We start from the raw sequence: 114,800 nt of genomic DNA, 5'->3' as shown, positions 1-114,800 counted from the left end.
TGATCCTGCATGGATCGAATTATATCACCAATCATTCATCAGAGCCCTCAGAGATCGGGCTGGAGCGGGATTTTCAACAGTTCATCCTCTCTAGCAATACATTCTGGACGCCGCCCTATGTCGCATCACTCGATGATAAAGAATTGATGGGAGAAGACAGCTATTTTGCTGAGAGCGGACGCAATTATATCATTCATTGTTATATGCAGAGCGACGAGCTCAGCGATTATAAGGAAATTGCGCATACGACATCATTTTTGACGGAAATGAAAACAGGCAACCCTACGATTCTCGAAGTGACGGGGTTTGAACCGGCTGCATTTGCGAAGATACCGGATTCGCAGGCACCGGATTACGTCAACAGCTTCGATGCGATGGGCAATTCCATTGCATTCGGCAGTTATGGATACCGAGAAATCGAGCAAGATAAGAAGAGTGTGCAGGAAGCGTTGAAGGGCAAGCCCGTATTCCGTTATACAAGTATGAACAACCGATCGGTCATCAAGAGTTTTGTTATGGTCAAGGAACCGATGCCTTATGTCATTGGGCTCGTATTCGATAAGAGACCGATGCTCGAGTTGATGGCAGAGCAGCGCAATAATCAGATTATGATCTCCGCTCTGCTGCTTGTGTTTGTCATCTTCTGCAGCTATTGGCTCGCGGGACTTCTTTTCCGACCGGTAAGCTCCATTCTATGGAAAATAAACGAAGTGTCGTTCGGCCGGTTCGACAATTCAATCGAAGTACGGCGCAAGGATGAACTGGGGCAGCTGGCGCAGCGGGTGAATGCAATGTCGAAGAACCTTGGCATCTACATGACGAAGCTGAAGATGGCGTTCGAAGAGAACCGGTCAATGAAAGAATACTTGGAATCATTCATTAATCATACAACCGATGCCATTCACGTTGTGGACCTGGAAGGGCGAACGACGCAAGTAAACCGTGCTTTCGAGCAGTTGTTCGGCTATGAAGCGGAAACGGCACTCGGTCAGGTGCTGCCGCTCGTACCGGAGCATTTGATCGAGGAAGAGCAGACGTACATGGAGCAGCTGCGAAGTGGCAAGACGCTGACAGCGCGCGAAACGCATCGAGTAACGAGCAGCGGCGAGTGGATCGCGGTTAGCGAAACGACGTCGCCGATACACGACAAGCATGGCGAGATTCGCGGAATTGCGAGCATTACGCGGGATATGACGAGCCGCAACAAGATGGAGGAGCTGCTCCGCAGATCAGAGAAGCTGACGACCGTTGGCCAGCTTGCAGCAGGCGTCGCGCACGAAATTCGCAATCCGCTGACGACGCTTCGCGGATTTCTGCAGCTGCAGCTCGAGACGTCTAAGCTGAACACGAGGCATGTCGATCTCATGCTGTCAGAGATTGACCGGATCAATCTCATTGTCGGGGAATTTCTCATATTGGCGAAGCCGCAAGCGGCCAGGTTCGAAGAGAAGGATGTCCGTTTCATTCTCGGCGATGTCATCTCGCTTCTGGATAGCCAGGCGCATCTGTGCAATATTGAATTTCTGACTTCATTCGAGCAAACGGCGTGCATTATCTCCTGTGAGGAGAACCAACTGAAGCAAGTATTTATTAATGTTCTTAAGAATGCAATCGAAGCGATGCCGGCAGGCGGAGAGATTACGATTGAGGTCAGACACGAAGAGCCGAATCACCTCAAAGTAGCGATCACGGATGGAGGAATCGGCATTCCGGAGGAGCGTATTCCAATGCTCGGCAACCCGTTCTATACGGATAAAGATATGGGAACGGGACTTGGCATCATGGTCAGTCAGCGGATTATCCAGAGCCATCATGGCACGCTCGAAATTCAGAGTAAGGTTGGGGTCGGTACGAAGGTCATGATCACGCTCCCTATACTGAAACAATAGCAGCAGGATCCTGTACAAAACATACCTAGGAGTGAACGGACATGAGTGAAGCAAGCCGCGGCTACCGCGCGCTGGTGCTAGGTGCTACAGGACTGGTCGGCTCAGCGCTGCTGGAGCAGCTGCTCGCTGACTCGAAGTGTACGGCAGTGACGATTCTGGTGCGCAGGCCGCTGCGTCCGTCACCGGATAGGCAAGCCTACGGCAGCAAGCTGACCGTTCTTACCGCTGACCTTGATCGGATGGAAGAAGCGCTCACGGGCGTGGAGGCCGATACGGTGTTCTGCACGCTTGGCACCACGATTAAGAAGGCCGGCTCACAGGAGGCATTTCGCGTGGTCGATCTGGATTACCCTGTCCGGCTTGGGGAGTGGGCGAAGGCGCAAGGCGCATCCAAGTATATTGTGGTCTCTGCGATGGGCGCGAATGCGTCGTCTTCGATCTTCTACAATCGGGTCAAAGGTGAAATGGAAGCTCGGCTCACGGAGATGGGCTTGCCGGAGCTGCATATCGTTCGTCCATCGCTGCTGCTAGGGAAGCGGGAGGAGTTCCGCCTAGGCGAGAAGGCGGCGATACTGCTTAGTCCGCTCATGAAGCTGCTGATGGTCGGGCGGCTGCGTGGGTATCGTCCCGTTCAGGCTGCAGCTGTGGCGGCATTCATGGTGAAATGCGCCCATGCAGGGCGGCCGGGCACGGGCGGACGCCCGAGCACGCAGATATATGAGAATGGAGCAATAACTGCTACAATAATAGAGGAATAAGGACAGTGCGGGGTGAACAAGTCAGTTGAGAATTAACAAGTTTATTAGTGAAACCGGCTATTGCTCAAGACGTGAGGCGGACAAGCTGGTCGAATCCGGCCGCGTATCTATAAACGGAGTAACTGCAGAGCTCGGCAGCCAGGCAGAGCTTAGCGATGATGTTCGTGTCGATGGCCACCGGATTGGTGAGCAGCGGTCTCACGTTTACATCGCGCTCAACAAGCCTGTGGGCATAACGAGCACGACTGAATCGCATGTAGAAGGCAATATTGTCGATTACATCGGGCATCAGGAGCGGATTTTCCCCATTGGACGATTGGACAAAGACTCGGAAGGACTCATTCTGCTAACCAATGACGGAGATATTGTAAACCGGATTTTGCGGGCGGAAGGCAAGCATGAGAAGGAGTATGTAGTAACGGTTGACCGACCGGTAACACCGCGGTTTCTGCAGGCGATGAGCGAAGGCGTTCGTATCTTGGGCGCGATGACATTGCCGTGCAAGGTGGTGCGGGAAGGCGACAGGGTATTCCGGATTACGCTGACGGAAGGGAAGAATCGTCAAATTCGCCGTATGTGTCAAACCTTCGGCTACAATGTGAGAAAGCTGCGCCGCGTGCGGATTATGAATATTGAACTCGGAATGCTAGGTTATGGTAAGTGGCGGGATCTGACGAAGGGTGAGCTGAAGGATTTGTTTACGATGCTCGACTATCAGTAGGTAGTAGGCAGGGAGGACAGGGTTCTCTAGGACCCTTTTCCCGGGAAATAATACAATAGCAGTAAAGCGAAAGATCAGAGAGAATCGGCTTCAAGCAGGCGCTCCTGATCTTTTTTTGCGCAAAACAAACATTTGTAATCCTAGAAAACATGAAGTAAAATTATAAAGGATTGTTAACGCTTTGCATAGAGGAAATTGTAAAATAATTGCGTTTAAGCAGGACGCCGCTACGGGTAATGGGTTGGACAAGCCCTTATCGAGAGCGATAGCTGCTGGACGTACATATGATTTCATGGGCGGAAAGGGACTTATTCCATGACCAAATTACAAGAGCTGCTACGAGAGACAGCTATTACTAATACTTATCAGGCAGCCGAGGATTCCACGAGCATCTCCGGCATTGCTTATCATTCAGGCAAGGTACAAGAGGGCAACCTCTTCGTTTGTATTACCGGTTACGCGACTGACGGGCATAAGTACTTGCGCGATGCGGTAGCTAAAGGCGCGGTAGCAGCAATCGTGGAGCGCGTGCAGGAAGATATTCAAGTCGCGCAATATGTGGTGCCGAACAGCCGGATTGCGCTTGCTCAGCTTGGCAGCGCGTATTACGGTCATCCGTCCGAGAAGCTGAAGATGATCGGCATTACGGCAACGAACGGCAAAACAACAACGACTTATATGACCAACGCGATTCTGGAGCAGCATGGGCTGAAGACAGGACTCATTGGTACGGTTGTGATTAAGATCGACGACACGAAGATCCCGTCGGAGCTGACGACGCCGGAATCGCTTGATCTGCAGTCTTATCTGGCGCAGATGGCGGAGCGGGGCGTATCCCATGTGAGCATGGAAGTGTCCTCTGCGGCGCTTGAGTCTCATCGGGTGGAGACGGTTGATTACGACATCGTCTGCTTCAATAACCTTAGCCGTGAGCACATAGACTCGCACGGGACGTTTGAGAATTATTTTGCGGCAAAAGCAAGCCTGATTAAGCGAGCCGGTGAACATAGCTTTGCAGTGCTTAATTTGGATGACGAGTTTGCTGCATCCCTCGTTACGGAGACCGCGGCGCAAGTTGTGACGTTCGGCATGAAGAGCAGCGAAGGCACGCTCCACTGCAAGGATCTGGATCTCTCAACAGGCCGCGCGAAGTTTACGGTCGAGATCAAGAAGCCGTTCAAAGCGGCTGGCATCGAATATACGCCTGGGGAGTTCCGCGTAGAGCTGCGCATTCCAGGGCTGCATTCCGTATACAACTCGATGGCGGCTATTACAGTGGCGCTGCTGTGCGGCATTCCTATAGCAACGATTCAAGAAGCGCTGCGTATATTCGGCGGCGTGGAGCGCAGATTCGAGTTCATCCACGAGGATGAGTTCATTATCATCGACGACCATTTTGCTAATCCGGGCAATATTGATGTGACGCTCGAGACGATGCGCTATATGGACTACGAGAAATTCCATCTGGTCTATGCCATTCGCGGCAATCGCGGACCGGTTACGAACCGCGAGAATGCGGAAGCGATCGTGAAATGGCTGAGCCGGCTGGAGACGCGCGAGATTATCGCAACGCGAAGCGAGTCGCATGTGAACAAGAACAATACGGTTTCCGACGAGGAAGCGGATGTGTTCTTGGAAGTCATGAAGGAAGCGGACATTAAGGTGCAGCTGTACAATGAGCTTCCGGATGCGATTGCGACTGCGCTGTCCAAGGCGGGCCGCGGCGATCTGATTCTGCTTGCAGGCTGCCAGGGAATGGATCCGGCGGCAGAGATTGTACAGCAACAGCTGGAAGATAAGCGTAATAACCGATAACGGATTAACGGATAAAGTAGGTTGAATGAAGATGGAGCATAAAAGGCGGTTAGGTGTTCTAGGCGGAATGGGGCCGAAGGCGACGTCCGTATTTATTGATCAAATTATAGAGGCAACGGTAGCCGACACAGATCAGGATCATATTGATATGATTATCTTGAATCATGCTTCCTTGCCGGACCGGACCCATGTCATTCTGGAGAATAACCCAGGGCCGTTTCTCCGTGAGATCGAGAAGGACATTCGGCTTCTGGAGTATGCCGATGTCGCTAACATTGCGATGCCGTGCAACACGGCGCATTATTATATCGAGGAAATGCAGCAGATGACGTCGATTCCGATCATTGATATGGTGGAAGAGACGATGAAAGCGATCCATGCCCAGCATGGCGACGGCTGCAAGGTCGGTATTCTGGCGACGAACGGCACGCTGCACAGCGGAATCTATAGCAAGTCGGCGCTCAAGTATAACATGGTGCCGCATGTGCCTGAACCCGAGGTGCAGCAGCAGGTGATGAATATCATCTACAAGGATATTAAGGGCGGCTTCCAGGTTGACCCGAGGGAAACCGAAGAAATCATTCATAACTTGATTGCTGAAGACGGCTGCCAGTGCGTTATCATCGCTTGTACGGAGCTGTCGATCATTCCTTTTAGTGCGGCGACGAAGAGGGTCTGCATTGATGCGATGGACGTACTTGTACGCAAGTCGATCGAGCTGTCGCTTCAGCGCAATTAGATCAATAGGCATAAAGAAAACCCGTCAGGCTTCAACGCAGAGCCTGACGGGTTTTCTTTATTTACTTCGTGGGATTGACCGGAATCGTCACGAACTTCGTATTATCGGCGTACTTCCGAATAATCGACACTTCAACGCGGCGGTTCTTCGCACGTCCTTGCGCCGTGGAGTTATCCGCAATCGGACGATACTCGCCATAGCCGATGTTACTGAAGTGGTGCGGGTTCAGCTTCTTGTTCTCAAGCAAAATATCGGTGAACCGGATGGCCCGAATGGAGCTGAGATCCCAGTTCGATTTGAACTCATCGGAATTCATCGGAACATTATCTGTGTGACCGGAGACGACGACCTCGTAGTCGTTATACTTCTGCAGCATGGTACCAATAGCGACGGCCAGCTTGCGGGATTCCGGCTTTACACTCGCACTGCCGGGTGCGAAGAGGGAGCTGTCACTGATTGTAATCGTCAGCTGAGACTGATTAAGCTTCGTATTCAGCTGAGTTGTGAGGCCGTTCGACTCGATGTACTTGTCCATCTGCTTCTTCAGCTTCTCCAGATCCTCTTGTTCCTTCTTCATCAGTGAATCGAGCTGATCCTTCGTCGGAGCGCCGTTATTCTTCAAGGACACATTCTCTTGGTCCATCGCCTCGGTTGTGTCAACCACTTGTTCAAGCGGATTGACGAGCGAGGATTGATCCAATACGCCAGTGCCGCTGTTGAGCGCAATGTTGAAGGCTTTGCTCATCTCTTCAAACTTCTTGGAATCGGAGGTGCTCATCGCATAGAGAACGATGAACAGGGCGAGCAGCAGGGTCAGCAAGTCGGCATATGGGATGAGCCACGTTTCGTCAGCGTGCTCCTCGTGGTGCTCGGTTTTATGCTTTTTGCTCAATGGCCTCTGCCCCCTTCTGGCTCAGTTGCAGACGTTCTGTCGGCGTTAAGAAGACAGACAGCTTCTGATTAATGGCAATCGTGGATACACCGGACTGAATCGATAGCAGGCCTTCCACCATCATGAGGCGAAGCTCCACCTCGCGCTTCGATAGACGCTTCAGCTTATTGGCGATCGGGTGCCACAAAACGTATCCGGTGAATATACCTAGAAGAGTAGCAACGAACGCGGCTCCAATCGCATGCGCGAGCTTGCCCATATCACTCATATCGGCAAGAGCGGCGATCAGACCGATTACGGCGCCGAGTACCCCGAGCGTTGGCGCGTACATGCCGGCTTGGGAGAAGATAAGCGCGCCGCCGCGATGACGCTCTTCTGTTGCAGCAATATCTTCAAGCAGAACGTCCCGGACGAGATCCTGGTCGTTGCCGTCAATAATCATCCGCATGCCGTTGCGCAGGAACGGATCTTGAATTTCGTCGACCTTCGACTCCAGTGCAAGGAGACCTTCACGGCGAGTAATTGTTGCCCATTCCATGAAGAGGGCGATTACTTCTTCGCGAGGGAGCAACTTTTGTACGACAAAAATCATTTTGATCAGCTTCGGAAACTTTTTAAGCTCAGAAAGTGGGAAGCCGATGAATAAAGAGGCACCTGTACCGATGATAATGATTACAAAAGCGGCTGGATTGATGAGAGCCGAAATCGGGGCGCCTTTGAGCGTCATACCTAGCAATACTGCAACGAGCCCAAGACCAATACCAATAATAGTGGATTTTTCCATGACACACCTCAACTAGTAAGAATATAAGGATATTTAAGAAACGGCTGGGCCGCTTTAGCCTTATGTACGAATAAAATAGACGGCAGGCCGATGTGTCATCATGACAGATGCAAACGCAATTCGGGCAGACCTATCTCTAAAGTATTTATCGGCAAAAGGCGCGTTCAGATTAGAGTGAATTCGGATGTTTTAGTCGTTTTGATCCGATTTCGTGTAGAATAGTAGATATTGGTGTCAAAAAGTGCGGAAAGCGAGGAGATTAAAATGGGAGTTAAGCATGCGAGGGAGTACAGCGATATTCTAAGCGAGCTGAAAGAGGCGCTGAATTCAATCGGGGATGGGTACGTCTTCTTCGAGATGGAGACGGAAGATTGGGAGCAGCTTGAGCAGCCTCAGCAGCTCGAATTAATGGAAGCGCTCGCGGATGATGTGTTCTACGCGCTTGGCGAGGACCCTGTCATCCATGTCGGCGGGGGGATTGTCACTTACCGTCCGAAGCATCATATTATTGAAGTTTCGGTGGATGAGAAGGAAAGTAGAATTATTCGGCTCATCTAAACTTGGTAGGGGCGGGGTGTTTCCTTGGCGAAGATGGAGAAAATAGCGCTGGACGCTGCAGATGCTGCAATCGCGTCGCTTGCCGGCTGGTCCCGTCAGGATGAGAAATGGATGCAAGGAAGCTACCGGTTCAGCACGTTTCCAGCTGCCATTGCGTTCGTGGATCGCGTAGCGGAGATAGCGGAAGAGATGAATCACCATCCATTCATCGCCATTGATTACAAGAAAGTGACGCTGCGCCTGACGACCTGGCATGCGGGCGGCTTAACGGAGCTCGACATGGAGTCGGCCCGGCGCTATAACGAGACCTATAAGACGTCGATTCCCGAACGCGGGTAATCGGCGTTTTTTCTATTGGCGAGGTGGCGTGGACGACGGCTGCAGGGCGGCTATCGTGAAGAAGGCATTAAAAGAGCCCGCCGGGCGCTCAAGAGGAGCGCACAGCGGGCTTGATTAGTACTTGTAAAGTGTGCGGGATGCAAGAGGAACGATCCGTCAGTCCTCTGACGCCACTTTGGCGAAAAACGATAGGCTGTAGAGTGCCGCCAAGCCTACGATAATGTAGACGATCTTGGCGCCGACGGAATCCTGCCCGTCAAAAATCTCCGATACGACATCATACTCAAACAGACCAATGACAAGCCAATTCAACCCGCCGAGAATGAGGATCAATAAGCTCACGATATTCAGTGCCTTCATGAGACCCGCCTCCTTTGAGTAATAGTGACTCGTGACACTACTACGGATATGCGGGAGGAAATGCTTTTAGCACGATAAAAATGTAAGCGTTATGTTAAGGGGCGACTAATGAGCGGCTAGCGGCACTAGTCCGCCGCCTGTGGCGTATAGCACATGCAGTGAACGTCGACCGGTCCGGCAGCGGTAGATTTCGCATAGGTGTCAGTGATAACGAAGCCCGCCCGCTCATAGGTGCGAATTGCGCGTTCGTTCCAGACATGCACTTCCAGATCAATCTCGTCGGCGGGCGCCTGCCGCTCTGCCTCGGCTACGATCGCTCGGACGAGCGCAAGTCCGAGTCCCTGGCCGCACAGATCCGGGCGCAAGCCGAGCCCAAGCCGCGTTACGCCAAGCAACGGGAAGAATTGCGCGAAGCCGATCATCTCGCCAGCGTCGCTTACGACTGCTCGGTACTGATGTGTGCGTACGGTCGGATCACCGAATTCCATGCCAAGCTGCTGCATCACTTCCCAGGAGGACCAGTTATAGAAGTCAAAGGGCGGTTCATAGCGCCAGCTAGACAGCTGTTCGGCGAAGCTGTCGGATAGTGGAATGACTCTGAGCTTGTCAATCGAGCTAGGGTGCGGGGATGATGCGGTCACGGTGCGGTCTCCTTCTTCATAGAAGCTTGTAGATCTAAGTTGTCTATAATATCGGCAATGCTAGCTCTCGCTATGAATAAGTGCAAGAAATGCCCCCGTGTCCGTGAAAATCAGATCAGGCTCGATCTCAAAGGTTGCGCTCTGGTAGGTGGAAAGCCACTGGACGCCATAGGTACGAAGGCCAGCTGACTTGCCTGCGCGAATATCGGCGTTGCTGTCGCCGAGGAAGACGGCTTCGTCCTTGTGCGAGCCTAGGATATGCAGCGCTCTATGAATGCCTTCGGGATGCGGCTTCGGCTGCTCCACGTCGTCCCCGGTGATTACGACATCGAAGTAGGAGGAGAGCTGGAGCGCTTCTGCGGAGATGAGGAAGGCCTTCTTGCTTTTGCCAGTAATGACACCGATCCTCATGCCTTGCTTCCGGAGCGCGGTAAGCATGTGTATGATGTCGGGTGAGAGTGGACCATCGTCTTCGCCTGCGAAATGTCCGCTTCGATAAAGTTCGTAGTAGAGTGCGGTTGCTTCCGGTATTACAGCTTGGTCGCGTAGATTGCGAGCGATAATGTCGTCTTCCGTCGGTCCGAACATGGCGATAATCTCTTCCTCGGACACGCTGCGGTTGTCGTACTGCTCGAAGACGGCCTTGAACGCTATGAAAGACAAGGGCAGCGTATCGGCAAGGGTGCCGTCGAAGTCAAATAACACGGTACATATAGGCAAACTCGCCACACTCCTTACTCGTAATTGAATACTAGTAGTATACTATAGGCATAATCTGGGAGATAGAAGGCTCGTACCTTGCTTAATATTTAAAAAGCTGCGAAAACGGTTCATAACGGCAGGGATGCCCCTTTTTAGAAGCGATCTCTGTCTTTTTTTACATATAAGGCGATTTCCATTTTGCTTCCTGCAGTAGGTACAATAGAGGGAAGAAACCTTTAGAAAAGGGAGTCCTGAACCTTGAGCTTTCTGAAGCCGTATTTTCGCCAATTTGGTAAACCGTTCGCCGTAGCTATTCTGTTTCTCATGCTTGAAGCGTTCTGCGATTTGCTTCAGCCAACGCTCATGTCGCGCATTGTGGACGTCGGGGTCGCGAATAAGGATCTGAACTTCGTGTTCCAGTTCGGCGGCTATATGCTGCTGGTCACGGCTATCGGGGCTTGCGGAGCGACGCTGCGGAACATTATTTCCAGCCACGTCTCCCTGAACTTCGGTACCAAGCTTCGCTCGGACCTGTTCCGGCAAATTCAGACGCTGTCGTTCGATAGCATCGACAAGTTCGACCGCGCTTCGCTCGTTACTCGGTTGACGAACGATGTGACCCAGATTCAGAACTTTACGAACGGATTGATGCGCATCTTCGTGAAGGCGCCGCTAATCTGTATCGGCAGTCTCATCATGGCGATTCGCCTCAATCCGCCGCTATCTCTTGTGCTCGCCGTTGTGGTTCCGCTCGTTGCCGTGCTCATTGTGTTCAATATGCGGATCGGGTTTCCACTCTTTACGCGCGTGCAGCAGGCGCTCGACCGGGTGAACGGCGTATCGCGGGAGTATCTGTCTGGCGTTCGCGTGGTCAAAGCGTTCAATCGGTTCGAATATGAGACCGAGAAATTCGGGGCCGTCAACGATTCGTATCGCCTTGCGTCCACACGCGCGATGCGCATGCTGTCCATCTTCAGCCCAGGCATCATGCTGACCGTTAACTTCGGTATTGCCGCGGTGATCTGGATCGGCGGCTTGCGCGTCGATGCGGGTCATATGCAGGTCGGCCATATTATCGCATTCATTAATTACATGACTCAGATTCTGTTCTCACTGCTTATGATCTCCAACGTATTCACCATGTTCGTCCGGGCAAAAGCATCCGCGGAGCGTATCGGCGAAGTATTCGCGGAGAAAGATGCGATGGCGTGGAAAGACGGAGCGGGCGAGCGGGCTGCTTCCGGTAGCGTCGAGTTCAAGCAGGTTTCCTTTGCTTACTCCCAGTCAGAGACGGTGCTTCGCGATATCACGCTGAGCTGCAAGCCGGGCGAGACAGTGGGCATTATCGGTTCGACAGGCTCGGGCAAAAGCACGCTCGTCAATCTCATTCCGCGCTTCTACGACGTCGCGAGCGGGAAGATTGAAGTGGACGGCGAGGATATCCGTGACATAGAGCCGAAGCTGCTGCGTGAGCGGATCGCGATCGTGCCGCAGAAGACGGTGCTGTTCACCGGCTCCATTCGCGACAATCTGCTGTGGGGCAAGGAAGGCGCGAGCGATGAAGAGATGGAGCGGGCGGCACGCATGGCACAGGCGCATGAGTTCATCATGGATACGCTGGAAGGCTATCATACGCTGCTTGGACAAGGCGGCGTGAATCTATCGGGCGGTCAGAAGCAGCGGCTGTCCATTGCGCGGGCGCTCGTCCGTCAGCCTTCTATTCTGATCCTGGACGATTGTACGAGTGCCGTCGATACGTCCACGGAGTCGCGTATTAAGGAAGCGCTGCGTGAATATGCGCAAGGGCTGACCTGTATATTGATTGCGCAACGGATGTCCTCGGTCATGGACGCGGACCGGATTATTGTGCTGGACGGCGGGGAGATCGTCGGCTCGGGTACGCATGATGAGCTGATGCAAGGCTGCGTCGCGTATCAGGAAATCTATCGGTCGCAGACCGGCAAGGAGGCGCATGCCAATGTCTGAGTCGGAGCAGAAGAAACGCGGGGAGCAGGCAGCGGCTGGGGCTAACGCATCCGCGCCGCCTGTGGTGAACGTCCAAGGCAGAGGCGGGTTCATGCAGCGCGGCCAGGTCGTGAAGCCGAAGAACATGCAGGCGACGGTTAGACGCCTGTGGTCGTATCTCGGCAAGGAGCGCCGACTGCTGTCGGTGATTTTCGTTATTGTGTTGGTCGACTCGCTTATCACTCTGTCGGGCCCGTATTTGATCGGACGGGCGGTTGATGCGATGACGATGACCGGAGCGGAGGGTGGCAGCGCCGTTGACTTCGGCTTGCTGCAGTTTGTGCTCATCGCGCTTATCGCATCCTACATCTGCGACGGCGGGCTGACGTTCCTGCAGGGCTGGCTCATGTCAGGCGTATCGCAGCGCATCGTTGGGCGGCTGCGGGAATCGCTATTCGCGAAGCTGCATAAGCTGCCGATCCGCTTCTTCGATACGCGGACGCATGGCGAGCTGATGAGCCGGATGTCCAATGATATCGACAACGTCAGCAACACGATTGCGCAGTCTGCCGTGCAGATCATGACCGGCTCCGTCGCGATTACGGGCGCGCTCATTATGATGCTCATCCTTAGCCCGCTGCTGACGCTGGCAAGCTTAATCACGGTGCCGGCCGTGTTCCTGCTTACGCGGACGATCGCGCGGGCGACGGGTCCGCTGTTCAAGGAGCAGCAGAACAAGCTCGGCAAGCTCAACGGGCATATAGAAGAGACGATCTCAGGCATCCAGATCGTAAAAGCATTCAATCGCGAGGAGAAGGCGATTGACGAATTCGAAGCGGTCAATAACGAGCTGCGCACGATCGGAATTAAAGCGCAGATTCGTTCGGGATTCTTGATGCCGATTATGAACGTCATCAATAACGTGGGCTTCGCGGCGGTCGCGATTGTGGGCGGTATCTTGGCGGTGAACGGACATATTACCGTCGGGGTCATTGCCAGCTTCCTGAGCTACTCGCGTCAATTCGTCCGTCCGCTCATCGAGCTGGCGAACCTCTTCAACACGCTGCAGTCCGGCGTGGCAGGCGCGGAGCGGGTGTTCGAGGTGCTCGACGAAGAGGAAGAGCCGGCCGATCCGCCGGGCGCGGTACGGCTTGCGAATCCGCGCGGACACGTCGTGTTCGAGGACGTGTCGTTCGGCTACCGCGCCGATGTGCCGATCTTGCGGAGCGTGAGCTTCGACTCCGCCGAGGGCACGAGCACGGCGCTCATCGGCCCGACCGGAGCGGGCAAGACGACCATCGTAAACCTGCTCACCCGTTTCTACGATGTGACGGGGGGCTCCATCCGCATTGATGGGCGCGACATCCGCGACTATACGAAGGATAGCCTGCGGCAGGCTTTCGGCATCGTGCTGCAGGATACGTATCTGTTCTCCGGCACGATTCGGGAGAACATTAAGTACGGCAAGCCGGCCGCGACCGATGCCGAGATGGAACACGCGGCAAGGCTCGCGAATGCAGCTCCATTCATTCGCAAGCTGCCGCTTCGGTACGATACCGTGCTGGCGGAGAATGGCTCGAACCTCAGCCAAGGGCAGCGCCAGCTGCTCGCGATTGCGCGGGTCATCCTCGCGGACCCGTCGATTCTTATCCTCGATGAGGCGACGAGCAGCATTGATACGCGGACCGAGCTGCACATTCAAGATGCGCTGCGCGGCGTGCTGCAGGGGCGGACCAGCTTTGTGATTGCGCACCGCTTGAATACGATCCGCGATGCCGACACCATTATGGTCATTGACCACGGCAATATCGTGGAGCGGGGCTCCCATGACGAGCTGCTGGACCGGCAGGGCGTGTACCATCGCATGTTCACGAATCAGTTCGGGGCGATTTTGGGCGAGGGGTAAAGGGTAAAGCAGCGGATAACGGTGATTGGTGAAGCTGACAGAACATATGTGTTCTCTCAGCATTGTAATAGCCACTGTTGCGAGGTTGAGAGCGCGTATTGGTTCTCTCGGAAGCGATTTGGCCCGAATATACGTATAAAAGAAAGCCGAGAGCACGTATGTGTGCTCTCGGCTTTTTATAGTGTTACAAATATTGCTGAGAGCACGTATGTGTTCTCTCGTGATTAAGCTTGCTGCGTTGCGAGGTAATCCTCGAGCTGCTTGAATGTGCCGCCGAAGCCTTGCTGCATGGATTCATGCATCGCTTTGAAGAATGCATGCTGGGTATCGCTCGCATTGTGCGGGCCGCCTTGGAGCGTAAGGGTCGTCTTGCCATCTTGCTCCGTTAGCGTCAGCGTGTTCATGATTTCTAGCGGGAATTGGTCAGAGAATGGGGGCTGGATCGTGTTGCCCTCAGCATCGGCGAAAGAGTTCGTGAATACGAGCTTCTCCGGCGATACGATCTCGTAATAAACGAATTTGCCATACATCTTGTTGCCATCAGGCGCAGTCATCCCAAAGTGGAAGATGCCGCCCGGTTGTACGTCCAGCTTGATCACTTCCAGCTCAAGGCCAGCCGAGCCCCACCAGTGCTTCAAATGCTCGGCTTCCGTCCATACTCGGAACACCAGTTCACGCGGTGCGTCGAATGTACGTGTAATCATAAGTCCGCTTTCGTTCGTTGCTTGATTATTCGTTGTCATTGTATTTATGCCTCCATAGGATTGCTTTTTATTATGCTGTGACAGGCTTGTCTCCTAGCGCTGCGCCGCCACGTAAACTTCAAGCTGATCGAACATACTTCCGAAGCCTTGCTGCATGGAATCGAATAAGGATTGGAAGAAGTCACGCTGAGCAGCTTCCGCCTGATGAGGGGTGCTCTGAAGCGTTAGAATTGTCTGGCCGTTGCTCTCCGCGAACGTCAGTGTATTCATCACTTCCAGCGGGAAATCCGGTGCGATAGGAGCGGGAACGATGTTGCCTTCAGCATCCGTAAACGAAGAAATGTAGACAAGTTTCTCTGGTGCCACGACTTCTTGATAGGTGGTTACTCCACATGAAGCTGCCATCAGGGAAGCGCATGCTATAGTGGAACATACCTCCTGGACGAACATCCAGTGTCAGTACCTTCAGATCCAGCTCGGCCGGTCCAAACCATTGCGCTAGATGCTCGGCTTCCGTCCACACTTTAAACACCAACTCGCGCGGCGCGTTGATAGTGCGTGTAATGACAAGCAGCTCTTGGTTCGTTGTTTCGTTATTCGACATTTCCATGCCTCCTGAAAGTGAAGTTCTTGATTTGAATATACTTTAACAGGAATATTCCTGTCAAGGAATATAAGGTGGTTATTTCTGCCGTGGAGATTTGGTGCTTGTCAGCGGGCAGCGGAATCTCATACGCTAGCATTAGTTAATTGCCGTAATTGGAGAGTGGTGTCTATGAAACAAAGCAAAAGCTGGTGGCTGCTCGTCATCGTCAGTCTCGCTGTCATGATCCCGTTCATGGCGCCGTATATGACGCTGAACCCTGATGCAAGCCGCGTTGAAGTTACTTCGAAGACGGTGCAGTACCCTGCGCTGGTTGCGCATATCGGGCTTGCTTTTGTCGCGCTGGTGTCAGGCTTCGTGCAGTTTATCGGTGTTATTCGGAAGCGCTATCCGAAGGTGCATCGCTATGCAGGCAGAGTCTACGTCGCGAGCGTCTTCAGCAGCGGCGTGCTCGCATTGGTCGTGATCGGTTATGTAGATGATTTCTCGAAGGCGGTATCTTTTCTCGCGCTCGCTCTGCTGTGGCTCATTACGTGCTGGCAAGGCTACTGGGCAGCGGCGGTGAAGAAGGACTTCCAAGCGCATCGCATCTGGATGATCCGCAGCTTCGGCATTACGCTCGTGGCGGTGTGCGCGCGGCTACTGGTACCTGTCTTGTTCCTGACCTATTATGTGCTGAATGGTCTGTCCGTACCCGGCGGTAAAAACATGATGATCGAGAACGTGCTGAACGTGAATATCTGGGCGGGGCTCGTCGTCGAGATCGTTGTTGTGGAGTGGCTAATTGTATCGAGGCGTGCGGGATCGCGCTAGTTGAAAGGGGCTCCGACACCGGTTGGCCCTCTGATGGGATGGCGGAGTCGCTGAAACTTCCGATGACGGATTTCGTGAAAGCAGAGATGGCAAAAGGGGACAACGAACAAGGGCTGAGCATATCGCTTGAGAAGCTGCCTGAGTTTGTTTCGGCGAATCGCCTGTTCCTCGTTACGTTCGATAATGATCCGGACTTCGTAACGGAGGTTAACAAGAGCAAGCTGTGGAATAACCTGCCGGCTGTTAAAGCAGGGAAAGTCTATGCGGTCAATTCCGATCTATGGTTCTCCTATGACGTCATGTCGATTAACGCTCAGCTGGACGACGTAGTGAAATTGTTGAATAAGTAATGGGTTCGTAGATACAGAGCACAGCTGGAGGTTGGCTGGAGCTCTGTATTTTTTGTAGGGCGGGTTGAACCGGTGGAGAGGCGAAGAGGGGCTCCGTTGATGTATAATCTAGTTATATAATCGTAATCTAGAGGAGGCGGTAAAGCTCTATGAAAAATATCGTATCGTTAAAATGGTTGCTCGCTCGCATGTATGAATCGGATATCGTCATCGTCGATTGCCGTTTCCAGCTCGGGAAGCCGGAGTCAGGCCGTGAGGCATATACGGAATCGCATATTCCAGGCGCTGTATATTTGGATCTGGAGAAGGACTTGTCCGCTCCGATCGAAGAGCACGGCGGACGCCATCCGCTTCCGGACATCGCGGAGCTGACGGTTACGCTGAGCCGTGCGGGAATTGGCAACGCATCGCGCGTTATCGCGTATGACGACCAGGGCGGCGCAATGGCTTCGCGCCTCTGGTGGCTGCTCAAGTACATGGGCCATGAAGAGGTCTATGTGCTTGATGAAGGTTTTACGGCTTGGAGGAACGCAGGGTTCCCGGTATCAGCGGAGCAAAAGGTGCTCATCCCTGCGCAGTTCTTGGCGACGGTGCAGCATAACCTGCTGGTGGAAGCCGATGAAGTGCGGGAGAAGCTGGGTGATGCAGCGGTGACCCTGATTGATTCGCGCGAAGCCGCACGTTATCGCGGCGAAGTGGAGCCGATCGACCGCGTAGCCGGTCATATCCCAGGCGCAATCAACCGCTTCTGGGCAGAAGGCCGCGACGCGGATGGCAAGTATAAGAGCGCGGAGGGACAAGCCGCGCGTTTCCAAGATCTGCCAACGGACGGCGAGACCATCGTGTATTGTGGGTCTGGCGTGACTGCGTGCCCGAACGTGTTGGCGCTGCAGGAAGCGGGCTTCACGAACGTGCGGTTGTATGCGGGGAGTTGGAGTGATTGGATTAGTTGGTCCAACAACCCAATTGCCGTTGGAGACGAAGAAGTGCTGAAAGGCCAATAGCAGTATGTACATTGCTGATACAGAGCACGGTGAGATAATTGCCGCTGCTCTGTATTTTTTATGCGCCGAAGTCAACCCGGAGTCAACAATTGGCTTCAGAAAATGTTAACATTGTGGCTGTCCAGAATGTTTTCTCACAATTGTTTTATAACTTGTTCAATGTTCCCCGAACATAGATATGCATTGAATCAACAAATGAAGATTATTTTAGAACAAATCAACGAAGAGTCAACATTTAAAGTTGAGGGTTAACCAAGCTGAGCCATCTCACTAGTAGGGTGAAAAATTCATACTTTCTCTATTTTAAAAGCTAAAAGAGATAACTCTTCATAGGCGTTTTTATTCCGATTTTTGAGCCACAATGTGCCCGACGGTACATAGGCAATCGCCTTCGGATAGCCACTTTCGCTACAGCCCGATTTATGTCCAGACGACCTCCGGGCGAAGCAGTATAGCAGTAAGTACAAAAAAGGCCAGTGCTCCTTCTAAGGGTGCTGGCCTTGTTATTGTACTGCAGATTATGAAAAATTAGGACATCCTTAGTTAATTAAGTAAACGGATTAGTCTTGTAGCTCGGATAAGGAGACTGCGCGTTTCTCAGCCACAGAAATATAAGCAGCTTCCACCACTCTTGTCAAATCGGTTGCCAGCTCGTTGTTCTCTTCGGGCAGCGTGTTGTTCTTAATATGGCCGACCCATTGCTCAATTGCAGTAGGCAGATTAGGAAGATGATCGACTGTAATCCACTCTTGTTGTTCCAGCCTGTTGCTGCGAACACGAACCACGTCATCTGGTAAACCGTAAAGGAGCGAACCCTCTGTACCGTGAACTTCAATGCAGAATGGCGAGTGAGGAGTGAGGTAACCTGATTCAAGAATGCCAAAAGCACCGTTCTCAAAGCGAATCGTTATTGTTGCATTGTCTTCAACTTTTTTGCCGGTAAAGTAGCCAATGCTGGCGGTAACACTTTGCGGCAACCCAAGGAGATAACGAGTTAGATACACGGGATGACAGAGATCGATAAGAGCGCCACCTTGGCATTGCTCAGGATTGTAGAAGTGATCCGGCAACCAATTTCCAGTAGTGCCGTCATGCGCATTACGAACACGGACTTGAGTCAGTTGGCCGAGTATGCCGGAATCAATCACCTTTTTAATCGTAGGTGTATAGTGTTCGTTCAAGCGGAACATCGAAACAGTCAATTTGACGCCGGCTTCACGTATAGTGGCTTTAATTTCATTCACTTCTTTTAGTGTAGCAGCCAACACTTTTTCTGTGAATATATGTTTACCTGCGCGAGCAGCTTTCACCATCACTTCGCGGTGAATATTTGTTGGAGTATCAACGACAACTGCATCGATATCCGTACGGGCAAGCAGCTCATCCAAATCAGCAAAAAATGGAACGCCCAGTTGGTCTGCGTTCTCCTGCCCGCGTGCAGGTAGCTCGTCCCATATTGCAGCTAATTCTAGGTTTGGGTTCTCCTTCACTTGGTTCGTATAATCCCAAGCATGTACATGCCAATAGCTAAGCATTGCTACGCGAATCACTGAAATTCCTCCTAATCGTGTATATGATGTTGAGACCTATTCCATTGAACCATCTCTAATTATGAACCATAATTGTAACACTGCACAATTAAAATTTCTGTACCGAGTCAACGAGCGGTGTCGATTGCATTTTCCACGTTATACAACAATATCCTGGATGTGCAGCTGTTGATCATGGCTAAGATCGACAAAGGAGTCGCCTACCTTGACCAACGGATTGACAACATCATGGGGGTTGATAAATACCACTTCCCCTTGTTGGCCATTAGTCAGCGTAACCTTTCTGCCAATCAGGCTCTTTATCAGGTTATTCAGGAAAACCGCGACAATCCTTGGTGCCAATTCGCCAAAGAAGCCTTCGCGCATTTGACTGACAACTTGAAAAAAAGGCAGTGGTTCGTGATACGGCCTCTTGGAAGACATGGCATGGAATACATCAGCGACGGCAACAATTAGACTCATAGGATCCACTTGATGTTCCTTTAGCTTTAGAGGGTATCCTTTTCCATTAATACGCTCATGATGCTGTAAAGCTACAGTTGCAACACGAGGACTTAAGCCTGTCGTTTCCTTAAGGATTTGATAGCCGTAAATCGTATGACGTTTCATTTCCTCGAATTCTTCATTTGTTAGCTTACCCGGCTTTAATAGGATCTCTTCGGATATTCGAACTTTTCCCACGTCATGCATAATTGCTGCTAGAGACAATAACGAAATCTCCTTCTCGTCCAATTCCAACCACTTACCAATAAGCGTGGACAATACGCCCACTCCAATGTTGTGCTGATGGGTATACTCATCCTTTGCTTTGACAGACTCGAATAAGTGAAAAAGATCATGATTTTCCGATACCTGTTGAATAAGCGGAACCAGTTCGTTCTTAATCTCCAAAACTGGAATTTTCGTTTTCACTTGAATCTGATTAAACAGCTCTTTTGAATAATGGGTTGCTTTTTTTATTATGATTTCGGATGATTCTATTTTTTCATCAGAAATTTGTCGTAATTATCTGGGCTAATGATGTTGTTGTTATAATCGACAGTTGGATGGAGCGGATGCTCTTTACAATTTCTTAAAATATAGATAAGATCTATGTGTAAATGTGAGGAGTTGGTTGTATTTGTTTGCGAATGAACGTCGTGCAAAGATCGTTGATATGCTAGAGAAGCAATCATCGATTACAGTGGCGGACTTGATGACGCAGTTCCAAGTATCCATCGAAACGGTTCGTAGGGATTTGGAGTTTCTTGAGAAGCAGCAAGCGTTGAAGCGCGTACACGGCGGGGCTGTGTCCATCTCGAAAATGAAGAAGCTGGATAAGCTCGAAAGTCGTCTGTCGGAGAACAACACCCTGAAACAGGACCTTTCCAAGATTGCAGCTCGATTTGTCAGAGAGAATGATACGATTGCGATCGACTCAGGCAGCACCGCGCTGGAACTGGCACATTTACTTAAAGATAATTATCGTCGTCTTACCGTCGTGACCAATTCTCCGGAAGTATTTCAGATCGTATCCGAGGCCAAGGATTTTGAGGTCATTCTAATAGGCGGGCAATTTATGCGTGAGGAGCAGGCATTTTACGGTCACCTGGCGCTCGATGCGGTTCGGCGTCTGCATTACTCCAAAGCGTTCGTGTTTCCGAATACGATTTCTTTGCGTCAAGGGGCTGGCGTGTTCGTTCATGAGTTATTCGAGATCCAGCGTGCTTATATTCAGAATGCGGACGAAGTGTTCATCCTTGCAGACAGTTCCAAGTTTGAAACGACCGCCACCATCAAGCTATGCGATTTATTGCCATCGTATCGAATCATCACAGACTCTAATCTGCCAGACGATCTGCTGCAGCTTTACAGGAAAAGAGGAATCCAGGTACATAATTCTGAGGAGGGACTTGTATGAGTGAAAAAGTATTGCTGATCTCGATAGACGGGATGCGTGCTGACAGTCTGGAGAAGGCAAACCATCCATTTATCGCAACAATGATGAACAATGGAAGTTTTACGCTACATGCGCAAACGGTTATGCCCAGCGTGACGTTACCCTGCCATATGTCCATGTTTCATAGTGTTCCGCCAGAGCGTCACGGCATTACGACGAATATCTATACTCCTCAGGTGAGACCGATCGACGGGCTATGCGAACATCTCCGCGCCAACGATAAAATATGCGGTTTCTTTCATAATTGGGCGGAGCTTCGCGATTTGACGCGCCCAGGCTCCTTGGCTTTCAGCTGCTATAGTTCTGGCGATATCGATTATGAGAAGTCGAATCAATTCCTGACCGATTCTGCAACCGACTACATCAATAAGGAGAACCCGGATTTTACGTTCTTATACTTAGGCAATGTGGATGAGGTTGGTCATCGATACGGATGGATGTCCGATGAATATATTACGTCCGTTTATGATTCATGGGCATGTGTAGAGCGGATTGAGGGCGCCATACCGGAAGACTATACCGTTATCGTTACGTCCGATCATGGCGGACATGGGCGTGGACATGGGACAGATATGCCGGAGGATATGACCATTCCGATCCTGATTCTAGGGAGGACAACAGCATCGGGACAAGATATCGGTCCAGCGAGCATTCTTGATATTGCGCCTACTGTTGCCTCTCTGCTTGGGCTACAAAGCAATAAGGACTGGGAGGGCACATGCCTGCTCTAAAAGGATCGGCCGAACTTACACAAAAACAAGTTTACCTATTCAGCCTTCTGTGCTGCTTGGTATACGGCACCAGCTATCTCACACGATATAATTTGATGGCGGCCGTCTCCGCCATCGCAGACTCATTAGAGGTATCGAATCAGCTTGCCGGTTTGGCCGTGATCGGCAGCTTTATTGCATATGGGATCGGTCAGCCGATCTTCGGCGTACTGGGGGACCGTTTTCATCCGCGCGTTCTTATTTTTACCGGGCTGTTATCAACGGCTTTTTGCAATGCTCTCATTGCTTTCACGAACGATATAGTAGCTTTGATCATCATTTGGTTTCTTAATGGCTTTTTTCAATCGATGCTTTGGCCACCGCTTGTCCGGATCATGTCGCAGCATCTTACCAGGGAACAATATAGAAAGACGAGTGTTGGGGTCACAACGGCGTCCTCCATTGGCACAATAGCGGTATATTTGTTGGTGCCTTTAAGTATTATGGTATCCAGTTGGCGCTTATCGTTCGCGGTTCCTGCGCTCATTGGAATGTTGGTGGCTTTTATCTGGCTCTTCTGGACAAGAGGATATGGAGATGAGGCTAGAGTCGGAGAGCAGGAAACCGCCCTTCAGCAGGAAAATTCGAAGGCAACCAATATGCCGACCGGCGATAAAGGGCTCAGAACGCTTATCGCGGCTTCGGGAATAGCTCCTATCTTGTTGGTGGTTGTGTTTCAAGGGGCATTACGCGACGGGATTACGACATGGATGCCATCGTATATTCAGGATGTTTATCACATCGAGACCTCGTTATCCATACTGACTACCATTATTCTACCTGTTTTTTCCATATTGAGTGTGTACATCGCAGCTCACGTCCAACATTACGTGGCTAACGAGATAAAGACTACCGTGTATTTGTGGGTTATTGTCGTTGCAGCCACTTTGGCACTCGAGATGTTATTCGCTTCGAATGCCATCGGATCCGTGCTGTTGATGGCGATCCTGATGGGATGCGTTCACGGCATCAACCTGATGCTGATTAGTCTCGTACCAACGCATTTTGTAAAATATCGAAAAGTGTCGACAGTTTCAGGGTTAGTGAATGCATTCGCTTATTTGGGAAGCGCGGTATCCATTTACGGAATTTCGGCGCTAACGGAATGGTCCAGCTGGGGATTTACCATTCTTGTCTTAGGATGCATGTCCATAATAGGGCTGATTGTCAGTATGTTGTGCGTGAGGAAGTGGGGAGCGTTTGCGCGACTATCAGAAGCTGCGCACACGAGGATCCAGCTATAGACAAGCTTTGTAATTATATAGACTGAAAAAACCTCCAACCGGAGGTTTTTTGCGTTATGATTAGGCTAAAATGTTCATTTAGGCGGGAGGTGTGAAAATGACAAAAAAAGCAGAACCGTTGCCGATTCGGCTGTTCCCGAATGCGGAGGCGTTCGAGGAATGGCTGGCGGTAAATTATGAGGTTTCTCCAGGGCTTAGGCTTCAGCATGGGAAGAAAAATTCCGGCGTCCAGTCCGTTTCATACTTGGAGGCGCTCGACGTCGCGCTTTGTTATGGCTGGATCGACAGCCAGAAGGAAGCCAACGACGAGAAGACGTGGTTGCAACGCTTCACCCCGCGCGGCAAGAAGAGTATCTGGTCGCAGGTGAACAAAGATAAGGTCGCTGCCCTGATCGAGAGTGGTAGGATGAAGCCGCCCGGTTTGCAGGCGATCGAGACCGCGAAGCAGAATGGCCAATGGGACGCCGCATACGCGCCGCAAAGCACGGCGGAAACACCAGAGGATTTCGCCGCCGAGCTCGAGCGGAATCCGCAAGCGAAAGCCGTATATGACGGACTTAACCGGCAAAACAAATACGCGATGCTGTTCCGTCTGCAAACGGCCAAAAAACCGGAAACGCGCGCGAACCGCATCAAGCAGTTCATCGAAATGCTCAATAAAGGCGAGAAGCTTTACCCTTAAGGTCTCTTATCGTAAGCAATCTCAGTATGCAAATTCTGAATACATCGCTATGAGGGTCATTCGCCCCGGCGATGTATTTTTTATGCTCCCAGTTCAACAAATTGCGGTCAAATCATCTTGAAGGGTTTGGACATATCCACCTTTTTCTGGAAGGTATTGCGGACTAAACGGAGAACTCTATTAACGCACGGACATAATCTTCATTCAATTATTCATGCAGTACTTGAGAGTGGAGGATGAGACGATGACCGTTAAAGAGCAGACGATTTTCAATTCGTGTGGAAACATAATCAAAACGACAGATAAAGAGATTCATATTATCGGCAGAATCGACGAACCGCTTATTTTGATATTGGAAAATGTCTTAAGTCACGAAGAGTGTGATGTACTAATTGATTTAGCTAAGAACAGATTACAGCGCGCCAAAATCGGAGGCAAATCTCACGTACAAAGCGATATTAGGACAAACAGCAGCATGTTCTTCGAAGAAAACGAAAATGAATGCATTGAAAAAGTGGAAACCAGAGTTTCCGAACTGATGAATATACCGGTTTCACATGCAGAACCGTTGCAGATTTTACATTATAAATCCGGTGAGCAGTATCATCCACACTTTGACTACTTCACATCCGAAAATGTGGTCAACAATCGCATTAGCACACTGGTGATGTATTTGAATGACGTCGAGGAAGGCGGCGAAACTTATTTCCCTTCGCTTCGATTGGCGGTAACGCCTAAAAAGGGCAGCGCTGTTTACTTTGAATATTTTTATAACGATCAAAGTTTAAATGAGCTCACGTTGCATGCGGGAAATCCCGTCGTAATCGGGGCCAAATGGGTAGCCACCCAGTGGATGAGAAGGCAGAGTCATCGATTTGTATGAGGGGAATGCGATTGTTGTGGGCAACCCTATCCTCTCCGGCATATTTGAAGGTTTATTCATATTTTTCTTGATAACCTAGAATTTTAGCGAGGGGTGCAAGTATTGTGAATATGGCTTTTTGGATATACCAAGGCGGATTAATCACCTGAATTGCATTTTGATAATATAATGCGGGAATTGACATGCGAACCAAATTAGGAGTCCCTTTCTTATTAAGTTTGCCGTCTCTTGCCCATGCGAAATAGGTTTTAAAAAATTCATCCGTATTCAATGCAGGTGAAAATCTTTGAATAGTATGTGCCTCTGTAGCATCTTCATTCCAAAAACGATGAGGTACCCCAGCAGGAATCTCGATGGAATCGCCCGGACTTAATACTTGAGTTTTTCCGGCAACTTCAAAATGAACTTTTCCGGAAATAACCTCACAGGAGCTTTTTTGTTTGGGATGAATATGTACGGGCTCTCTTTCCGTTGATGGTGGATTAAAGGTTTCAATTTCTAATAAGGATCCATTCGATTCCGCTCCCGTTATTCGAAAATACATTCTTTGTCCGGTAAAGGGATTTGTAATGTGAGCATCAGGCCTTGTCATCGGTAACCTTCTTGGCTCAATTCATTTGCTATATAATCCTATGATATTTCATGCAGAATGGAAAAGGGTGTAGAATACATTTTTTTAATATTAATATTACAATTCCTCGGTCTCAAGTGAGTAGTATGTTTGGCTTCTTTTTGTATTGAAGGGGAGCTGGCTAATGCGTGTAAACTCAAAAACAAGCGGATGTAAATTCTGGAAGACACTTCTTTACATGCGAACATATATTCGCTATAATCTTTAAAGAATAATATGATCATGTGTTAAGGAGGCTTACAGCGGATGGAAACGTATCAAGCCGAAACAATCGAAATGGATGAGCTTCAATTGGTGGGATACTCGATTGTCGCCAGTCTGAATGGGATCATGGAGACCAAGATTGTCGGAACGCTTCGTGAGACGTTGGAGAAGCGTTCATCTGAAATCAGCAACAAGAAGCGGTCCGGAATATTTCTCGTGCAGATCTACAATCAGGAAGGTGAATGGACCTTCAATACACCTTTTCAGCATGTGGTCGGTTATGAAGTGGTTTCCGGCGGGGAGATCCCGGAGGGCATGACGGCGTACAAGGTACCTTATAAGCGGTTTGTCAAAATCACACATGTCGGCGCAGAATCGAAAATCGGCGATACCTATGATTATATCAATCGAACGTTCGGCCATAGGCGAGTCGATATGGAGTATTGGGAAGATATCCATGCTCTGGACAACGAGAACAGCCGCATTGATATTTATTTTCCTGGTTAGGAAGTGCGACAATAAGGAGGAAGCGGATTTACAATGGAAGCTCAAGCTGTAATGAGTGTAGAAGGGCCAGATTTGAGCAAAATCAAACGTGCCCCGATTGTTATTGCGCTGATTATCGGCGTATTCGTTGCGATTTTGAACGAAACGTTGCTAGGTAATGCTTTTCCGGATTTAATCTCGGCGTTACATGTAACGCCTTCTACGATTCAATGGCTATCTACCGCCTACATGCTGGTGGTCGGCGTGCTCGTGCCGGTAACCGCAATTCTGCAAGAATGGTTTACGACACGGCAAATGTTTATCGGTGCGATGACATTATTCCTAATAGGTACGATTATTGCGGCGGTTGCACCGGGGTTTGAAGTATTGCTGGTAGGGCGTGTCGTGCAAGCGCTCGGTACCGGGTTAATGCTACCGGTTATGATGAACACGATTCTAGCGATTTTCCCGCCTGAGAAACGCGGAGGAGCGATGGGACTGATTGGCCTTGTAATTATGGTAGCACCGGCAATTGGACCAACGGTATCGGGTCTTATTCTTGATCATCTTGAATGGCGCTGGATGTTCTACTTGGTTATTCCGCTTGCGGCATTCTCGATTATTTTTGCGTCCATTTATATGAAGAACGTATCCAAGATTACTAAACCGAAGGTTGATATCCTGTCGATCATTCTATCGACGATTGGCTTCGGCGGTGTCGTATACGGATTTAGTAAGTCGGGTGACCTTGGCTGGGGCGATCCTCAAGTGTATGGGTTGGTTACGGCAGGTATTCTCGGTATTCTGACCTTTGCTGTACGTCAGCTGAAGCTCAAAAGTCCGGTTATGGATATGCGTGCGTTTAAGTTTCCCATGTTCACTCTCGTTACGGTGCTCATGCTCGTGATGATGATGACGTTGTTCTCGACGTTGACTTTGCTGCCGTTGTACTTGCAAGGTCCACTTATGTTGACGGCTTTCACTTCGGGTCTGATTATGCTGCCAGGCGGCGTTGTCAATGGGATGATGGCGCCGGTAGCCGGCATTTTGTTTGATAAGTTCGGCCCGCGTATACTCGTTATTCCAGGGCTTGCTATCGTAGTAGTCGCGGTCTACATGTTCACTGGCGTGGATATGGAGACGACGAAAGGCTACCTCATCACGGTGCATATTATATTGATGATTGGTATATCTCTCGTGATGATGCCAGCGCAGACGACGGCGCTCAATCAGCTGCCGCGTGCGCTGTATCCACACGGCTCGGCAATAATGAACACTCTTCAGCAGGTCGCTGGCGCAATCGGAGTGGCGTTGTTCATCAGCATCATGTCCAACGGCACAAAGGATTATCTCGCGAAGTCGAGCAACCCTGCAGATCCGCTCGAATCGTTAAAAGGCATGGTTGAGGGCTTACACAATGCGTTCTTGGTTGGCCTTTACATAGGTGTTCTTGCGCTCGTAATCGGTCTGTTTATTCGCCGCACGAAGCCGCCTGAAGGCGAAGAGCAGCGCCAAAGCATGGGACATTGAGAATCATTTGAAGAGATCAAAAAGGGATTAGCCTTGCAAGACCGCACATGTCGTGGTCTTACAGGGTTAATCCCTTCTTCATTTTGCTCAACAGTCGCAGCTCACAGCTGCATACAGCTTAGGATAGCCTGGTAATACTTTGTAACGCTAACTTGATCGTAGTTACTCAACAAGATGACGGTATGCCCGGTGTCGAGCATTCGTACCATCTTCGAGCAATAGCCGTCGATGCCGCCATCATGGTAGACAATGGTCTGGGTTCTGCCGTTAATGGTCTGCTCTTCGATATGGACGCCGAGTCCATAGCCGTTTAAATGAGGTTTAAGCATAACTCGCAGCGCTTCTTCGGGTAGAAGGCTCCCCTCGAAGAGTGCTGTGCACCACTTGAATAAATCCACAGTCGTGGACTGTATGCCTCCTGCGGCAAAAGGAACCACCGGTGCAAGTACCCGCGCAGGCACGGGCTGCGGTTGCAGCGCTGCGTAGCCCCTTGCCTTATTCGGGCTATCCACGACCATTGGTGCGTAGAATGTTCTATTCATGCCAAGCGGCGCAAAGATATGCTTTTTCAAGAACTCGCCATACGTGTGACCGGATACGGCTTCAATCAGCATGCCCAGCAGGATGTAGTTGGAATTGCAATACTTGTACACTGTCCCCGGAGTCGACTCCAAGTCCATATCTTTGAAATACATAAACAATTGCTCAGGCGTCGTAATTGCATCAAGATTGTCCCAAAATTCAGGGAGCGATACATGCTCCGGGATACCGGACGTATGGGTCAGAAGCTCGACGATCGTAACATGGCTCCCTCGTTCATACTGTGGGATGTACTTTCCAATGTGATCAGTGAGCGTAATGCGATGCTCTTGAACGAGCAAAAGAATACATGCGGCGGTAAATTGCTTGGTAATAGAGGCAATATAAAAGAGGGTGTCATCGTTATGTCTTCGACCGGATTCAAAATCTGCCATTCCGTAGCTGCGGCTAACTAATACATCGTGATTTTTTGCAATAAGGATGCTGCCGTTGAACGTTCCAAATAATGAGTCAGTACGGTGCAGCTCATCGATTCTGCGGATTAGTGCCAGATCAGACATAACATGACTCCTTGGCGATTTATTTTGATAACCCAGCGTTCGTGTACGATTTAATTAAGCAAGTAAGCCGCCATCAGTATGGTGATCCACAAGTCAGACACTAGAGCAATAGTCTCGTTCGTACTGGAAGGGCGCTTAACAATGTGCTGGATCGCAGCGAAGGCGAAGTACAGGCCTCCAATGAATGCCGCGGCCATCCGCCAATCGGGCAGCCAAAGCGAGAGGATGCTTCCGAATCCCATGCAGATATTGGCGAAGCCGAGTTCGCGAACAATCGGGTAGCTCTCCGCATTCTTGATATGGAAGATCGCTTCCGCGGTAAAGGCTGGGTTTAGCGTTTGTCGCAGTCCGGCTGTGAATAATCGAACACCGACTGCCCAGAACAGGAACCATTTTCCGATAAGGGCCATATCGAGGGTGACGCCATCGTGCGTAGACTCGATTCCAATGGATGCGGCAGGTAGGATGAGCATGAATGCGAGGATAACGTATAGATAGAAATGCTTCACAAGAAGAGCCTCCATTCTCTAGGGTGATTTTCTGGGATTGTTAACCATTGCCTCATCTTGATTGTCATGATCGCGGACCATTATGTCAATATCTTGCTATTAACGGAGCTGTAGGGAGAGATGCATGGAGGCATCATTCTGGTCGCGGTTCAGGTAGCGTGTTGGATGTCGAAATCCTACACGTGATGGGACGATGTCCGGCTAAGCACTCCTGCCCGGGTTCAACGGCATTTCGGGTCGGCAACTATTGGTTCAAGAGAACATATACAAATTACATGGTCCAATCAGCCACTTCACTAATAGAGAATTAGTTACTGCAACTGTTAGGCTTTCTATTGAGCCCACTAATTTTTAATAGCTTGTTTGAAAGGCCGATATCATAACATAACCCTTTCGAGTTAACTTTATATCCTATATACTGTGAGGCATATATTTGCCACCAGTTTTTGAGTGCAAACCTATCGGCTTCGTTCTTTGGATGATTATTTTCATCTAGAATTGTAGTGACCTTTATTGGGTTGTTTTTATCAAACCACTGGTACCTGTTAAAAAAAGATTGAATTGCAGCATACTCTTCAGGAGAAAATTTGTCCTGTACCTTATCTAAATATTCTTGCCATTTATCATTTGATAGTAGTACAAATGGTTTTAGCATCAGAGTATTAGGCATTAACTCAACGTTATCATCAGGAAAGGATACAATGTTATTCTTTAATGGATAATTTTTTAGTAATTTCTCAGCTGTAGAATCATATGATTTGCTTTCAACATAAATTCTTGTCATTTCAGTATAAAGAATTCCTGCTGCATTTTTAGTTTCTTTAGATTCTGTTATATTATTCTGAATATATATTGTTATTAGTGTTAATAGAATGCCAATTGGCGCTGCTATTATACCTCCAATTAACGAATCAACAATTGAGCTTTTTCCAATTCCCTTTTTCTTAGTGCTAGCCCAAACAAGATAGCAAACTAGTGCCATAGAGACTACTAAAACTATCAATGCGAAAATTAACACAGAACCACTGCTCTCTAATTTTAATTTATAACAAAAGTCAATGTATCACGGAAATAATAATTTGAAAATTGTTGGATGATAAGATGTAATAATATTTGGGGCTTTTACGGTGTACTTTTAAACTTTTTAACTTCCGATTTCAACATGCTGTAAACAATCGAATCTGATGTGAAGGTCGGACCGAACACTCGTATCCTTCATGTATACTATACAGACAAGCAAAGTGCTGTAATCCACCGCACAAGTACTTTTAGTTTCTCTATAATGATAAATAAGGAGAAAATATGTCTATAATTAGTCGCAATGAACCATGTCCATGTAATAGTGGGCTAAAATACAAGAAATGTTGTCTTGCACATGAAGGGCGATTTACTGTATTTGTGGATGAGGCTGGAAACAGCGGAGCTAACTACTTGGATTTAGACCAGCCTTTTTATGTGGTTGGAGGTTGGATAATTCCTGATTCTAAAATAGGTGATACCTCATTAATCAGTGATGTTGCTGCAGACATACGAGTTGAAGGTGAGCTTAAAGGAACCAATTTAAGTGGAAATAGACGCAACCAAGGAAAGTTCAAAGAAATGTTTGATACTATGATGAAAATGGGTTTTAAACCAACATTGGTCTTTGCAGAGAAAAAATATTGCATAGCTGCCAAGGTAATTGAAACTTTTCTGGATCCAGTATATAACAATAGAGTCACCAATCGTTATACATACGATAATTTAATGAAGAAAGAACTAGCTGAAAAAGTCTATAAGTTGTCGTTTACAAATTTAAAGGAGTTTGCAACTGCCTACCGGCTTCTGGAAGTAGAACTAATGGAGCAGGCTCTTTCTTCTTTATGTGATGAACTTATACTTCATCATGAACATGACTTAGCTAATAAGTTACTTGGGGCAACATTAGCAATAGAGCAAATATGTACATTAGAGAGAGGAAGCAGAGTGGATTTTTTACCAAATCAGGCGGCAGGAAGCTTAAATGTTCCAGCTTTTATTGCTTTTGTAAACCATTTAGAAGGATACTCAAGATCCAAAAATCATCGTCTCAAAATTGTCCATGATAAGACAAGAGCCTATGAAGAAGGATATAAAGAGGTTTACAGGCTTTATTCGGAAGCCAGAGACTTCAAGTTTCGGCTTACGGATGGAACTACTATTTTAATGGGATTTAGTCATTTAAAAGAAATTGAATTCCACAATTCACATGATAGCCGTTGGATTCAGTCTGCAGATATTCTTATCAGTGTATTAAACCGATTCTTAAAAGCAGTCTATTCTAATCAACCTTTAACCGATGAACTTATGGCCTTGGGCAACTATATTAGTCCTGCTATTATAGATAATGGCATCAAACATGGGGATTCCATTTGTTCAAATGAGACCCGTTTAAAAATTAAAAAGGCACTAAGAATTCATTGAATTAGATAACACGATTAAATTCAAGTTGCCGTTAGTGCAGTAAACTTAAGAAGAGATAATGGGATGTTAATGGAAGCGAGGAAATCTCCTCAATTAGAGCGATTGGATTATGTATGACAGGCGAAGAGTAAGGTGGAAAGTGCATAGTAGTACGCCAAAATGAAGATACAGAGCACGTTGGAGAGATTACTATGCTCTGCTTTTTTATTGGTCTGAGTTGAACAGCGGGGTTGTATTTAATCAACCAGCTTCATATGCGACAAAGCCCGAATTATTCATTCTTAAGAAATGCCACAAAATGGTTGCAATTTTTCAGTGATAATAGTACTTTTTGAAGGTAGGAGAAGCTAAAACGAAATGAGGAGAAAAGTTGTCTAATCAATCGCATACAGTTGCAACCGAGGACGGCGCGCCGTTCTCGATGAAAGCAATTATGGGTCCGCTCATGGCGATCGTCGTCGGGATGATCATGGTTATTCTGGATAGCACGGTCATGAACATTGCTTTGCCGACATTAATGGATGATTTTAAATCCTCCGTTAATACGATGCAATGGTCGATTACGGCATACACGCTGGCGCTTTCCGCGGTCATTCCGCTGGCCGGCTGGTTGACGGATCGATTCGGCGCGAAGCAAATTTTTCTAATTACGATATTCTTATTCGCAGCTGGCTCGCTTCTTTGTTCTTTTGCCGCGACGCCTGAACAATTGATTATCTATCGCATTATTCAAGGAATTGGCGGAGGCATGGTGCAGCCGATCGGTATGGCCATCATCTTCAAGCTGGCACCTCCGAACAAACAAGGCGCCGTCATGGGAATGCTCGGTATTCCAATGATGCTCGGACCGGCGCTCGGCCCTGTGCTGGGTGGTTATTTGCTGGAATACGCGACTTGGCACTGGATCTTCTTGATTAACCTGCCAATCGGTGTTGTCGCGATTCTGGTCGGTCTTCGCTATCTGCCGAAAGTAGAACGCAGAAGCGTTCCGGCGCTCGACCTCTGGGGCATGCTGCTTGCACCGATCGCGTTCGCTACCCTTTCTTATGCGGTCAGCGAAGGCGGCAAGGACTGGGGATCTACGAAAACGCTAATCAGCTTAATCGTGGGTATTGTCGCTCTGGTCCTATTCATCATCGTCGAGCTTCGCCATAAACAACCGTTGCTCGAGCTGCGTGTATTTAAATCCACGGACTTCACGATCGGCATCGTCACGTCGTGGTTAATGTTCATGGCCCTGTTCGGATCGTTCTTGTTCGTGCCGATGTACATGCAGCAGGTGTTTCATTATGCGCCTCTGAAGACCGGCTTTATGATTCTGCCGCAGGTCGCAATGACTGGCGTATTCATGCCAATCGGCGGCAAGCTGTTCGACAAGTTCGGAGCTCGCCTCGTTTGCGTGATCGGGATCGCTTTTGTCGCGGTAGGCATGTTCTATATGTCGCAAATTAAGGCTGATTCTGGGGCCGGATTCGTGATTATCGCGACGATGATTATGGGCGTAGGCATGGGCTTGTCCATGATGCCGGTGAATACGCACATTCTAAAAGCTGCTCCAAGACGGCTTGTAGACCGGGTAACGCCGCTTACTTCGGCTGCCCAGCAGGTCGTGGTTTCGTTCGCCGTAGCAGGATTGGCAAGTTACCTGAGCACGCGAGTTGTGGATCATATGACTACTTCAAAAGGTGATAAAGCCGTCTCACTCGTGGCTGCCTTCGGGGATACGTTCTTCATCGCAGGTTGCATCGCGGTTGCCGGCGCTATATTGGCGATCGCACTAAGGAAGCCGAAAACCTCGGAAGAGGGCGCAGAGGGCGTCCACGCTCCTGTCATGATGCATTAAATGATTCCATGCACGACAATAAAGGCTGAGGAGCTCACCGCTGTGGTGGGTCTCCCGGCCTTTTTTCTGCATAAAGTGTTTTAGCGCATCCGTGAAATTGGGGTAAGGTTACAAACAAAGCTCGAACGTTTCTGTGGTACAATGATTCGAGTTAATCCTGCAAGGATAAGTTGTAATTCAGGTGCATATATGAATGGAGATAGAGAACAATGAGTTTGTTGACAGTGGAGCAATTATCGCATACGTTTGGCGACCGAGTGTTGTTTAAGAATGTGTCTTTCCGTTTGCTTGAGGGTGAACGTGTCGGACTGGTTGGAGCGAATGGTACGGGGAAATCCACGCTTATGAATATTTTGACAGGCAAGCTGTTGAAGGACGAAGGTAGATTGGAGTGGACGCCACGCGTTCGTTACGGTTACTTAGACCAGCATACGAAGCTTGAAGCGGGCAAGACTATTCGAGACGTGCTCAAGGATGCATTCCAGCCCTTGCTTGTATTAGAAGAGGAGCTTAATGATATTGCCGCGCAAATGGGCGATGCGGACCCGGATACACTCGATCAATTATTGGTGCGTATGGGAGAAATCCAGGAAGAGCTGGAAATCGGCGATTTCTATCTTATCGACGTGAAGATCGACGAAATGGCCAATGGTCTGGGTCTTAATGTGATTGGGCTGGACCGCGAAGTTACGGCGCTTAGCGGCGGGCAGCGGACGAAGGTTCTGCTCGCTAAGCTGCTGCTTGAGAAGCCTGGCGTCCTCTTGCTGGATGAGCCTACGAACTATTTGGATGAAGAACATATTAATTGGCTGACGAATTATTTGAAGAATTACCCGCATGCACTTATGCTTATCTCTCATGAAACGGGTTTTATGAACCAGGTCGTTGACGTGATCTATCATCTTGAATTTACGAAGCTGACCCGCTACTCGGCCAATTACGAGAAGTTTCTGGAGATGTCTCAGCTGAACAAAGCGCAGCATATCGACGCCTACGAGAAGCAACAGGATTATATTAAGAAGCAAGAGGAATTCATTAATAAGAATAAGGCGCGCGCATCCACCTCCGGACGCGCGAAGAGCCGCGAGAAGCAGCTCGACCGCATCGACCGCATCGACAAGCCAGAGGAAGCAGCAAAGCCAACCTTTAACTTCAAAGAGTCCCGTACAAGCGGCAAAATTGTATTCGAAGCAGTGGGGATGGTCATCGGCTACAGCAAGCCGCTCCTGCCCAAGATGGATATGGTGATCGAGCGGGGCGATAAGATCGCGATCGTAGGGTGCAACGGCGTCGGTAAATCCACGCTATTGAAGTCGATTCTTGGCGTCATTCCTCCGCTGGACGGCAAGACTTATCTCGGCGATTATTTATCTCCTGCTTACTTCGAGCAGGAATCCAAAGCGCCAACGATGACTCCGCTTGAGGACGTATGGGATGAATTCTCCTCTATGAATCAGCATGAGGTTCGCGCTGCGCTTGCCCGCTGCGGCTTGAAGAACGAGCATATTACACGTCCTCTTAATCAGCTCAGCGGTGGAGAGCAGGCGAAGGTTCGTCTGTGCAAGCTAATGATGCGCGAGAGCAACTGGATTCTGTTCGATGAGCCGACGAATCACTTGGACATTGTCGCCAAAGCCGAATTGAAGCGAGCGCTGCAAGCTTATAAGGGTACTGTCGTGCTTGTCTCTCACGAGCCTGACTTCTATGAGGATTGGGTAACCAAGACATGGGATGTGGAAGCTTGGGCTCTGCAGACCCAAAGGTAATATGTAAGCCTAAACGCCCGCCGTCGCACTTATCTTTCCTCACGCTCACCGTTTAAATAAACACCGCGAAGCCGTGCTCCAGCCCAATAGGGCGGAACACGGCTCATTGGTTTGTCTACGTTTCATGGCCGTCATCCTACTCATCCTTTAACCGTCGTTCATACAGAACAACCGAAACAATCGTTAATACAACCGTCCATGCCAAAATAATGAGGAGGGGCTTTAATAAATCTCCTGTCGTAAATCCTGTTTGGGGGATATTAAGCAAATGCACGAGTTGACTGCTTGGCATGTAATCCAGCACTTTGAAGACGGGATAATCATCGACAAGCAACGCTCCCCACGGTGCTCCAGTGAATATGGTCGCCACGGGCAGTATTGATATGGATGCTTCGAGCAGCGTCTTAGAGTATAAACCGCATATCGTCCCGGCTGCCGTATACAGAATAATTGAGAGTAGGACGGTTGCCGCAAACGCCCATCTACTCGCCGGCTCAAAGCCAAACAGATAGATAGCAATAGCCAGAACAACAGAAGACATGACGAAGACTAATGCGCTCTTACCGATCAGGACATCCATGGTCGTGGCCGGAGTCATCATTAAGGATCGCAGGGTGTTGCGCTCCTTTTCTTCCGCAATCAAGCATGCTTGTGCAAAGCACGTCAGAATTACGAACGAAGTATTGAGAAGGAAACCAGTGGCTTCAGGCAAAGATGATCCCGCATTTCGAAAGAGAACAGCTAAAATAATGGGGAAAACCAACATAATGGAAACCGCATAATTGCGCGAAAACTCTTTGTAATCCTTCACGAATATCGCTCGCACACGTTTCAATGAGATACTCATCGTAGCTCACTTCCTGTCATTTTAATAAAGATATCGCCTAGATTCGGCTCTTTCGTTTCCATTCGATCGATTAACCCTTGTTTCATCCAATCGGCGATTCGATCAGCTGTCCCCTCATCGATCGGGAGCTCGTAGCCTTCCCCGTTTATTAATTCCACGCGCACGACATTTTCCCGATGCTGCTTCTTAAGCTCCTTGGGCGAGCCGATGGTTTGGATCTGCCCTTGATACAGAATCGCTACACGATTGCACATCAGCTCTGCCTCAGCCATGTCATGCGTCGTTAGGAATATCGTTGTTCCATTCTCATTCAAGTGGCGCAGCCCTTTATAAATATGGGCGGAGTTTACGGGATCTAAGGCCGAAGTAGGCTCATCTAGAAATAATAATTCCGGCTCATGGATAATCGCGCAGGCCAACAGGACGCGCTGACGCATTCCTTTCGATAGAAGAGCGACCTTCTTCTTACGCTCTCCGTTTAAGTTTACAAACTGCAGCACCTTATCGATTGAAGATCTAGGAAGATCATATAATTGGCGAAACAGCTCCAAGTTTTCCTCAATCGTTAATCGCTCATATAAACCGCTGTTATCCGTCAATATACCAAAGCGCATCTTCTGTGCGGACTGATGCATCCTCTCCGCCGGCTCGTTAAATACACGTGCCTGCCCGCTTGTCGGATTTAACTGCGCCGTTAAAATTTTTATTAATGTTGTTTTTCCTGAACCACTCGGGCCGAGGAAACCAAAAATTTCTCCCTTCGGAATAGAAAAGGACACATCTGCCAATGCATCCTTCGTTCCGAATCTCTTGCGAATACGCTCTACCTGGATAACAGCCATGAACACCACTTCCTTAGCGTTGATGGCTCAACTATATATAGAATCGATGCTTCTAACCATCAAAATCCGCTGAAATGTAGCTGTTATCGCCTGAATGGTACCATTGAATGCTGGATGGGTCCGACTTTCCCCCCGAGATTAAATGTTAAGAAGGGCTTTTAGCTCCTGCAATTTGGAACGAGATAACGGAACTACGGCGTCTTTACCTGTATTTAATCGCAAGCTGTAGCTATTCTTCGTCCATGTAATAATCTCTCTAACTTTTTGCAAATTAACGATGTAGGATCGATGACACCTGAAGAATCCGAAGTTTAACAATCTCTGCTCGAGCTCCGTTAGCGTCAACGCACAGTCATAATTTTCTCCATCCACATGAACAAGAATGGATCCATCGACACTTTCTATAAAATCGATCTCAGGCGGATTGAACAATATCACTTTGTCATTTCTCTTCGTATAAATCTTCTGCAAGGTAATATTGGCCCGTTCTTGTTCCTGCACTTCTTGTTTATCCTCTTCGGAGTCATGGATATCCAATTGATGAAATCCGACTTCGTTCAATCGATAGATGGCATCACAGGAAATCAGGGCGTCCTCTAAATTCGCAGTTAAAATCAATATCCGCTTTTCTGTCGACAGGTCATCCAAAATCTTCTTGAAATGACGACGCTCCTGCTCTTCCAAGTAAAAATAAGGCTCCTCCAGTACAAGCGAAGGCTGATGCGCAAAATAGACACGCAGCAATGTCACATACATTCTTTTGGATGAGCTTAGATCCTTGATTTTCACTTTCCGCTCATCGGTTAGAGAGAAATAATCCACTAACGAAGCAACGCGGTCATTCCTCTCCGATACTCTGACTAGAAAAGTAAGCAGCTCTTCCACCGTTAAACGCATATATTCGTTCTGCTGTGCGCGAAATAAATAATACTCAGAATCATTCACTAATTGATTCAGCAGTAGCTGTTTTCGCTTCAAGTCCGTTATAATGCCAATCGATTGGTTCGATGACGGATTTAATTCAATCTTCGGTAGAAATAACTCGCCATCATAATACACGGGTTGAAATTGCATGCCGTCCTCCTGGTTAACGCTGCTATAGGAACTATAAAACAATTATAGGGTCAGAATGCGTTCATTTCACTCTGAAAGTGCGAGGACCCCATCTCCTAACAACAATTAACGCGGCTACGAAGTATGCAGCCGTTATGGCAACGGAGGCTATAGCGAGTGCCGCAGCATCGGCCTTCAGGATGAGGGCCAATACGAAAGCGAATGAAACGGCGATGTTGACGAGAAAGAAGAAGGGATTCTTCATATTCAGCTCGGTCGAATAAGGCTGCATGATGTAATACAAGAACAGATGGTGGATGGAGAAAAACACGGATAGCGCGAACACGCAGACCAAGGTCAGGAGCAATTCTTCGGTCGAAACTCCCCCGGCAGCTCGTGCAAATCCACTCAAAGCAGCTCCAAGTCCGGAGGCAATCACCAGGTTAAGCCCGCAGATGCGGGATAACCGCTCGCGAAAGTGGCGATCGGCGGCGTTTCGGTAGAAGCTGTAGCGCAAAAGGCTGAGATCACAGTTGTAGAATATGGCCTTGCACGCTCTTTCACCAATAGACAGGAAGCTCATAATCCAAATCAAATAAGGGATTCCCCTACTCCAGTCTGCAGCTAGAGAGGAGGCCCGTTCCGCATCCATGATAGAGAATGCGATACCGAATACGCCTAATGCGCCAATAATCGCCATTCTGTTCCACATTGGCTTTACAATAAGACTGCGATGCCTAGCGAAGAATAGCGCATTCAGATACGCATAACCTTCGCGGCTCTTATATTTGTCCGTCTGCCCGGCGGTAGGCGTGTAGTCGGAGTCTTTTGATTTCACCTGCGCTTTATTCGCTTCTTTGAACATTTGCCCAAGATTGAGCAGCGGATCATCTCTTCTCGTCGCGGCATCCACGGCTGTTCGGTAGTCGGCATATCGGTTTAACTGCACTGCTGCCATCGTGCCAAGCACCGCAATGAGTATCATAACAGGCCACAGGAGCAGCAGCCTTCCGCTGGAGGGGGCCCAGTGAAGGATGACGGGCGCATAAGCGGCACCGTAGCCAAGTCCAATCGCAAGCCAAACCACCGCAGTGTTCTTGACGAGTACGCTTCCCGTTTTTTGAAACAGCTTCAAATGGAGATATTCGCATACTACCCGCCATAACGTGACCGACACGGTCAGCGCTATCCCCTGAAGAACAGGAAGATTCAGTAACGAGGTGAAGAGCAGCATAGCCGGAATGTAGAAGACGAAGAAAGAGCAGTAACGATAAGCTAGCGCCGCTCGCATATAGGCGGCAGGCTTCATGCGCATGAGCTTTATGGCAATGTACTTCTCTCGTTTCGTCTCCAGGACGGAGATGCTGACGATACCTGCCACTACAAAGCTATGCAGCAAGAAAATATGTAAAAACAGAGAGAGCTGATCCTCCCGAGGCAGGGTTCCGTTCAGTGCGACGACAGGCAAGTAAACCATCAGCCCTAGAAAAGCCAGCTTGGATACGAAGCCCCAAACGATGTGCAGGAGGAATGCAATGACAGCAATCGCCTTTTTCCCAGCCAGATTCGCGTATTGGGTATCCTTAATGACTCTTCCGACCAAAGGCAGCTTCTGAGCATAATAAATCAATCGATTGACGGTGGAAGAGGTTCGGATGGCAAACAGCGTGCTAAAGGCTCTCAGCATGATTATCATCCTTTAATAAAGAAATAATGCCTTGTTCAAACTCCGCGCTATGCAGCAAATCCGTCGGTACAGCGGTTAATTGCCCGTTATTCAGCACGACAAGCTCATCGCACAAATCAGCGGCTAATTGCAGAATATGGGTGGAGAAAATGAGGATGTGGTCACGCTTCATCTCGCGCAGCATATTCTTCATTTCGTGTGCTACGATCACATCGAAAGAGGTCAGCGGTTCGTCAAGCAGAATGACCGGCGGTTTGGAAATGAGAAAGAGGAGCATCTGGATCTTGTTCTTCATCCCGTGGGAGTAGTTCTTAATAAGCCGGTGGCGATCCTCCTGCGACATGCTCATCTTATCGAAGTAGGCGTCAATATGGGCATTCGGCTGCGTATCCCGGTTAATATCGAGGAAGAACTTAATGAATTCATATCCGGTCAGAAATTCAGGTAGGATCGGCAATGAGTATACATAACCGATATCCTCTTCGATCAGTTTCCTCGCACCTGCCTCATCCTTCAGCCACGCATCTCCGCCATCGAGCTTGGTTTCGCCGCTTAAACAGTTGAACAATGTCGTTTTCCCTGCGCCGTTGCGGCCCAGCAGTCCGTATATTTTACCTTTTTGAAAATGGAACTCTGCACCCTGGAGCACTTTCTTATCCCCAAAGCTCTTGGTAATCCCTTGCAGAATCAATTCCATGAACGTATCCCTCATTTCACTCGTACTGGTAGATAGCTACCAATCTTCTACGTAATTGTAGGTTGACCGTTGCGCGAGCGGATTCAATATTAAAAGCCCGGAGCTGCCAAATTAGGCGACCCCGGGCTTGTTGTGACTATCACTTCGTCAAAGAACCAAATGTCAGCATTACGGACGACTTCTCTGCATCCGCGGCATCCGGCGTAATGATAATAAGCATGTTGTACGTATCGTTCTCACCAACTAGCGAAATTTGATCCGCCGCGGTCGTATCCGCGAATTCGTAGCCGTCTTTCCCCAGCTCTTCCCGGTAGAAGTCGGCTGTCTGCGAGAGATTCATCCCTGTCGTAAGGGAAACCATATAGCTCTTCATCACATCGGAAGACATATTCATTGTGTTTACGATTACAGCGTCATCCGGTAAGGGAATGTCTTGCGGAAAATCTTTGGGCAGCGTCTTCGCGTTCTCATCGCTCGTAATGGTCACGCTGCCTTCATCCGACTTCACGGTTACCTTGTCCCCGTCCTTGGTCACTTCCGCGCTGCCTTCCTTAGTCGTAATGGTCGTGGTCTCTTCGGCGCCTTGCCCACAGCCGACAAGCCATGCCGACATCAAGACAAGTATTGAGGTAACTCGCCAGTATTTTCGGATATCGAAGCCCCCTTAACTTGCGTTCTCACTCCTGCTATATGCGCTGCCGTTACCTTTTATGAAGCGAAAGCTCTCGATGCGTACGGCGCTGAAGAAGAATAAATATCCGCGTAGAGCTTTGAACATTATGTGAACTTGCATTGACAGGTCTAACGAACCATTTTATAATATTGAAAATGAGAATCGTTATCAACTAAATTATAAGGTCAGGGTGGGGTCATTCTAATGAAATCGAAACGCAAAATTGCATTATCAACTCTTCTTACTTCTCTTACGCTAATGCTTGCACTTTCCGGTTGCGGTGGCAAAGACAACAACGCAGCAAACACTACAAACACAACGAACACAACAAACACAGCAAACGCAGCAAATTCTTCGACATCCAACACGAACGCAGCAGCGAATTCGGAAGCGAATGCTGCTACAGATGCAGCAGTAAAGTATCCGCTCACGATTAAGCATGCGTTCGGCGAAACAGTCCTTCAGAAGAAGCCAGAGCGTGTCGCGACAATCTCTTGGGCGAACCAAGACGTCGCTCTTGCACTCGGCGTCGTGCCTGTCGGTTTCTCGGCAGCGAACTACGGTGTTCAGGACGGCAGCGGCTTGTTGCCTTGGACGAAGAAGAAGCTCGATGAGCTCGGGGCTAAATCACCTAACATTTTCCAAGATACAGACGGTCTTGACTTCGAAGCGATCTCAGACGCAAAGCCAGACGTTATTCTAGCTGCTTATTCCGGCATTACGAAGGAAGACTACGAAACACTGAGCAAGATTGCACCGGTAATTGCTTACCAGAAGGCTCCTTGGGTTACAAGCTGGCGCGAAATGATCAAGTTCGATGCGATGGGCATGGGCATGGAAGCGGAAGGCGAGCAACTTATCAAGGATACAGAAAACGTAATTAAGGACAAAGCAAGTGCTTATCCGGACATTCAAGGCAAGAAAGCTGTCTTCGCATTCATTTCTCCGGATGACCTGTCGAAAATTTCGATCTATGCACCTGGAGATCCGCGTGGCGACTTCTTGATCGACTTGGGCATGAAATATTCGGATAAAGTACTTAGCAAAGTGGCTGGCGATAGCTTCTACTTGGAGCTGAGCGCGGAGAATGCTGACGTACTGAACGATACGGATCTTATTGTCACTTATGGGGACGATGCTCTGCTCAAGAAGCTTCAAGCTGATCCGTTGCTTGGCAAGATTCCTGCTATCGCTAAAGGCGCGGTCGTGCTGATTAAAGACAACACGCCTCTTGCAGCTGCAGGCAATCCGAATCCGCTGTCTATCGATTATACGCTTGGCGATTATTTGAAACTGATTGGTGAAGCTGCCAAGAAGTCTAATGGATAACGTCATCTCATCACCAGTATCCAAGCCGGTAGCTTCGCCTGTGCCCAAGCACTTCGCGATTGTCTTGATTATCGGATTGGTCGCGCTCGGAGCATGTATCTTGGCGTCGCTGGCGTTCGGCTCAAGAGTCCTCGGCATGAAGGAAATGCTGGACGGCTTGCTTCACCCTGGCGCCGATTCATTCGGCGCCAGCATCATGCACCAGCGCGTCGTCCGAACGGTGTTCAGTCTCTGCTGCGGCGGAGCGCTCGGCATCGCAGGTTCTCTCATGCAGGCGGTCACGCGCAATCCGATCGCCGATCCGAGCGTCCTCGGGGTGAATACCGGCGCAGCATTGTTCGTCGTTAGCGGCATCGCGTTCTTCCATATCAGTACAGCTAACCAGTATATTGGGCTGGCATGTGCTGGAGCGGCGCTTACCGCGTTGTTCGTGTTCGGCATTGGTTCAATGGGGCGTGGGGGAGCTACGCCTATCAAACTTGTGTTAGCTGGTGCGGCTACGAGTGCCGCACTTTCTTCACTTATCAGCGCCATCATGATTCCGCGTAGCGAAGTCATGGACCGGTTTCGTTTCTGGCAAATGGGTAGTGTCGGTTCGGCGAATTGGCATGATATTACGACGTTCGCGCCGTTCCTTATTGTTGGTCTCATCATCGCGATTGCGTCTGCTTCCGCCCTCAATGCGTTGGCACTTGGCGACGAGGCAGCGACAGGACTAGGCGTTCGAACGGGCGTTCTGCGCTTGATCGCGTCAATGGCAGGCGTCTTGCTATGCGGCACCGTAACTGCGCTCGCAGGACCGATTGGTTTCATTGGACTGCTGGCGACCCACGTGGTCCGTCTGTTGATTGGACCTGATCAACGCTTTCTTATTCCGATGTCGGCTTTGGCCGGCGCCGTCATTCTAACAATATCCGATGTTGTCGGCAGAGTCCTGGGTAGCCCTGGGGAGCTGGAGGTCGGCATGGTCACCGCATTCGTCGGTGCCCCGATTCTCATTCTGCTGGCGATACGATCGAAAGTGCGTTCCTTATGATGAATACGACGATGAATACGACGACGATTAACCTCATAATGACGGGCAGACGTGTAAGACGTCGCAGATATGTGATGATTACTACCTTGCTCGGTGTCATTTCTTGTTTACTTTGTTTCGCGATGCTTTATTTCGGCAATACGATTTATCCGGTGAAAGACATTGTACGGGTTCTGCTGGGCGAAGACGTCAAAGGCTTGACCTTCGCCATGGAGACGCTGCGGCTTCCGCGCATGTTGGCGGGACTGTTAGCAGGCTTTGCTTTCGGCTTAGCCGGCAATACGTTCCAGACGATGCTCCGGAATCCTCTAGCGAATCCGGACGTACTTGGCATTACGTCGAGTGCTAGCGTCGCGGCTGTCTTCTGCATTATCGTCCTTCACTCGAGTGAAGCGATCGTCTCCATTGCAGCGTTCGTTGCAAGCATAGCTTCGGTTGCGCTGCTCTACTTGTTGTCGCGTAGAAAAGTGTTCTCCATCGGGCGGCTTGTTCTGGTCGGCATTGGTCTTGATGCCATGTTCGGCTCTGTCATTACGTATCTATTAAAGATTGGCGCGGAATACGACATTCCTACAGCATTCCGGTGGCTAAGCGGCAGTCTCAACGGCACCCAATTAGATGAGCTCCCGCCGCTCGCGATAACGGTACTGGTGTGTACGCCAATCATCGTTCTGATGGGCAAGCGCCTTAGTCTGCTTGAGCTCGGCGAACAATCGGCTTCGACTCTGGGTATTCATACGGATAAAACCCGGTTGGTGCTGATCATAAGCGCCGTCTGCTTAATTGCCATAGCGACCGCAACGACAGGCCCGATTGCTTTCGTGGCTTTTCTAGCGGGCCCGATTGCGAAGCGGATGGTCGGCGTCGGATACTCAACCGTTATTCCTGCCGGTTTGGTTGGCGTCATCTTGGTTCTAGGGGCGGATTTAATTGGACAGTTTGCTTTCGAGACCCGGTTCCCCGTTGGCGTCATTACCGGCATTCTCGGAGCGCCTTATCTGATCTACCTGCTTATCCGAATGAACCGAAAGGGAGATTTCTAACATGAAACCCAGCCATCAGTTCCAAGCCGAACAAACAGTTGCGGGCTATGACAACAAAACAATTATCCATGGCGTAAGTCTCGCTATTCCTAGCAATCGGATAAGTGTCATTATTGGAGCCAATGCATGCGGGAAATCCACGCTGCTGAAAACCATGGCAAAGCTGATAAAGCCGGAATCTGGCAGCATCACGATGGATGGCAAGTCGCTCCACCAATTTGCTCCCAAGTCGCTCGCCCGGATTCTCGGCTTACTGCCGCAGTCTCCGATCGTGCCGGAAGGAATCACCGTTGCAGATCTGGTCGGCAGAGGACGTTTCCCTCACCAGAGCTGGCTCGGCGGATGGTCGAAGAAGGATTACGAAGCTGTTGCTGAAGCAATGGAGATTATGAAGATTGCGGAGCTAGGCGACCGGAATATCGACGAGCTCTCCGGTGGTCAGAGGCAGCGTGTCTGGATCGCAATGGCATTGGCGCAGCAGACGGATATCTTGTTCCTTGATGAGCCGACGACCTTCCTGGATATTACGTATCAGGTCGAGATATTGGATTTGTTGACCGATCTGAACCGCAAGCATGGCACGACAATCGTCATGGTGCTTCACGACATCAACTTGTCTGCTCGCTACGCAGACTACATCTTCGCTCTTCGTGAAGGGAAGCTGGTGGCGGAAGGCGCTCCGTCCGAGGTCATCACGGCGGACTTGATCCAAGATGTCTTCGGCCTTGACTGTGCGGTTATTCGCGACCCTGTGTCCGACTCCCCGCTGGTTGTGCCGATTGGCCGGCATCACGCACGAGTGTAACATAATGGAGGCTCAACCTTGCGATGCAAGGGTGGGCCTTTTTTAATGGGCTACAGTTAATACGGATGTAATCAACAATAGATGGGGTTATTGCCGACGTCGTGGCTATTATTTTATAAATGAGAGGAAGGTTCGAACCAAGCTTCACCAATTGGTGGAGCTTGGTTCTTTTTTATGAAATCTTTTTGCTTCCCATGTGGCTTTTTCGTGTTCGCCGGTGTCTAATTTATTGTAAGGTCACAAGGAGGTGCAGCGTGTCAGGAGCTCATGACAATGGTTCCCTTGTTTTTCCGGAGAAACAGGGACAAGATCAATTCGAGAATATCTATGGGCAGTATCGTGAACGCATTCGCCAATACTTTGTGTACAAGGTGAACGGCGCAACTGCAGAAGAACTAACGCAACAAGTGTTTATTAAAGTTTTTCAAAATATCCATTCGTTCAAATATGAATCCAGTTTATTTACCTGGATATATAGAATTGCGCAGAACACGTTGAAAAATGAATACAGAGGACTGTCAAGAACGTTCGAGAGCGCATCCTTGGACCTTTCCACTTGCGAATCTCAGGTCGTCTCCCTTGACTTTACAGACCATGTGGAAATTCGATTAGACATTAGTGCAGCGCTTCGCACCTTAAATCCGTTAGACCATCAAATTGTGCTCCTTCGTTACTTTGTGGGTTGCACCACCGTGGAGATAGCGGAAATCGTTCAGAAACGCGAGAGTGCCGTGAAAAACAGACTATATCGAGCCTTAAATAAGCTTAAGTCTGAATTAAAAGAATGGGGTGACGAGGCCGTTATGTCAATTCAAAACTTAATTTCAGTCGTTAGCAAAAACCAATCGGAGAAAGATCGGACAACAGACGACAAGGTACAGCAAGACGTATTGAACAAATTGAAGAGTAATGTGGATCAGCTGTTAACCAAATACAAGCACGAGCCAACCAAGAAGGTGATTATTGAGATTTATCCGGACCTGCCGGCGTTCCATGCAGCAGTCGGAGAACCGGATGCGCCGAATTGGTTCATGGGTACGTTTGAGGATCATGTGCTCAAGATCGTTTCCCCTTTAAACCCAGGTCCAGAGCATACCTATGAATCGATTCTCAAATCGACCGTTCATTTGTTCACCATGTGGTTAATAGCTGATATCAATAGCGCTGCGCCGAAGTGGTTACGTCAAGGAATCGGAGGCTATGAAGCTAAGCAAATGAGTCCTGAATTCATCAAAAGCTCCATTGAAAGCTTACTGCTGCTGGGGCCAATCCCTACCTTCAGGGAGCTAAACAATGATACATGGGATTTCGAGAAAATGGGAGGGTTTCAATTCTCTTACCACATTGTCGAATTCCTCATCTCTCTGCACGGAATCGATAAGTTGAATCAGCTGATCAGAAATCCGGAAGACTTCGAAGGCATCTATAACTGCTCCGAAGCAGAGCTCCATGAGGCATGGAGCAAGTCTATAACGAATTAATACGGGCATGATAGGATTCATACAGAGCACGGTGAGATAGCTGCCGTTGCTCTTTTTTTTATGCGTATAAGTTCTTGCCCTAGGCACTTCAATCGCGCTATGCTGTATGTAGTATTCTAACTACATTATTCGATAGGAATTAACCCTCTATGAGACTCGGTTTTTTTGATTCTGGCATTGGCGGGCTTACGGTATTGGCGGAAGCGCTTAGGCTGCTTCCTGCCGAGGATTATCTCTATATGGCGGATACGACGCACGTCCCATACGGAACGAAGTCGGAGGAAGAGGTGCGAGCCTTCGTCTTTGAAGCTGTGGAGACGATGCTTCAGCATGGTATCGATGCGCTTGTTATTGCGTGTAATACGGCGACAAGCATTGCCATTAATGATTTGAGAGAGACGTACTCATTGCCCATTATCGGCATGGAGCCGGCTGTCAAACCTGCCGTGGAGATGAACCGCAACACGGGTAAGAGAGTGCTTGTGTTTGCTACGCCTCTTACGCTGAAGATGCCCAAATATTATGCGCTTGTATCCCGCGTGGATGAAGATGGAATTGTAGATTCGCTGCCGATGCCTGAGCTAGTCCAGTTCTGCGAATCGCTTCAGTTTGATAAGCTTGTGTTGGAAGAGTACTTCCGTGCTAAGCTAGCTCCCTATGATCTGGACAATTACGGCATTATTGTACTAGGCTGCACACACTATCCCTTCTATACAGATATACTCCGCGACATTCTTCCGCCTCATATCCAGATCATCAATGGAAACGCAGGCACCGTTCGAAGATTGTCCGCGCTGCTTAATCGCTACGGCATCGATACCGGCTTGGGGAACGGGCATGTCAAGTTCATGTGTACTGGCGGGGAAGCCGCATATATAGAGAAAATGAAGCAGGCATTGACTCTTCTGAGATGAGAGTTCCATACAGAGCACGGCGAGATAGCGGCCGCTGCTCTTTTTTTATAGGTTTTATAAACAGAGGCAATAATTGCAATAATGCAGATAACGAATTTTACAACTCGATGATAACTTTCTCGTGCAGAATTGCTATCATGACGGGGAGGTGTATGCGAATGGCGAAGATTCTGATCGTAGACGATGAGAAGGCGATTAATGATCTCATTGCCATGAATGTAAAGATGGTCGGGCATGAATATGTCCAATTGTATAGCGGAGATCAAGTATTGAGGACGCTAAGCGAGATGCGGATCGATGTAGTCATCCTGGACGTAATGCTGCCCGGCAGAGACGGCTTCGAAATCGTGCAGGATATCGTGAAGCGAGGCGTGCCGGTTATCTTCCTGACGGCAAGAAATTCGGTGTCTGATAAGGTGCATGGCCTCGAGACCGGAGCGGAAGATTATCTCGTTAAGCCCTTCGAAGCCGTGGAGCTCATTGCTCGAATCCATGTCATTCTAAGAAGAAACCAGAAGACGGCAACCGAATTTCGGCTGGATGACACCGTTGTTGATCTGGAGAAGCATATAGTGACCGTGCATGGACAAGAAGTTGAAATAACGAACAAGGAATTCCAATTGCTCGACCTCCTTGTTCAGAATAAGAATATCGCGCTATCTCGCGAGAAGATTATTGAGCTGACATGGGGCTACGATTTCTACGGAGAGACAAGAACCGTTGACGTGCACATTCAGAAGCTGAGAAAGAAGCTGAATTGGGAGAACCGGATCAAAACGGTCTATAAATATGGTTACAGGCTAGAGGTGTAGAGTTGAAATTCTGGCAGAAGACCTATCTGTGTGTGCTAATCGTATTCCTGCTCGCCTTCGACCTCGGCGCCTATGCGCTTCTTAAGAAGAGCTATCAGCTGAACGAGCAATTAGATATCTCAAGAGGCGTGAACGAGTACGAGAGCATCGAGAAATCATTGAGCTATATCCTCCGTGTATATACGGGAAATACCGGAAGTACCCACTATGAAACGTTAATTGCCAGCTTCGCAGCAAACTATGAGAAGAAGGGTCTCCTTACCGAGGTTTATCAAGCGGACAGGTTGATTTTCTCCAATGCCTATGAGTTCGCAGGGGATCGGGCAGAGCTGCAAGGGGATTCATACCAATCTGTTTATAGAAAGATGAATGGTCAGCTATGGTTATTTGTCGGCGGCAAAATGGAATTCCAGGATCTAAGGCTCGTGATTTCCAGGAAGTCTGACTATCTACAGGAGTATCACGATACGCTGCGGCAGTATTTCATAACGCTCAGTGTTGTCATTTCCTTGCTTTTATCGGCCGTGCTTATTTTCCTGATCGTTCAATTGACCGCACCTATTCGCAGTTTAAACAAAGGCGTAAAGGCCATTGCCGCCGGAGCGTATGACGGGCGGGTGAGGGTGAGCGGGAACGATGAGATCGGGGAATTAGCCCAGGATTTCAACAGGATGGCGGATGCGGTCTCCAATCATGTAGAGGCGATCAACAAGGCGAATGAAGATAAAGAAATGTTCATAGGCAACCTCACTCATGAGCTGAAAACTCCCATTACGGCGATCAAGGGATACAGCGAGTTTCTGAATCATGCCAACCATAACGAGGAAGAGATGAGGATGGCGGTCCGTTACATTCATGAGCATATTGCGCGGCTGGACGTGCTCTCCGGAAAAATGATGCAATTGCTGTATTTGAAGAGCGGGGAGATTGCCTTCGAGCCTGTTCATATCGACAAACTGTTCTCCTATGTGGCAAATATGGAGCGGCATCATATCGAGGCTAAGCAGATCAAGGTCATACGTGAGCGCTCGGATGGCGTTGTCTACGGTGATCAAGAGCTATTGCAGTCCTTGTTCATTAACTTAGTGGAGAACAGTATCAAAGCTTCCTCGATCGGGGGAGAGATCCGGCTTAGAAGTTACCATGAAGGCGACCGTATTGTGCTCGAAGTCTTGGATTATGGAAGGGGCATCCCTGAGAAGGATATCGCGAAGCTTACAGAAGCGTTCTATGTCGTGGATCGATCCCGTTCCAAAGAGCTTGGCGGGGTTGGGCTCGGCTTATCCATCTGCAATCAGATCGCTCAGCTTCATCATGCAAACCTACAGATCGAATCGAAAGAAAATGAATATACAAGGGTCTCGGTTTATTTTACAACTCGCTTACAACTTGAAGATTAGTTCATAATGCGGCTCTATTATAGTTGGTTTGTAGCTACGAAACACCCACTTATATTGGAGGTAATAAAGATGAGAAAGAAAATTGCCGCAAGAGTACTGACTACACTAGGGATCGCAACGGTTTTGGTTACAGGAAACGGCGTTATATCCGCACATGCTTCTTCTTACGATAATGCTCAGAAGGTGGAGGTCACAGGTAAACATCAGCAGCCCGCAGTTGTGCAAGTCAAAGATGTGCCGGTGAGCTTGAAGGTAGCGGTTGTGACTGCGGAGAAAGCGATTCAAGATAAATTTAATGTCTCCTTAAGCGGCATGAAGATTTCCTATGATCTGGGCACCCGCGTAGACATGGAAGGAACGTACTATTTCATCACCTATTCCGATTCGGAAATGGATGAGCTGTCCGATGACGAGATCATCGAAGCGAAGCGCAAAGTGAAGGCAGGACTAGACCACGGCTATAAGAGCGATATTTATGCGGTATTTGTGAATGCGGAGACTGGGAAAGTTGTGTCTGTTGAGAAGAATCCAACGGCACCCAAGGGAACGAACTAACCAAATCTCAATAAGAGACCTCGGGTCGTATAAGATTATACGATCCGAGGTTTTTTGATGGCTCAGCGATGTGGCAGTCGTTTATAATGGGAGATGTTGGTGGATGGGGATGAGAGAGAGACTGGCTACAGGAGGAGATGCTTAATGAATAACAAGGAACGTTATTTGTTTGACTTGCAAGGGTACCTGGTCATTGAGAACGTGTTGTCCGCCGAGCAATTGGAGAGAATGAACCGCATTGTCGAAGAGAAGCAATCGCAGCCTGAAGATTCGATCCTGGAGTGGGGGGAGGACTTCCACGCGCTAATTGACGATGAGAAGCTGAATCCGTACTTGAACGAGATACTGGGTGACAAATACCGCCTCGATCACGAGTATGCCATCATTCACCGCAAAGGTGCACCTAAGCTTGGCCTGCACGGAGGCGCAACGCCTTATGATCCCGGTCAATACTATGCCGTTCGAAACAACCATATCTATAGCGGCTTAACGGTTGTCTCTTATGCGTTGACCGATATTGGTCCGGACGATGGCGGCTTCTGTTGTATACCGGGCAGCCACAAGTCCAACTTCCAGACACCGAAGGAGTTCCGTGATTATTCGGAGATCGGCCCAACGGTGCATGTATCGCAGAAGGCCGGCGACGTGCTTATCTTTACAGAGGCACTCACGCATGGCACCTTCCCTTGGCAAGCCTCGCATGAGCGCAGATCGCTGCTGTACAAATTCGCCCCGATCATGATCTCCTGGGCGGCTTACACGCGGGAACAGAGCCTTCTTGATTCGCTGACAGACGCGCAGAGGGAGCGCCTGCTCCCACCGGCATCTGCAGGCCATCGCTATTACAGTTATTAGTTCTTCGTTGGATCATACATAAACAAACAAACAGGCTGGAACCGCCCGTCCAACGGGAGGTTCCAGCCTGTTTGTTTACAACGATTATTTGCTCAAAGCGTCCACTACCGCTTTCACGCCATACGAGTTGCCGATTGGCCCATAGCCGAGTGCCAGCTGGCCGTCGACGCTGTAGACATGACCATTCTGGACAGCCTTTAGCTTCTTCCATACGCCGAGCTTCTCCCACTCGTCAGTGACGGCAGGCATAGACTTATCGGAGTAGTTGAAATAACCGAGTACAATGTAATCCGGATCGAGCGCTACGAGACCTTCAAGGCTCAGCTCAGCGCCTTCCTTCATATCGACCTTCTCCGAAACCGGCGGCTTGAGGCCTAATCCGTCGTAGTACGGCTTCGTGTAATTCGTGCCTTGCAGCCATGCTTGTTTGTCGCGTACTTGCATGAATGCGACATTACCGCCCAGGCTCGCCAGCTTCGCCTTTCCGTCAGCCAATTGCGTGTTGTAATCCGCGATGTACTTCGCCGCAAGGTCTTCTTGGCCAAGGATTTCGCCAAACTTCGTGACGAGTGCCGGCCAGTTCGACCAAACGTCCGTCGTTTGCTCATCGATGACGACGGTTGTCGAGATTTTGGACAACTCGGACAAGATGTCCTTGTTGATCGCATTGCCGGCGATAATCAGGTCTGGAGCATATGCAACGAGTGCTTCCATGTTAACCTGCGTGTTCTCGCCGATGATCTTCAGTTCCGAGTGCTTGTCCACGTACGGCTTGTAACTCGCCGTCTTGAGCGTCGAGTTCGCCTCGGTGAAAGGAAGCGCAAGTCCAACCGACGGGACATCGAACAGCAAGATCGAATCCCCATAGCCCCAATGAACAACGGCAACCTTCTTTGGTTGTTCTTTAATCGTAACTTCGCCATTCGCGTCCTTGATCGTACGCGGGAACGCAGCCTTCTCGGAATCTGCCGACCCAGCGGAATTGTTCGTTGTGTCCGCCTGAGCCGAAGAATTATTCTGCACAGCATTATTATTCGAGCCGCACGCGCTCAGCATCAGCGTGACAAGCAGCAGCCCGATTAGAGTCATCCCTGCTTTTTTCATTCGTATCATGACTAACTTCCTCTCCAAACCCCTCTGTATTCGATAACGATTCTCATTATCAGTAACAAAGGTACCATGTTCGCAGCCTATTGCAAATAGAGAATTTCCCGATATTAGGATGGATGATTTCTTCTGCGGTATAATCCGACAGCGCCTGGGGAGAGCCCGATATGCTTCTTGAACAACCGGCTGAAGTAGTAGGCATCCAAATAACCGACGCTTCGAGCGACATCGGCTACGGAGAATTGTCCGGTCGACAGCAGCTCATTGGCCCGGTTCATCCGATATCGGATCAAATAATCGATCGGACCGATACCGACGTATTTGCGAAATAAATAAGAGAAGTACTTCGCTTTCAGATCGCAGCGTTCTGCGAGCAGGCTAAGCGTGAGCGGCTGCGCGAAATGGGTGTGTATATACAGAAGCGATTCGTCAATCGCCGTATAGCTGTCTTTATTCTGATAGTGACGCTCGGATTGAAGCACTTTATTGAGAAGCTGATAGAACAGCGTCTTCTTCTCCAGCGGTCCCAGGCTGTCCAGCGTTGAGGCCGCTTGTGAGATCCGATCCAGGAGCTGAAGCAGCTCGGGGTCGGACTCGGCGTGCAACATGGTAACCTCCGTTAAGCTGCGCGCTTCTTCCATCACGCCATAAGGCAAATAGTGCACAAGGATGTATTCGAAGCCTTCCGGTCCCGTTGTAATCTCAAGTCTCTTGTCCAGCCCGCCCAGCAGTACAACTCCCTGTTCCATTACATAGCTGTCGGACTTCTCAAACCGAAACTCGGCTTGTCCTCTGAGTCCTAGAACGAACGCGCACTTGGTCGTCGGACGGGTATTATGGCCATCATACATCTGCGCCGCTTCCAGCTTCGTGCGAAAAACACCGTGTACCTCCACAGGTATCCGGGCAAAATCTTGCGCTAGCTGCTCATAGGAATATGCCAATTGAAGTCCCACCGTTTCAACAAAGTGATCGTTATGTTCAGTATACTATGCCGGGAACGGAAGCGTAAAATGCACTCGGTTGCGTACAAAAGACGAAGGCCGGGAAGTCCACCAATTGGTGAGCGCCCGGCCTTTATTCATGTCACTCATGTTCATGTGATGCCTACACGCGTTTCTTATATACTCGCATAGCGAAGAAGTAAGCGACGACCAAGATTCCGACGCACCAAGCTAGAGCGGTCCAGATATCGTTGCCCACCGGCTGACCGGAGAGGAGCGCGCGAATGGCTTCGACGATTGAGGTCACGGGCTGGTTCTCGGCAAAAGCGCGAACAGCAGACGGCATGGATTCGGTCGGTACGAATGCGGAGCTGATAAACGGCAGGAAGATAAGCGGGTAGGAGAAGGCGCTTGCGCCATCTACGGATTTGGCGGATAGTCCAGCTATTGCAGCGACCCAGGTTAATGCGAGTGTGAACAGTGCGAGTATGCCGGCAACTGCAAGCCATGGCAGAACGCCTGCCGAGGAACGAAAGCCCATAATTAACGCAACAAGAATGATGACGACAACCGAGATGGCGTTAGATACGAGCGAGGTGAGTACGTGTCCCCACAATAAAGTGGAGCGTGAGATCGGCATGGAGTGGAATCGTTCGAATATGCCCCGCTGAACATCGGTGAATAAACGGAAAGCCGTATAGGAGATGCCGCTGGCAATCGCAATCAGCAGGATGCCTGGCAGCAGGTAGTTCACATAGTTATCCATCCCGGATTGAATGGCGCCGCCGAATACATAGACGAACAGCAGCATCATTGCGATCGGCATGATGGTAACAGTGACGATGGTGTCCATACTCCGAGATATATGTCGCATGGAACGCCCGAGCATTACGCTTAGATCGCTGAAGAAATGTTTCTTTACGGTTGCCTCCATTTAAATTGCCTCCTTCTTGCCGATAATCGCGAGGAAGATTTCTTCCAGTGTCGGCTGTTTCTCAACATACTCCACCTTTGCGGATGGGAACAGTTTCTTCAGATCGGCGAGCGTGCCGCTGGCAATAATTCGGCCTTCGTGCAGAATGGCAATGCGGTCGGCGAGCTGCTCCGCTTCTTCAAGATACTGCGTGGTCAGGAATACTGTCGTGCCGCCGTCTGCAAGCTCTTTAACAATCTTCCAGACTTCGATTCGTGCCTCGGGATCAAGACCGGTGGTTGGCTCGTCGAGGAAAATGATTTGTGGTTTTCCTACAAGGCTGAGCGCAATGTCGAGCCTGCGGCGCATACCGCCCGAATAAGTGGCTACCCTGCGGTCAGCGGCGTCTGTCAGGCCGAAGCGTCCCAGCATATCATCTGCGACCTGGCGCGGATTGCTCAGGTATCGCAGCTTGGCAATCATGATCAGATTCTCTCGTCCGGTCAATATTTCGTCCACGGCGGCGAACTGTCCGGTCAAGCTGATCGCCTGGCGCACGTGGTCGGGCTTGGTTGCAACATCGAATCCGTTTACGATGGCGCTTCCGCTATCCTTCTGGAGCAGCGTGGTGAGAATACGGACAACGGTAGTTTTACCTGCCCCGTTGGAGCCGAGCAGAGCGAAGATACTGCCCTTCTCCACCTCGAAATCTACACCTTTTAGGACTTGGAGCTGCTTGTAGGATTTCTGCAGGCCCTTGACTTGAATGGAATGGTTTGGCATTATTTCTCCCCCTTATCGAACGGTAACGTTAGACAGATTGGCGCCCATGCCTTTAAGCGAAGCATAGGTCAACTTATCCATGACAGCGCCGTCGAAGTTAATGGTCTTGATGGAACGGTAATACTTATTGGTGAGCGAGAAGTAGGCTTGGAAAGAAACATTCTTGAGCGTAGCTCCCTTGAACGAAACATTGTTTACGGCCGATTTGTCGAACTTGACGCCGATAAAGGTTTGCCCGTCGAAGCACTGTCCGCTCAGGTCGGAATAATCGAAGACCACGCCGTCAAAGGTACAATCTTTGAAGACCGTTGTTCTAAGGTCGGACTTGGAGAACGTTACGTCAGTCAATCTGGCCCCCGTGAATTTGACTCCTTCCAATCCCGAAACGCTGATATTGGTGCGTACAAGCGTCGATTTATTGAAGCTTGCGTTCGAAAGCGTAACAGCGCTGATGGTGCAGTCTGTCAGATTCGCCCCGTCAAAGTTAGCTTCGCTTATGTCGCTCGCCTTAAACGTACTGCCAGTCAAGTCTGCGCCTGCGAAGTTGGAACCGCGTAATGCGCTAGCATTGAATTGTCCTTTATGTGCGGTAACACCTGCAAAGTCGCTCTGCGGTAAGTGGCTCGCGCTAAAGTTCGTCACGACCTGCCGCTCGAGCGAACGGGAGAGGTTGGCAACCTCCAGTATCGTTTCCTCAATATCGCCGATGCCTTCAATGGTCATCTTGAAAGCTGTTTCCTCGTCTTTGCCCTCGGCTTTAAGTTCAAGGAACCTCTCTTGCAAGTCGGAGAGGAGGTCAGCCTTCAGCTCAGAGACGCTCTTCACTCCGTCGTAGGATGCGAAGACACCATTCAGATAGTTGTTCAATTTCTCACTCATAACTCAACACTCCTTATAATAAGTTTTCAAGTACGCGCTTGGCGTACTCCCAGTTGTTCTTGTTGCCGGCGTAAGTCGTCTTGCCCTTCTCGGTAATCCGAAAATATTTGCGCCGTCCTCCTTGAGATTCATCTCCCCAATACCACTCGATATCACCGTCAACCTCAAGCCGCCGGACGCTCGAGTACATCGTAGCTTCCTTCAGTTCATAGTCGCCGCCAGAACGTTCAGCAATCAGTTTGACAATCTCGTACCCGTAGCGGTCAGATTCAGACAATAGCCGTAATATCATCGTATCGGTATGTCCGCGCAGCAGGTCGGATGTAATCTTGTTCTCGCTCATGTAATCACCCCGCATTTGTATAATACGATATAGTACTATGACTGTCAAGGTAGTATTTCAATTATATTACCTTGTTTGGTGGAAATCCGCAGATGCCCAATTCAGCGCGATGCCAAAAAGACCCCTCGATAAAGGGGTCTTGGCGGTAAGGCACGAATGTAATCATGTGCGAAAGCAGGTTCAAGTATGCGAGGGCGAGGATAACTCGGGAGGTCGTTATGGTCACTAAGATCATTGATGGTGTTGCGTTTGAGCTGAAAGAGGATTTCGATTGTGCATTCTTATCAAAGTACGGCAAAGTCTTCACGGTATTCGACCAGCAGGACTCCGGCCATTTGTGCTTTGGTGTTCAAGCTGATGATAAGAAGCTCTTCTTAAAGATAGCAGGGGCAGCGACTGTAAGAAGTATTACAATTCCGGCTGAGGCGATTGCCCGGCTTAAATCAACGGTTCCGATCTACCAAGATCTGCGTCACCCGTCCCTTATTGAGATCATTGAGAATAAGGAGATCGACAACGGTTACTTGACGGTATTTGAGTGGTTTGAAGGGGATTGTATGGGCAGGCAATATAGCGCGTATGATAAATTCATCGCTCTGCCTCTTGAAGAGAAGCTGAGCATTTTTGACGAAGTCATACGATTCCATATTCATGTTCATGAATACGGGTATATTGCTGTCGATTTCTACGACGGTGCGATCATGTACGACTTTGAATCCAAGAAGACCAAGTTCTGCGATCTCGAGTTCTACAGGAAGAAACCCGTGATCAATACAATGGGGCGCATGTGGGGATCCAGCCGTTACATGTCTCCTGAAGAGTTCCAACTCGGCGAAGAGATTGATGAGAGGACTAATGTCTTCTTAATGGGAGCAACGGCGTTCCAATTGTTCGGCGGCGGGATTGAACGTAATTACGAGAAGTGGCAAGCTGGTGAGAAGTTGTTCGCGGTTGCATTGAAAGCTGTCAGTACGCGTAAAGAGGATCGTTATCCGTCCATAGAGGAATTCCTTGAGGCGTGGGATGAAGCCCTGTAACCGAAAAAACAGAGCGCGGTATGATACCGCTGCTCTGTTTCTTTATAAACGAAGCTTATTCGGACTCGCCCTCAGCATGCAAGAACTTCTCCGTTAGGACCGAAAGCAGCATGATGCCAACCTCGTTCTGGCCGCCCTCAGGAATAATGATATCCGCGTACTTCTTGGACGGTTCGATGAATGCCTCGTGCATGGGCTTCACGGTTTGCAAATATTGATCGTGAACGGATTTGATCGAACGCCCGCGTTCTTCGATATCCCGCAGCACCCGGCGCAGGATACGCACGTCAGGATCAGTGTCGACGAACACCTTGATATCGAGCATGGCCCGAAGATTCTCGTCAGATAGAACGTGAAGGCCTTCGATAATGACAATGTTATACGGCATGAGCTTCTCGGTCTTATCCGCGAAACGAGAATGCGTTGGAAAGTCGTATATCGGTGCATCGACCGTTTCTCCGGCCTTCAGCAGCTTGAGATGTTCGACCAGAAGATCGTTATCAAACACGAGCGGATGATCATAATTCAATAGCTCACGTTCAGCCATTGTAAGATGGGGATGGTTCTTGTAGTAGTTGTCTTGCGATATAAACGTCACTTTGTCAGATCCGTGATGTTCGATGACCGAGCGTGCGACTGTCGTCTTTCCCGATCCCGTGCCGCCTGCAATTCCGATGATAAGCATGGATGTAAAGTGCCTCCCTGATTTAAATCCTTAATTTCAGTATTGTAGCATAGAGGAAGAACCATTCGCCAACCTGAGCAGCTCGAAGAGGGCATCCGAGACCGAGCTGGATGCCCTGCGAGGCGTGATTGAATGAATGTTATGGAATGACCGGCGTCGCTGTAGTGTTTTTGGTGACATCCCATGCCGACTTGACCATAGTGTTCAGCGTGCCGTCCGGCTTCTGCGAAGAATAACCAACGGAGATGATGCTATACGCGAGTGAGACGGATTCGACGGTATCGTTAAAGGCGTAATTGGTGACGAACAAATTGCTGAGGTTAATGGTCAGGAACTTGATCGGTGTTGGCCCTTGTTTAACAAAAACAAGCGTTGCGCTCTTGATAGGCTTTCCTTGCACGGACGCGAGGAATATAGGCATGGAGGCGGCATCGAATAGTTTGGAGAAAGAGAGTCCATCGAATTGGGGTTTGCCAGTCGCCACACCGGTGGTAGTGTTTAAGGAAGTCGGGACCTCTACGCCAAAGTGGACGTCGGATACCGGAATCCACTGCTCGAAGCCCTTGTCGAGAGATTCTCCCGGAATGGTGTCGAGCTTCAGGTAAACTTTAACATTGTCTGGCGAAGATACGGCGTTCGCGGACGAGCCTCCAAGCGTTGCGGTAGCTAGCAATACAGCGAAGACGAGCAGAGCAGTTAATACTTTTTTGAATGAAACGGCTAATGAGTGCGAAATAGGAATCCCTCCAAAATAGGTTTGATTTTTTCCCTATGTACGTAGCACGATGTCAATACGTATTGTATCATATAATTCGCGATTTATGATACGAATTGTAATTAAATCGCTCCCTCACTTCGTTTCATTCTTGGCTTCGTTTATACTAAGAAATGGTAGGAAAGAACATCCGGAGGAGCGAGAGCGAATGACAACGATAAAGACAGCTGCAATTGGACTTGGCGTTATGGGTCAGAACATGATCCACAATAATTTGTATAAGTATCCGGATGATATAGAGCTCGTTGCCGTCTGCGAGTCGAACGAAAGCACGGTTCGCGCCTTTGCGGATGCCAATCCAAGCGTGCGTACATACACCGATTACCGCAAGCTGCTTGAAGAAGAGAAGATCGATCTGCTCTATATTGCTGTGCCTCCTTCTAAGCATCATGAGGTCGTGCTTGCCGCGCTCAGCAAGAATATTCACGTCTTCTGCGAGAAGCCGCTGGCTAACAGCTTGGAGGAAGCGAAGAACATGCTGGATACGGCCGTTCACGCTGGGGTGCTGCACGCCGTTCACTTCATGATGCCGCTATTCCCAGGGTCTATAAAGCTGCAAAGGCTAGTGGAGGAAGGCGCAATCGGTCAGGTGACTTCCATTGATCTGATCCTGCAATTCCCGCAGTGGCCACGTGCCTGGCAGAACAACCCTTGGATCGCATCGAAGCAAGAAGGCGGGTTTCTTCTGGAAGTGGGCATCCACTGGATTCACTTGATTCAAACGATATTTGGGCCGATTACGCATGTGGAGAGCAGCGTCGATTATCCGGCAGATGCCAATGCCAGTGAAGTAGGTGCGCGTGCAACTTTAACCTTACATAATGGCGTAAATATCCACTTAACCGGCACGACCCAAGCGGACCAAGAGCGCGTCTCGATGGTGGTCCATGGCGATCAAGGCACTCTTGCGCTGGAGAATTGGGACAGCCTGTTTATGGGCGAGACAGAAGGTGCGCTGCAACCCGTACCCGTCACTGACAGCCGGCTTTCTGTCATCGGTCATATCATTCGCAGACTGAGAGGCGAGCAGGGCACGATCTTCGACTTTAATGATGGCTATCGCGCACAGGTCATTCTGGAAGCTCTGCGTAATCCGGCAGGCGGCGGCAATTAGAAGTACGACTTCATTGTTGGCGCTAACCTGTCATTTTGCTGCATGGATTGTCAGGCTATTAGAATAGCCAAATGATAAGCTCCTGTATGAAAGGAGGAATCGAGATGGATTGGCTTGAACGGATGAACCTGGCTATCGACCACATTGAAGACCACTTGGACGATGATATCGATTACGAGCAGCTCGCTAGAATTGCCGTATGCTCCGTGTATCAATTTCAGCGCATGTTCTCGTTTGTGCTTGAGATTCCGTTATCCGAGTATATAAGGCGCAGACGGCTGACGCTTGCGGCATTCGACTTGCAAGACAGGGCCAACAGAGTGACGGATATTGCCTTGAAGTATGGGTACGAAACGCCGGAGTCATTCTCGCGGGCTTTTCAGAATCTGCATGGACTAACGCCTACCATGGCGAGGCATGCAGGCAGCCCGTTGAAAGCTTATCCTCGAATCTCCTTTCAAATGACGTTAAAAGGAGTAGTCGAAATGAATTATCGCATTGAGGAACGGAAAGCTTTTCAAGTATTTGGGCTTGAAGATGTATACGGGATGGACACGATTGCGAATGAACAAGGAGTATCAATCCCAGAGGTTTGGCAGAACGTAGTCAGCAATGGCGAGTTAACGAGATTGACCGAGTCTGTTGCTGGAGCTTGGCAGGCAGAGGGAGGCTTCGGCAAGGAGCTTGGCGCTGTCTTTGCATTCGATTCCTACAAGTTTACCAGCAACACCACTTTCCCTTATCTGATCGGGTGCTACAAGTCGGCGGGAAGCAAGATGGATGGTTATACCGTTGTTGATGTGCCGGCATCTACGTGGGCCGTATTCTCGACGCTGAATGATGGACATGGCAGCGGCAGCTATAATCTGGCTGCATTGAAGAACCGGATATTCTCCGAGTGGCTGCAAACTTCCAAGTATCAAATCATCGACGGCGGTAATTTCGAAATGTACGGCAGCAATCAAGACGGCTATGAGTATTGTGAGCTGTGGTATCGTATTGAAGAGAAGTGAATACCTCTAATAAAGAAAAAATAAAAATAAATAAGCCGCCCAAGAAGGGCGGCTATTATTTTAGTGCCATAAAAAGCAGGACTATGTGGTAAGCGAGAGGTGAAACCTCTCTTTTTTGTTTAAAAACTGGTCAATGAATCTCTAAAAAGATCTTCCCCGTTATCTTCCGAGGCGGTACTTATACCGCAGCTCTGTTGTTTCTTTTCCACGCTCTGAAGATCACTTCCGGAACAGCAAGCAGCACGATAATCGCCCCGTAAAGTCCAATGATATAGCTGGTTACATAGTCGATACCGGCCCATTGGTGCAGCACATAGGTGAACAGATGGATCAGCAGATTCGTAAAGCAGAAGGCATAGCTTCGGATCATCCAGCGGCGATGCTGGAGCATCCGTTTCTTGCGGATGTGGACAATCGCGATCACGGTGATTGCGATCCAGATCATATTAAGCAGATTGAAGCCCATGCTGCTTATCTTCCCTCCCGTAGCGTAGGGAGCCATATAGCCAGAGGACAAATCGACGAGAACCACAGCTACGACATAGACGTAACCGTTCAACCGGTGAAATCGGCGATTCTTCTCATAATTGCGGGTAATAAAGTTAATGAGCCCAGATGCCATCGCGACGCAGGCGAATCCGACGTGAACGTGCATCACCTTTAACCAGATTGCCGGCTTCACCTCGTGCTCTGATCCTGTTTTGTGGCTTAGAAAGGTCTCCGCGCCTGGATGAACGAGATAATTTATAGCGAGCGCGTAAAGAATATAGATCATGCACAGGAATGCGAACAGCTTATATATCGATAGACGCCGTACCATGACAAGTAAGTACTCCCCTCTAGATCCGAATCCCTGATAGCTTGGAGGCTGGCAATATTCCGGCTTTGGCAGAGCCGATCATAACGTCGCCGCTCACGGTAACTTCAAAGTTTAAATTGAGGCGCATCGGCTTCGTAACTCGTTGGGACCAACAAAGTGTATTTCCCTTAAGTACAGGAGCGATGAATGGACTCTCCTCATCGCCTTGTAGCGCTTTTCCCTCAATGACGCCGTTTGCTGTCGTAATGTGGAGCTGCACTGCTAGCTTCCCAATCGGGGTAGCGATTGTCGTATCCCATGTCCCGTCAAAGATGGACTCTAAGGCAACATGATTCTCTATTGTTTGTGCATTTGTTTGTACATTTGTTTGTGTATGAATCGTGTCACTCGCGTCACTCACAACACCAACTGCCATTCCAGTACGAAGCGGAACGCCGCTTTTGCGCCAGGCTGTCCCTCTTCGCTCATATTCGAATAACCGCTCAACCGCATGGGCAACTTGAGGACCAAGCTCCCGTTCCACCAGATAGAGCGCGACATCGAGTCCCGAAGTGACGCCGCCGCCGGTGACGAGGTTGCCGTCATCAACGACGCGGGCGTGGACAGGTATGGCCCCTGTTGCGCCAAGCAGATCCATTCCCAAGTGATTCGTAACGGCAGGCCTTCCATCGAGCAGCCCTCCCATAGCGAGCACAAGAGAACCGCCGCATACGGTAGCAACGGTGAGATCAGGCAGCGCCAGCGCATGTTTGAGTTTGACAGTCAGCTCCGTATTCATCGCTCGTGATAGGATCGTCGGGATGGCGTTCGGGCCATCTCCTTCAAGCTCGCCGGACGCGCCGGGCACAAGAATAATACCCTTTCGGGTAGGGCTCAGTCTACCTGTTGCCTCGATTTTCACACCTTTGCCACCACTCGGAACGAGTCTTGGCCCCTCGGCAGAGACGAATTCCACATGCATGTCACAATCAGCTAACATTTCGGCTGCGCAGAATACCTCATAAGGGGCAATCGCATCGAGCAGATCGAAGCCATCGAATAAGACGACTTGTATATTCATCATTCCAATATCCTCCTTAGCATACATCCATTTGTCCGAAGGATAACAAGAAAGTCTCTCGAATGAAGCGCCGAAATGATCACAAAAGAATAACGAACCGTCACAATATGCGTACTCCTTCGTTTGAATGGATTGGTAGGTGCTACACTAGGAGGAGATGAAAGGCCGATTCGTGGAGTGAAGGTGGAGTCTGCAATGAAGGATCAAGGCACGATTCTGGTCGTGGATGACGATCAGAGCATTACCGAATTATTAAGGGACTTTCTCGAAAATGAACAGTTTGAGGTCGTGACAGCAGGCGATGCGAAGCAGGCCTGGACCCTGTTTCAGCAGCATTCAATTGACTGCATGATTCTGGACATTATGATGCCTGGCGAGAATGGCTTCGAGCTCTGCCGGCGAATTCGGACCGAGAGCAGCCTGCCTATTCTATTCTTAAGCGCGCGCAGCGACGACGTCGATAAGATTCGCGGGTTCACCCTCGGCGGCGACGATTATATCGTGAAGACCGCTTCGCCCGGCGAGATCGTTGCCCGGGTCAAAGCGGTCTTGCGCCGCACGGGAACGAAGGTGCAGTCACGCCAGAACCAAGTGCTGGCCTATGATGGCATTCGGCTTGATTTGACAACGAGAGAGGTCACAATCGATCAAACGATGGTCTCGCTAACGCCAAGGGAATTCGAGCTGCTGCAGTTGTTTATGGAGCACCCAAAGCAGGTTTTTACTTACGATCAGCTGCTCGCGAAGTTCTGGGACGGCGTCGGCGATAAGCATACTATTCGCGTCCACTTGAGCCGTCTGCGCGAGAAGATTGAGCTAGACCCAGACAAGCCGCAATATTTAACCAACATATGGGGCGTCGGTTATCGCTTCGGAGGCATGTAAAATGAGAAAACTTCGAATTCGCACGTATGCGATGCTAAGCCTGGGGCTGCTGTTGCTGCTGCCGTGGATATGCTTTATTGCGATGTACGCCATAACGGCCCATTCGCTGCAACTGGGAGAGGATCGGCAGGGCTCTTATGCCGTTCCGATGATTGCTGCATTAGCAGGGCTGGTGCTGGCTTTCGTCATTATAGGCATTCAATTGCGAAAGCTGTTATTGAAGCCCCTTGAGATGCTAGAGCAGGCATCCCGAACAATAGCCGGAGGCGACTTCGCTGTCCAGCTGCCTCAATCATCCATTCGCGAGCTTGCTCATGTTCGCGAAGGGTTTGAATTCATGGTGAACGGACTCCGCCATTCGCGTCTAAAGCAAGCGAAGCTGGAGGAGGAACGGCGGTTCATTATCGCTGCCGTGGCGCACGACCTGCGAACGCCGTTATTTGCCTTGCGCGGGTATTTGGACGGACTTGAGCAAGGCATAGCACGAACGCCGGAGCAAATATCGAAGTACGTGGCGGTGTGCAAGGAGAAGTCAGTGCAATTGGATCGGCTGGTTGAGGACTTGTTTACGTTCACGAAGATGGAGGTCCAACAGGAGGGGCATTTCGAGCACACGGCAGACTTTGCCGATATCATTCGGCAATCCGTTGCTAGCGTTGCGCCGCAGGCGGAGCAGAAGCAAATCACCATTCACGTCCATGCCGAGCCGGGTCACTATGAGATTCGAGCGGATTCTCATCTGTTGGAGCGCGCGATAAGCAACCTATTGGATAATGCAGTGCGGTATACGACACAGCATGGCTGTGTTCTTGTGCAATACCGCAGGGAGACGGACCGCGTGTCCTTCATCATTCATGATACGGGTCAGGGGTTCGCGCCTCAGGAGCTGGAACAGGTCTTTGAACCTCTATTCCGAGGGGAGACATCGAGAAGTCGCGATACCGGAGGCGCCGGACTCGGACTTACCATCTCACAGCGGATTATGAGGCAGCACGGGGGCGAATTGGCAGCGTCGAACCACCCGGCACACGGCGCTGTGCTTTCTGGTTGGATTCCTGCAGAGAAGGTTTCGATGCCGTAACAAAGGTTAATACTAGTCTAGTAGAGCACGTGATAGAGCGCGTGGTATAGTAGTTAGAAAAGGAGAGATGGAAATGTCTTACACCGTTGATTTCAAGCATGTATCGACCGCGGGATTAGAGTCTTCGCCTGTAGTAGATGCGCTTGCCGGATTGCGCGCGAATGAGGCCCGTTACTTTATGAACAAGTACAAGCACACCTTCACGGTAGTGCCGGCTAGCGAAAGTCAGGACACGCTTGATTATGTGAACCGAGTTCTGCAAGAGCGTAATATTGAGTTTGCGGCGAAGCCTCTGGAAACATCGCGCTTCCAGGTGGAGAATATCAAATTCGCCTATGTCTTCTACGAGGACGGCCTCTCCATTAATGTCATGTACACCGTTGATGATCCGAAGAAGCGGGCCGTTGGCTTTAAGCTGTCAGAGGGAATGGAGATTCCGAAGGAGTTAGAGACGAAGTTTAAGTTTGCCAGACAGAAGTCCGCGCTGGCCGGAACGATCCGGGGCACGTACTTTGTCGTTAAAGGCGCATATGAATAGCATGCAGATTGCATAAAATCAAAAACAGAGCAGGTGAGAATATCTCCCTTGCTCTGTTTTTTTGTTTATAGGCTAGGCCATTTCCCCTGACTTGGCCGCAACACTCGTACGGATCTTCAATTCCGTCGGGAGCATGCAGCTCGCTTCGGGAAGCCCCTTCTTGATCATCGCAAAAAGCTTGGTTGCCGACACAATTCCCAGGTCGTATACAGGAACCTTCACTGATGTTAGCGGAGGCGTAAGCATCTTGGAGAACGTATAGTCATTATATCCGAGTACGGAAAGCTGATCGGGAATGCTGATTGAAAGTTGTCTGGCTGCTTGGTATACGCCGAGTGCTTTAATATCGTCTGTGGCGAATATCGCCGTCACATCCTGCCGGACGCACAATAGCCGAAGGGCGGCATCATAAGCGGATTCCACGGTATGCCCGCCATCCACGAATAAATCCTCATCCAACTCGATATCATATTCTTGAAGTGCGGTGGATATTCCGCTTATGCGGTCTAACGAGACATAATGATTCTTTGGCGCGTGAATGCAGCCGATCTTGGTATGTCCCATTCGGATCATGTACCGGCAAGCGTCCAGAGAATCCTTAAAGTTATCTGTATCTACGCTGAAAATATTGTCGAAATGATTCTTGTTTACATATTTTCCGACAACGGCTACAGGAATATCCGTGTTTCCTAAGGCGTCAATCAATTTATCGTCTACGCGCGAGCTCAGCAGGATGACGCCTTTGATCAGCCTGTCCGCAATCATGGAGAGCGTCTTGGAGACTTCTTGCTGCTGATCGGTGCTGGATTGCAGGATAAGATCGAAGCCATGCTCCTCTGCAACTTCACCGATAGAGTTAACAATGATATTAAAGTATGGGTTGTCCACGGCAAATTTCGACGATCTTGCATAACAAATCAATATCGCGTCAAACCCGTCGGAGGACAAGCTTCTAGCTAGTTTGTTGGGCTGGTAATTCAGTGATTTAATCACTTCCAGTACTTGTTCACGAGCCTTTGTTGAAACTGCTGGATGGTCGTTAAGCACTCTGGAAACGGTTGAAACAGAAACCTTTGCAAGTGCAGCTACATCCTGGATAGTCGGCTTAGGCATGACAAAATCCTTTCATGAAAAACAGGTGTATAGTAAGTAATTTACTACGATCATCAAATAAAGTCCAACGTCAATTGTTAGGAAAACTATAGGGATTACGCGTTTTTTGAGAAGCGGTTGCAAAAGTTAATAGTTTTGATATAATCGTGGTACCGTTTCCACGAGAAACGTAGAAAAGTGACGGATAAATTCGACCGAAATGAGATGCGGACACGATAAATCGACATTTTCCGCATAATATTTCCTTAAAAATCCAGAAAAGAGTTGACCTTCGTCAAATTTCGACAACGTTTTTCGCAATGGATCTTTTACTTTTGGTATCGGTACCAATAAAACAAGACGAAGAGGTGTGCAGGAGAATGAAAAAGGTCGCAGCATTAGCGTTAGGTGCAACCATTATTGTTGGCGGATTATCTGGTTGTGGAAGCAATAATAATCAGTCCGCAGGAAACAACAGCGGTGGCGGTACAGCAGAGAACGTGAAAATTCAATTCATGCATTCCATGGTTGAGCAGGACCGTGTGGAACTGATTCAAAAGATGATTGATGCGTTCCATACAGCCAACCCGAACATTACTGTGGAGCAAGTGCCTGTCGATGAAGATTCGTATCAAACGAAGATTACGGCGCTTGGCGGCAGCGGCAAGCTTCCTGAAACGATGGAGCTGACGCAAGACATGGCGAAGCTGCTCGCCAAGAATGATTTCCTTGACCTCGATACAACGAACAAGATTATCGACGGCATTGGCAAAGACAATATTTATGCAGGTGCACTGGATGCGCTCAAAACAGAAGACGGCGCAAGCTACACGGCTGTTCCAATGGCTGGCTGGGTGCAAGGTATCTTCTACAACAAGAAAGCTTTTGCAGAAAAAGGCTTGAAGGCGCCATCCTCGTGGGATGATATCCTCGCGGCAGCGAAAGCGTTCAATGATCCTGCCAAGAAGAAGTACGGCATTGCGCTCCCGACTGCTAATACCGAGTTCACGGAGCAAGCATTCTCCCAATTCGCGCTTTCCAACGGGGCGAACGTATTCGATGAGAACGGCAAAGCGAACTTCAATACGCCAGAGATGAAGACTGCATTGGAATATTATAAAGAGCTGTCTCAATATACGATGCCAGGCTCGAACGACGTACCGGAAGTAAAAGACGCATTCATGAGCGGCGCGGCGCCAATGGCGATTTACTCGACGTGGATTCTCGGTTCTGTCTATGATGCCGGCAAAGCGGCCGATCTAGGCTTCGTTGTTCCTTCGAAGCAAGAACAAGCGGCATTCGGTAACATCACAGGCATCGGCGTAGCAGCTGATATCAGCGATGCGAAGAAGGACGCTGCGGTTAAATTCACGAGCTTCATGCTCAATGAAGAGAACAACATCAAATGGCTGCACATGTCGCCAGGCGGTATGCAACCGGTTCTGAAGAAAGTGGCAAGCAATCCGGAATTCCTGAATAACGACATTCTGAAAGCTTACGAGCCGATCTCGCAAGACATCAGCGGCGCGTTCGCGAACTTGAAGCTGTTCGGATCCGTAAACGGCAAGAACTTCTTGAACATGGGTGACGTGACAAGCAAGAAAATCGTCAGCAACTGCGTGTACAACATCATCATTCAGAAAGCGGATGTTGATTCAGAGCTGAAGAAAGCTCAAGCAGAAATTGAGAAAATCAATTAATCAAGCATAAAGAGTAAGCGTAAGAGTAAGTGATTCGTTCCTGTTCATGATTAAAAAAACAATCTGAAGAAAAGGGGCCACCAGTTCATGATGGCACCCTTTTCTGCTCATACCTTATGAGAAATAAGGAGAATTTCAATGGGAAAAAATAAAAAAGATGCTTTGCTCGGGTACGCGTTCCTGCTACCAAGCATACTGCTGATTCTGCTTCTAATCGGATACCCCATGATTAGAAACTTCATTATCAGCTTTCAGAAAGTGCCGCTCAATCCGAAGAAGGCCGGCGAGTTTATCGGCTTCGATAATTACTCGGGCATTCTGACGGATTGGGAGTTTTACAAATCGTTTCTGCTGACGGTCGGCTTCACGGCGTTGGTCGTTTTACTTAGCACGGCCATCGGTTTGGCTGTGTCGATCTTCTTTAATCGCGACTTCAAATTCAAACGGCTCTGCCTTGCGCTAGTGCTGCTGCCATACATCGTCCCTTCGATCTCGGTTATTTTTGCATGGAAATACATGTTCAATAATGTATATGGCATCATCAACTACATCCTGGTGGATAAGCTGCACATCTTCAAAGTAGCGCCGCTCTGGTTCGATGATCCGAAGTATTCGTTCGTCGTCGTTGTTCTATTTAGTGTGTGGAAGTTCTTCCCGTACGCGTACCTGACGTTCTATGCGATTCTTCAGACGGTCGATAAGTCATACTACGAATCGGCGAGCCTCGACGGCGCCGGCTTCTGGAAGAAGTTCACCCACATTACAGTACCTGAAATTATGCCTGTACTGATCACGGTCGTGACGCTTCGTACCATCTGGGTATTCTACATGTTTACCGAGGTGTATCTGCTCACCCAGCGTGTACCGGTACTCGGTGTTTACCTGTATGAATCAGCATTCGCTGTCAACGATCTGGGCAAGGCGGCAGCTATCTCGATCACGCTGTTTGTCGTCATTTTCGGCTTCATTTTGTTGCTTCGCAAGAGTGCTTTTGCCAAACAGGCTTAGGAAAGGATACTGACATGAAAAATAAGAGAAAACTTAACAGCATCGTGTTCTATACCGTGTTGATCTTGTTTATGGCGGGTATCCTGTTTCCGTTCTTCATCATGCTGATGGTTTCGCTCAAACCTACGGCTGAAGCGATTCAGTTCCCGCCGACGATATTCCCGAAACACATTACGATGGATCACATCCGGGATATTTTCAATCCGAAGATCTTCCCGTTCCTCGATTACTTCAATAACAGTATTGTGATCGCGCTGATATCAGCGGCAGTATCGGTGCTGGCAGGTATCTTCGGCGGCTACAGCTTGTCCAAGCTGCGGTTCATGGGCCGGACGACGATCAATCAGAGCTTCTATCTTGTATATATGTTCTCGGGCATTCTGCTCGTTGTTCCATTGTTCAAGATCATCTCTTCGCTTGGCCTCACGAACACAAGAACGGCGCTTATCGTGACGATGGTCGTCCAGACGCTGCCGACTTGCGTGTTCATGCTGAAGAGCTACTTCGATACGATCCCGGCGGAGATTGAAGAAGCCGGAACGGTCGATGGCTTGAACAAAGTGCAGATTGTCTACAAAATCATCATTCCGCTCTCGATCTCCGGCATCGTGTCGGTCTTCGTATACGCGTTCATGATCGCTTGGAACGACTATATCTTTGCATCAACGTTATTAAGTTCTTCTACGCTCTTCACGTTGCCGATTGGACTCAACACATTATTCAGCACGCCGGATTACGTATGGGGCCGCATGATGGCGGCATCGTTGTTCACGTCGCTGCCAATCATCATCTTGTACGCCATTAGCGAACGATTCATTAAGAGCGGAGCAACAGAAGGCGGCGTCAAAGGTTAAAAAATCACTCGAAGCAGGTGGGGAAAACCATGAGAAAATTAGTAGCGACAGCGCCAAGAGTGGCGGCATTGGTAGAATACGCGGATCCCGTTGTGAAAGAGAACGAAATCAAGGCGGAGGTCATCTTCGCCTCGCCTAAGCACGGCACCGAAATTGTCGACTTCAGAGGCATCAGTCCTTTTGCAGAGGAAGAGTACAACGCCGAGTGGCAAATGTTCATGCCAAGAGAAGCAGGCACGGTAAGCGGGCTTGAGTTCGGTGATATGAACCTTGGCAACATGTGGGTCGGCAAAGTCGTGGAATGCGGCAGCGCGGTTACGGAGTTCGCGATTGGCGATATCGTGTGCAGCTACGGCTCGATTCGGGAGACGCAGATCATCAATGCGGTCAATAACTATAAGCTTCGCAAGGTGCCTGCAGGCGCTTCGTACAAGAACGCCGTATGCTACGATCCAGCGCAATTCGCGCTCGGGGGCGTTCGCGATGCCAACGTGCGAGCTGGCGACTTCGTTGCGGTTATCGGACTTGGTGCTATCGGTCAAATTGCGGTGCAGCTTGCCAAACGTGCAGGCGCATCCATCGTAATCGGGATTGATCCGATTCAGGATCGCTGCGACATTGCGAAGAAGCACGGGGCGGACTTCACGCTCGACCCGACCAAATGCGACGTGGGTCTGGAGCTGAAGAAGCTGACAGGCAAGAAAGGCGTCGACAGCGTTATCGAGACAAGCGGTCATGTCAGCTCGCTGCAAGCTTCCCTGAAAGGCCTGGCTTACGGCGGTACGATCTCGTACATCGCATTCGGCAAGCCGTTCCCTGAAGGTTTGAACTTCGGCAGAGAAGCGCATTTCAATAATGCCAAGCTTATCTTCTCCAGAGCGTCTAGCGAACCGAATCCGGATTATCCGCGCTGGGATCGTAAGCGCATTGAGGAAACGTGCTGGGAATTGCTGATGAGCGGCTATTTGAATTGCGACGATATCATTTACCCAGTCGTGCCATTCGAAGAAGCGGCGCCAGCGTTCGAGAAATATGTAGATAGAAACCCAGAGCTGGGCATCAAAATGGGCGTTCAGTTCTAGGAGGTAGAGAAAATGCGATTCGGAACTCAAGATAAAGATTTCTTCCCCGCCGACTTTATAGAGAAGTTCAAGCAGGTCAAGGAGCTCGGGTTTGATGTATTCGAGATTGACGGCAAGGCGCTCGTCGAGAATCTCGATCAAGTGAAGGAAGCAATCAAGCAGACAGGCGTTCAGGTCGTCACGGCGTGTGGCGGCTACAGAGGCTGGATTGGCGACTTCATTGAAGAGAAGCGTCTTAATGGCGTCGAGGATCTGAAGGCGATCATTCGCGCGCTGCGGGAAGTTGGCGGTAAAGGCGTCGTTGTGCCAGCGGCATGGGGCATGTTCACGTTCCGGCTTCCGCCGATGGTATCTCCGAGAAGCAAGGAAGGCGATACGAAGGCGATTCTTCAATCGCTTGAAGCGCTCGATCCGGTTGCGCGCGAGTGCGGCATTGAGATCTATCTGGAGCCGCTCAATCGTTATCAGGACCACATGATGAATACCATTCAGGATGCAAGGGACGTCATCGAGGCAGGCAGCTTCACGAACGTGAAGATTATTGGCGACTTCTATCACATGAATATCGAAGAAGACGATATTTCGGCATCGTTCCGCAAGCACCGGGACTTGATCCAGCATGTTCATATTGCGGATAACCATAGATTCCAGCCGGGCTCGGGCTCGATTGATTTCAAGCATCACTTCGAAACGTTAAAAAGCTTGAATTATGATGGCGTTATCGTCTACGAGTGCCGGGTACGCGGCGACAATCATCTTGCAGCTTACGCCGACTCGATCTCCCAGATGAAACAGCTTTATTAGAAGCCTCATAAATTAGGAGAGAGATAGCATGAAGACGATCGCCATTGTCGGGACAGGCAATATTTTTGAAACGGTACATTATCCTCAGTTCAGCAAGCACAGCGATTACGAAATTACGGCAATCGTGACGACAAGTGAGGAAACCGGCAGAGCCAAGGCGAAGCAGTATCAGATTCCGCATTACTACACCAAGGTGGAAACGATGTTACAGGAGCGCAAACCAGATATTGTTGTGGTTTGCGTTCCGAACAAGTTTCACTACGAGACGGTGATGCAAGCGCTTAGGCATGGCAGTCACGTGTTGTGCGAGAAACCGCCGGCCATCAATAGCGAACAAGCCCGTGAAATGATGGAACTGGCACAGGCGAATAATCTGGTGCTGGCCTATAATCTGCATCACAGACATTCGGCTAACACGGATTTCCTGAAACAACAGATCGATCAAGGCAAGCTTGGTCATATATATAACGTCAAAGTAAATGCGTTGCGCAGACGCGGCGTGCCTGGTTGGGGGAGCTTCACCAATAAAGGCATGACGGGCGGCGGACCGCTTATTGATATTGGCGTTCATATGCTGGATACAGCGCTTTACTTGATGGGTTACCCGAAGGTGACCTCCATTATGGCAAGCGCCTATTGTGAAATCGCGACGAAGAAGAATAGAGGTACGCTAGGAAGCTGGAATCCCGATACATTCGAAGTGGAAGATGCAGTGTTTGCGTTCTTGAAATTCGAGAATGGCGCTTCGCTGACATTGGAAACTTCTTTTGCCCTGAATATACAAGAGAAAAGCGTAATGAATGTATGGCTGAGAGGCAGCGAGGCAGGAGCTTCGGTGTTTCCGCTTGAGATATTCGGGGATGTGGAAGGAGAACTGACAGACACGGCGTTCCCATTCCTCGATGAACGGGGCAATCATGAGAGCAGCATCAAGCGGTTTCTAGCAAGATGCGAGGGCGAGGATTCGATGATTGCAACGGCCGAGGAAGGCTACTATTTGCAGCGGATTCTGGATGGAATCTACCAATCCGCCGAGCGGGGAGAAGTTGTAACTTTATGATTAGACATGTAGCGCAAGTAGACCGCTTTACTGAATCGAGCTTTGACCGGGGCGCGATTGGCAGAGCTGAGACGTTGATGGCCCAAGGGAACGGCTACTTAGGAATTAGAGGCTCCTATGAAGAGGACTATACGGGCAGCATCCGAGGCTTCTATATAGCAGGGACATATAACAAGGACAGTCAGCTTGAAGTCGCAGAACTGCCGAATCTGGCCGATGTGATCCAGTTCGACATTCAGCTGGATGGAGACGTATTCCGGATGGACCAAGGCAAGTTGCTCGCCTATAGCCGCTCGCTCATCTTCGATACAGGCGAGCTGGTCAGAGACATCCGTTGGGAGTCCGTCAGCGGCCGCGTATATCGAATCGTGTTCCGTCGCTTCGTATCGCAGCAGCTGCTTCATGCCATCGTCAGCCAAGTGGAAATTACGCCGGAGACGGCTGATAGCAAGGTGCTTGTCCATACCGGAACGAACGGCAGAATGACGAATTCGGGCACGCAGAACATGCACGAGACGGAGAAGCGTGTATTCGAGAACCGATACATGCAGGTTACTCAGCAGACGACGCAAAGCGGGATTGATGTCATCTTCGCGGGCATGCTGTCAAGCAATACGGATGGCGAAAGCAAGTTTATATCCGAGCGCAGAAAGCTGATGGTCGCCTATAAGGCAGATGTTCAGCAATCGAGCACGCTTGTCCTCACGAAGAAGTCGGTCGTGACGTCATCGCTGGATCGCGCGTACATCGATGCTTATGATCTGGCAGAAGCAAGAGCGCACAATCTGAGCCTGCTCAAGGACATCGAGGCGAAGAGCTACGCGGAACTTCTACGCGAGAGCGAAGAAGCCCGCCGACTGAGCTCTGGCATCACGATCAAGAGCGAGCATAATTTCGATCAGCTGGCGATTAACTTCGCGGCGTATCACTTGAATATTATGGCGCCGGCGCATGACAACCGATTCTCGATCGGAGCCAAAGGTTTGACCGGGGAAGGCTACAAAGCGCATGTGTTCTGGGATACGGAGATCTTCTTGCTGCCTTACTTCCTGTATAACGCGCCCGAAACAGCCAAGAAGCTGCTTGAATATCGTTTCGGTGTGCGCGACAAGGCGAAGGAAAAGGCCAAGCGTAATGGCTGGGAAGGTACGCTCTACCCGTGGGAAAGCGCCTTGACCGGAGAAGAGGAAACGCCGGAGTTTGCGGCAATGAACATTAAGACCGGTACCAGGGAACGCGTGCATTCGGCGGATAAGGAGCATCATATTGTCGCCGATATTGCCTATAGTATCCTCGAATATGAGAAAGCGACCGGAGATCGTTCCTTTATGCGCGAGATGGGCGTGGAGATGCTCATGGAAGCTTCGCGCTTCTGGGTCAGCCGGGCGGATAAGAGCAAGAAGCCTTATACGATCAATAATGTGATCGGACCCGACGAGTACACCGAGCATATCGACAACAATGCGTATACGAACTACTTGGTCCGCCATGTGGTATCCAAGACGATAGAGAAGATGGCAGAGTACGAGGCAGACAAGCGCGATGAAGCGGTATTCCGGGATTTCGTAGACCATCTGTACTTGCCGGAGCCGACGGAAGCAGGCGTTATTCCGCAGGATGACAGCTTCCTGGCGAAACCGATCATCGATCTGGAGAAGTATCGGGCGGCGCCGGGCAAACAACTGATTCTGCAAGATTACACGCGTGCCGAAGTGGTTGGCATGCAAATTTTGAAGCAAGCCGATGCGGTCATGCTGCTCTATGTGCTGCCTCATCTGTTCGGCGAGCAAGTGGCAGAGGCTACTTGGAACTATTATGAGCCGAAGACGATTCACGATTCGTCGCTGAGCATGTGCATGCACAGCATTGTGGCCTTGCAGTTCGGTGAAGTGGACAAGTCTTACGCGTGCTTCGAGAAAGGCGCACGTATCGACTTGGGGGAAAATGCGCATTGCACGGATGGCATTCATGCCGCATCGCTTGGCGCGATCTACTTGTCCGTCATTGCAGGCTTCGGCGGCGTAACGGTGGAAGAGAAGGGGCTGCGCATTCGCCCTCAATTGCCGGAAGTATGGAGCGAGCTTCGCTTCCCATTCATGTATCAGAATGAAGAGATTCGGTTCACGATCGACAAGAACCGCATCCTGGTAGAGAGAAGCGTTTCCTCCGAGCAGCCGCTGTCTGTCGTGTGCAACGGGCAGACGTATGTGCTGCAAGGAGAGACTTCGCAATCACTTGAAATCGAATACTGTTAAGTGCAGTGGAGGGAAACCATGGAGAACAAGATTAAACAGATATATGGAGATAAAGCTCCTGAGGTTATGCAAGGTATCGAGCAGTTGCTCGCTAAATATAAAGACAGCAAGATGCAGAAATCGTGGGTTACGCAAGATGAAGTTATGCTCATTACGTATGGCGATAGCCTTCGCAGTCCTGGCCAAATGCCGCTTCAGACGCTGGATGAATTTCTGGCGAATGACGTGAATAGCGGCGTGACGGCTGTGCACATTTTGCCGTGTTTCCCGTATACGTCAGATGACGGCTTCTCGGTTGTCGATTATCGCGTCATCGATCCGGAGCTAGGCGACTGGAATGATGTTGAGAAGCTTGGCGAGCATTTCGACCTGATGCTGGATGCGGTTGTGAACCATGCATCGGCAAGCAGCCCGTGGTTCAAGGGTTTCTTGGAAGACGATGCGCAGTATAAGGATTATTTCATCGTTGCAGACCCAGCGCTGGATTATTCGTCTGTTACTCGCCCAAGAGCGCTTCCGCTGCTCACAGAAGTGGACACAGCTTCTGGCAAGAAGCATGTATGGACGACGTTTAGCGCCGACCAGATTGATCTGAACTTTGAATCGCCGAAGGTGCTGCTGGAGATCCTTGATATCCTCGCGATGTATGCGCAGAAGGGCTCCCGTTTCATTCGACTGGACGCGATTGGATTCATGTACAAGAAGCTAGGCACGACATGCATGCACCTGGATGAGACGCATATGCTCGTTCAAGTTATGCGCGAATTCCTGGATATCGCTGTTCCGGGGACGATTCTCATAACCGAGACGAACGTGCCTCATAAGGATAATATCAGTTACTTGGGCGACGGCAATGAAGCGCATATGGTGTATCAGTTCCCGCTGCCTCCGCTGACGTTGTTCTCGTTCTACCAGCAGAATGCCCGCAAGCTAATGGACTGGGCGAATTCCTTGTCCTTGGAGCCGACGCCTGGGAATACGACGTTCTTCAACTTCCTCGCATCCCATGACGGCATTGGCATGAGACCGACGGAAGGCATTCTTACCCTCGATGAGCGCGATATGATGGTGGAGAAGGTGCTTGCGCACGGAGGCTTCGTGAACTACCGCGACAATGGGGACGGAACGAAGAGTCCTTACGAGCTCAACATCAACTATATGGATGCTCTCTCTGCTCCAGAGGATTCCGATGCGATTAGAGCGAAGCGGCAGCTTGCTGCCCATGCGATTCTGCTCTCGCTTGCCGGCGTGCCAGCGATCTATATTCACAGCCTGTTAGGTTCTCGCAATGACCGCCAAGCGGCAATTGATTCGGGCATCAACCGCCGGATTAACCGGGCGAAGCTGGACAAGGGAACGATACTCGAGGAGCTTCAAGGCGATACGCTGAGAAAAGCGGTGTTCGAGCAGATGAGCGAATTGGTTCGCGCGCGTCGCGAACAATCCGCATTCGCTCCTCAGGCTGCGCAGCAGGTCGTTTACTTGGATGACCGGATCTTCTCCATCAAGCGCACGAATGAAGAGACAGGACAGCAAATTCTCGTACTGGTTAACGTATCGGGCGAAGAGGTGTCTGTCGATACTGGTCTGAGCGGAACGGATCTTATTACAGGACAAGCTGTCGATGGCGTCTATGTCGTGAAACCGTTTGGGTATCACTGGGTGGGAGTTGCCTCCAAGTGAGCAGCCTAAGGGAGCAAGCTTACCAAATCATTGATGGCGCTATTCAGGCTGTACTGCCTGAGGCTGCGGTCATTAAGGCGTTAAGCGACAGGCCGACGACGAAGCAAGTTGTCGTGGTGGCAATCGGGAAAGCCGCTTGGAATATGGCGCAAGCGGCCGAGCAGGTACTAGGCGAGCGCATCCGGCAAGGCATCGTCATCACGAAGCACGACCATTCCAAGGGGCCGATCGATCGTTTCGAGATTATTGAAGCGGGGCATCCGATTCCCGATGAGAACTCGATTATGGGCACCTCCAAGGTGCTGCAGCTCGTTGCCGATATGTCCCTGGAAGAAGAAGTGATCTTCCTCATCTCGGGCGGCGGTTCAGCGTTATTCGAGAAACCGCTTGGCAATCTCACGCTGCAGGATCTGATGGATGTTACGGAGCGCTTGTTGTTCTCTGGCGCTGACATCGTGGAGATGAATGTGATCAGGAAGCATCTGTCGGCGGTGAAAGGAGGTCGGTTCGCAATCGCTTGCGAGCCGGCTTCGATCTTCGCCATTGTCCTCTCTGACGTGGTTGGAGACCGCTTGGATGCGATTGCTTCCGGTCCGGCATGCGCCGACACGTCCACTTCGGAAGAAGCGCTCGAGATCGTCCGGAAGTATAAGCTGGAGTTCGGCTCTGCTGTCCTTGAAGCCTTGACGCAAGAGACGCCGAAGCAAGTCGACAACTGCGAGACCGTCGTGACGGGAAGCGTGAAGTATCTATGCGAAGCGGCGGCAGCGGAGGCCGAACGTCTCGGATATAAGCCGTACATTCTTGCTTCAACCTTGACCGGCGAGGCGCGGGAAGTCGGGAAAATGATGGCCGCAATCGGGAAATCGCAGACGAGCGGATCGGCACTCGGGTTTCAGAAGCCATGCGCGATTATCGCGGGCGGTGAAACCGTTGTGAAGGTTGTCGGCAGTGGCAAAGGCGGGCGCAATCAAGAAGTGGCTCTCGCAGCGGCTCTGGAGATGGATGGCTTGAACGACATCCTCCTGCTTTCCCTTGGTTCTGATGGTACTGATGGTCCGACGGACGCTGCCGGAGGTATCGTGGATGGCGGTACGATCGCGCGGATGAAAGCGAATGGGATCGATCCGGTTCAGCATCTGGCGAACAATGATGCATACCATGCGCTGCAAGCGAGCGGCGATTTAATAAAGATTGGCGCGACAGGCACGAATGTGAACGATGTCATCGTGTTACTTTGCAAGTGAGAGGTGTAAGGAATGAATGTCAAAGGTGTCATATTTGATCTGGATGGCGTAATCGTAAGCACGGATCATTTTCATTATTTGGGCTGGAAGAAGATCGCCGATGAAGAGGGGATCGAGTTTAACGAAACGATTAATAACCGTCTTCGCGGCGTGAGCAGAATGGAAAGCTTGGAGATTATTTTGGAGCGGGCGAGCAAGAGCTACTCCGAAGAAGAGAAAGTCGCACTCGCCACCAAGAAGAATGGTTACTATGTGGAGTATCTGTCGGAGCTGAATGCCTCGCATATTCTCGAAGGCGTTCTTGAGGTTCTAGCGGGTTTGAAGGCGCGCAATATTAAGACTGCGATTGGCTCCTCGAGCCGTAATGCCAAGCTGATCCTGACGAAAATCGGGCTAACCGATGCGTTTGACGCCATTGCGGATGGCAGCGAGATCGAGCGCAGCAAGCCGGATCCGGAAGTGTTCCTGCTGGCTGCTCAGAAGCTGGGTCTAGAGCCGGCGGCGTGCGCAGTCGTAGAGGACGCAATCTCTGGCATCGACGCTGCCAATGCGGCGGGCATGATTAGCATTGCGGTTAGTGATGCGAGAGACTACGAGCAATCAACCTATCGATTAAAAGATGTAACAGATATTCTTTCTTTGTTGAAGTAAGTCATATCGCGGGCAGCTGCGGTTAAATGATCATTTGTTCTTAAAAGGCAACCTGAATCATCCGATAAAAGTATAGTATGGCACGAATGAAACGCTCAGATTCATCGACATCTATGACTTGGAAGGAGAGGTTCATGAATGCACTATCAGTTTTGCCAGCGGGTTAAGATTGTGGATATGGATGATGAAATTATCTCGGAAGTCTTATTCGAGCACGGGGGGTACGAGACGGCTGCCTTGTCGATCGGTTCCTCCGTCGTGACGCATCAATTGGGCTTGAAAGAGTTTGATGTCGTCTATGACAGAAGGGAAGGCAAGATCGCTCGTTACCAGGTTGCGGATATCGAGATCGATCTGATCACGCAGCCCGTCACGACTAGAGTATATCTGGAACCGGCGAAGCTTATTGTCGGCCAGCATGATATCGGGGAATTTGCTTAATGGAAAAATACAGAGTGCGGTAAGCAAGATACCGCTGCTCTGTATTTTTTTTGATTTTATTTCAACAGACACGAATGATTATACGGGATCCCGCACGAGCATCGATGCGAACCGAATTGTGCGTTATAGGACGGAGGGAATTCGCGATTGACTCGGATGACTTCACGAGCGAATTCCTGATCATTCTTCGGCACTTTGCGCAGCGAGTCGGCCTTCGCCTGCGTATCGATATGCGCTCCGGGCGGAACGAATCGGTTAGGCGCAACTCGAACGCCATTCGTCACGACGGCGTCCATGGAGATAAAGGAGCCGCGGCCGACAGTCGCATTAAAGATAATGGATTTGAATCCGACGAATACATCATCCTCGATTAAACAAGGGCCATGAATAAGAGCGCCGTGGGCGATGGATACATTCTCGCCAATATAGATGGAATACCGAGCCTGGCCAACCTGAACATATTCATGAGCTAGTCCATGCAGAATGACGCCATCCTGGATATTCGTGTTTGCGCCAATGGAGAAGGGCGAGCCTTCATCTGCCCGAAGAGTGGCACTCGGAGCGACGAAGACGCCTTTGTTAATGGTGACATCGCCAATTACGCTCGTAAACGGGCTTAGGAAGGCGCCTTCACGTATAATCGGGGATCGTTCGACAGGATTAACGGATGTTCTTGGGTTCGGTCCAATGAAGCGCACGAATGCATTGAGCGGCCCTTTGGGCAGCTTCCAGACCTTAAATATCTTCTTCATGCCTTGATCTCCTCGCAAACCATATTAGGCTTATTAAGCAAGGTATTCGGCATATTGGGCATTGGTCACATCCATATAGGCTGTTGGAGGCTGCATAAGAGGAACCGAGTGATTTGTCGAATGTACAGCATTATGGGTCTGGCCATCTTGCAGCTGTTGCTTTTTTGTATAATGTAGATGGTTATGTTATCGAAGTTAAAGGGGAGAAGAGTATCGTGCTGGAGTACAGAATGGCAAGACCGGATGAACGCGAGGAATATATAGATTTAGCCAACTATGCCTTTAAGATTGATGTCGAAGCCATACTGCCCAAAGTATATAGCAAGGACATTGACTCTTCGGGCATGCACATGGTCGCCGCCGATGAGCGGGGGAGGCTGCGCGCACAGGTTGCGGTATATCCGGAGCCGATGCAGGTTGGCGGCTTCCCACTGCGGGTCGGATACTTGGGCATTGTGTCGGTGCACCCGAGGGCCCGTGGAGAAGGACATATGAAAGTGCTCATGAACAAGTGGCTGGAAGAAGCACCTGCTTCGTACGACATGCTCGTCTTGTACGGACAGCGGCAGCGCTATGAGTATTTTGATTTTACGCTCGGAGGGGTGAAGATCAAGTACTCGGTGGGAGAAGTCAATGCTCGCCATGCATTGCGCGAAGTGAACACAGAGGGACTGTCTATCCGCCCGCTGTTCGAGATTGAAGGAGCGGCAGCCTTTGCGCAGCAGCTGAACGAGGCGAGGCCTTCGTTCGTCCGGCGCGATGCGCAGCAGATGTCGGACATCTTCACGGGTCTAGAGCAGCAACCGCTTGGCGTGCTTGATAAGGACAAGCTGATCGGATACTTGGTTGTCAGCAAAACAGGCAAGGAGATTACCGAGCTTGCTATGGCGAATGCAGCTGATATTCCGCGTGCGGTTAAGGCATATTTAGCACACTCGGGAGCCGATTGGATTGCCATCTATGCCCCTGAATATGAGACGGAGCTGAACGCTTCTCTAAGCAGCTTCGCAGAGAATTATGCGATTGAAACGTCCGACATGTACCATATCGTCGACTTCGCTCGCGTGCTGGAAGCTTATTTGACGCTAAAGCATCAGACAATTGGACTTGCGTCAGGCGAGTTCTCTGCGGTGCTGGACGGTCAGCCTGTTACAGCGCGGGTGGATGAGAATGGCGTGACGGTCGAACGGACGGCTAAGCCCGGTGCGTTGGAGCTGGACAGGAAGCAAGCTCAGACGCTTCTGCTTACGCCGCATGGTCGTTACCTGGGGGCGGGGGAACATAGAGCGCATATCCCTGCAGGCTGGTTTCCGCTTCCGATCTTCTGGTATATAGCGGACAAATTTTAACCTTGCGATCAAGAGGAGACAGCGAGATGGACAATAAACGAGGCATACTTATTCTTCCTGAGGAAGCGGGTCCTTATTGGGCAGACCTGATTGCCCGTTCGGGCATTGATCTGGTGGGTATCCATCCGGGCTGGGGAGCAGGAGCGCTCGAGGAACTTGAGAAAACATTGGAGTACGTGAAGACGCCGAGCTATAAGCAGTTCGTGGAGCAGATGAAGGAGCTGCGCGTGGAGGTCGAGTTCGAAGCACACGCCATGTCTTGGCTCGTTCCGCGTGCTCTCTTCGCCGAGCATCCTGACTGGTTCCGGATGGATGAGACAGGGGGCCGGATTGCCGACTTTAACCTGTGCGCGACGAGCTCGGAGGCACTTGCATATCTAGAGCTGCGTTCGGAGGAATTGGCTAGAGCAGTACCCTCACTAACGGGACGATACTACTTCTGGATCGACGATGTGACGGGCAGCGCTTGTCACTGCGAGGGCTGCCGGGAGCTGACTACCTCCGATCAGGCGATGATCTTCTACAATCGTATTCTGCAGGGCATTCGGCGGTTTGATGCGCAAGCGCAGCATTGCTATTTGGCCTATCAAGATACAATCGAGGCTCCTGCGAAAGTTAAGCCTGACCCTGGTATCTTCCTCGAGTATGCTCCTATCTATCGGGACTCGGCTCGGCCGATCAATGATCCGGATTGCCCGGAGAACTTCAAGGAGCTTGAGCATTTGCCGGGTCTGCTAGAGCTGTTCGGACGGGAAGGCGCTCAAATTCTCGAGTACTGGATGGACAATTCCCGGTTTCTGAAATGGCAGAAGCCGCTCCAGCCGCTGCCGTTCTACGAAGAAGTCATTCAAAGTGATGCAAAGTATTACCGGAACCTCGGGTTCAACCGGCTGACTAGCTTCGGAGTATGGCTGGGTGAGGATTACGCGCAACTGTTCGGCGAACCGCCGATTGTTGCGTATGCGAAGGCGATCGGATCATGTTAAAGTAAGCGTAACGAATGATAGTGCGATTGCGAATGCGAGGTGAGACCGATGGAATTGACGTATTTGCGGACCTTTCGCGAAGTGGCCAAGTGGGGAAGCTTCACCAAAGCTGCGGAAACGCTAGGATACGCCCAGTCGAGCATAACGACGCAGATCCAGAAGCTGGAGGAGTCGTATGGCGCCGTGCTCTTGGAACGCTACGGCAGGAAGATGGTCCTTACGATGGCGGGCGAGGCGCTGCTTCAATATGCGAACGATATTTGCAGGCTGCATGACGAGTCCAAAGAAGTCGTAGCCAAGCAGTCCAAGGGGACGCTCTCGATTGGGACAATCGAGACGCTCGCTTCATTTTATCTACCAGCTTATTTGCAAGCTTATCGGAAGGCTTATCCTGATATCAACATAGCGATTCAACCGGGTAACGAGCCTTTCATTATTGAGTCGGTTAAGGAGGGGGCTCTGGACATCGGCATTATTCTGGACCCTCCATTCTCCGACCCGGAGCTGGATTGCCGCATATTGAGAGAAGAACCGTTAGTCATCATTGTAAGCCCCGATCATAAGTTTGCCGGACGAGGCGAAATCCATGTGGAGGATCTGGAGAACGAATCGTTAATCTTGACTGAGGATGGCTGCACGTATCGAGCTATGCTGCTTGGTGCGTTGAAAGGCAATCAAGTGCCCTATAAGCTATCCTACGAATTTGGCAGTCTGGAAGCGATCAAGCAGTGCGTCACTTATGGGCTGGGGATTGCATTGCTGCCCCGAATTGCCGCTGCGGAGGAAGTGCTAGGTGGCAAGCTTGCTGCGATTCCCTTCATTGATTCGGCTTGCAAGTTCTATACGCAGCTCATTTGTCTGAAGAAGAAGTGGAAGTCCAAAGCCCATGTAGACTTCCTGGAGCTGCTAAGCGGTGGCGACGGTTGAGACTATTATCAAAATTATTGAAGTAACGCATAGATTTCTATCGATAACTCCAATTCCGGAAGCTATGGTACATTGAGTTCAAGCAAGCAAACCATAGCCACCGGAGGTAATCTATTATGACCATTCAAGAACGCCAGTCCCTTGTACTCGAAACGCCTGCCGCGTCACCTGAGCAGACGCATCGCCATTATATGAATAAGTTAGCCGTCGAGACAGACGTCGCGGATGTACGGTACGACATGCAGCATGGCCTGAACGACTTTCTGCTTATTGATGTCCGTAGCGAGAAAGCCTATGGAGAATGCCATGTTCCTGGCGCGATTAACCTGCCTTCCAGACAGATCAATGAAGAAACGACCACAGCCTTCAATAAGGAGCAAACGATTGTCGTCTATTGCTGGGGACCTGCGTGCAATGGCGCTACCAAAGGCGCGGCCCGTCTGTCCGGTCTCGGGTTCAAAGTAAAAGAGATGCTTGGCGGCATGGAGTATTGGCGGAAGGAAGGCAACGAGGTAGAAGGAACGCTCGGAGAGGGCGCTCCCTTGGTTGGCTAAGACTGGAAAACATAGCAGCGGCGCGGGAATGAGATACCCGCGCCGCTTTATTTATTTCGACTTCGGTACTCCAATGGCATACAGAGTTCCCGAATCGGAGATATAGACGGTTCCGGCCTTGCTTACTGCAGGGAGTGAGTATTGCGTGTAAGGCCAATCGGTGGTCCACTTCGTCTTGCCGGTTGCGGCGTCTAGTACAGCGACATGAGAATACTTGCTTCGAGATACGACCGTACTATTCGGTCCCAGAACAGGAGAGCTGCGAATGCCTGACGGAAAGGAATAGGTCCAAGCGACCTTCAAGTCAGCGACGCGGATTGCAAACAGATCATTATCGCTATTCACGTATAACAGCGTGCCGCCTGCAGATAGGACAGGTGTGTCCTGAGGCGCTAAGCCGCTCGGGGCAATGTCGTACAGCCAGGTGCCGTCGAGCTTATAGGCGCTGAGCGTCGTTTTATAAGACATGTCCCTGCGGATTATATATAATTTGTCGCTTGCCAAGACAGGAGGCGATACCGCCATTGTAGCGCCGAGCGTCATCTTCTTCTTCAAGGTGCCGTTCGCATTGTATATCGTTAAGTAGCTTCCGTCACCGACATAGATGGAACCGTCTTTGCCTATGGCTGGAGCAACGGCGACATTCGATATGGAGAATGATAACTTCTTCTTGCCCGCTGCCGTAAGGGCAATGAGCTGGCTGGCAGTCGTAATGAAGATCATCCCTCCAGGGCCGATGACCGGCACAGCTGTGAACGCTTCGCCAGCACGGAATGACCATTTCTCTGCACCATTGCTCGGCGAGATGGCATGCAGGGTGCCGTCGTTATCACCGAGGTAGATTGTACCGTCAGTACCGAATGCCATGCGAGAATTAGAATATTTGTTTCCGGGGTGTGTTAGTGGCGCCACCCATTTTATCTTCCCGGAGCCTGTAAACGCATAGAGGCCAGTGCCAACCTCAATGCTGGGATCCGTATCTTCCACGGTAACATACACGGAACCGTCCGGTCCGACCAGAGGCGGTGAAATATTTTTTCGGGAGACGAATTTCCATAGCACTTTGCCAGTGTGAACAGGAGCAGTTGTTGGCTGTGATGGTGCGGGTGCCTGTGTAACGGGAGTACCCGGAGTAATTGGTGTAATTGGTGTAATCGGCTTGATGGGCACGATGGTGATCGGAGTTGCAGCGTTGGCGGCATAAGAGGAAACAAAGGTCAGTGTGGTGAGCGATGCCAGAATTACGATACGCATGAATAGCAGATAACGGCGCTTCATAGTGGCCTCCTTCGAGCTTCTGGCAGGTTATTGCCGAAGCGGTAGCAAGGGGATGCTCGTCTGCAAACATCCTCGCATATCTCTATGATAGCACCCTTGAAGGATCGGCGAGTAGTATCCGAAAGTTGTATTTTTCGCGCGGAATTAGCAGGGATCACCTCATAATATGGAGAAAATATCCAGTATTATAGATCGGAGGTGCCTCATGCAAGTGGATGGAGCTGCTCGTTCACAATCTACTGTGAAGCTGGACAACTATAGGTTTAGCGGATTGGATTCCTCACTAGTTGGTGCTATCAAATCAGTGGCTGACTATTATGAACTGCCGTTAACTACGTCGTGGATTTATGGGATGACGGGGCAAGCGTTTCTGCATGTTCTTGCGGAGAGTATGGATGAGCCTAATGGCGGACCACCGGTACCGGAAGTATGCCGGCTTGCTCGTAATATTGGCGTAGATATTGATGGTATCCATACTCACGCAGAGGGTGAAGCATTTGCGCGTCTTCAAGCGGAGGCATGGGATCGAGCAAGAGAAGCGATTACGGCGGGACAGCCTGTATTTGCCCGAAATATCGACATCGGCAATCAGTTCTCCGTGGTGTATGCCTATGATGATACCGGTTATTATAGGTACAATTGGCATACGGGGTACGAGCATAGCGAAGACGTCGTTCCATGGAACCTGCTCGGCTTAAGCCAGTGTCCGTGTATTCAATGTGTGAATCGTCGGCAGCTAGACGCGGAAGCGGGAACAGGAACAGAAACGGACTGTCCAAGCGGGTTAGTATCGCTTCATTGGGGCAAACCGGTTCAGCAGACTGCAGATGATAGGAATTCCTTCGAACAGGCGCTCGAATTCGTCATTCAACTCAATGAGCAAGGTTCGTACCAATGGGCTGGCAAGACGTATTATGTCGGCGAACAAGCCTACGAGCGTTGGTTAGCGGCGCTCGCAGACGGCAGTTTGAATAGATACTTTTTCGGCCTACTCATTGAAATCTTGAACGAAGCACGGAGCCATGCCCTTCATTTTCTGTCCGAGTTGCGGGAACGACTTGCGGAAGCAAGCGGCTTGGCGCTGCTAGATAAACTGATTCCGGTTTACACGGAAGTAGCTGCTAGATATGCTGTGTTGAAAGATACGTATCCATACACCGAACCGCCGGAGCATGAGATGCAACAGAGCGACTGGTGCGCGGCAACGCTGAACGAAATCATGACCCTGGAGAGGGACGCACTCCGCTTACTTAAAGAAATTCATTCCACTCTATAAACGATATGCAAGCGAAAAGAGACCAGGGGCCCTTCGCAAGGGTTCTGGTCTCTTCGGCGTTACCGCGCTATTTCTTCAAAATCGTATTCGTCATCTCATCCAGCAGCCAATTTAGTGTCATCGGATCAGTGAAGCCCCACTTGCTGTCAACGACGAACGCTTTGCCGTTCTTCACTGCGGGCAGGTTCTTCCAGATTGGACTCTTGATTAGCTCATCTGCTTTCGCTTTGGCGTCTTTGCTGTCGCCTGGTACAAGCAGGAACATATAATCCGCTGCGTAATCAGGCAGCACCTCGAGCGATAACGTTTCCCAGAGCGAATCCGGCTTGCTATCGAACAACTTCTTCACATTCACGGGAACCGCCAGACCAAGAGCCTTATGCATCGTTTGGCCAAGCCAGCCCGGAGAGTAGAGATAGAGCTGCTTGTCCTCGTACATGATGAATGCGGATGCCGTCTCGCCATGCTTCACAACGGCTTTCAACTCTTCGCGTTTCTGCTCCGCTTTGGTGTTGTATTGTGTAATTCAGTCTTCAGCCTTCTGTTTCTCTCCTCCCAGATCGGCGATAGCGCGAAGCCGAGTGAAGGCATCCGCACCATAGTCAATCGCAACAGTTGGCGCAATCTTGGATAGGCTCTCGATGTCGGCCGCTTCGACGAAGTTAGGCACGATAATAAGGTCAGGCTTCTGTTACAAGGGATAGCCCCTCTCGATTTCGACAGACGTTATTTCATTAGGTCAGGGTAGAGTTCTTTGGCCATCTGTTCGATGCCATCCACGATATTAAAGCTGTACGTCATGAATGTGTTGTACTCGATAATATGGATTTGCTTGTTCTTGACTGCCGCAATATCTTTGAAAGCCTTATTCGCATACATCTCTTCAACGGCCTTCTCCGCGCCCTTGTCTCCGTTGTATTTCACGTAGAAGATGATGTCTGGGTTAACCGCGAGCAACTTCTCCGCGCCAACCTCATTCGCCAGCTCATGCGTTGCAGGCACTAGCTTCAGATACTTCATAGCATCGTCCTGATAGGCAAGAAGCGGACCGGCGAAGATGCTCGCGCTATTGCCGTTATAGTCCAGCAAGAAGCTGTATTTGCGCTCATCCTTCACGGAAGCAAGCTTATCCGAGACCGCGTTCAGCCTAGTATGCAATCCGTCCGCGAACGTCTTCGCTCGCTCCTGAACGTTGAAGATTTCCCCGATCTTCTCAATGTCCACGAACAGATCATTAAGTACGGAGCCCGGCTTACTCGCATGCTGCAGGTAAGTGTGAATGCCAAGCGCGTTCAGATCCTTCACGGTTCCGTGCGCCCACTCTTCGTCTGCGAACAGCTCGCCGCGTCCAATAACGAGATCCGGCTTCGCGCCGAGAACGATCTCCTTGCTCGCGTAATCTTTCGTCAGCAGAGGGACCTTGGCGTAGTCGCTTGCTACATCCGGATATGGATCGCCATATGCAGCGGCCGTTCCGACAAGGTGATCGACAAGACCTAGCTCGAGCAGCAGCTCGGTAACGCCTTGTGTATCTGCGACGACGCGTTCAGGCGTCTTGTCGAAGGTTTGGTCAAGAGCCGCCCATTTGCTGTCGAAATTAGCAATTGTAAGCGGATAAGTCGTTTGTTTGACAGCCGTCGATTCAGCGGATTCTGTAGATTCTGCAGCATCTGCGGTCGTATTGCCTTCGGATTTATTGGCATCTGTGGTGCCACCGTCGTTATTCTCAGAGGCATTCGAGCCGGTTGCATTTGACTCTGTTGCCGGTTCTTCGTCATTCTTCGCGCACGCAGATACGGTAAAGGCGAAGGCCGCTACCAACAGCACAAGGCAACATTTTTGAAAATTCTTTGACATTTGATTCCAGTCTCCTTCGTAATAGTTAATAATGATTTTCATTCTCAATTAGTTATGATACGATTGTTGTGTCATTTTTGACAAGCACGTTTTTTTTTTTTGAAGTTTTCGTGTACGTCTCGTTTATGCGCACGGAACGCTAAATTTTCATTGTCTGGGGGCTGTTTTCTTTGTTTCAAACGCAATCGCGGAAATTAGGGTCACACGTACAAGGCGTCTTTCACGGACGTTCGCGATTCGGTCTGCTTGTCGTGCTCCTGCTCGCCTTGCTGGTCGTCTCTGCCGTCGTTGCCGTATCGCTCGGTCAAGTGGCTATTCCATTCTCGCAGTCTTTTCGCATTCTGATCTACCAGTTGAGTGGCTTCGAGCTTGGGCATATCAAGGAAGTTGCGAATGGCATGGAGGGCAACATCATCTGGGAAATCAGGCTGCCTCGCGTACTGATGGCTGTACTCGTCGGAGCAGGACTCGCGATGTGCGGAACCGTCATGCAGGCATCTGTCCAGAACTCGCTTGCCGATCCTTATCTGCTCGGGATCTCCTCAGGGGCGGTGCTCGGCGCGACGTTCGCTATTCTTATTGGCATCGGCAAGATTAGCTGGCTTGGAGATACAGGGGTCGCCTTCTGGGCGTTCGTCGGCGCACTTGGCGCCGCGGCGCTTGTGCTGATGTTCGCGAGCATGGGCGGGAAGACTTCGCCCATTAAGCTCGTGCTTGCCGGACTCGTTATTGATGCGTTATGCGGCGCGGTATCAAACTTCATCATCTCGGTTGCGAATAACGTGGAAGGCATCCGCACGCTGACCTTTTGGACGATGGGAAGTCTAGCGTCAGCGAACTGGTCGAAGATCCCGCTTGTTGCCATCGTTGTCATCATTACGATGCTGCTCATGCTTATGCAATCCCGTGTTCTAAATACGATGCTGCTTGGCGATGAAGCGGCTGTGACACTGGGCATTGATCTGACGCAATATCGCAGAGTTTATATGGTCATGACCGCCGTCGTTACCGGCGTAATCGTGTCCGCTTGCGGCATTATCGGCTTCATCGGCTTAATCGTGCCGCATATATTCAGAAGCCTTGTCGGCACGGACCATAAGCGGCTTCTTCCCGCCACGATAATCGGCGGAGCCGTCTTCCTCGTCTGGACGGACATTCTCGCTAGGAATGCGATGAGGGATATGGAGCTGCCAATAGGCGTTATAACGGCGTTTATCGGCGCGCCGCTCTTTATGTACATTTTGATCAAGAAGAATTACGGATTTGGAGGGAAATGAGATGGAGCTGTCAGCAAATCGTCTCTCGGTCGCTTTGTCAGGCACAGATATCGTCAAAGGCATTTCGCTGCGCGTGGAATCCGGTCGCTTCGTCGGCATAATCGGACCGAATGGCTGCGGGAAGTCGACGCTGCTCAAGAGCATCTATAAGGTCATTAAACCGAAGAGCGGCGCCGTTCTGCTTGGCGGGGATGACGTACTCAAGGCGAGTCCGCGTTCCGTCGCCCGGAAGATGAGCGTAGTCGGGCAGTTCAATGAGCTTGGCTTTGATTTCACCGTACAGGAAATGGTTATGATGGGCCGGACGCCGCATAAGAAGCTTATGGAGCGGGATAACGCAGAGGATTATCGGATTGTCGAAGCTGCGCTCGAGCGAGTCAACTTGTCCGATTATGCAGAGCGCAGTTACGAGACGCTGTCCGGAGGCGAGAAGCAGCGGGTCATTCTGGCCAGAGCGATCGCGCAGCAGCCATCTTTCATGGTCTTGGATGAGCCAACCAACCATCTGGACATCAAGTATCAGCTGCAGATCTTGACGATCGTAAAGTCGCTCGGCATTGGAGTACTGGCGGCGCTTCACGACCTGAGCCTGGCGGCAGCCTATTGCGACTATCTCTATCTCATCGACAAAGGGCAGATCGTCGCGGAAGGCGAGCCGGAGAAGGTGCTTACCCGTGACAACATTCGCCGCTTGTTCGATGTGGAATGCGAGATCTATGCCAACCCCGTAACAGGCGGGCTTGCAATTGCTTATTTACCCGAGGAGCCAGTCTCCCGCAGCACAACCAAAACCGAAATTGCTGGATAATACGAGAAGGAGTGGATTGGATATGGAGAAAGTGCTATATGATGTAACGATTATCGGAGGGGGTCCTGGGGGACTGTTCTCTTCCTTCTACAGTGGCCTTCGGGAATTGAAAACGAAGATTATCGAGTTTCAGCCTTTTCTAGGGGGCAAAGTGAACGTATATCCGGAGAAAATGATTTGGGATGTCGGAGGCCTCACCCCGGTTACCGGTGAACGTCTTATTGAACAACTGGTTGCGCAGGGTACGACATTTGATCCGACCATCGTGCTTGGGGAGAAGGTGACGACTATCTCCAAGGGAGAAGACGGACATTTTGTACTGCTGACCGAGTCAGGGGAGAAACATTATTCCAAGACCGTCATCCTTGCCATCGGCTATGGCATTCTGAAGCCGACCAAGCTGGAGCTTGAGGGAGCGGAGCGCTACGAAATCGCTAATTTGCACTATACGGTAAAATCTCTGTCGCGATTTAAAGACAAAGTCGTGCTCATCTCCGGCGGCGGAAGCACGGCGATCGATTGGGCGAACGAGCTCGCTCCGTTTGCGAAGCAGGTTTATTTGACGTATCGCAAAGATTCGCTTAAAGGTCACGAAGCCGAGGTGTCGAAGCTGGTCGAGAACGGCGTCGCATGTCTCTTGAATACGGAGATCGAGAAGCTGATCGCACCGCCAGGACAAGAAGCGATTGCGAACGTGCTGCTTCGCAATAATGACGACAACGCGAAGGTTGAGCTTCCTGTGGACGAGGTCATTATTTGTCATGGTTATGACCGGGAAAGAGACTTGCTCGATAACAGCGAGGTTCCCATAGAAATGAAGGATGAGTGGAATATCGCGGGCACGCCGATGAGCGAAACGTCGGTTCCCGGCATCTACGCAGTTGGCGACTTGCTCGCCCACGAAGGCAAGCTGCATCTCATCGCGGGTGCATTCCAAGATGCGGCCAATGCGGTGAACAAAGCGAAGAAGTATATCACACCGGAAGCAGAAGAGTATGGGGTGGTATCCTCGCATAATGATCGGTTCAACGAACGCAACCGCGAGCTCAAGAAGCAGCTGTTCGCGAATTAATCGAATCCGCCAAACTCACGCAGGGTAGCACTCATACATTACCAGCCATCCGTCATTTTAACATTACTCTAGCGCGTGCTATAATTGCAGGTATACAACGAGAGAATCTCGGGATGACAAGGAGGCGGCGCTGATGGAACAACTGTTAGACTTAATTCAGTTATTGCTCTCGATCAGTCTAATCTACTCTATCGTGTCCTTTACCTCTGCGTTCATTTCCGCTAAGGAGATTCCGCCGAGCCACGGCATGGTGGCTGATGCTCCGTCTGTGGCGGAGCCCATTAATCTGCCCCAAGCAGCCAATATGCTGCGGTGGATTGTACTTACCATTAGACGAAAGGAATCGCCTGATGATACAGACTGTCCTTCCCTTATTGATGCATAGTACATTCAATAGGGAGGATTACCATGATAACGAAGTCGAAATCGAAGATAAAGTCTCACAAATGGATGAAGCCCGCGCTCCTCGCGCTCCTCGGGGTCACACTAGCCCTGACGCTCAGCGGCTGCTCGGCTGCATCAGCGTCGCATCCGATCGAAGCCTCTTCGCCGGGGCTGTTTAACCACTATTTGATCTACCCGTTCTCCCTGCTGCTGAAATGGATTGGGAATGGTTCGGGCGGCGATTATGGGCTTTCCATTATCCTGATGACGCTCATGATCCGAACCGCCATTCTGCCGCTGATGATGAATCAGACGAAGAAGCAGGTGGCCATGCGGGCGAAGATGGCTGTTCTCCAGCCTGAGCTGGACGCGATTAAAGCGAAGTACAAGGACAATTCCAGTCTCGAAGCGAAGCGGCAGCTGCAAGCCGATACGATGCAGCTCTATCAGAAGCATCAGTTCAATCCGCTTAATGTGGGCTGCTTGCCGATGCTTCTGCAATGGCCGATCACGCTCGCATTCTACTACGCGATCCGCCGTACGCCGGAGATTGCCGCTCATAATTTCCTGTGGTTCAGCCTAGGGAAGCCGGACGTGATCCTGCCGTTCATTGCGGCGGCTGTCTATTTCGTTCAATTCCGCGTCTCGCAGAAGATGTCGGCGCAGTTCCAGCAGAACGCGAGCGCTGGTAACCAGCTCGCTTTCATCGGCTTGCTGTCCCCGATTATGATGGGGGTAACCGCGTTTGCCATGCCGGCTGCATTGCCGCTGTATTGGTCGGTAGGCGGAATATTCATTATTGTTCAGACGATCCTTCTGAATAAGCTGTATGCGAAGCCTGCGCAGACGAATCCGTCTGAGCTGGCGGAGAAGATGTAAACAAAGACCGGGCCTGCCATTGTGGTAGGGACCCGGTCTTTTTTAATTATTTAACTTTTGTTTCCAAGCCTAACATAAATCTAATGATTTTGGCGAAACATGCCGAAAAACATTTTAGGACTAATGTACTAGCGAAACTATTATAAAGGAGCGCTTTACAAATGAAGAAGAGGTTTTCCAAATGGCTGCTGCTTCCTCTTGCAGCTAGCCTGTTATTACCAGCTGGAGTCGTCTCGGCGGCTGATGCGCCGGCTGCCAAAACAACGGCGGATTTCAAGGATTTGGCCGGAACTGACGCAGCACTTTTAGCCAAGATTGATGCTTTATTAGCGAAGGGTGTATTTGAAGGTGTCGGCAACGACAGTTTCGGTATCGATCAGAACATGACACGCGCGCAATTTGCCAAAGTTCTTACATTGATTTACGGCGTCAATGTCGACAATTCAGTTACAACGTCTAGCTTCACCGATGTGAAATCGGACTCTGCGAACGGTTGGGCTATTCCTTTTATTGAAGCAGCGAAGAAAGCGAGTCTCCTTGACGGAGTGGGGGATAACAAATTCTCGCCAAACAGTGATGTTAGCCTGGGACAAATGGCGACAGGCTTAGTGAGAGGGTTTGGCCAACAACCCAACACGACAGGAACTCCATGGTATGCCGATGCAGTCAAACAAGCAGTCGATAAGAAAGTGCTGCCAGAAGGCACGGATGGATCAAAGCTCGCAACTCGTGCTGATCTGGTTGTAGGGTCATATGGCGCTCAACAAGCATACGAGCAACTTCAGAACAATCAGAAGCTTTCTCTCGTTAGTGCAAAAGCGGTAGGCGCGAAGAAAATTGCCGTGAGCTTCAATAAACAAGCCGACTCGTCGACTATAAAGTTGTCAGTCACGAAGGATGGCAAGTCGATCAGTGCGCAGGCTGTATCCGACGGCTCTAAAGGCTATGTTCTAACCTTCTCGGAGGCCATGAAGGCGGGGAACTACACGGTCACTGCAAGCAGCTCTAATCAAGAATTGGACGTATCGTCTACGAGCTTGGCAGTTCAGGACGAGCAGATTGTAAAGCTTGAATTTAGCAACGCTTCGGATACGCTAGCGAGTTCCAAGCAGGTAGCCGTCTCGTTCAAAGCAACCAATCAATATGGCGAAGCTGTGCAGGTAACGGCTTCGAATGTCAAAGTTCAATCCAGCGCAGGAGCGGTATTGAATGAAGCGCAGCAAGCCGTAGTATTGAATACAACGTCTTTGCTGGAAGGTACAGCTGTCTCGATTACTGTAACAGCCAATGATACTGCGGTCTCGGTGACGAAAATCTTCAAGATTGGGGCTGTGAAGGAAGAGGAAGTGACGGAAGAACCAGCACCGGTTGTAACTCGTGCGGTTGCGCCTGCAGCAGTTCCGGCAGGTGGAGCCGTAGTCTCAGGCAGAACGGTGACACTGAGTACAGCGACATCAGGCGCAACCATCTACTATACGACGGATGGCAGTACTCCAAGCATAAACAGCACGGAATACACGTACCCTATTTCTATTACAACTGCGCAAACAATCAAGGCGATTGCGGTTAAATCAGGGAAGCGAACGAGCAATGTGATGGAAGAGAGCTATACGGTGCAAGCACAAGCTGCAGCGCCGACGGCAAGCGTGGCGGCAGGCGCGGTTCAATCGGGAACGACGGTCGCTCTGAGCACGACGACGTCAGGCGCAACGATCTACTACACGACGAACAGCACGACGCCAAGCGCTACGAACGGTACGGTATATAGCAGCCAGATCTCAATTACAGGCGCTGTAACGATTAAAGCGATCGCTGTGAAGAGCGGCATGACAGACAGCGCCGTAACAAGCGTCAGCTACACCGTGCAAGCGCAGCAAGCTGCAGCGCCAACGGCAAACGTTGCGGCGGGCGAGGTTCAATCGGGAACGACGGTCGCTCTGAGCACGACGACGTCAGGCGCAACGATCTACTACACGACGAACAGCACGACGCCAAGCGCTACGAATGGTACGGTATATAGCAGCCAGATCTCAATTACAGGCGCTGTAACGATTAAAGCGATTGCTGTGAAGAGCGGCATGACAGACAGCACAGTTACGAGCGTCAGCTATACTATACAGTCGTTTGTAGATCCAGTAGAACTGTTTGCCCCGCGCAATTACCCTTTCACTGATCCTGTAGAAGGCTCAATAACGGGTACGGCAAAGATTACGGTTCTAGCCAATTTGCCAAGCGGGGCTACGAAATGGATGGTAAGTACGAGCGTTAATTCACCAACAATACCATCCGCTGGCTCTACTTTCGTTGGAACTGATTATACACAGGGGCAAAATTTTGATGTTAGTGGTGGAAAGGTCTGGGTTGCGCTAGCTGCAACGGATAGCACTGGCCATGTCGTCGGTTTCGGAACGCTACTCTACTCGGAAACAACTGATCCAACTGGTCCGACCGGCCCAACCGGCCCAACCGGCCCAACCGGCCCAACCGATCCGACTGATCCGACCGGCCCAACCGGTCCAACTAATCCGTGGCCACCAATCTACCCTTAATAATTGCTGCGGCACGTCACTCAGCGGATCGGATTATGCACTCACGAATTAGAGAAAGCCGGGATGCCTACAATTGTGGTAGGCTCCCGGCTTTCTTCGTTTATTTAACGATTCAGAATACTATCCTCCAGCACGGAGAACTTATCTCCATACTCCTTCACAATATGATGCTCGCCCCATGTGCACAACGAATCCAGCGTTGGCTTCAAAGTCCAGCCGTAAGGTGTGAGCTCATATTCCACTTTCGGAGGCACTTCATTGTAGACGATTCGATTAATGATGCCGTCGTCCTCCAGCTCGCGCAGCTGCTGGGTAAGCATCTTCTGCGTAATGCCGGGCATGAGCCGTTTGAGATCGCTCGTCCGCTTCTTGCCGTGTGTGAGATGGCATAGAATGACGCATTTCCATTTGCCGCCGATAACCTCTAACGTTGCTTCGACCGAGATGTTATATTTTTTTCGCTCCATAGTTGATGCTCCTTATTCCAATCAGGTTGTGTATGAAAATGAGGGTAGGGTACTTTTTGGTGCCTATAGCACTTAAGAGTGCGTACTGTTCGCTGCGGAAGGTCTCCACTATAATAGCACTACCGGCCGGTGAATACCAAACTTCAAGGAGTGGAACGATTGTCTAGTATGAATCGAAAAAGCATGCTTGCGCTCATCGCGCTGGCAGTTAGTGCATTTGCCATTGGAACAACCGAGTTTATTAGCGTCGGGCTGCTGCCTCTCATCGCTGATGACCTGAATATAACCGTACGTACAGCTGGACTTACGGTCACGATATACGCCCTTGGCGTAACGATCGGTGCGCCGATCCTGACTTCGTTAACTGGGAACGTACCGCGCAAGACGCTGCTGCTCTGGATCATGGCGGTCTTCATTGCCGGGAACAGCGTAGCTGCCCTGTCTCACGGAATTACGCTGCTGCTGACAGCACGCGTGATCTCGGCTTTCGCACACGGCGTCTTTATGTCGATTGGCTCGACGATTGCGGCCAGCCTTGTGCCGGAGAATCGCCGGGCGAGCGCTATCTCCATTATGTTCTCTGGGCTTACGATTGCGACGGTAACAGGCGTGCCGCTCGGCACATTGCTCGGACAGCAGTGGGGCTGGCGGAGTTCGTTCATCGCTATTGCAGTGATTGGTCTCGTGGCGCTCATCGCGAACGCGCTGCTCGTTACTCGCGAATTAAGCCGTGGAACGCGTACACGAATGAGCGACCATACGAAGCTGCTCTCGAACAGCCGGCTGCTGCTCGCCTTCACGATAACGGCGCTCGGCTATGGAGGCACATTCGTCGTCTTCACGTACTTATCGCCTCTGCTGCATGAAATAACCGGATTTGGCGCCCGGACAATCGCAGTGATCCTGTTTGTCTATGGGGTCGCAATCGCGATCGGCAATCTAATCGGTGGACGGGCGGCTAACCGCAAGCCGCTTCAGGCGCTGCTGTACATGTTCGCTGCGCAGGCTGTCGTGCTGCTTTTGCTCGCTTTTGCCGCTCCGTTCAAAGGCCCGGCGCTGCTTGTAATTTTCCTCATGGGGCTGCTTGCCTTCATGAACGTGCCTGGACTGCAGACTTACGTGGTTATCCTGGCCGAACGGTTCGCGCCGAAGATGAAAGACGTGGCGTCCGCGCTTAACATTGCCGCATTCAATGCCGGTATTGCAATTGGTGCTTATGTAGGCGGGCTCGTGGCTGAGCAAATGGGACTTGTGCATACCGCATGGGTTGGTGCCTTAATGGTAGCCGCTGCAGCGGTGCTGACAAAGTGGAGCAGCGCAATGGAGAAGCGGGATCAGATGGCTGATGCGGACAAGCAAGGGCAGATGACCGCCTGAGCAGATTAAGAAGAGCACGACAACAACAATGAACAGGTATGAAAATAAGGAGGATATTAAATAATGAGTACAACAGCAAAACATCTGCAGGATACAACGAGTCTAAATAACGGGGTAGCGATGCCATGGCTAGGGCTCGGCGTCTTCAAAGTCGAAGAAGGGCAAGAGCTGATCGACGCCGTGAAGGAAGCTATTCGCTTCGGCTATCGGAGCATCGACACGGCTGCGATTTATAACAATGAGAAGGGCGTTGGGCAAGCCATTGCAGAAGCGCTCACGGAACTCCCTGTAAGCCGGGAAGAGCTATTCATCACGTCTAAAGTGTGGAACGCAGACCTCGGCTATGAGTCGACGTTGGCTGCCTTCGATGCAAGCCTCGAGAAGCTAGGTCTCGATTATCTTGATCTGTATCTGATCCACTGGCCGGTTAAGGGCAAATACAAGGACGCTTGGCGCGCGCTCGAGAAGTTATACAAGGATGGCCGCGTCCGTGCAATCGGCGTCAGCAATTTCCAAGTCCATCATCTGCAGGACCTCATGAAGGATGCCGAAGTCGTTCCGATGGTCAATCAAGTGGAACTCCATCCGCGTTTATCGCAAGCCGAGCTGATCAAGTTCTGCGTAGAACAGCGCATTCAGATCGAAGCATGGTCGCCGCTTGCGCAAGGGCAGCTGCTGGATAATCCGACTCTGCAAGACATCGCAGCGAAGCACGGCAAGTCGATTGCTCAGATCATCCTGCGTTGGGATCTGCAGCACGGCATTGTCACGATACCGAAATCGACCAAGGCGCACCGTATCGCCGAGAACGCATCCGTGTTCGACTTCGAGCTGACAGCCGAAGAGATGACACGTATTGACGGGCTGAACGAGAATCTTCGCGTCGGACCCGATCCGGATAACTTTGATTTCTAATAAAATGGCCGATATCATCCCAATTGAGGGTGATTATCGGCCATTTTCTACTTAGAAGTACGTTCGCCGCATAGGCTCGTTCTTCTGACGCTCGAGCGCTCTAATCAGCATGAACTTCCGCACGCCACCGGCATGCGCCAAGGCGAGCTGTCCCTCTTGATCTGCCTCTTCTTGATTGCCCGTCCCGAAAGCAATCTCCGCATCAATAACATGCCGGAGCGCCTTGTTTCGAATCGCAGCTTTGAATGCGTCAGCGCGATTATAATCATTCTCCAAAATCGCGATTAAAGCTTGCGAGTAACTGCGATCCGAGACCGATCGAAGCTCGCTCACGAGCTGCGTCGCTTCGGCAAGCTCTTGACGTTCAAGGTGCAGCGAGATCAGCGCTGCGGTCCTTGCATGCTTATTGCGAATGAGCGGGATCGTCCGCTCTACGGCATCGAAGTCGCCTTTAGCCACATCGAGCAGCAAAGCATTTTGCGGATATTTTGTCTTTGTCCGCTGGAGAAAAGCCTCGACCTTGCTCATATTTTGCGTCCACAACAGGATATGTAATCGCGGGATCAAGAACAAGGCGAATACAAGAACGAATACGACAGACAGTACCATCCATTCCTGCTCCGGGGATATGTCATGCGCCCCAAGCCAAATGCCGAAGCCGAATGCTGGCGGGAGGATGAGAGCCCATTTTAACCATTTATTCATTTCTTGTGCTCCTTAACCTGAATTGTGATTGGGCGATGCAATGCCTAAGGATAAGGGGAAATGAAAGCGGCGGCTATATGTAAATAGTGGGATTTACCCCGTTGCTGTATTGATTTTCATGCTGAAAGCTGAGATTCTGGACAAGGCGTTCGCTGAAACGGCGCTTTATCCACGCATAATGGGAAAGGGGTTAAGCATCACATAGCTATGGAACTAACATGGGAAATTATCGCACTAATGCTTGGCGGCGGGTTTCTTGCTGCCTTTATTGATTCATCGGTGGGCGGTGGAGGTCTGATCTCCGTGCCGGTCCTGCTCGCGGCAGGGCTGCCGCCGCATCTGGCGCTTGGGACGAATAAGCTCTCGGCATCGTTATCGTCGGTGACGAGCACGCTCACATTCTGGCGTTCTGGCAAAATCAATCTGCGCAGCACCGGCAAGCTTGTCCCGTTCACTGCGGTTGGCGCGGCGGGAGGGGCGCTGCTGCTGCAGCTCATTCCGTCGGATTGGCTTCGTCCGGCGATTGTTGTCATGCTGATCGCGGTCACAATCTATACGCTCTTGAAGCGCAATTGGGGGATGGAAGGGGAGTATCTCAAGCTTACGACAGCCGCGCAGCTCGGCGCGATTGCGGCGGCGTTCGTGCTCGGCGCCTATGATGGATTCTTCGGGCCGGGAACGGGCTCGTTCCTCATCTTTATCTTCATCATGCTGGGTTACGACTTCGTACAGGCGGCAGGCAATGCGAAGCTGCTTAATTTCACGAGCAACGTGGCGAGCTTGATCGTGTTTCTATCGCTCGGATGGGTGGATTTTCGCCTTGGGTTGCTGATGGGCGCTGCGATGGTGCTCGGTTCGTTAGCCGGCTCGCGGCTTGCCATTCGGCAGGGGACGAAGTACGTGAAGCTGCTGTTCGTCCTCGTGACGGTGCTGTTAATTGGCAAGCAGCTGTGGACGTTGGTATCAGGCAGCTAGCATTAAGCGCCAGTCCGCGCCAGCGTCTCGTTCACTTCACCATGCCTCTGCGCAGCGCGGTTACGACAACCTGCGTCCGATCTTCACAACCGAACTTCTGCAGGATGCGATGGACATGGCTTTTGACCGTGCCCTCACTAATAAACAGCTTCTGCGCAATGCGGTCATTGCGCAGACCATACGCCATCTCCTGCAAAATCTCCTGTTCGCGTTCGGTGAGCAGCTCCGGCGGTGGGGACTGCTCCGAACCTTCGGAATAAGAGGGCAGAAGCACAGCGGACGAGACCGCACGGGATAGTGCGCCAGCCGCTAGCTCTGTTCGATACACAGCTTCGCCCCGATAGGCAGATAGAATCGCTTCGAGCATATCTTCCACGTCGGCATCCTTCAGCAAATAACCTACCGCGCCCGAGCGGATGACCTCGTAGATGTAATCGGGATCGTTGAACGTGGTGAGGATCACGATCTTCACGCTGGGCAGCTGCTTGATAATCAGCTTCGAAGCCTCAATGCCTGTCATGCCCGGCATCTGGATATCCATCAGGATAATGTCCGGCTTCAGGCCGAGCGCCTGGGCGACAGCTTCATTGCCGTCCGCCGCTTCTCCGGCGATCTCCATATCGTCCTGCAAGCTGATGACATAGCTAAAGCCTTGCCGAATCATCTTCTGATCGTCCACGAGCAATACTTTTATTTTACCGTCCGTCGTCATGATCACTCGTAATTCTCCTCCTTCGTCTCTTCTTCATCCGCGCTCATCGGCAGCTCTGCTCGGATTTGAAACCCATGCGACTCAGCCGCCCCAAAGATCAGACGTCCGCCAGCCTCCTTCAGTCTCGCCCGCATCGTCGTAAGTCCAAACCCTTCACGAACCGCTTCGCCTGCAGACAACCTTCCGTTATCCTGCACGATCAGCACCATTCGCTTCCCTTCGGAAAATACCCGCACATCGACATGCTTCGCCTCGGAATGACGCACAATATTCGTGATCGCTTCTTGCATGAGGCGAAAGAGCAAGGTTGCGTTCTCCTCGGTAATCTCGTCTTCTTCAAGCGCCGCCTCGAAGCTGGAAGTGATGCTTGTCGTTGCCTCCATTCGCGCGAGCTGCGCCTTTATTGGAGCGAGTCCGGATATCGATCGGTCATCGGCAAGCGCATGAACGGAAGTCCGAATATCATGAAGGCCTTGGCGGGCTACCTCCAGCATGCCGGCTAGCGACTGCTCCGCCCGTTCAGGGTCCTTGGCGATCATATAGCGCAGCGCCTGCATCTGAACGATCAGCGAGGTCAGGCTGTGCCCGACCGCATCGTGGATCTCGCGAGCGATTCGCGTGCGTTCGTCCAGTACCGCGCCCCGCATGGAGGTGACCGACGCTTCTTGCAGATGGACATAGGCTTCCTGAAGCTCTGCTAAGTTGCGTTTATTCTCCTCGTAGATGGCATCGCGCTGGCGACGGCTTTGTACGTTGAAATAGAAGAATACCGCGATAATGACGAAAGAGATGAAGCTAATCAAGCTTACGTCGCCGAAGGCCGTATACAGCCCGGCAATCACGATCATTGCTGCAAGCATTGGAATGCGTTTTGGCGCAAGCGCTAACCGAATTGTTGTCGTTACAACGATAATCGCCAGAAAATATAGCAGTACGTTCTCCTGATAAAAGATCATGCCCGCTGCCGTCTCTGCTGCTGCAAGCGCCACGAATGCGAGTGACATTCGTCTCGTCTGCCAGAAGCCGCGGAATACGAATCGGCTGATGTATGTCGCTAAGATGATGAGGTTCAAGGTGATCTTCAAAGGGGAGCCTGCGAAAAATCCGTTCATATTCATAAGAATGGCGATGAATACGGCTCCGGCTGCCGAACGGATGACAGACCGTCTGTCATTCAGCTGCTCCATATCGATTTCCCTCCGATGCTGCGGCTTCTTGTTACATTTATTGTAGCCATGCGACGCGCCGGAACGCAATCGAGGTTGAGGCGAAAGGTGCGCATCTCTATCTACAGATATAGAGCGCGCCAAAGTCTGATTCTATCCAAGGATGGTCGTGCGGACAAGCTGATTCAGGATATGATTGTACTCGTTGAACGGTCACGATAACGAATTCGAGGGAGGCAATATACATGCAGCACATGATTATTATTTTGGTCGTATTATTGGTGGGGTACCGCATTGTTCGCCGGGTGCGCAGCAATTTCTCTTGGAGTGCGCTGCGTCCGAGAAGGCTTGGCTTGCGAATCGCTTTGTTTGCGGCGATTGGGGTCTTGTTCACGGTGGAGAGCGGTTTTACCGCAGTTAGCGTTGTCTCGGATGTGCTCGGCATTGTGCTTGGCGTTGTTCTTGGGCTTGTTGGCGCGTCGATGACGTCTTTCGAACAGCGTGGTTCCGAGCTTCACTATAAGGCAAATGTGTGGATCGGCAGTATTGTAACGGCCATGTTCATCGGGCGTTTCGGCTACCGGATGTATGAGATGGCAACCATGCCGCAAAGCCACGGCAGTTATAGCTTCATGCCAAGTGGCAGCGGCTGGGCGTCCGGACTTATCCTTATCATGTTCGCATATTACGTTGTTTATTATGCTTTTCTTATTAGCAGAGGCAAGCAAGCACCAGCACGTTTGAGCTAAAATAAAGCCGAAGCCGCTAGCCCTGAGAAGGGGAGCGTGCTTCGGCTACTTCATTAGCGGAGCGTCTTGATATACCAAGCGTCGCAAGCGTAGTGCTCAGACCCGGCAAGTGGAGCGCCCAGCTGCTCAAAGCCGTGCTTCGCGTAGAAGCGGTTCGCTGCAGCCATATTCGACAGCGTCTCCAAGTAGCACTGCTTGTAGTGCTGCCGTGCGAACGCCAGTGCAGTATCCAGCAATGAGGCAGCTGCTCCGGTGCCGCGCGCCCCCGGAAGCAGGTACATTTTCTGAAGCTCGCACACTTCATTGGACTCGGCAAAAGGAGCAATCCCGCAGCCGCCCACGACATCCCTGTCCTGCTCGATCACCCAATAAGCGCGTCCTTCTGCCTCAAAGAATTCAGTCAGCTTGCTGAGGCTCGCATCTTCCCAAGCCAGCCCTGCCCGATTGCCTCCGAACTCGATTAAACATTCCCGTATGATTCGCTCAATTGCAGCGTTATCTTTCGTCGTAAGTTCACGAATGGTCCAAGTCGTCACAGCCTTACAACCTCCATCCCTTTAATCTTCACGTATTATAGCATAGTTCATGAGATGACCATCGGTCACTTGTTGTCGCAGGAAGAGACCTTGTGGAGCGATTCCAAAGATTATAAACTGGACGCATACAGCAAATCGTATGAAGTGGAGTGACCCTCTTTGAAAAAAGTTCAAAATGACTGGCTGCACGTAATCGGCATCATCCTTAGTCTTCTCTCGCTGGCTTTGCTCGTACAGCCGTTGGTGCGGGGGATATTTGGCAAGCCGATCTTTTATCGGTTCCTTGGATGGCTGCCGGAGGGCTGGCCTTCTCTGGTCGGCTGGATCGTGGTGCTGATTATTGGTATCGTGCTCATCTCGATTACGAAGCCGCTGCCAACGAATAAGGACAAAGAAAAGGATAAGGATAGTAAGTAGAGTGACAGCTGAGCCAAGCAGAAGGCTCGGCTGTTTTTATTTTATATTAATTAAGTGTATGCTTAATTAAGTAATTGGTTTATAATAAACCCATGGATACCTTTACAGCAATCTCAGACCCCAATAGACGCCATATTGTTGAATTACTGGCTGAGCAAGGCGAGCTCACCGCAACTGATATTTGCGGCTATTTCACCGTCAGTCCGCAGGCGATCTCGCAGCATCTCAAGGTGCTCCGTGAGGCAAGCGTAGTCTCGGTGGAGAAGAAGGCGCAGCAGCGGATTTATCGCTTGAATGAGCAGGCGATATCCGAGGTAGAGGAGTGGGCGAAGCGGTACAGACAGCTGTGGAGCCAGCGATTCGAGAAGCTTGACGGTTTGCTGCAAGCGCGGATGGAGCAGAAGAGCCAGCCGCCAATTCAATCGAACGAGAGGGATGAACAATAATGACATTGACCAATGAAACGAAGCTGACGGCAGAGCCGGGCAAGCAAGTGATTCTGATTGAGAGAGAATTTAACGCGCCGCGCGAGCTTGTGTTCGAAGCGTTCACGGATGCGGACCTGTTCGTGCAATGGATGGGACCGAGCCAGCTGACGATGCAGCTGGAGAAGTTCGATGCGCGGGATGGCGGAGCATGGAAGTATATCTCGAAGGACCCGGGCGGCGGCGAATATGTATTTTGCGGCGTGTTCCATGAAGTGACGGCCCCGCAGCGAATCGTGCAGACGTTCGAATTCCTTGGGCTGCCGGAGCGGGGACATGTAACGCTGGAGACGGCGGTGTTCGAGGAGCTGCCAGGGGAGCGGACCGTCGTGAAGATGGAATCGGTGTTCCGCTCGGTCGCAGACCGCGACGGCATGCTGCAATCCGGCATGGAAGGCGGCATGAACGAGTCGTTCGGCAGACTGACGAAGCTGCTGGAGACCCTTCGCACTCGTTAACCGATAGCCGTATAATGGAGCTATTAAGATTGGTTTCATTATGGAGGCGAATACGATGCAAACGTTGAAGCGCATGATCGAACATCAAATTTGGGCGGATCGGCAGCTATTAGCCGGACTGCGTGCTAATGGGGGCAACCCCGCGGACGCGGTAAAGCTGATGCGTCACCTCGCAACCGCAGAGCAGGTCTGGGTAACAAGGCTGAACGGTGGAAGCACCGCGCATCTGCAGCTGTGGTCTGATGATACGGACCTCGAATCGCTGGAGGAATTGCTAGCAAGCAACGAAGCGAGTTACCGAACGTACATGGACAGCTTGACTGAGGAGAAGCTGGATGAAATGATCGCCTATGCGAATCAGAGCGGCACCCCGTTCAGAACGTCGGTTCGGGACATTTTGTCGCAGGTCGTGCTTCATGGGCAGTATCACCGCGGGCAGATCAACCGGGCTTTGAAGGGAGCCGGGGGAGAGCCGCAAGCGCTGGATTATATCCTGTACGCCAGGATGCAATAGGAATAAGAAAAACCGTGCTCTCACGCAGGAGAGCACGGTTTTTCTATGTTATGTTATTTGGCCAGCACCGGAAGCAGCACATGGCTCGGATATTGCTCGGAGTGATGAATCGTCTGCGTCGCCACAATCGGCTTCGGATCGTCATACGGATTCAGACCCGTGTTCGAGTTCGGGAACGCGACGAACTTGCTCGACGAAGTAATTGAGAAGCGGACGCGGTGTCCCTCGGCAAAACGGTGCGCGATATTCGGCAGGAAGATGTCATACCGCTCCACCTTCCCCGGTGTCAGCAGCTCTGGCTTGTCATAGCCGCCGCGGTACTTCGCGCGCACGATGTAGCTCGAGAGCAGAATCGAGTTGTCCGCCTCATCCACATCGGTTAATGAGACAACCCAGTCAGTGTCGACCGCGGAGCTTGCCGCGTACAGCACGACGGAGAGCTCGCCCGCGATCGTCAGCTCTTCCGTCAGCCGCTCGCTTGTGTAGCAGAGGACGTCCTGGCGAAGCTCGATCGTGCGACGGTTCTCCGGCTCGCGCTCGCCGGAATCGACGACCGGATCGGACGGGTTATAGACATACTTGTCCGGCTCCGCTTGGGATGCGCCCGCAGCTGGTTGCAGCTGCAACACGCCATCGCCGAAAGCCGAATTCGCCCGGCCACCGCTGCCGAGATAGAATGGCGTTACGGTTGATTCAGCTGGCGTCCAGTCTGCGGACGTGCGCCACTTGTTCTCGCCGACCACGTAGTAGCTGGCTCTTGGCTCCGAGTCGATGCCGTTCTCGATTCCCTTGAGGTAGCGGTCGAACCAGCGCAGCACATTCACGTCGTAGTCGTAGACGACGGCGTCTTCGCCGAAGGCGACGCCCTTCAGATCGCGAGCCCGATTCGGGCCGTGCTCCCACGGTCCGAGCCAGATTTTGCGGTTCGGCACATCGTGCTCGGTGAGCAGCCGCCATGTCTCGGAGACGCCTGGGCTGTCGCCGTCATACCAGCCGGAGATGACGAACATCGGCGCCTTGATCTGGTGGGCGCGTTCTGCATGATTACAGTTCCGCCAGTATTCATCGTACTCCGGATGCTCGCTCCACATGTCCCAAGGACCGGAATTGCGGCCGATCATTTGCTGCGGGATTTCCTTGATTGGGCGCGCGTCCACTGCCTTGGCCGGATCAACGGTAATGCCCGCGAAGATTTGAAAATCCGTCCTCGTGCCGACCGACTGCGCCAGCGTCCAGCAAAGCAGCGGCCACGAGCAGACCGTGCCGCCGCGGCGCACGGTATCGACGAACGGGGTGCCGACGTTCACTTCGTTGACGACGGCTTTGAGATTCGGATGCCCGCTCGTGGAAGCGGCCATGACGACATAGCCGAGATACGATGCGCCCCACATGCCAACATCGCCGTTCGACCACGGCTGGGCGATGATCCAGTCGATCGTGTCTGCGCCATCCTCGCGTTCATGGTAGAACGGCACGAGCTCGCCTTCGGAATCAGCGCGCCCGCGCACGTCCTGATTGACGACGGCGTAGCCTTTGCTCACCCAGTGCATGAAATTCTCTTTGCGCCCATTACGGTCATAGCAAGTCCGAACGAGAATGGTCGGAAGTGTTGTGCCGGGCGTGATGCCTTCCGGCAAGTAAACGTCTGTTGCCAGCTTGACGCCGTCGTGCATCGGAACGAGGAAGGTGCCGAGATCGTTGATGCCGTACTGAGGCTTCGACAAGAGCGGATCATCGTAAACGACGAGCGGCGTCAGCTTCTCCAGTCCTTCTTCTACGATGATCTCCATGCCGTAGCGGTTCGGCGTGAGGAAGGCAATCACTTCGCCGCCTAGCGTAACGATGTCGACTGCCGTGCCGCCGCGCTTCGCCCACACTTGAGAGACGCGTCCTTGCTCATCCGTATACGTCAGATGGCGATGATAAATCTCGCCATTGTCCACGCTCACACGGTCGCCCGCCCACTCCGCCTTGCGGTAGAGCGGCATCGCTTCGCGGATTTGCTGAAGCGGAAGGGCATACTTCGCGCGGTCGTCCAGCAGATTCTCTTGCATTTGCGTACGTTGTCTGGCGTTCACTTTGGCGTGCATGACTTTGCCGTCTTCCGTGAATCGGATGCGCCCCTCATAGACACCTGCACAGTAGAAGGTATAGGTCTTCACCGTTGTTATTGTCGTCGTCATCGTGTTAGCTCCCCCATACCTGTTCGAATACGCGCATCCAGTTGCCGCCGATGATTTTGCCGACTTCTTCGTCCGAATAACCGCGGGCGACAAGGCCCCGGGTGAAGTTGATGAACAAGCCGTACTGCTCAAGCCCGCGAACAAGCTCCGTCGATGGACCGTCGCCCTTGGCAAAACCGAGCTTCGGCGCGATATGCTCCTTGAAGTAGACGAGCGACCAATCGACATCGCTCATCGGCCAGTCGGTACCGATGCCGACGTGGTCGACTCCGACCAGCTTAACGATGTAGTCGATATGATCGAGCACATGGTCGATCGTCGTCGCCTTCGGATCCTCGTGGACGAACCACGGCATCGCGAATACACCGATAACGCCGCCTGTTGCCGCGATCGCCTGAAGCTCTTCGTCGCTCTTGCAGCGGCGGTGCGGGTAGATCGCTTCTACGCCGGTATGGGAAGCAATGACCGGCTGAGCGGACAAACGGCAGGCGTCCAGCGTCGTCTGTTTGCCACAGTGACTCGTGTCCACAACGATGCCAAGCTCGTTCAGCCTGCGGATGAACGTCATGCCGAAGTTAGAGACGCCGCCGTTCGCGAGCTCCATGCAGCCCGAAGCGATTGCGTTCTGGTTGTTGTACGTCAGCTGAACAACGCGAAGGCCGAAGCTGTGCAGCGCCTCGAGGAGATCGAGGTTCTTGCCGAGCCCGGTCGGGTCTTGAGTCGTGACGATGCCGGCTTTGAGCCCATCCGTCTTCGCCTTGCGAATATCGGCAGCAGTCAGTGCCTTGATGAGCCAATCGGTGCGGTCGAACTGCTCCTGCACCTCGCCCATGCTCGTCATAATGCCATCGTGGCTGGACATATCGAGCTCCCGGTTGCCAGCGGTAATGCCGGAGCGGTACCACTCGTCCTTGAACGCGGCGAGCTCGCCGCGGGCGGACATCTGGCGCAGCCGCTTGCTCGGAAGCATGGCGTACGCCATTGGATCGTCCTTCAGCGACTCGCACTCTGCTTTAATCTGTTCGGATATTTCAGCCGGAATAACGCTAGGGGAAAGAGGCCCTTGAAACAGTAGATCAATGACGATGCTGCGCTCATGAATCGCGCGCGCACGCTGTTCTTGCTCCGCAGTAAGTCCAAAATCATACAGCCCTGCAATTTCGCTCATGATGACTCGCTCCTCGACTAGACTAAACTAGATTGAAATGAATGTACCCTTGCCTTGCTGCTTGGCTTGCTCATATATATAAGCTGCCGCTGCCAAATCCTCGACCGCGAGGCCGAGCGATTTGAACAGCGTGACCTGCTTGTCTGACGTGCGGCCATCCACGCGGCCGAGCAGCGCTTCGCCGATCTCGCCGACGATGTGATCGCTCCCGATCGCGCCTTCCTGCAGCGGGATCAAGTAGTCGCCGGCTTCGCCTTCCGCGGACTCGCGGCGGTCGACGTACAGCCTCGACCGCTGCACAATTGCGGAAGCGAGCTCGCGGTCTTTCGCCCGGCAGGCGCCCACCGCGTTGATGTGCGCGCCTTCGGCGATCCAAGCATCGTCCAGGACCGGCGTGGTCGAGGACGTTAGCGTACAGATGATGTCGGCGTCCGCGACTGCCTCTTGGGCGGAGCCGCTTGCCTCAATTGCTAGCCGCTCGCCGTAGCGCGCGCTCATCTCGTCCGCGAACCGCTGCGCGTGCTCTGCGCTGCGGCTCCATACGCGGACGCGCTCGATCGGCCGCACGAGCAGCAGCGCTTCGAGATGACTGCGCGCTTGCTCGCCCGTGCCGATAAGCGCGATCGTGCTTGCGTCAGGCTTCGCGAGCAGCTTCGTCGCGGCAGCACTCACCGCTGCGGTGCGGATGGCGGTCACGCGCCGCCCGTCAACAACCGCGTTCACCGCGCCGGTGGCTGCGTCGAACAGCGTAATGATCCCTTGATGCGACGGCAGCCCGCGGTCGTGATTATGCGGGAAGACGCTGATCAGCTTCGCGCCAACGATCTCCTGGCGAATCAAGTACGCGGGCATTAGCCCCATCAGCCCGCCTTCGCGGACGGGAACGACAGATCGCAGTTGCTGCTCGGCTTGTCCTGCGGACAGGTCCTGAAGAGCGGTTTCCATAAGCGTAATGCAAGCTTCCATCGTTAATAATGCGGATACTTCGTCACCGTTAATAACTAACATGCTGCGCTCACCTGCTTGTTTTCTGTAAGTTTGTTTAATAAATTAACTTTTATTGTATGCGAACCGGCAGGGCACTACAACCCCTTTCGGCCGCCGTATGCTGGTTGTCCAGCTAACGGAACGTAGAGGGCTTATTGAGCCAGAATTGGAGCTCAAAAATATGTAACGGACTCCAGCGTTGCTATTCTTCACTTTTTCGGGCTAACGAGCCTCACTTAGTCGAAATAGCGAGTCCTAGTTCCATTAGAAATAAGAAAAGGGCGATTCTGGCCAAATAGCGCGTCTGTGTTCCTTTACAATCCAGTACCTTGCGCCACCACGCCAAAAAATGCCATCATAAAGGTGGAGGGAATAGCCAGATCAGCCAGCATAGACAGCAACGAAAGTGGGAGTAATCCATGACCAACATCCTTCTCATCGAAGACAATGAGCAGCTGCAGAAATATATAACCGAATACTTGAGCGCCTACGGTTTCGATGCGCATGTGCTGCAAGACTATGATACTGTGCTGGACACTATCGCCACACTCGCACCGAAGCTGATCCTGCTCGATATTAACTTGCCGAAGTTCGATGGCTTCTACTTCCTGAAGCTGATCCGTTCGCGCTACTCGGTTCCAATCATCGTGCTCTCCGCCCGCAGCGAAGAGAGCGAGCAGATTCGCGGCATCGAGATTGGTGCGGATGACTATGTGACGAAGCCTTTTGCCATTGGAGTCCTCGTTGCGAAGATCAACGCGATCCTCCGCCGCACGGAGCAATCCAGCCAGCCTTCAGCCTCCGGCACGGAGCTGACCTTCGGGCAGCTCACCCTCTGCACCGATACGATGCGGGCGAGATATCGGGATGCTTCGGCGGAGCTGACCCGCAACGAGTTCCGCGTACTGCGGCTGCTCATGAAGAGCGCCGGGCAAATTGTGACTCGCGAGCAGCTGCTTGAAGAGCTGTGGGACGACACCAGCTTCGTCGATGACAATACGCTGACCGTGAATGTGACCCGGGTGAAGAAGAAGCTGGCTGAGCTCGGACTTGGCAGCGTGATCAATACGAAAAGAGGCGTAGGCTATGTTCTGGATCAGGCTTCTGGGCCGGACGCTTAACAGCGAGCGGAAGGCGCTGACCTTCTATCTCATCAATACAATTGCTCTTATCTTCATCTATAATCTTCTGCTTACTTCGGTTAGCATTGCCTATCCACTGTGCATCAGCATGACGATTCTGCTTATTTTCATAGCTCTGCGAGCCTCCGTTCTCTATCGCTTCGAAGAAACGCTTCACGATGCGAAGTTCGGCATCGATGTGGGCAGTGAATCGGATGCCGACAGCAAGAAAGATCAACGTGTGCTGGATACGATTGATGAGATCCATACGGCTTACAGGGACAAGCTAACTGAGATGAACGACAAGCTGGATGGGCGCAATGCGCTGTTCTCGCGCTTCATTCATAACATGAAGACATCAGTCGCAGTCATCGAGCTGGCTTCTGCCAAGCCTTCCGCAGAAGATGGCGTCCTCCCTGACATTGCGGCAGAGAATGAGAAGCTGAAGGCGAATCTCGAGCAATCTCTGAATCTGCTGCGGCTCGACGAATTCTCGAACGATTATGTGCCGGAGTCGCTTGATCTCTACGCGCTGGTGAACGCCGTCATTAACGAGAAGCGCCGCGAGTTTATTTATGCCGGAATTTATCCGAAGCTTAGCGGCTCAGCCGTCTACGTCTATACGGACCGGAAGTGGTGCGCCTATATGCTGGATCAGATCATCACGAACGCGATTAAGTATAGCGAGCGGGGAAAGAACGTATACTTCGACATAACAGAAGGCATGGAGGGCGAAGCTGCGAGTCTCCGCATCCGCGATGAAGGCGAAGGGATTGCGCCGGAAGACTTGCCTCGGGTGTTCGAGCTGTTCTTCACGGGGCGGAACGGGCGCGCTAATCCGAACGCGACCGGCATTGGGCTTGCCATGGTCAAGCATATCGCGAAGCGGCTCGGGCATGAGGTCAGCCTCACATCGACCATAGGCGAGGGCACATGTGTGACGATTTCTTTTCTTACAAAATTGCAAGCTTATCGTAAGTCGAATCCATTTCTGTGATTCGGCTTTTTTTCTATGATAAAGGCATAATGACGGAGGTCGATAACAATGAATGACATGATCCAGGTAGAGAACCTGACGAAAGTATACCGCTCCTTCAAAGGGGCGAAGGAAGTGAAAGCGCTGGACCAGATCAGCTTCACCGCTGCGCCTGGCGAATTTATCGGCATTATGGGACCAAGCGGCAGCGGCAAGACGACACTGCTTAATGTACTGTCTGGTGTTGATCATCCGACATCCGGCGAGGTGACGATAGCCGGGAACGCGATGGACAAGTTGAAACGGGACCAGCTGGCCTTGTTCCGCAGACGGAAGATTGGCTATGTGTTTCAAGACTTTAACTTGCTCGACAGCCTTACACTGAAGGAAAATATAGCGCTGCCGCTCATTCTCGACCGAATCGCACCGCAAGAGATCGAGAGCCGTGTCGATGAGCTGATGACGTTCTTCGGCATTGCAGATCTGGCGAACAAGTATCCGTACCATGTATCCGGAGGCCAGAAGCAGCGTGCCGCGGCAGCGCGAGCGATTGTGACGAATCCGGCCGTCTGCTTCGCCGATGAGCCGACAGGCAACCTCGATTCCAAGTCTGCCACCGACATTATGGGGATGCTGACACAGATGAATGAGGAGCGGGCAAGCACCATTCTCATGGTGACGCATGACCCGTTCGCGGCTTCTTATTGCAAACGGATTATTTTCATCAAGGACGGTCAAATCAATTTGCAAATTCAGAGCGCGGGCGACCGCAAGGCGTTCTTCGATCAAATTCTTGAAATACTAAGCGTGATGCGAGGCGAAGCCTAATGAACCTGACGTTTCGGCATATTGTGAACCAGAACTTAAAATATAACTTCAAACGCTTTCTCTCCTACCTGTTCGTTAACGGCTTTGTCGTTGCGGTGTTGTTCATGTACGGCAGTCTGCTGTTCAATGAAAGGTTATCCGATGATCCCGCAATGAAGCTTGTGATGGACTATATCAGTATTTGCACGTATGCGATTGTTCTGTTCAGTGTTATTTTTGTCGCGTATACCGGCATTTATTTCGTCAAATCAAGGGGCAAGGAGTTCAGCGTGTACTTAACGCTGGGCATGACCCGCCGCGATCTGATTCGGATGATCTATCTGGAGAGTCTCGCCATCGTTGCAGGCTCGGCAGTGAGCGGTATCGCCTTTGGTCTCTTGCTATCCAAGCTGTTTTATTTGATCCTAGGCCGGATTCTCGGGTTGTCGACAAACATTTATTTCATCAGCGGGAAGACGTATTTGCTTAGTCTGGGCGTATTCGGGATCGTCTTCCTATGCAACATGCTGTTTACGAGCGTCTTTATTCGCAGGCTCTCGATCATTCAGATCGGCAAGGCCAGCAGCACCAAAGGCTTGTCCAAGTCGCGTCCGATTGTCGGCTCGATTGCGATTGTTGCAACGGCTATCGCGATGTATGCGTACTATGGAGCTTCTACAGGCGCAGAGACTTTATTCGGGTATGTGATTGATGAAGTGTATCGATCACCGATAATCATTTTCTCCATGCTGACGATCTTCGTGGCGTTGTACTTTGTCATTCCGACCGGCGTCGATGTCGCACGGGCTGTGATGAAGTGGTTCCCGGCGCTGTACAACCGCAATCTGTTAATCATGACGAACCTGAAGCATCGCTTCTTCGCTTATAAAGTGTCGCTGTACATGGTGACGCTGCTCATCAGCTTCGCGATCATTACGATGGGCTTCGGGCTGTCGTTCTACAGTTATACGCAGAAGACGATCAATCAGAATTTGCCTTATGATTTCATGGTCGAATCCGGGGCCGGCATTAACAATGTCAGCGCGGATGAGGTGAAGAAGATTGTGGGAGAGAACGGCGGCGAGGTGAGCGACTTCAGTACGCTTTCCTATCTCTACGACGAGAATTATCGGGATGAGGGAACGAGGCTCGTTCATGATTATGTGGCTGGCATCGTGGTCAGCGAGTCGAATTTCAACAAGCATACGGGCCTGTCCGTCGATGTAAAGCCGGATGAGCTGCTCCTTGTGAACAGCCAGGCGGCCGATGAGGAGTCGACGGTCGATTACGACACGGTGATGACGGTCGAGCCATGGCGGGAAGGTGACGAGCGTGCGGTTGCTTTTGAGAGAAATCCGGTCAGCAAAGAGAAATTCCTTCAGTCGTTAGGGAATACGGCACATCTGTCGTTCAGCCAGGACAAGACGAGCAGGAAGGTTGTCCATTTCATCAATTCCTATGGCGATGTCGAGTTCGAAGGCGTCCTGGCGAATGTCGTAGACGATCGCGTCTATGCGGAGCTGAAGGCCAAGTCGCATGCACCGGAGTATACGTCTTATCTGTTCAACCTGAAGCAGGGCAGCGGCGAGAAGGTGTATGCAGGTCTATTGGATGCTCTTCGTAAGGTAAATCATGCGGACGGCAGCTTATGGGCAAGCATTGATACCAAATTCGGCAATAAGGATCAAGCGGAGGCGCTGCGTCCCATCTATAAGAAGGAACGTTTCGAAGTCGCGTTCAAGATCAACGGTCTGCTCTTCTTCTCCCTCGGCTTCCTTGGCATCCTGTTCCTGTTGTCCTCCAGCGTCGTGCTGTACTACAAGATGGTTACGGACATCGATGAGGAGAAGGACCAAGTTGCGCTGCTGAAGAAAATCGGACTGACGGCAGCAGAGTGCAAGTCGTATCTGCAGACTCATCTGGCGGTTGTCTTCTTCGCTCCGCTCCTTCTTGGCGGACTGTTCGGCATCTTCATCCTGTCCTCCGCTTGGGCTGGCGCCGGAGCCAGTATGTCGGGCTTCCTAATGGGACGCACCTTTATGATGTATGCGTCTTTCGCGCTGCTCGATATTCTGTTCTATATGGCGCTGCGGAAGAAGTTTTTCCGAGGCGTGCGGATTTAGTCAGCGGCGATGCTGAGCAAATACCGGAACTTCTTATTTAAGAGGTCCGGTATTTTTGTTATAGTGAATAGATATTTTATAAAAATGATCGATTCGGGAGCGGCATCTATGAACAAACAAAAACAGCTTCAATCCAGTCTGTTGCTGCTGATTACAGCATTTATCTGGGGCTTCGCCTTCGTTGCCCAGCGTCAGGGCATGGAGCATATCGGTCCTTTCACTTTCAATGCGGTTCGTTTCGCGCTCGGGGCGTTATCGCTCGTACCGCTAATGTTAATTCTGGATAGAAGAGCAGGGCGGATGTCGAAATCCCCGGAGTCGGAGTTGAAGGTTGATTCGAAGTCGAAGACGTCGTATCGAACTGCGGCTCGATCTGGCCTCATCACAGGAGTGGTCCTCTTCTGCGGCGCAACGATGCAGCAGATTGGCCTCGTCTATACGACAGCGGGCAAAGCTGCCTTCGTTACAGGCTTATACATCGTTATCGTGCCTTTTCTTGGGCTCTTCCTGAGGCAGCGCCTCAATCTGAACAGCGGGGTCGGTGCGGTACTGGCTTTAATCGGCCTGTATCTGCTCTGCATGACGAATGATCTATCGCTTAGCAAGGGCGACATCTACGAGCTGATCGGCGCGTTCTTCTGGTCGGCGCATATTTTGCTGATTGACCATTTCTCGAGTAAGACGGACGTCATTAAGTTATCCTTCTTCCAGGTCGTTACTTGCTCTGCGCTAAGCTTCATCGCCGCGTTTGCAGCGGAGACGATTACGCTGGACGGGTTGTCGCAAGCGCTCGTGCCGATTCTCTTCGGCGGCATCGTGTCCGTGGGCATCGCGTATACATTGCAGGTGGTGGGGCAAAAGAATGCTCAGCCGACGCAGGCAGCGATCATTATGAGCATGGAGACGGTGTTCGCGGTCATTGGCGGCTATCTCATTCTGGATGAGCTGCTCGGCATGCGCGGCATCGTCGGATGCTTGCTTATGCTGACAGGGATGATCATACCG

Annotated in this window: 115 protein-coding genes and 1 pseudogene (2 of these 116 cut by a window edge); 72 read left to right on the top strand and 44 right to left on the bottom strand. The window is 50.8% G+C overall.

All coding sequences use genetic code 11. From position 1 onward, the window contains the following. From AC0YNX_RS27970 to cuyB, 5 genes are all read left to right on the top strand, one after another. Positions 1-1,889, top strand: partial view of a PAS domain S-box protein gene (locus AC0YNX_RS27970; RefSeq protein WP_475819015.1) — the 3' portion only. It extends 319 nt beyond the left edge of the window; 1,889 of the gene's 2,208 nt are visible here — the last part of the coding sequence; its start codon lies off the left edge, out of view; the stop codon is at positions 1,887-1,889. A 41-nt stretch (positions 1,890-1,930) separates the two neighbouring features. Next, entirely contained in the window at positions 1,931-2,647 is a 717-nt protein-coding gene (locus AC0YNX_RS27965) for an NAD(P)H-binding protein (RefSeq protein ID WP_475818994.1), read from the top strand. Between the two features lie 25 nt (positions 2,648-2,672). After that, positions 2,673-3,368: a 23S rRNA pseudouridine(2604) synthase RluF gene (gene rluF, locus AC0YNX_RS27960; RefSeq protein WP_475818993.1), complete on the top strand. Its 696-nt coding sequence runs from the start codon at positions 2,673-2,675 to the stop codon at positions 3,366-3,368. Between the two features lie 315 nt (positions 3,369-3,683). After that, a complete protein-coding gene (locus tag AC0YNX_RS27955) occupies positions 3,684-5,183 on the top strand; it encodes a Mur ligase family protein (protein ID WP_475818992.1) in 1,500 nt (499 codons plus the stop codon). A gap of 31 nt (positions 5,184-5,214) precedes the next feature. Beyond that, on the top strand, positions 5,215-5,922 hold the full coding sequence (gene cuyB / locus AC0YNX_RS27950) for a cysteate racemase (RefSeq protein WP_475818991.1): 708 nt from the start codon (positions 5,215-5,217) through the stop codon (positions 5,920-5,922). 61 nt (positions 5,923-5,983) lie between these two features. Here the strand turns inward: cuyB and motB are convergent, their stop codons facing one another. Both motB and motA read right to left on the bottom strand, forming a co-directional pair. Further along, entirely contained in the window at positions 5,984-6,814 is an 831-nt protein-coding gene (motB, locus tag AC0YNX_RS27945) for a flagellar motor protein MotB (protein WP_475818990.1), read from the bottom strand. After that, positions 6,798-7,598: a flagellar motor stator protein MotA gene (gene motA, locus AC0YNX_RS27940; RefSeq protein WP_475818989.1), complete on the bottom strand. Its 801-nt coding sequence runs from the start codon at positions 7,596-7,598 to the stop codon at positions 6,798-6,800. The genes motB and motA overlap by 17 nt, the downstream gene beginning before the upstream one ends. 264 nt (positions 7,599-7,862) lie before the next feature. Here motA and AC0YNX_RS27935 point away from each other — a divergent pair, with 264 nt between their 5' ends. Continuing rightward, complete coding sequence (locus AC0YNX_RS27935) at positions 7,863-8,156, top strand: hypothetical protein (RefSeq protein WP_475818988.1); 294 nt, start codon at positions 7,863-7,865, stop codon at positions 8,154-8,156. Between the two features lie 33 nt (positions 8,157-8,189). Continuing rightward, on the top strand, positions 8,190-8,495 hold the full coding sequence (locus tag AC0YNX_RS27930) for a 4a-hydroxytetrahydrobiopterin dehydratase (RefSeq protein ID WP_475819014.1): 306 nt from the start codon (positions 8,190-8,192) through the stop codon (positions 8,493-8,495). Positions 8,496-8,651: 156 nt separating this feature from the next. Here the strand turns inward: AC0YNX_RS27930 and AC0YNX_RS27925 are convergent, their stop codons facing one another. From AC0YNX_RS27925 to AC0YNX_RS27915, 3 genes are all read right to left on the bottom strand, one after another. Next, complete coding sequence (locus tag AC0YNX_RS27925) at positions 8,652-8,855, bottom strand: DUF378 domain-containing protein (RefSeq protein WP_475818987.1); 204 nt, start codon at positions 8,853-8,855, stop codon at positions 8,652-8,654. A 125-nt stretch (positions 8,856-8,980) separates the two neighbouring features. After that, complete coding sequence (locus AC0YNX_RS27920; protein WP_475818986.1) at positions 8,981-9,496, bottom strand: GNAT family N-acetyltransferase; 516 nt, start codon at positions 9,494-9,496, stop codon at positions 8,981-8,983. Between the two features lie 60 nt (positions 9,497-9,556). Continuing rightward, on the bottom strand, positions 9,557-10,216 hold the full coding sequence (locus tag AC0YNX_RS27915) for an HAD family hydrolase (protein ID WP_475818985.1): 660 nt from the start codon (positions 10,214-10,216) through the stop codon (positions 9,557-9,559). A 240-nt stretch (positions 10,217-10,456) separates the two neighbouring features. Here AC0YNX_RS27915 and AC0YNX_RS27910 point away from each other — a divergent pair, with 240 nt between their 5' ends. Together AC0YNX_RS27910 and AC0YNX_RS27905 are read left to right on the top strand one after the other, a co-directional pair. Continuing rightward, positions 10,457-12,184 carry an ABC transporter ATP-binding protein gene (locus AC0YNX_RS27910; RefSeq protein ID WP_475818984.1) on the top strand — a complete coding sequence of 576 codons (1,728 nt, stop codon included), beginning with the start codon at positions 10,457-10,459 and terminating at the stop codon, positions 12,182-12,184. Next, on the top strand, positions 12,177-14,069 hold the full coding sequence (locus AC0YNX_RS27905; protein ID WP_475818983.1) for an ABC transporter ATP-binding protein: 1,893 nt from the start codon (positions 12,177-12,179) through the stop codon (positions 14,067-14,069). Before AC0YNX_RS27910 ends, AC0YNX_RS27905 begins: the two co-directional genes overlap by 8 nt. A gap of 224 nt (positions 14,070-14,293) precedes the next feature. Here AC0YNX_RS27905 and AC0YNX_RS27900 read toward each other — a convergent pair whose 3' ends face one another. Then, positions 14,294-14,812, bottom strand: coding sequence for an SRPBCC family protein (locus AC0YNX_RS27900; protein WP_475818982.1), 519 nt, complete (start codon positions 14,810-14,812; stop codon positions 14,294-14,296). 54 nt (positions 14,813-14,866) lie between these two features. Further along, positions 14,867-15,377: pseudogene (locus tag AC0YNX_RS27895) on the bottom strand (SRPBCC family protein). A gap of 171 nt (positions 15,378-15,548) precedes the next feature. Between AC0YNX_RS27895 and AC0YNX_RS27890 the strand changes: the two are divergent. The 3 genes from AC0YNX_RS27890 (at position 15,549) to AC0YNX_RS27880 (ending at position 17,544) form a co-directional block, all read left to right on the top strand. Next, positions 15,549-16,190, top strand: a complete 642-nt coding sequence (locus tag AC0YNX_RS27890) for a DUF2306 domain-containing protein (protein ID WP_475818981.1) — start codon at positions 15,549-15,551, stop codon at positions 16,188-16,190. Between the two features lie 62 nt (positions 16,191-16,252). Beyond that, a complete protein-coding gene (locus tag AC0YNX_RS27885) occupies positions 16,253-16,540 on the top strand; it encodes a hypothetical protein (protein ID WP_475818980.1) in 288 nt (95 codons plus the stop codon). Positions 16,541-16,689: 149 nt separating this feature from the next. Beyond that, on the top strand, positions 16,690-17,544 hold the full coding sequence (locus tag AC0YNX_RS27880; RefSeq protein WP_475818979.1) for a sulfurtransferase: 855 nt from the start codon (positions 16,690-16,692) through the stop codon (positions 17,542-17,544). Positions 17,545-18,104: 560 nt separating this feature from the next. Here the strand turns inward: AC0YNX_RS27880 and AC0YNX_RS27875 are convergent. Next, positions 18,105-19,094, bottom strand: coding sequence for a Gfo/Idh/MocA family protein (locus AC0YNX_RS27875; RefSeq protein ID WP_475818978.1), 990 nt, complete (start codon positions 19,092-19,094; stop codon positions 18,105-18,107). Positions 19,095-19,232: 138 nt separating this feature from the next. Further along, positions 19,233-20,006, bottom strand: a complete 774-nt coding sequence (locus tag AC0YNX_RS27870; protein ID WP_475818977.1) for an HD-GYP domain-containing protein — start codon at positions 20,004-20,006, stop codon at positions 19,233-19,235. Positions 20,007-20,214: 208 nt separating this feature from the next. On the opposite strand from AC0YNX_RS27870, the gene AC0YNX_RS27865 reads away from it, so the two are divergent. The 5 genes from AC0YNX_RS27865 (at position 20,215) to AC0YNX_RS27845 (ending at position 24,612) form a co-directional block, all read left to right on the top strand. Further along, positions 20,215-20,994: a DeoR/GlpR family DNA-binding transcription regulator gene (locus AC0YNX_RS27865; protein ID WP_475818976.1), complete on the top strand. Its 780-nt coding sequence runs from the start codon at positions 20,215-20,217 to the stop codon at positions 20,992-20,994. After that, positions 20,991-21,764: an alkaline phosphatase family protein gene (locus tag AC0YNX_RS27860; RefSeq protein WP_475818975.1), complete on the top strand. Its 774-nt coding sequence runs from the start codon at positions 20,991-20,993 to the stop codon at positions 21,762-21,764. The genes AC0YNX_RS27865 and AC0YNX_RS27860 overlap by 4 nt, the downstream gene beginning before the upstream one ends. Next, positions 21,752-23,047 (top strand): MFS transporter, encoded by a 1,296-nt coding sequence (locus tag AC0YNX_RS27855; RefSeq protein ID WP_475818974.1) that lies wholly within the window; start codon positions 21,752-21,754, stop codon positions 23,045-23,047. Before AC0YNX_RS27860 ends, AC0YNX_RS27855 begins: the two co-directional genes overlap by 13 nt. A gap of 97 nt (positions 23,048-23,144) precedes the next feature. Further along, on the top strand, positions 23,145-23,729 hold the full coding sequence (locus AC0YNX_RS27850; protein ID WP_475818973.1) for a YdeI/OmpD-associated family protein: 585 nt from the start codon (positions 23,145-23,147) through the stop codon (positions 23,727-23,729). Between the two features lie 244 nt (positions 23,730-23,973). Next, the gene (locus AC0YNX_RS27845) at positions 23,974-24,612 is read left to right on the top strand and encodes a 2OG-Fe(II) oxygenase (protein ID WP_475818972.1); all 639 of its coding nucleotides are present in this window, start codon (positions 23,974-23,976) and stop codon (positions 24,610-24,612) included. A gap of 52 nt (positions 24,613-24,664) precedes the next feature. Here AC0YNX_RS27845 and AC0YNX_RS27840 read toward each other — a convergent pair whose 3' ends face one another. Further along, entirely contained in the window at positions 24,665-25,204 is a 540-nt protein-coding gene (locus AC0YNX_RS27840) for a cupin domain-containing protein (RefSeq protein ID WP_475818971.1), read from the bottom strand. Positions 25,205-25,489: 285 nt separating this feature from the next. On the opposite strand from AC0YNX_RS27840, the gene AC0YNX_RS27835 reads away from it, so the two are divergent. Beyond that, the gene (locus tag AC0YNX_RS27835) at positions 25,490-25,954 is read left to right on the top strand and encodes a GyrI-like domain-containing protein (protein ID WP_475818970.1); all 465 of its coding nucleotides are present in this window, start codon (positions 25,490-25,492) and stop codon (positions 25,952-25,954) included. Positions 25,955-26,005: 51 nt separating this feature from the next. Further along, positions 26,006-27,463, top strand: coding sequence for a DHA2 family efflux MFS transporter permease subunit (locus AC0YNX_RS27830; protein ID WP_475819013.1), 1,458 nt, complete (start codon positions 26,006-26,008; stop codon positions 27,461-27,463). A 101-nt stretch (positions 27,464-27,564) separates the two neighbouring features. Here AC0YNX_RS27830 and AC0YNX_RS27825 read toward each other — a convergent pair whose 3' ends face one another. From AC0YNX_RS27825 to AC0YNX_RS27815, 3 genes are all read right to left on the bottom strand, one after another. After that, positions 27,565-28,563 (bottom strand): serine hydrolase domain-containing protein, encoded by a 999-nt coding sequence (locus AC0YNX_RS27825; protein ID WP_475818969.1) that lies wholly within the window; start codon positions 28,561-28,563, stop codon positions 27,565-27,567. Between the two features lie 50 nt (positions 28,564-28,613). Further along, positions 28,614-29,072, bottom strand: a complete 459-nt coding sequence (locus AC0YNX_RS27820) for a DUF6790 family protein (RefSeq protein WP_475818968.1) — start codon at positions 29,070-29,072, stop codon at positions 28,614-28,616. Between the two features lie 307 nt (positions 29,073-29,379). Further along, entirely contained in the window at positions 29,380-30,075 is a 696-nt protein-coding gene (locus AC0YNX_RS27815) for a hypothetical protein (RefSeq protein ID WP_475818967.1), read from the bottom strand. Between the two features lie 299 nt (positions 30,076-30,374). On the opposite strand from AC0YNX_RS27815, the gene AC0YNX_RS27810 reads away from it, so the two are divergent. The 3 genes from AC0YNX_RS27810 to AC0YNX_RS27800 all read left to right on the top strand — a co-directional run bounded on the left by AC0YNX_RS27810 (position 30,375) and on the right by AC0YNX_RS27800 (position 35,123). Further along, positions 30,375-31,514: an SEC-C domain-containing protein gene (locus AC0YNX_RS27810; RefSeq protein WP_475818966.1), complete on the top strand. Its 1,140-nt coding sequence runs from the start codon at positions 30,375-30,377 to the stop codon at positions 31,512-31,514. Positions 31,515-31,884: 370 nt separating this feature from the next. Beyond that, entirely contained in the window at positions 31,885-33,357 is a 1,473-nt protein-coding gene (locus tag AC0YNX_RS27805; RefSeq protein ID WP_475818965.1) for a DHA2 family efflux MFS transporter permease subunit, read from the top strand. 209 nt (positions 33,358-33,566) lie between these two features. After that, positions 33,567-35,123: an ABC-F family ATP-binding cassette domain-containing protein gene (locus AC0YNX_RS27800; RefSeq protein WP_475818964.1), complete on the top strand. Its 1,557-nt coding sequence runs from the start codon at positions 33,567-33,569 to the stop codon at positions 35,121-35,123. A 136-nt stretch (positions 35,124-35,259) separates the two neighbouring features. Here the strand turns inward: AC0YNX_RS27800 and AC0YNX_RS27795 are convergent, their stop codons facing one another. The 6 genes from AC0YNX_RS27795 to AC0YNX_RS27770 all read right to left on the bottom strand — a co-directional run bounded on the left by AC0YNX_RS27795 (position 35,260) and on the right by AC0YNX_RS27770 (position 40,862). Beyond that, the gene (locus tag AC0YNX_RS27795) at positions 35,260-35,970 is read right to left on the bottom strand and encodes an ABC transporter permease (RefSeq protein ID WP_475818963.1); all 711 of its coding nucleotides are present in this window, start codon (positions 35,968-35,970) and stop codon (positions 35,260-35,262) included. Then, on the bottom strand, positions 35,967-36,812 hold the full coding sequence (locus AC0YNX_RS27790) for an ABC transporter ATP-binding protein (protein WP_475818962.1): 846 nt from the start codon (positions 36,810-36,812) through the stop codon (positions 35,967-35,969). The genes AC0YNX_RS27795 and AC0YNX_RS27790 overlap by 4 nt, the downstream gene beginning before the upstream one ends. A gap of 138 nt (positions 36,813-36,950) precedes the next feature. Further along, positions 36,951-37,886, bottom strand: coding sequence for a LytTR family transcriptional regulator DNA-binding domain-containing protein (locus tag AC0YNX_RS27785; RefSeq protein ID WP_475818961.1), 936 nt, complete (start codon positions 37,884-37,886; stop codon positions 36,951-36,953). Between the two features lie 61 nt (positions 37,887-37,947). Beyond that, positions 37,948-39,552: an ABC transporter permease gene (locus AC0YNX_RS27780; RefSeq protein WP_475818960.1), complete on the bottom strand. Its 1,605-nt coding sequence runs from the start codon at positions 39,550-39,552 to the stop codon at positions 37,948-37,950. Then, a complete protein-coding gene (locus tag AC0YNX_RS27775) occupies positions 39,536-40,249 on the bottom strand; it encodes an ABC transporter ATP-binding protein (protein WP_475818959.1) in 714 nt (237 codons plus the stop codon). Before AC0YNX_RS27775 ends, AC0YNX_RS27780 begins: the two co-directional genes overlap by 17 nt. A gap of 139 nt (positions 40,250-40,388) precedes the next feature. Then, complete coding sequence (locus AC0YNX_RS27770) at positions 40,389-40,862, bottom strand: hypothetical protein (RefSeq protein ID WP_475818958.1); 474 nt, start codon at positions 40,860-40,862, stop codon at positions 40,389-40,391. 264 nt (positions 40,863-41,126) lie between these two features. Here AC0YNX_RS27770 and AC0YNX_RS27765 point away from each other — a divergent pair, with 264 nt between their 5' ends. The 10 genes from AC0YNX_RS27765 to AC0YNX_RS27720 all read left to right on the top strand — a co-directional run bounded on the left by AC0YNX_RS27765 (position 41,127) and on the right by AC0YNX_RS27720 (position 51,152). Beyond that, positions 41,127-42,251 carry an iron-siderophore ABC transporter substrate-binding protein gene (locus AC0YNX_RS27765; protein WP_475818957.1) on the top strand — a complete coding sequence of 375 codons (1,125 nt, stop codon included), beginning with the start codon at positions 41,127-41,129 and terminating at the stop codon, positions 42,249-42,251. Then, entirely contained in the window at positions 42,244-43,287 is a 1,044-nt protein-coding gene (locus AC0YNX_RS27760; RefSeq protein WP_475818956.1) for a FecCD family ABC transporter permease, read from the top strand. Before AC0YNX_RS27765 ends, AC0YNX_RS27760 begins: the two co-directional genes overlap by 8 nt. Before the next feature lie 11 nt (positions 43,288-43,298). Continuing rightward, positions 43,299-44,330 (top strand): FecCD family ABC transporter permease, encoded by a 1,032-nt coding sequence (locus AC0YNX_RS27755; protein ID WP_475819012.1) that lies wholly within the window; start codon positions 43,299-43,301, stop codon positions 44,328-44,330. 1 nt (position 44,331) lies between these two features. After that, positions 44,332-45,135 carry an ABC transporter ATP-binding protein gene (locus tag AC0YNX_RS27750; RefSeq protein ID WP_475818955.1) on the top strand — a complete coding sequence of 268 codons (804 nt, stop codon included), beginning with the start codon at positions 44,332-44,334 and terminating at the stop codon, positions 45,133-45,135. 194 nt (positions 45,136-45,329) lie between these two features. Next, positions 45,330-46,616, top strand: a complete 1,287-nt coding sequence (locus tag AC0YNX_RS27745; RefSeq protein WP_475818954.1) for an RNA polymerase sigma factor — start codon at positions 45,330-45,332, stop codon at positions 46,614-46,616. A 149-nt stretch (positions 46,617-46,765) separates the two neighbouring features. Beyond that, complete coding sequence (gene murI / locus AC0YNX_RS27740; protein ID WP_475818953.1) at positions 46,766-47,530, top strand: glutamate racemase; 765 nt, start codon at positions 46,766-46,768, stop codon at positions 47,528-47,530. A 158-nt stretch (positions 47,531-47,688) separates the two neighbouring features. Further along, on the top strand, positions 47,689-48,342 hold the full coding sequence (locus AC0YNX_RS27735; protein WP_475818952.1) for a response regulator transcription factor: 654 nt from the start codon (positions 47,689-47,691) through the stop codon (positions 48,340-48,342). Between the two features lie 2 nt (positions 48,343-48,344). Then, positions 48,345-49,742 carry a sensor histidine kinase gene (locus AC0YNX_RS27730; protein WP_475818951.1) on the top strand — a complete coding sequence of 466 codons (1,398 nt, stop codon included), beginning with the start codon at positions 48,345-48,347 and terminating at the stop codon, positions 49,740-49,742. Positions 49,743-49,811: 69 nt separating this feature from the next. Continuing rightward, positions 49,812-50,297 (top strand): hypothetical protein, encoded by a 486-nt coding sequence (locus AC0YNX_RS27725; RefSeq protein WP_475818950.1) that lies wholly within the window; start codon positions 49,812-49,814, stop codon positions 50,295-50,297. 144 nt (positions 50,298-50,441) lie between these two features. After that, positions 50,442-51,152: a phytanoyl-CoA dioxygenase family protein gene (locus AC0YNX_RS27720; protein WP_475818949.1), complete on the top strand. Its 711-nt coding sequence runs from the start codon at positions 50,442-50,444 to the stop codon at positions 51,150-51,152. A gap of 84 nt (positions 51,153-51,236) precedes the next feature. On the opposite strand, the gene AC0YNX_RS27715 is transcribed toward AC0YNX_RS27720, so the two are convergent. From AC0YNX_RS27715 to AC0YNX_RS27690, 6 genes are all read right to left on the bottom strand, one after another. Next, on the bottom strand, positions 51,237-52,265 hold the full coding sequence (locus tag AC0YNX_RS27715) for an ABC transporter substrate-binding protein (protein ID WP_475818948.1): 1,029 nt from the start codon (positions 52,263-52,265) through the stop codon (positions 51,237-51,239). Positions 52,266-52,369: 104 nt separating this feature from the next. After that, positions 52,370-53,203: a helix-turn-helix domain-containing protein gene (locus AC0YNX_RS27710; RefSeq protein WP_475818947.1), complete on the bottom strand. Its 834-nt coding sequence runs from the start codon at positions 53,201-53,203 to the stop codon at positions 52,370-52,372. 163 nt (positions 53,204-53,366) lie between these two features. Further along, on the bottom strand, positions 53,367-54,137 hold the full coding sequence (locus AC0YNX_RS27705) for an ABC transporter permease (protein ID WP_475818946.1): 771 nt from the start codon (positions 54,135-54,137) through the stop codon (positions 53,367-53,369). After that, positions 54,138-54,899, bottom strand: coding sequence for an ABC transporter ATP-binding protein (locus AC0YNX_RS27700; protein ID WP_475818945.1), 762 nt, complete (start codon positions 54,897-54,899; stop codon positions 54,138-54,140). Between the two features lie 12 nt (positions 54,900-54,911). After that, a complete protein-coding gene (locus AC0YNX_RS27695) occupies positions 54,912-55,778 on the bottom strand; it encodes a pentapeptide repeat-containing protein (RefSeq protein ID WP_475818944.1) in 867 nt (288 codons plus the stop codon). Between the two features lie 13 nt (positions 55,779-55,791). Next, positions 55,792-56,121: a PadR family transcriptional regulator gene (locus AC0YNX_RS27690; RefSeq protein ID WP_475818943.1), complete on the bottom strand. Its 330-nt coding sequence runs from the start codon at positions 56,119-56,121 to the stop codon at positions 55,792-55,794. Between the two features lie 218 nt (positions 56,122-56,339). Here AC0YNX_RS27690 and AC0YNX_RS27685 point away from each other — a divergent pair, with 218 nt between their 5' ends. Continuing rightward, on the top strand, positions 56,340-57,158 hold the full coding sequence (locus AC0YNX_RS27685; protein WP_475818942.1) for a protein kinase family protein: 819 nt from the start codon (positions 56,340-56,342) through the stop codon (positions 57,156-57,158). A 55-nt stretch (positions 57,159-57,213) separates the two neighbouring features. Here AC0YNX_RS27685 and udk read toward each other — a convergent pair whose 3' ends face one another. Next, positions 57,214-57,843 (bottom strand): uridine kinase, encoded by a 630-nt coding sequence (gene udk, locus AC0YNX_RS27680; RefSeq protein ID WP_475818941.1) that lies wholly within the window; start codon positions 57,841-57,843, stop codon positions 57,214-57,216. 139 nt (positions 57,844-57,982) lie between these two features. Then, positions 57,983-58,516 (bottom strand): Hcp family type VI secretion system effector, encoded by a 534-nt coding sequence (locus AC0YNX_RS27675; protein ID WP_475818940.1) that lies wholly within the window; start codon positions 58,514-58,516, stop codon positions 57,983-57,985. 250 nt (positions 58,517-58,766) lie between these two features. On the opposite strand from AC0YNX_RS27675, the gene AC0YNX_RS27670 reads away from it, so the two are divergent. Both AC0YNX_RS27670 and AC0YNX_RS27665 read left to right on the top strand, forming a co-directional pair. Next, positions 58,767-59,732: a Gfo/Idh/MocA family protein gene (locus AC0YNX_RS27670; RefSeq protein WP_475818939.1), complete on the top strand. Its 966-nt coding sequence runs from the start codon at positions 58,767-58,769 to the stop codon at positions 59,730-59,732. 104 nt (positions 59,733-59,836) lie between these two features. Next, the gene (locus AC0YNX_RS27665) at positions 59,837-60,745 is read left to right on the top strand and encodes an AraC family transcriptional regulator (protein ID WP_475818938.1); all 909 of its coding nucleotides are present in this window, start codon (positions 59,837-59,839) and stop codon (positions 60,743-60,745) included. Between the two features lie 178 nt (positions 60,746-60,923). Here the strand turns inward: AC0YNX_RS27665 and AC0YNX_RS27660 are convergent, their stop codons facing one another. Both AC0YNX_RS27660 and AC0YNX_RS27655 read right to left on the bottom strand, forming a co-directional pair. Further along, complete coding sequence (locus tag AC0YNX_RS27660; protein ID WP_475818937.1) at positions 60,924-61,565, bottom strand: DUF2306 domain-containing protein; 642 nt, start codon at positions 61,563-61,565, stop codon at positions 60,924-60,926. A 19-nt stretch (positions 61,566-61,584) separates the two neighbouring features. Further along, positions 61,585-62,628: a DJ-1/PfpI family protein gene (locus AC0YNX_RS27655; protein ID WP_475818936.1), complete on the bottom strand. Its 1,044-nt coding sequence runs from the start codon at positions 62,626-62,628 to the stop codon at positions 61,585-61,587. A gap of 192 nt (positions 62,629-62,820) precedes the next feature. On the opposite strand from AC0YNX_RS27655, the gene AC0YNX_RS27650 reads away from it, so the two are divergent. From AC0YNX_RS27650 to AC0YNX_RS27640, 3 genes are all read left to right on the top strand, one after another. Continuing rightward, positions 62,821-63,510 carry a response regulator transcription factor gene (locus AC0YNX_RS27650; RefSeq protein WP_475818935.1) on the top strand — a complete coding sequence of 230 codons (690 nt, stop codon included), beginning with the start codon at positions 62,821-62,823 and terminating at the stop codon, positions 63,508-63,510. Between the two features lies 1 nt (position 63,511). Then, complete coding sequence (locus AC0YNX_RS27645) at positions 63,512-64,591, top strand: sensor histidine kinase (protein ID WP_475818934.1); 1,080 nt, start codon at positions 63,512-63,514, stop codon at positions 64,589-64,591. Between the two features lie 73 nt (positions 64,592-64,664). Next, positions 64,665-65,129, top strand: a complete 465-nt coding sequence (locus AC0YNX_RS27640; RefSeq protein ID WP_475818933.1) for a phage tail protein — start codon at positions 64,665-64,667, stop codon at positions 65,127-65,129. A gap of 72 nt (positions 65,130-65,201) precedes the next feature. Here the strand turns inward: AC0YNX_RS27640 and AC0YNX_RS27635 are convergent, their stop codons facing one another. Continuing rightward, positions 65,202-66,242 (bottom strand): LacI family DNA-binding transcriptional regulator, encoded by a 1,041-nt coding sequence (locus AC0YNX_RS27635; protein WP_475818932.1) that lies wholly within the window; start codon positions 66,240-66,242, stop codon positions 65,202-65,204. Between the two features lie 359 nt (positions 66,243-66,601). On the opposite strand from AC0YNX_RS27635, the gene AC0YNX_RS27630 reads away from it, so the two are divergent. The 11 genes from AC0YNX_RS27630 (at position 66,602) to AC0YNX_RS27580 (ending at position 79,006) form a co-directional block, all read left to right on the top strand. Beyond that, complete coding sequence (locus AC0YNX_RS27630; RefSeq protein WP_475818931.1) at positions 66,602-67,921, top strand: ABC transporter substrate-binding protein; 1,320 nt, start codon at positions 66,602-66,604, stop codon at positions 67,919-67,921. Positions 67,922-68,059: 138 nt separating this feature from the next. Further along, positions 68,060-68,929, top strand: a complete 870-nt coding sequence (locus AC0YNX_RS27625; RefSeq protein ID WP_475818930.1) for a carbohydrate ABC transporter permease — start codon at positions 68,060-68,062, stop codon at positions 68,927-68,929. A 14-nt stretch (positions 68,930-68,943) separates the two neighbouring features. Then, complete coding sequence (locus tag AC0YNX_RS27620; RefSeq protein WP_475818929.1) at positions 68,944-69,783, top strand: carbohydrate ABC transporter permease; 840 nt, start codon at positions 68,944-68,946, stop codon at positions 69,781-69,783. Between the two features lie 29 nt (positions 69,784-69,812). Beyond that, positions 69,813-70,865 carry a zinc-dependent alcohol dehydrogenase gene (locus AC0YNX_RS27615; protein ID WP_475818928.1) on the top strand — a complete coding sequence of 351 codons (1,053 nt, stop codon included), beginning with the start codon at positions 69,813-69,815 and terminating at the stop codon, positions 70,863-70,865. A gap of 12 nt (positions 70,866-70,877) precedes the next feature. Continuing rightward, positions 70,878-71,669, top strand: coding sequence for a sugar phosphate isomerase/epimerase family protein (locus AC0YNX_RS27610; protein WP_475818927.1), 792 nt, complete (start codon positions 70,878-70,880; stop codon positions 71,667-71,669). Positions 71,670-71,697: 28 nt separating this feature from the next. Continuing rightward, positions 71,698-72,729, top strand: coding sequence for a Gfo/Idh/MocA family protein (locus AC0YNX_RS27605; protein ID WP_475818926.1), 1,032 nt, complete (start codon positions 71,698-71,700; stop codon positions 72,727-72,729). Next, positions 72,726-74,984, top strand: coding sequence for a glycoside hydrolase family 65 protein (locus AC0YNX_RS27600; RefSeq protein WP_475818925.1), 2,259 nt, complete (start codon positions 72,726-72,728; stop codon positions 74,982-74,984). The genes AC0YNX_RS27605 and AC0YNX_RS27600 overlap by 4 nt, the downstream gene beginning before the upstream one ends. Before the next feature lie 18 nt (positions 74,985-75,002). Beyond that, positions 75,003-76,667 carry an alpha-amylase family glycosyl hydrolase gene (locus tag AC0YNX_RS27595; protein WP_475818924.1) on the top strand — a complete coding sequence of 555 codons (1,665 nt, stop codon included), beginning with the start codon at positions 75,003-75,005 and terminating at the stop codon, positions 76,665-76,667. Beyond that, a complete protein-coding gene (locus AC0YNX_RS27590) occupies positions 76,664-77,914 on the top strand; it encodes a glycerate kinase type-2 family protein (protein ID WP_475818923.1) in 1,251 nt (416 codons plus the stop codon). Before AC0YNX_RS27595 ends, AC0YNX_RS27590 begins: the two co-directional genes overlap by 4 nt. A 12-nt stretch (positions 77,915-77,926) precedes the next feature. Beyond that, positions 77,927-78,565 carry a beta-phosphoglucomutase gene (pgmB, locus tag AC0YNX_RS27585; protein WP_475818922.1) on the top strand — a complete coding sequence of 213 codons (639 nt, stop codon included), beginning with the start codon at positions 77,927-77,929 and terminating at the stop codon, positions 78,563-78,565. A 138-nt stretch (positions 78,566-78,703) separates the two neighbouring features. After that, on the top strand, positions 78,704-79,006 hold the full coding sequence (locus AC0YNX_RS27580; protein ID WP_475818921.1) for a hypothetical protein: 303 nt from the start codon (positions 78,704-78,706) through the stop codon (positions 79,004-79,006). 56 nt (positions 79,007-79,062) lie between these two features. Here AC0YNX_RS27580 and AC0YNX_RS27575 read toward each other — a convergent pair whose 3' ends face one another. Next, the gene (locus AC0YNX_RS27575) at positions 79,063-79,758 is read right to left on the bottom strand and encodes an LbetaH domain-containing protein (RefSeq protein ID WP_475818920.1); all 696 of its coding nucleotides are present in this window, start codon (positions 79,756-79,758) and stop codon (positions 79,063-79,065) included. A gap of 113 nt (positions 79,759-79,871) precedes the next feature. On the opposite strand from AC0YNX_RS27575, the gene AC0YNX_RS27570 reads away from it, so the two are divergent. The 4 genes from AC0YNX_RS27570 (at position 79,872) to AC0YNX_RS27555 (ending at position 83,574) form a co-directional block, all read left to right on the top strand. After that, positions 79,872-81,107, top strand: coding sequence for a GNAT family N-acetyltransferase (locus AC0YNX_RS27570; protein ID WP_475818919.1), 1,236 nt, complete (start codon positions 79,872-79,874; stop codon positions 81,105-81,107). Between the two features lie 26 nt (positions 81,108-81,133). Then, a complete protein-coding gene (locus tag AC0YNX_RS27565) occupies positions 81,134-82,093 on the top strand; it encodes a DUF4838 domain-containing protein (RefSeq protein WP_475818918.1) in 960 nt (319 codons plus the stop codon). Positions 82,094-82,141: 48 nt separating this feature from the next. After that, complete coding sequence (locus AC0YNX_RS27560; RefSeq protein WP_475818917.1) at positions 82,142-83,020, top strand: LysR family transcriptional regulator; 879 nt, start codon at positions 82,142-82,144, stop codon at positions 83,018-83,020. Between the two features lie 116 nt (positions 83,021-83,136). After that, entirely contained in the window at positions 83,137-83,574 is a 438-nt protein-coding gene (locus tag AC0YNX_RS27555; RefSeq protein ID WP_475818916.1) for a rhodanese-like domain-containing protein, read from the top strand. A 51-nt stretch (positions 83,575-83,625) separates the two neighbouring features. Here AC0YNX_RS27555 and AC0YNX_RS27550 read toward each other — a convergent pair whose 3' ends face one another. After that, the gene (locus tag AC0YNX_RS27550) at positions 83,626-84,852 is read right to left on the bottom strand and encodes an outer membrane protein assembly factor BamB family protein (protein ID WP_475818915.1); all 1,227 of its coding nucleotides are present in this window, start codon (positions 84,850-84,852) and stop codon (positions 83,626-83,628) included. A gap of 205 nt (positions 84,853-85,057) precedes the next feature. Between AC0YNX_RS27550 and AC0YNX_RS27545 the strand changes: the two genes are divergently transcribed. Beyond that, complete coding sequence (locus tag AC0YNX_RS27545; protein ID WP_475818914.1) at positions 85,058-86,128, top strand: cysteine peptidase family C39 domain-containing protein; 1,071 nt, start codon at positions 85,058-85,060, stop codon at positions 86,126-86,128. 67 nt (positions 86,129-86,195) lie between these two features. Here AC0YNX_RS27545 and AC0YNX_RS27540 read toward each other — a convergent pair whose 3' ends face one another. From AC0YNX_RS27540 to AC0YNX_RS27530, 3 genes are read right to left on the bottom strand one after another with little or no spacing between them, the layout of a single operon-like run. Next, a complete protein-coding gene (locus AC0YNX_RS27540; protein ID WP_475819011.1) occupies positions 86,196-86,654 on the bottom strand; it encodes an ABC transporter substrate-binding protein in 459 nt (152 codons plus the stop codon). Beyond that, a complete protein-coding gene (locus AC0YNX_RS27535) occupies positions 86,655-86,798 on the bottom strand; it encodes a hypothetical protein (RefSeq protein WP_475818913.1) in 144 nt (47 codons plus the stop codon). Positions 86,799-86,854: 56 nt separating this feature from the next. Next, positions 86,855-87,985 carry an ABC transporter substrate-binding protein gene (locus AC0YNX_RS27530; protein ID WP_475818912.1) on the bottom strand — a complete coding sequence of 377 codons (1,131 nt, stop codon included), beginning with the start codon at positions 87,983-87,985 and terminating at the stop codon, positions 86,855-86,857. A gap of 170 nt (positions 87,986-88,155) precedes the next feature. On the opposite strand from AC0YNX_RS27530, the gene AC0YNX_RS27525 reads away from it, so the two are divergent. From AC0YNX_RS27525 to AC0YNX_RS27515, 3 genes are read left to right on the top strand one after another with little or no spacing between them, the layout of a single operon-like run. Continuing rightward, the gene (locus AC0YNX_RS27525) at positions 88,156-89,262 is read left to right on the top strand and encodes a FecCD family ABC transporter permease (protein ID WP_475818911.1); all 1,107 of its coding nucleotides are present in this window, start codon (positions 88,156-88,158) and stop codon (positions 89,260-89,262) included. Position 89,263: 1 nt separating this feature from the next. After that, positions 89,264-90,070, top strand: a complete 807-nt coding sequence (locus AC0YNX_RS27520) for an ABC transporter ATP-binding protein (protein ID WP_475818910.1) — start codon at positions 89,264-89,266, stop codon at positions 90,068-90,070. A gap of 22 nt (positions 90,071-90,092) precedes the next feature. Next, on the top strand, positions 90,093-91,142 hold the full coding sequence (locus AC0YNX_RS27515; RefSeq protein WP_475818909.1) for an NAD(P)/FAD-dependent oxidoreductase: 1,050 nt from the start codon (positions 90,093-90,095) through the stop codon (positions 91,140-91,142). Positions 91,143-91,325: 183 nt separating this feature from the next. On the opposite strand, the gene AC0YNX_RS27510 is transcribed toward AC0YNX_RS27515, so the two are convergent. Then, a complete protein-coding gene (locus tag AC0YNX_RS27510) occupies positions 91,326-91,472 on the bottom strand; it encodes a hypothetical protein (protein ID WP_475818908.1) in 147 nt (48 codons plus the stop codon). Between the two features lie 78 nt (positions 91,473-91,550). Here AC0YNX_RS27510 and yidC point away from each other — a divergent pair, with 78 nt between their 5' ends. Together yidC and AC0YNX_RS27500 are read left to right on the top strand one after the other, a co-directional pair. Then, positions 91,551-92,405 (top strand): membrane protein insertase YidC, encoded by an 855-nt coding sequence (gene yidC, locus AC0YNX_RS27505; protein ID WP_475818907.1) that lies wholly within the window; start codon positions 91,551-91,553, stop codon positions 92,403-92,405. Positions 92,406-92,566: 161 nt separating this feature from the next. Continuing rightward, positions 92,567-94,954, top strand: coding sequence for a chitobiase/beta-hexosaminidase C-terminal domain-containing protein (locus AC0YNX_RS27500; RefSeq protein WP_475818906.1), 2,388 nt, complete (start codon positions 92,567-92,569; stop codon positions 94,952-94,954). Positions 94,955-95,058: 104 nt separating this feature from the next. Here the strand turns inward: AC0YNX_RS27500 and AC0YNX_RS27495 are convergent, their stop codons facing one another. Continuing rightward, positions 95,059-95,421: a winged helix-turn-helix transcriptional regulator gene (locus tag AC0YNX_RS27495; protein WP_475818905.1), complete on the bottom strand. Its 363-nt coding sequence runs from the start codon at positions 95,419-95,421 to the stop codon at positions 95,059-95,061. Positions 95,422-95,589: 168 nt separating this feature from the next. Between AC0YNX_RS27495 and AC0YNX_RS27490 the strand changes: the two genes are divergently transcribed. Beyond that, positions 95,590-96,798: an MFS transporter gene (locus tag AC0YNX_RS27490; RefSeq protein WP_475818904.1), complete on the top strand. Its 1,209-nt coding sequence runs from the start codon at positions 95,590-95,592 to the stop codon at positions 96,796-96,798. A 63-nt stretch (positions 96,799-96,861) separates the two neighbouring features. Then, positions 96,862-97,713 (top strand): aldo/keto reductase, encoded by an 852-nt coding sequence (locus AC0YNX_RS27485; protein WP_475818903.1) that lies wholly within the window; start codon positions 96,862-96,864, stop codon positions 97,711-97,713. A gap of 51 nt (positions 97,714-97,764) precedes the next feature. Here AC0YNX_RS27485 and AC0YNX_RS27480 read toward each other — a convergent pair whose 3' ends face one another. Then, positions 97,765-98,418, bottom strand: a complete 654-nt coding sequence (locus AC0YNX_RS27480) for a hypothetical protein (RefSeq protein WP_475818902.1) — start codon at positions 98,416-98,418, stop codon at positions 97,765-97,767. A 207-nt stretch (positions 98,419-98,625) separates the two neighbouring features. Between AC0YNX_RS27480 and AC0YNX_RS27475 the strand changes: the two genes are divergently transcribed. Beyond that, positions 98,626-99,393, top strand: a complete 768-nt coding sequence (locus tag AC0YNX_RS27475; protein ID WP_475818901.1) for a TSUP family transporter — start codon at positions 98,626-98,628, stop codon at positions 99,391-99,393. A 31-nt stretch (positions 99,394-99,424) separates the two neighbouring features. On the opposite strand, the gene AC0YNX_RS27470 is transcribed toward AC0YNX_RS27475, so the two are convergent. Further along, positions 99,425-100,105, bottom strand: a complete 681-nt coding sequence (locus AC0YNX_RS27470; protein WP_475819010.1) for a response regulator — start codon at positions 100,103-100,105, stop codon at positions 99,425-99,427. A 2-nt stretch (positions 100,106-100,107) separates the two neighbouring features. Continuing rightward, positions 100,108-101,292 (bottom strand): sensor histidine kinase, encoded by a 1,185-nt coding sequence (locus AC0YNX_RS27465; protein WP_475818900.1) that lies wholly within the window; start codon positions 101,290-101,292, stop codon positions 100,108-100,110. A gap of 224 nt (positions 101,293-101,516) precedes the next feature. Between AC0YNX_RS27465 and AC0YNX_RS27460 the strand changes: the two genes are divergently transcribed. Continuing rightward, on the top strand, positions 101,517-102,020 hold the full coding sequence (locus AC0YNX_RS27460; RefSeq protein ID WP_475818899.1) for a CcdC protein domain-containing protein: 504 nt from the start codon (positions 101,517-101,519) through the stop codon (positions 102,018-102,020). Positions 102,021-102,073: 53 nt separating this feature from the next. On the opposite strand, the gene AC0YNX_RS27455 is transcribed toward AC0YNX_RS27460, so the two are convergent. Continuing rightward, positions 102,074-102,556 carry a GNAT family N-acetyltransferase gene (locus AC0YNX_RS27455; protein ID WP_475818898.1) on the bottom strand — a complete coding sequence of 161 codons (483 nt, stop codon included), beginning with the start codon at positions 102,554-102,556 and terminating at the stop codon, positions 102,074-102,076. A gap of 159 nt (positions 102,557-102,715) precedes the next feature. Between AC0YNX_RS27455 and AC0YNX_RS27450 the strand changes: the two genes are divergently transcribed. From AC0YNX_RS27450 to AC0YNX_RS27435, 4 genes are all read left to right on the top strand, one after another. Next, positions 102,716-102,973, top strand: coding sequence for a hypothetical protein (locus AC0YNX_RS27450; RefSeq protein WP_475818897.1), 258 nt, complete (start codon positions 102,716-102,718; stop codon positions 102,971-102,973). Positions 102,974-103,065: 92 nt separating this feature from the next. Then, positions 103,066-103,419 (top strand): ArsR/SmtB family transcription factor, encoded by a 354-nt coding sequence (locus tag AC0YNX_RS27445; protein WP_475818896.1) that lies wholly within the window; start codon positions 103,066-103,068, stop codon positions 103,417-103,419. Then, positions 103,419-103,916: an SRPBCC family protein gene (locus AC0YNX_RS27440; protein WP_475818895.1), complete on the top strand. Its 498-nt coding sequence runs from the start codon at positions 103,419-103,421 to the stop codon at positions 103,914-103,916. The genes AC0YNX_RS27445 and AC0YNX_RS27440 overlap by 1 nt, the downstream gene beginning before the upstream one ends. A 55-nt stretch (positions 103,917-103,971) precedes the next feature. Beyond that, entirely contained in the window at positions 103,972-104,430 is a 459-nt protein-coding gene (locus tag AC0YNX_RS27435) for a DinB family protein (RefSeq protein ID WP_475818894.1), read from the top strand. Between the two features lie 53 nt (positions 104,431-104,483). On the opposite strand, the gene AC0YNX_RS27430 is transcribed toward AC0YNX_RS27435, so the two are convergent. From AC0YNX_RS27430 to AC0YNX_RS27420, 3 genes are read right to left on the bottom strand one after another with little or no spacing between them, the layout of a single operon-like run. Further along, on the bottom strand, positions 104,484-106,613 hold the full coding sequence (locus AC0YNX_RS27430; protein WP_475818893.1) for a CocE/NonD family hydrolase: 2,130 nt from the start codon (positions 106,611-106,613) through the stop codon (positions 104,484-104,486). Between the two features lie 4 nt (positions 106,614-106,617). Further along, positions 106,618-107,781 carry a dipeptidase gene (locus AC0YNX_RS27425; RefSeq protein ID WP_475818892.1) on the bottom strand — a complete coding sequence of 388 codons (1,164 nt, stop codon included), beginning with the start codon at positions 107,779-107,781 and terminating at the stop codon, positions 106,618-106,620. A 27-nt stretch (positions 107,782-107,808) separates the two neighbouring features. Beyond that, positions 107,809-108,789, bottom strand: coding sequence for an ornithine cyclodeaminase family protein (locus AC0YNX_RS27420; protein WP_475818891.1), 981 nt, complete (start codon positions 108,787-108,789; stop codon positions 107,809-107,811). A gap of 398 nt (positions 108,790-109,187) precedes the next feature. Here AC0YNX_RS27420 and AC0YNX_RS27415 point away from each other — a divergent pair, with 398 nt between their 5' ends. From AC0YNX_RS27415 to AC0YNX_RS27395, 5 genes are all read left to right on the top strand, one after another. Further along, positions 109,188-109,889 (top strand): response regulator transcription factor, encoded by a 702-nt coding sequence (locus tag AC0YNX_RS27415; protein ID WP_475818890.1) that lies wholly within the window; start codon positions 109,188-109,190, stop codon positions 109,887-109,889. Further along, positions 109,855-110,886 carry a sensor histidine kinase gene (locus AC0YNX_RS27410; protein WP_475818889.1) on the top strand — a complete coding sequence of 344 codons (1,032 nt, stop codon included), beginning with the start codon at positions 109,855-109,857 and terminating at the stop codon, positions 110,884-110,886. The genes AC0YNX_RS27415 and AC0YNX_RS27410 overlap by 35 nt, the downstream gene beginning before the upstream one ends. Before the next feature lie 48 nt (positions 110,887-110,934). After that, the gene (locus AC0YNX_RS27405; RefSeq protein WP_475818888.1) at positions 110,935-111,693 is read left to right on the top strand and encodes an ABC transporter ATP-binding protein; all 759 of its coding nucleotides are present in this window, start codon (positions 110,935-110,937) and stop codon (positions 111,691-111,693) included. Continuing rightward, positions 111,693-113,795 (top strand): FtsX-like permease family protein, encoded by a 2,103-nt coding sequence (locus tag AC0YNX_RS27400; RefSeq protein WP_475818887.1) that lies wholly within the window; start codon positions 111,693-111,695, stop codon positions 113,793-113,795. Before AC0YNX_RS27405 ends, AC0YNX_RS27400 begins: the two co-directional genes overlap by 1 nt. Before the next feature lie 108 nt (positions 113,796-113,903). After that, positions 113,904-114,800, top strand: partial view of a DMT family transporter gene (locus AC0YNX_RS27395; protein WP_475818886.1) — the 5' portion only. It continues 75 nt past the right edge of the window; 897 of the gene's 972 nt are visible here — the first part of the coding sequence; it begins with the start codon at positions 113,904-113,906; its stop codon lies beyond the right edge, outside the window.

The sequence above is a fragment of the Paenibacillus sp. J31R98 genome (assembly GCF_056269245.1).
Note: the sequence above shows the minus strand (reverse complement) of the source record. Positions and strands in the feature narration are given on the sequence as shown.

Coding starts and splice junctions, on each gene's coding strand:
- AC0YNX_RS27565 (WP_475818918.1), top strand. CDS start 81,134: ATGGACAATAAACGAGGCATACTTATTCTTCCTGAGGAAGCGGGTCCT.
- AC0YNX_RS27890 (WP_475818981.1), top strand. CDS start 15,549: ATGAAACAAAGCAAAAGCTGGTGGCTGCTCGTCATCGTCAGTCTCGCT.
- AC0YNX_RS27465 (WP_475818900.1), bottom strand. CDS start 101,292: ATGGAGCAGCTGAATGACAGACGGTCTGTCATCCGTTCGGCAGCCGGA.
- AC0YNX_RS27635 (WP_475818932.1), bottom strand. CDS start 66,242: ATGCCTAAGCCGACTATCCAGGATGTAGCTGCACTTGCAAAGGTTTCT.
- AC0YNX_RS27755 (WP_475819012.1), top strand. CDS start 43,299: ATGAATACGACGACGATTAACCTCATAATGACGGGCAGACGTGTAAGA.
- AC0YNX_RS27810 (WP_475818966.1), top strand. CDS start 30,375: ATGTCTATAATTAGTCGCAATGAACCATGTCCATGTAATAGTGGGCTA.
- AC0YNX_RS27795 (WP_475818963.1), bottom strand. CDS start 35,970: ATGAGTATCTCATTGAAACGTGTGCGAGCGATATTCGTGAAGGATTAC.
- AC0YNX_RS27955 (WP_475818992.1), top strand. CDS start 3,684: ATGACCAAATTACAAGAGCTGCTACGAGAGACAGCTATTACTAATACT.
- AC0YNX_RS27460 (WP_475818899.1), top strand. CDS start 101,517: ATGCAGCACATGATTATTATTTTGGTCGTATTATTGGTGGGGTACCGC.
- AC0YNX_RS27690 (WP_475818943.1), bottom strand. CDS start 56,121: ATGAGCGAGAACAAGATTACATCCGACCTGCTGCGCGGACATACCGAT.
- AC0YNX_RS27580 (WP_475818921.1), top strand. CDS start 78,704: ATGCACTATCAGTTTTGCCAGCGGGTTAAGATTGTGGATATGGATGAT.
- AC0YNX_RS27560 (WP_475818917.1), top strand. CDS start 82,142: ATGGAATTGACGTATTTGCGGACCTTTCGCGAAGTGGCCAAGTGGGGA.
- AC0YNX_RS27490 (WP_475818904.1), top strand. CDS start 95,590: ATGAATCGAAAAAGCATGCTTGCGCTCATCGCGCTGGCAGTTAGTGCA.
- AC0YNX_RS27470 (WP_475819010.1), bottom strand. CDS start 100,105: ATGACGACGGACGGTAAAATAAAAGTATTGCTCGTGGACGATCAGAAG.
- AC0YNX_RS27530 (WP_475818912.1), bottom strand. CDS start 87,985: ATGTCAAAGAATTTTCAAAAATGTTGCCTTGTGCTGTTGGTAGCGGCC.
- AC0YNX_RS27770 (WP_475818958.1), bottom strand. CDS start 40,862: ATGTCGGCATGGCTTGTCGGCTGTGGGCAAGGCGCCGAAGAGACCACG.
- AC0YNX_RS27640 (WP_475818933.1), top strand. CDS start 64,665: ATGTCTTACACCGTTGATTTCAAGCATGTATCGACCGCGGGATTAGAG.
- AC0YNX_RS27830 (WP_475819013.1), top strand. CDS start 26,006: ATGAGTGTAGAAGGGCCAGATTTGAGCAAAATCAAACGTGCCCCGATT.
- cuyB (WP_475818991.1), top strand. CDS start 5,215: ATGGAGCATAAAAGGCGGTTAGGTGTTCTAGGCGGAATGGGGCCGAAG.
- AC0YNX_RS27630 (WP_475818931.1), top strand. CDS start 66,602: ATGAAAAAGGTCGCAGCATTAGCGTTAGGTGCAACCATTATTGTTGGC.
- AC0YNX_RS27475 (WP_475818901.1), top strand. CDS start 98,626: ATGGAACTAACATGGGAAATTATCGCACTAATGCTTGGCGGCGGGTTT.
- AC0YNX_RS27595 (WP_475818924.1), top strand. CDS start 75,003: ATGGAGAACAAGATTAAACAGATATATGGAGATAAAGCTCCTGAGGTT.
- AC0YNX_RS27845 (WP_475818972.1), top strand. CDS start 23,974: ATGACCGTTAAAGAGCAGACGATTTTCAATTCGTGTGGAAACATAATC.
- AC0YNX_RS27605 (WP_475818926.1), top strand. CDS start 71,698: ATGAAGACGATCGCCATTGTCGGGACAGGCAATATTTTTGAAACGGTA.
- AC0YNX_RS27685 (WP_475818942.1), top strand. CDS start 56,340: ATGGTCACTAAGATCATTGATGGTGTTGCGTTTGAGCTGAAAGAGGAT.
- AC0YNX_RS27725 (WP_475818950.1), top strand. CDS start 49,812: ATGAGAAAGAAAATTGCCGCAAGAGTACTGACTACACTAGGGATCGCA.
- AC0YNX_RS27880 (WP_475818979.1), top strand. CDS start 16,690: ATGAAAAATATCGTATCGTTAAAATGGTTGCTCGCTCGCATGTATGAA.
- AC0YNX_RS27555 (WP_475818916.1), top strand. CDS start 83,137: ATGACCATTCAAGAACGCCAGTCCCTTGTACTCGAAACGCCTGCCGCG.
- AC0YNX_RS27965 (WP_475818994.1), top strand. CDS start 1,931: ATGAGTGAAGCAAGCCGCGGCTACCGCGCGCTGGTGCTAGGTGCTACA.
- AC0YNX_RS27625 (WP_475818930.1), top strand. CDS start 68,060: ATGGGAAAAAATAAAAAAGATGCTTTGCTCGGGTACGCGTTCCTGCTA.
- AC0YNX_RS27935 (WP_475818988.1), top strand. CDS start 7,863: ATGGGAGTTAAGCATGCGAGGGAGTACAGCGATATTCTAAGCGAGCTG.
- AC0YNX_RS27600 (WP_475818925.1), top strand. CDS start 72,726: ATGATTAGACATGTAGCGCAAGTAGACCGCTTTACTGAATCGAGCTTT.
- AC0YNX_RS27495 (WP_475818905.1), bottom strand. CDS start 95,421: ATGGAGCGAAAAAAATATAACATCTCGGTCGAAGCAACGTTAGAGGTT.
- AC0YNX_RS27700 (WP_475818945.1), bottom strand. CDS start 54,899: ATGCCAAACCATTCCATTCAAGTCAAGGGCCTGCAGAAATCCTACAAG.
- AC0YNX_RS27840 (WP_475818971.1), bottom strand. CDS start 25,204: ATGACAAGGCCTGATGCTCACATTACAAATCCCTTTACCGGACAAAGA.
- udk (WP_475818941.1), bottom strand. CDS start 57,843: ATGCTTATCATCGGAATTGCAGGCGGCACGGGATCGGGAAAGACGACA.
- AC0YNX_RS27575 (WP_475818920.1), bottom strand. CDS start 79,758: ATGAAGAAGATATTTAAGGTCTGGAAGCTGCCCAAAGGGCCGCTCAAT.
- AC0YNX_RS27670 (WP_475818939.1), top strand. CDS start 58,767: ATGACAACGATAAAGACAGCTGCAATTGGACTTGGCGTTATGGGTCAG.
- AC0YNX_RS27835 (WP_475818970.1), top strand. CDS start 25,490: ATGGAAACGTATCAAGCCGAAACAATCGAAATGGATGAGCTTCAATTG.
- AC0YNX_RS27925 (WP_475818987.1), bottom strand. CDS start 8,855: ATGAAGGCACTGAATATCGTGAGCTTATTGATCCTCATTCTCGGCGGG.
- AC0YNX_RS27650 (WP_475818935.1), top strand. CDS start 62,821: ATGAAGGATCAAGGCACGATTCTGGTCGTGGATGACGATCAGAGCATT.
- AC0YNX_RS27665 (WP_475818938.1), top strand. CDS start 59,837: ATGGATTGGCTTGAACGGATGAACCTGGCTATCGACCACATTGAAGAC.
- AC0YNX_RS27905 (WP_475818983.1), top strand. CDS start 12,177: ATGTCTGAGTCGGAGCAGAAGAAACGCGGGGAGCAGGCAGCGGCTGGG.
- AC0YNX_RS27500 (WP_475818906.1), top strand. CDS start 92,567: ATGAAGAAGAGGTTTTCCAAATGGCTGCTGCTTCCTCTTGCAGCTAGC.
- AC0YNX_RS27760 (WP_475818956.1), top strand. CDS start 42,244: ATGGATAACGTCATCTCATCACCAGTATCCAAGCCGGTAGCTTCGCCT.
- AC0YNX_RS27720 (WP_475818949.1), top strand. CDS start 50,442: ATGAATAACAAGGAACGTTATTTGTTTGACTTGCAAGGGTACCTGGTC.
- AC0YNX_RS27425 (WP_475818892.1), bottom strand. CDS start 107,781: ATGAGCGAAATTGCAGGGCTGTATGATTTTGGACTTACTGCGGAGCAA.
- AC0YNX_RS27715 (WP_475818948.1), bottom strand. CDS start 52,265: ATGATACGAATGAAAAAAGCAGGGATGACTCTAATCGGGCTGCTGCTT.
- AC0YNX_RS27765 (WP_475818957.1), top strand. CDS start 41,127: ATGAAATCGAAACGCAAAATTGCATTATCAACTCTTCTTACTTCTCTT.
- pgmB (WP_475818922.1), top strand. CDS start 77,927: ATGAATGTCAAAGGTGTCATATTTGATCTGGATGGCGTAATCGTAAGC.
- AC0YNX_RS27420 (WP_475818891.1), bottom strand. CDS start 108,789: ATGTTAGTTATTAACGGTGACGAAGTATCCGCATTATTAACGATGGAA.
- AC0YNX_RS27435 (WP_475818894.1), top strand. CDS start 103,972: ATGCAAACGTTGAAGCGCATGATCGAACATCAAATTTGGGCGGATCGG.
- AC0YNX_RS27860 (WP_475818975.1), top strand. CDS start 20,991: ATGAGTGAAAAAGTATTGCTGATCTCGATAGACGGGATGCGTGCTGAC.
- AC0YNX_RS27480 (WP_475818902.1), bottom strand. CDS start 98,418: ATGAATAAATGGTTAAAATGGGCTCTCATCCTCCCGCCAGCATTCGGC.
- AC0YNX_RS27750 (WP_475818955.1), top strand. CDS start 44,332: ATGAAACCCAGCCATCAGTTCCAAGCCGAACAAACAGTTGCGGGCTAT.
- AC0YNX_RS27780 (WP_475818960.1), bottom strand. CDS start 39,552: ATGCTGAGAGCCTTTAGCACGCTGTTTGCCATCCGAACCTCTTCCACC.
- AC0YNX_RS27800 (WP_475818964.1), top strand. CDS start 33,567: ATGAGTTTGTTGACAGTGGAGCAATTATCGCATACGTTTGGCGACCGA.
- AC0YNX_RS27735 (WP_475818952.1), top strand. CDS start 47,689: ATGGCGAAGATTCTGATCGTAGACGATGAGAAGGCGATTAATGATCTC.
- AC0YNX_RS27515 (WP_475818909.1), top strand. CDS start 90,093: ATGGAGAAAGTGCTATATGATGTAACGATTATCGGAGGGGGTCCTGGG.
- AC0YNX_RS27655 (WP_475818936.1), bottom strand. CDS start 62,628: ATGATGAATATACAAGTCGTCTTATTCGATGGCTTCGATCTGCTCGAT.
- AC0YNX_RS27545 (WP_475818914.1), top strand. CDS start 85,058: ATGCAAGTGGATGGAGCTGCTCGTTCACAATCTACTGTGAAGCTGGAC.
- AC0YNX_RS27510 (WP_475818908.1), bottom strand. CDS start 91,472: ATGGTAAGTACAATCCACCGCAGCATATTGGCTGCTTGGGGCAGATTA.
- yidC (WP_475818907.1), top strand. CDS start 91,551: ATGATAACGAAGTCGAAATCGAAGATAAAGTCTCACAAATGGATGAAG.
- AC0YNX_RS27430 (WP_475818893.1), bottom strand. CDS start 106,613: ATGACGACGACAATAACAACGGTGAAGACCTATACCTTCTACTGTGCA.
- AC0YNX_RS27405 (WP_475818888.1), top strand. CDS start 110,935: ATGAATGACATGATCCAGGTAGAGAACCTGACGAAAGTATACCGCTCC.
- AC0YNX_RS27930 (WP_475819014.1), top strand. CDS start 8,190: ATGGAGAAAATAGCGCTGGACGCTGCAGATGCTGCAATCGCGTCGCTT.
- AC0YNX_RS27850 (WP_475818973.1), top strand. CDS start 23,145: ATGACAAAAAAAGCAGAACCGTTGCCGATTCGGCTGTTCCCGAATGCG.
- AC0YNX_RS27415 (WP_475818890.1), top strand. CDS start 109,188: ATGACCAACATCCTTCTCATCGAAGACAATGAGCAGCTGCAGAAATAT.
- AC0YNX_RS27615 (WP_475818928.1), top strand. CDS start 69,813: ATGAGAAAATTAGTAGCGACAGCGCCAAGAGTGGCGGCATTGGTAGAA.
- AC0YNX_RS27410 (WP_475818889.1), top strand. CDS start 109,855: ATGTTCTGGATCAGGCTTCTGGGCCGGACGCTTAACAGCGAGCGGAAG.
- AC0YNX_RS27485 (WP_475818903.1), top strand. CDS start 96,862: ATGAGTACAACAGCAAAACATCTGCAGGATACAACGAGTCTAAATAAC.
- AC0YNX_RS27775 (WP_475818959.1), bottom strand. CDS start 40,249: ATGGAATTGATTCTGCAAGGGATTACCAAGAGCTTTGGGGATAAGAAA.
- AC0YNX_RS27745 (WP_475818954.1), top strand. CDS start 45,330: ATGTGGCTTTTTCGTGTTCGCCGGTGTCTAATTTATTGTAAGGTCACA.
- AC0YNX_RS27825 (WP_475818969.1), bottom strand. CDS start 28,563: ATGTCTGATCTGGCACTAATCCGCAGAATCGATGAGCTGCACCGTACT.
- AC0YNX_RS27520 (WP_475818910.1), top strand. CDS start 89,264: ATGGAGCTGTCAGCAAATCGTCTCTCGGTCGCTTTGTCAGGCACAGAT.
- AC0YNX_RS27705 (WP_475818946.1), bottom strand. CDS start 54,137: ATGGAGGCAACCGTAAAGAAACATTTCTTCAGCGATCTAAGCGTAATG.
- AC0YNX_RS27550 (WP_475818915.1), bottom strand. CDS start 84,852: ATGAAGCGCCGTTATCTGCTATTCATGCGTATCGTAATTCTGGCATCG.
- AC0YNX_RS27790 (WP_475818962.1), bottom strand. CDS start 36,812: ATGGCTGTTATCCAGGTAGAGCGTATTCGCAAGAGATTCGGAACGAAG.
- AC0YNX_RS27645 (WP_475818934.1), top strand. CDS start 63,512: ATGAGAAAACTTCGAATTCGCACGTATGCGATGCTAAGCCTGGGGCTG.
- AC0YNX_RS27400 (WP_475818887.1), top strand. CDS start 111,693: ATGAACCTGACGTTTCGGCATATTGTGAACCAGAACTTAAAATATAAC.
- AC0YNX_RS27445 (WP_475818896.1), top strand. CDS start 103,066: ATGGATACCTTTACAGCAATCTCAGACCCCAATAGACGCCATATTGTT.
- AC0YNX_RS27900 (WP_475818982.1), bottom strand. CDS start 14,812: ATGACAACGAATAATCAAGCAACGAACGAAAGCGGACTTATGATTACA.
- AC0YNX_RS27885 (WP_475818980.1), top strand. CDS start 16,253: ATGACGGATTTCGTGAAAGCAGAGATGGCAAAAGGGGACAACGAACAA.
- AC0YNX_RS27695 (WP_475818944.1), bottom strand. CDS start 55,778: ATGAGTGAGAAATTGAACAACTATCTGAATGGTGTCTTCGCATCCTAC.
- AC0YNX_RS27785 (WP_475818961.1), bottom strand. CDS start 37,886: ATGCAATTTCAACCCGTGTATTATGATGGCGAGTTATTTCTACCGAAG.
- AC0YNX_RS27855 (WP_475818974.1), top strand. CDS start 21,752: ATGCCTGCTCTAAAAGGATCGGCCGAACTTACACAAAAACAAGTTTAC.
- motA (WP_475818989.1), bottom strand. CDS start 7,598: ATGGAAAAATCCACTATTATTGGTATTGGTCTTGGGCTCGTTGCAGTA.
- AC0YNX_RS27610 (WP_475818927.1), top strand. CDS start 70,878: ATGCGATTCGGAACTCAAGATAAAGATTTCTTCCCCGCCGACTTTATA.
- AC0YNX_RS27440 (WP_475818895.1), top strand. CDS start 103,419: ATGACATTGACCAATGAAACGAAGCTGACGGCAGAGCCGGGCAAGCAA.
- AC0YNX_RS27620 (WP_475818929.1), top strand. CDS start 68,944: ATGAAAAATAAGAGAAAACTTAACAGCATCGTGTTCTATACCGTGTTG.
- murI (WP_475818953.1), top strand. CDS start 46,766: ATGAGACTCGGTTTTTTTGATTCTGGCATTGGCGGGCTTACGGTATTG.
- AC0YNX_RS27660 (WP_475818937.1), bottom strand. CDS start 61,565: ATGGTACGGCGTCTATCGATATATAAGCTGTTCGCATTCCTGTGCATG.